Source organism: Pseudoalteromonas sp. TP27 (assembly GCF_056470645.1).
In genome coordinates this window covers 115,343-230,685 of the sequence record NZ_JARDAK010000004.1, presented here as the reverse complement: position 1 = coordinate 230,685, position 115,343 = coordinate 115,343, and the positions used below count along the sequence as shown (strand labels likewise).

At 38.5% G+C, this 115,343-nt stretch carries 104 protein-coding genes, 2 pseudogenes and 1 riboswitch (2 of these 107 running past the window's edge); of the genes and pseudogenes, 41 read left to right on the top strand and 65 right to left on the bottom strand.

From position 1 onward, the window contains the following. The 6 genes from pta to PX700_RS07490 all read left to right on the top strand — a co-directional run. A protein-coding gene (gene pta, locus PX700_RS07515; RefSeq protein ID WP_479520384.1) for a phosphate acetyltransferase crosses the window boundary here: on the top strand, nucleotides 1-261 show its final stretch. The gene continues 1,899 nt to the left of window position 1, outside the view; 261 of the gene's 2,160 nt are visible here — the last part of the coding sequence; the start codon falls outside the window, past its left edge; its stop codon occupies nucleotides 259-261. A gap of 227 nt (nucleotides 262-488) precedes the next feature. After that, nucleotides 489-875 (top strand): ACT domain-containing protein, encoded by a 387-nt coding sequence (locus tag PX700_RS07510; RefSeq protein WP_415635914.1) that lies wholly within the window; start codon nucleotides 489-491, stop codon nucleotides 873-875. Between the two features lie 3 nt (nucleotides 876-878). Beyond that, entirely contained in the window at nucleotides 879-1,376 is a 498-nt protein-coding gene (locus PX700_RS07505; protein ID WP_166421400.1) for a PTS glucose transporter subunit IIA, read from the top strand. Between the two features lie 4 nt (nucleotides 1,377-1,380). Next, a complete protein-coding gene (locus PX700_RS07500) occupies nucleotides 1,381-1,725 on the top strand; it encodes an ArsC family reductase (protein WP_479520383.1) in 345 nt (114 codons plus the stop codon). Continuing rightward, nucleotides 1,725-2,855, top strand: a complete 1,131-nt coding sequence (gene dapE, locus PX700_RS07495) for a succinyl-diaminopimelate desuccinylase (protein ID WP_479520382.1) — start codon at nucleotides 1,725-1,727, stop codon at nucleotides 2,853-2,855. The genes PX700_RS07500 and dapE overlap by 1 nt, the downstream gene beginning before the upstream one ends. Then, on the top strand, nucleotides 2,855-3,541 hold the full coding sequence (locus PX700_RS07490) for a M15 family metallopeptidase (RefSeq protein WP_479520381.1): 687 nt from the start codon (nucleotides 2,855-2,857) through the stop codon (nucleotides 3,539-3,541). Before dapE ends, PX700_RS07490 begins: the two co-directional genes overlap by 1 nt. A 19-nt stretch (nucleotides 3,542-3,560) precedes the next feature. Here the strand turns inward: PX700_RS07490 and PX700_RS07485 are convergent, their stop codons facing one another. From PX700_RS07485 to bufA2, 4 genes are all read right to left on the bottom strand, one after another. Further along, nucleotides 3,561-4,430 (bottom strand): DMT family transporter, encoded by an 870-nt coding sequence (locus PX700_RS07485; RefSeq protein WP_479520380.1) that lies wholly within the window; start codon nucleotides 4,428-4,430, stop codon nucleotides 3,561-3,563. A 41-nt stretch (nucleotides 4,431-4,471) separates the two neighbouring features. Further along, complete coding sequence (locus PX700_RS07480; RefSeq protein WP_479520379.1) at nucleotides 4,472-5,245, bottom strand: HvfC/BufC family peptide modification chaperone; 774 nt, start codon at nucleotides 5,243-5,245, stop codon at nucleotides 4,472-4,474. Continuing rightward, on the bottom strand, nucleotides 5,242-6,072 hold the full coding sequence (gene bufB, locus PX700_RS07475; protein WP_479520378.1) for an MNIO family bufferin maturase: 831 nt from the start codon (nucleotides 6,070-6,072) through the stop codon (nucleotides 5,242-5,244). Before bufB ends, PX700_RS07480 begins: the two co-directional genes overlap by 4 nt. 70 nt (nucleotides 6,073-6,142) lie before the next feature. Beyond that, nucleotides 6,143-6,601, bottom strand: a complete 459-nt coding sequence (bufA2, locus tag PX700_RS07470) for a BufA2 family periplasmic bufferin-type metallophore (RefSeq protein ID WP_415635907.1) — start codon at nucleotides 6,599-6,601, stop codon at nucleotides 6,143-6,145. Nucleotides 6,602-6,826: 225 nt separating this feature from the next. Here bufA2 and PX700_RS07465 point away from each other — a divergent pair, with 225 nt between their 5' ends. From PX700_RS07465 to PX700_RS07450, 4 genes are all read left to right on the top strand, one after another. After that, nucleotides 6,827-8,191 (top strand): COG3014 family protein, encoded by a 1,365-nt coding sequence (locus PX700_RS07465; RefSeq protein WP_479520377.1) that lies wholly within the window; start codon nucleotides 6,827-6,829, stop codon nucleotides 8,189-8,191. Between the two features lie 273 nt (nucleotides 8,192-8,464). Then, complete coding sequence (locus PX700_RS07460) at nucleotides 8,465-8,890, top strand: YcfL family putative periplasmic lipoprotein (protein WP_479520376.1); 426 nt, start codon at nucleotides 8,465-8,467, stop codon at nucleotides 8,888-8,890. Nucleotides 8,891-8,901: 11 nt separating this feature from the next. After that, the gene (gene lpoB, locus PX700_RS07455) at nucleotides 8,902-9,522 is read left to right on the top strand and encodes a penicillin-binding protein activator LpoB (RefSeq protein ID WP_479520375.1); all 621 of its coding nucleotides are present in this window, start codon (nucleotides 8,902-8,904) and stop codon (nucleotides 9,520-9,522) included. An 87-nt stretch (nucleotides 9,523-9,609) separates the two neighbouring features. Continuing rightward, nucleotides 9,610-10,077, top strand: coding sequence for an outer membrane lipoprotein (locus tag PX700_RS07450; protein WP_008134100.1), 468 nt, complete (start codon nucleotides 9,610-9,612; stop codon nucleotides 10,075-10,077). 74 nt (nucleotides 10,078-10,151) lie between these two features. Here the strand turns inward: PX700_RS07450 and PX700_RS07445 are convergent, their stop codons facing one another. Beyond that, nucleotides 10,152-11,369 (bottom strand): pyridoxal phosphate-dependent aminotransferase, encoded by a 1,218-nt coding sequence (locus PX700_RS07445; protein ID WP_415635904.1) that lies wholly within the window; start codon nucleotides 11,367-11,369, stop codon nucleotides 10,152-10,154. A 105-nt stretch (nucleotides 11,370-11,474) separates the two neighbouring features. After that, entirely contained in the window at nucleotides 11,475-11,819 is a 345-nt protein-coding gene (locus PX700_RS07440; RefSeq protein WP_002959674.1) for an Hpt domain-containing protein, read from the bottom strand. A gap of 138 nt (nucleotides 11,820-11,957) precedes the next feature. Between PX700_RS07440 and PX700_RS07435 the strand changes: the two genes are divergently transcribed. The 3 genes from PX700_RS07435 to PX700_RS07425 all read left to right on the top strand — a co-directional run bounded on the left by PX700_RS07435 (nucleotide 11,958) and on the right by PX700_RS07425 (nucleotide 14,979). Then, nucleotides 11,958-12,554, top strand: a complete 597-nt coding sequence (locus tag PX700_RS07435) for a tRNA-uridine aminocarboxypropyltransferase (RefSeq protein WP_479520374.1) — start codon at nucleotides 11,958-11,960, stop codon at nucleotides 12,552-12,554. A 20-nt stretch (nucleotides 12,555-12,574) separates the two neighbouring features. Further along, nucleotides 12,575-13,357 carry a CLCA_X family protein gene (locus tag PX700_RS07430; RefSeq protein WP_479520373.1) on the top strand — a complete coding sequence of 261 codons (783 nt, stop codon included), beginning with the start codon at nucleotides 12,575-12,577 and terminating at the stop codon, nucleotides 13,355-13,357. A 542-nt stretch (nucleotides 13,358-13,899) separates the two neighbouring features. Continuing rightward, nucleotides 13,900-14,979 (top strand): flavin monoamine oxidase family protein, encoded by a 1,080-nt coding sequence (locus PX700_RS07425; protein ID WP_479520372.1) that lies wholly within the window; start codon nucleotides 13,900-13,902, stop codon nucleotides 14,977-14,979. A gap of 69 nt (nucleotides 14,980-15,048) precedes the next feature. On the opposite strand, the gene PX700_RS07420 is transcribed toward PX700_RS07425, so the two are convergent. After that, nucleotides 15,049-16,086, bottom strand: coding sequence for an AI-2E family transporter (locus PX700_RS07420; protein WP_479520371.1), 1,038 nt, complete (start codon nucleotides 16,084-16,086; stop codon nucleotides 15,049-15,051). 170 nt (nucleotides 16,087-16,256) lie between these two features. Between PX700_RS07420 and PX700_RS07415 the strand changes: the two genes are divergently transcribed. Next, nucleotides 16,257-17,147: a TIGR01777 family oxidoreductase gene (locus PX700_RS07415; RefSeq protein WP_479520370.1), complete on the top strand. Its 891-nt coding sequence runs from the start codon at nucleotides 16,257-16,259 to the stop codon at nucleotides 17,145-17,147. 355 nt (nucleotides 17,148-17,502) lie between these two features. Then, complete coding sequence (locus PX700_RS07410; protein WP_479520369.1) at nucleotides 17,503-18,456, top strand: GGDEF domain-containing protein; 954 nt, start codon at nucleotides 17,503-17,505, stop codon at nucleotides 18,454-18,456. 182 nt (nucleotides 18,457-18,638) lie between these two features. Here the strand turns inward: PX700_RS07410 and PX700_RS07405 are convergent. Together PX700_RS07405 and PX700_RS07400 are read right to left on the bottom strand one after the other, a co-directional pair. Next, nucleotides 18,639-21,190: pseudogene (locus PX700_RS07405) on the bottom strand (glycoside hydrolase family 3 protein). After that, entirely contained in the window at nucleotides 21,190-22,464 is a 1,275-nt protein-coding gene (locus PX700_RS07400; protein ID WP_479520368.1) for a sugar MFS transporter, read from the bottom strand. The pseudogene PX700_RS07405 and the gene PX700_RS07400 overlap by 1 nt, the downstream one beginning before the upstream one ends. A 258-nt stretch (nucleotides 22,465-22,722) precedes the next feature. Between PX700_RS07400 and PX700_RS07395 the strand changes: the two genes are divergently transcribed. The 3 genes from PX700_RS07395 to PX700_RS07385 are packed head-to-tail and all read left to right on the top strand — an operon-like array spanning nucleotide 22,723 to nucleotide 26,461. Further along, complete coding sequence (locus tag PX700_RS07395) at nucleotides 22,723-24,051, top strand: GH1 family beta-glucosidase (RefSeq protein WP_479520367.1); 1,329 nt, start codon at nucleotides 22,723-22,725, stop codon at nucleotides 24,049-24,051. Between the two features lie 59 nt (nucleotides 24,052-24,110). Then, the gene (locus PX700_RS07390; RefSeq protein WP_479520366.1) at nucleotides 24,111-25,433 is read left to right on the top strand and encodes a glycoside-pentoside-hexuronide (GPH):cation symporter; all 1,323 of its coding nucleotides are present in this window, start codon (nucleotides 24,111-24,113) and stop codon (nucleotides 25,431-25,433) included. Nucleotides 25,434-25,456: 23 nt separating this feature from the next. Continuing rightward, the gene (locus PX700_RS07385) at nucleotides 25,457-26,461 is read left to right on the top strand and encodes a LacI family DNA-binding transcriptional regulator (RefSeq protein ID WP_479520365.1); all 1,005 of its coding nucleotides are present in this window, start codon (nucleotides 25,457-25,459) and stop codon (nucleotides 26,459-26,461) included. Between the two features lie 239 nt (nucleotides 26,462-26,700). Here the strand turns inward: PX700_RS07385 and PX700_RS07380 are convergent, their stop codons facing one another. Together PX700_RS07380 and PX700_RS07375 are read right to left on the bottom strand one after the other, a co-directional pair. Continuing rightward, on the bottom strand, nucleotides 26,701-27,369 hold the full coding sequence (locus PX700_RS07380; RefSeq protein ID WP_415635892.1) for a DUF2987 domain-containing protein: 669 nt from the start codon (nucleotides 27,367-27,369) through the stop codon (nucleotides 26,701-26,703). Then, nucleotides 27,362-28,168 carry a glucosaminidase domain-containing protein gene (locus PX700_RS07375; RefSeq protein WP_479520364.1) on the bottom strand — a complete coding sequence of 269 codons (807 nt, stop codon included), beginning with the start codon at nucleotides 28,166-28,168 and terminating at the stop codon, nucleotides 27,362-27,364. Before PX700_RS07375 ends, PX700_RS07380 begins: the two co-directional genes overlap by 8 nt. Before the next feature lie 248 nt (nucleotides 28,169-28,416). Between PX700_RS07375 and PX700_RS07370 the strand changes: the two genes are divergently transcribed. After that, nucleotides 28,417-29,709 carry an anti-phage deoxyguanosine triphosphatase gene (locus PX700_RS07370; RefSeq protein ID WP_479520363.1) on the top strand — a complete coding sequence of 431 codons (1,293 nt, stop codon included), beginning with the start codon at nucleotides 28,417-28,419 and terminating at the stop codon, nucleotides 29,707-29,709. A 301-nt stretch (nucleotides 29,710-30,010) separates the two neighbouring features. On the opposite strand, the gene PX700_RS07365 is transcribed toward PX700_RS07370, so the two are convergent. Further along, a complete protein-coding gene (locus PX700_RS07365) occupies nucleotides 30,011-32,167 on the bottom strand; it encodes a prolyl oligopeptidase family serine peptidase (RefSeq protein ID WP_479520362.1) in 2,157 nt (718 codons plus the stop codon). A gap of 164 nt (nucleotides 32,168-32,331) precedes the next feature. On the opposite strand from PX700_RS07365, the gene PX700_RS07360 reads away from it, so the two are divergent. Continuing rightward, a complete protein-coding gene (locus PX700_RS07360; RefSeq protein WP_479520361.1) occupies nucleotides 32,332-32,646 on the top strand; it encodes an Mpo1-like protein in 315 nt (104 codons plus the stop codon). Nucleotides 32,647-33,152: 506 nt separating this feature from the next. Next, on the top strand, nucleotides 33,153-35,720 hold the full coding sequence (locus tag PX700_RS07355; RefSeq protein ID WP_479520360.1) for a TonB-dependent receptor plug domain-containing protein: 2,568 nt from the start codon (nucleotides 33,153-33,155) through the stop codon (nucleotides 35,718-35,720). Nucleotides 35,721-35,799: 79 nt separating this feature from the next. Here PX700_RS07355 and PX700_RS07350 read toward each other — a convergent pair whose 3' ends face one another. The 3 genes from PX700_RS07350 to PX700_RS07340 all read right to left on the bottom strand — a co-directional run bounded on the left by PX700_RS07350 (nucleotide 35,800) and on the right by PX700_RS07340 (nucleotide 39,085). Next, nucleotides 35,800-36,858 carry a branched-chain amino acid aminotransferase gene (locus tag PX700_RS07350; protein ID WP_479520359.1) on the bottom strand — a complete coding sequence of 353 codons (1,059 nt, stop codon included), beginning with the start codon at nucleotides 36,856-36,858 and terminating at the stop codon, nucleotides 35,800-35,802. A 134-nt stretch (nucleotides 36,859-36,992) separates the two neighbouring features. Then, the gene (locus PX700_RS07345) at nucleotides 36,993-38,045 is read right to left on the bottom strand and encodes a fatty acid desaturase family protein (RefSeq protein WP_479520358.1); all 1,053 of its coding nucleotides are present in this window, start codon (nucleotides 38,043-38,045) and stop codon (nucleotides 36,993-36,995) included. Then, the gene (locus tag PX700_RS07340) at nucleotides 38,042-39,085 is read right to left on the bottom strand and encodes a flavin reductase family protein (protein ID WP_479520413.1); all 1,044 of its coding nucleotides are present in this window, start codon (nucleotides 39,083-39,085) and stop codon (nucleotides 38,042-38,044) included. The genes PX700_RS07345 and PX700_RS07340 overlap by 4 nt, the downstream gene beginning before the upstream one ends. 275 nt (nucleotides 39,086-39,360) lie before the next feature. On the opposite strand from PX700_RS07340, the gene PX700_RS07335 reads away from it, so the two are divergent. The 4 genes and pseudogenes from PX700_RS07335 to PX700_RS07320 form a co-directional block, all read left to right on the top strand. After that, entirely contained in the window at nucleotides 39,361-40,536 is a 1,176-nt protein-coding gene (locus PX700_RS07335) for a PQQ-dependent sugar dehydrogenase (protein WP_479520357.1), read from the top strand. Nucleotides 40,537-40,688: 152 nt separating this feature from the next. Further along, a complete protein-coding gene (locus PX700_RS07330; protein WP_479520356.1) occupies nucleotides 40,689-40,871 on the top strand; it encodes a DUF6435 family protein in 183 nt (60 codons plus the stop codon). 578 nt (nucleotides 40,872-41,449) lie between these two features. Next, on the top strand, nucleotides 41,450-43,216 hold the full coding sequence (locus PX700_RS07325; RefSeq protein WP_479520355.1) for a hypothetical protein: 1,767 nt from the start codon (nucleotides 41,450-41,452) through the stop codon (nucleotides 43,214-43,216). A gap of 151 nt (nucleotides 43,217-43,367) precedes the next feature. Then, nucleotides 43,368-43,634 (top strand): annotated as a pseudogene (locus tag PX700_RS07320) (hypothetical protein); the annotation flags it as partial. A gap of 197 nt (nucleotides 43,635-43,831) precedes the next feature. Here the strand turns inward: PX700_RS07320 and PX700_RS07315 are convergent. Together PX700_RS07315 and PX700_RS07310 are read right to left on the bottom strand one after the other, a co-directional pair. Continuing rightward, nucleotides 43,832-44,092, bottom strand: a complete 261-nt coding sequence (locus PX700_RS07315) for a Txe/YoeB family addiction module toxin (protein ID WP_479520354.1) — start codon at nucleotides 44,090-44,092, stop codon at nucleotides 43,832-43,834. Then, nucleotides 44,089-44,361 (bottom strand): type II toxin-antitoxin system prevent-host-death family antitoxin, encoded by a 273-nt coding sequence (locus PX700_RS07310; protein WP_479520353.1) that lies wholly within the window; start codon nucleotides 44,359-44,361, stop codon nucleotides 44,089-44,091. The genes PX700_RS07315 and PX700_RS07310 overlap by 4 nt, the downstream gene beginning before the upstream one ends. A gap of 377 nt (nucleotides 44,362-44,738) precedes the next feature. Between PX700_RS07310 and PX700_RS07305 the strand changes: the two genes are divergently transcribed. Together PX700_RS07305 and PX700_RS07300 are read left to right on the top strand one after the other, a co-directional pair. Beyond that, entirely contained in the window at nucleotides 44,739-44,999 is a 261-nt protein-coding gene (locus tag PX700_RS07305; protein ID WP_479520352.1) for a hypothetical protein, read from the top strand. A gap of 374 nt (nucleotides 45,000-45,373) precedes the next feature. Further along, nucleotides 45,374-45,691: an antibiotic biosynthesis monooxygenase family protein gene (locus PX700_RS07300; protein ID WP_479520351.1), complete on the top strand. Its 318-nt coding sequence runs from the start codon at nucleotides 45,374-45,376 to the stop codon at nucleotides 45,689-45,691. Between the two features lie 34 nt (nucleotides 45,692-45,725). On the opposite strand, the gene PX700_RS07295 is transcribed toward PX700_RS07300, so the two are convergent. The 8 genes from PX700_RS07295 to PX700_RS07260 form a co-directional block, all read right to left on the bottom strand. Next, nucleotides 45,726-46,181, bottom strand: coding sequence for a GNAT family N-acetyltransferase (locus tag PX700_RS07295; RefSeq protein WP_479520350.1), 456 nt, complete (start codon nucleotides 46,179-46,181; stop codon nucleotides 45,726-45,728). A 51-nt stretch (nucleotides 46,182-46,232) separates the two neighbouring features. Then, nucleotides 46,233-46,826, bottom strand: a complete 594-nt coding sequence (locus tag PX700_RS07290; RefSeq protein WP_479520349.1) for a DUF2238 domain-containing protein — start codon at nucleotides 46,824-46,826, stop codon at nucleotides 46,233-46,235. Nucleotides 46,827-46,887: 61 nt separating this feature from the next. Continuing rightward, on the bottom strand, nucleotides 46,888-47,679 hold the full coding sequence (locus PX700_RS07285) for an SDR family oxidoreductase (protein WP_479520348.1): 792 nt from the start codon (nucleotides 47,677-47,679) through the stop codon (nucleotides 46,888-46,890). 60 nt (nucleotides 47,680-47,739) lie between these two features. Next, nucleotides 47,740-48,243, bottom strand: coding sequence for an Mpo1 family 2-hydroxy fatty acid dioxygenase (locus PX700_RS07280; RefSeq protein ID WP_479520347.1), 504 nt, complete (start codon nucleotides 48,241-48,243; stop codon nucleotides 47,740-47,742). Between the two features lie 84 nt (nucleotides 48,244-48,327). Further along, nucleotides 48,328-48,735: a hypothetical protein gene (locus PX700_RS07275; protein WP_479520346.1), complete on the bottom strand. Its 408-nt coding sequence runs from the start codon at nucleotides 48,733-48,735 to the stop codon at nucleotides 48,328-48,330. Between the two features lie 78 nt (nucleotides 48,736-48,813). Then, complete coding sequence (locus PX700_RS07270) at nucleotides 48,814-49,488, bottom strand: Crp/Fnr family transcriptional regulator (protein ID WP_479520345.1); 675 nt, start codon at nucleotides 49,486-49,488, stop codon at nucleotides 48,814-48,816. Nucleotides 49,489-49,491: 3 nt separating this feature from the next. Continuing rightward, the gene (locus PX700_RS07265; protein WP_479520344.1) at nucleotides 49,492-50,163 is read right to left on the bottom strand and encodes a hypothetical protein; all 672 of its coding nucleotides are present in this window, start codon (nucleotides 50,161-50,163) and stop codon (nucleotides 49,492-49,494) included. A 299-nt stretch (nucleotides 50,164-50,462) separates the two neighbouring features. Then, the gene (locus PX700_RS07260) at nucleotides 50,463-51,407 is read right to left on the bottom strand and encodes a LysR family transcriptional regulator (RefSeq protein WP_479520343.1); all 945 of its coding nucleotides are present in this window, start codon (nucleotides 51,405-51,407) and stop codon (nucleotides 50,463-50,465) included. Between the two features lie 126 nt (nucleotides 51,408-51,533). On the opposite strand from PX700_RS07260, the gene PX700_RS07255 reads away from it, so the two are divergent. Continuing rightward, a complete protein-coding gene (locus PX700_RS07255; protein ID WP_479520342.1) occupies nucleotides 51,534-52,481 on the top strand; it encodes a sodium-dependent bicarbonate transport family permease in 948 nt (315 codons plus the stop codon). A 562-nt stretch (nucleotides 52,482-53,043) separates the two neighbouring features. Further along, nucleotides 53,044-54,213, top strand: coding sequence for an MFS transporter (locus PX700_RS07250; protein WP_479520341.1), 1,170 nt, complete (start codon nucleotides 53,044-53,046; stop codon nucleotides 54,211-54,213). Here PX700_RS07250 and PX700_RS07245 read toward each other — a convergent pair. The 8 genes from PX700_RS07245 to PX700_RS07210 all read right to left on the bottom strand — a co-directional run bounded on the left by PX700_RS07245 (nucleotide 54,210) and on the right by PX700_RS07210 (nucleotide 61,965). Next, the gene (locus PX700_RS07245) at nucleotides 54,210-54,725 is read right to left on the bottom strand and encodes a M23 family metallopeptidase (RefSeq protein WP_479520340.1); all 516 of its coding nucleotides are present in this window, start codon (nucleotides 54,723-54,725) and stop codon (nucleotides 54,210-54,212) included. The genes PX700_RS07250 and PX700_RS07245 overlap by 4 nt on opposite strands. A 100-nt stretch (nucleotides 54,726-54,825) precedes the next feature. Continuing rightward, on the bottom strand, nucleotides 54,826-55,095 hold the full coding sequence (locus tag PX700_RS07240) for a YrhK family protein (RefSeq protein WP_197240108.1): 270 nt from the start codon (nucleotides 55,093-55,095) through the stop codon (nucleotides 54,826-54,828). 152 nt (nucleotides 55,096-55,247) lie between these two features. Beyond that, entirely contained in the window at nucleotides 55,248-56,588 is a 1,341-nt protein-coding gene (locus PX700_RS07235; protein ID WP_479520339.1) for an SPFH domain-containing protein, read from the bottom strand. Beyond that, a complete protein-coding gene (locus PX700_RS07230) occupies nucleotides 56,581-56,919 on the bottom strand; it encodes a methanolan biosynthesis protein EpsI (RefSeq protein ID WP_479520338.1) in 339 nt (112 codons plus the stop codon). The genes PX700_RS07235 and PX700_RS07230 overlap by 8 nt, the downstream gene beginning before the upstream one ends. 425 nt (nucleotides 56,920-57,344) lie before the next feature. Further along, on the bottom strand, nucleotides 57,345-57,755 hold the full coding sequence (locus PX700_RS07225; RefSeq protein WP_479520337.1) for a hypothetical protein: 411 nt from the start codon (nucleotides 57,753-57,755) through the stop codon (nucleotides 57,345-57,347). Between the two features lie 473 nt (nucleotides 57,756-58,228). Beyond that, complete coding sequence (locus PX700_RS07220) at nucleotides 58,229-59,488, bottom strand: cation:proton antiporter (RefSeq protein WP_479520336.1); 1,260 nt, start codon at nucleotides 59,486-59,488, stop codon at nucleotides 58,229-58,231. 293 nt (nucleotides 59,489-59,781) lie between these two features. Continuing rightward, complete coding sequence (locus PX700_RS07215) at nucleotides 59,782-60,198, bottom strand: hypothetical protein (RefSeq protein ID WP_479520335.1); 417 nt, start codon at nucleotides 60,196-60,198, stop codon at nucleotides 59,782-59,784. Nucleotides 60,199-61,119: 921 nt separating this feature from the next. Beyond that, the gene (locus PX700_RS07210; RefSeq protein WP_479520334.1) at nucleotides 61,120-61,965 is read right to left on the bottom strand and encodes a hypothetical protein; all 846 of its coding nucleotides are present in this window, start codon (nucleotides 61,963-61,965) and stop codon (nucleotides 61,120-61,122) included. Nucleotides 61,966-62,294: 329 nt separating this feature from the next. On the opposite strand from PX700_RS07210, the gene sbcB reads away from it, so the two are divergent. Further along, entirely contained in the window at nucleotides 62,295-63,740 is a 1,446-nt protein-coding gene (sbcB, locus tag PX700_RS07205; protein WP_479520333.1) for an exodeoxyribonuclease I, read from the top strand. A 209-nt stretch (nucleotides 63,741-63,949) separates the two neighbouring features. Here the strand turns inward: sbcB and PX700_RS07200 are convergent, their stop codons facing one another. Next, complete coding sequence (locus PX700_RS07200; RefSeq protein WP_479520332.1) at nucleotides 63,950-64,831, bottom strand: NAD(P)-dependent oxidoreductase; 882 nt, start codon at nucleotides 64,829-64,831, stop codon at nucleotides 63,950-63,952. Nucleotides 64,832-64,953: 122 nt separating this feature from the next. On the opposite strand from PX700_RS07200, the gene PX700_RS07195 reads away from it, so the two are divergent. Continuing rightward, nucleotides 64,954-65,526, top strand: a complete 573-nt coding sequence (locus tag PX700_RS07195) for a glutathione peroxidase (RefSeq protein WP_479520331.1) — start codon at nucleotides 64,954-64,956, stop codon at nucleotides 65,524-65,526. Between the two features lie 104 nt (nucleotides 65,527-65,630). Then, nucleotides 65,631-66,611 (top strand): 2-hydroxyacid dehydrogenase, encoded by a 981-nt coding sequence (locus PX700_RS07190; RefSeq protein WP_479520330.1) that lies wholly within the window; start codon nucleotides 65,631-65,633, stop codon nucleotides 66,609-66,611. Nucleotides 66,612-66,706: 95 nt separating this feature from the next. Here the strand turns inward: PX700_RS07190 and PX700_RS07185 are convergent, their stop codons facing one another. Continuing rightward, nucleotides 66,707-68,029: a sodium-dependent transporter gene (locus tag PX700_RS07185; protein WP_272450421.1), complete on the bottom strand. Its 1,323-nt coding sequence runs from the start codon at nucleotides 68,027-68,029 to the stop codon at nucleotides 66,707-66,709. Between the two features lie 141 nt (nucleotides 68,030-68,170). Between PX700_RS07185 and PX700_RS07180 the strand changes: the two genes are divergently transcribed. Next, entirely contained in the window at nucleotides 68,171-68,929 is a 759-nt protein-coding gene (locus PX700_RS07180) for a 4'-phosphopantetheinyl transferase family protein (RefSeq protein WP_479520329.1), read from the top strand. Nucleotides 68,930-69,017: 88 nt separating this feature from the next. On the opposite strand, the gene lysC is transcribed toward PX700_RS07180, so the two are convergent. Together lysC and nhaD are read right to left on the bottom strand one after the other, a co-directional pair. After that, complete coding sequence (lysC, locus tag PX700_RS07175) at nucleotides 69,018-70,421, bottom strand: lysine-sensitive aspartokinase 3 (RefSeq protein ID WP_479520328.1); 1,404 nt, start codon at nucleotides 70,419-70,421, stop codon at nucleotides 69,018-69,020. Between the two features lie 75 nt (nucleotides 70,422-70,496). After that, nucleotides 70,497-70,669: riboswitch (Lysine riboswitch) on the bottom strand. A gap of 101 nt (nucleotides 70,670-70,770) precedes the next feature. After that, entirely contained in the window at nucleotides 70,771-72,018 is a 1,248-nt protein-coding gene (gene nhaD, locus PX700_RS07170) for a sodium:proton antiporter NhaD (protein ID WP_121955343.1), read from the bottom strand. A gap of 222 nt (nucleotides 72,019-72,240) precedes the next feature. Here nhaD and PX700_RS07165 point away from each other — a divergent pair, with 222 nt between their 5' ends. The 4 genes from PX700_RS07165 (at nucleotide 72,241) to PX700_RS07150 (ending at nucleotide 77,483) form a co-directional block, all read left to right on the top strand. Continuing rightward, nucleotides 72,241-73,512 carry a hypothetical protein gene (locus PX700_RS07165; RefSeq protein ID WP_479520327.1) on the top strand — a complete coding sequence of 424 codons (1,272 nt, stop codon included), beginning with the start codon at nucleotides 72,241-72,243 and terminating at the stop codon, nucleotides 73,510-73,512. A 3-nt stretch (nucleotides 73,513-73,515) separates the two neighbouring features. Continuing rightward, the gene (locus PX700_RS07160; protein ID WP_415635825.1) at nucleotides 73,516-74,064 is read left to right on the top strand and encodes a condensin complex protein MksE; all 549 of its coding nucleotides are present in this window, start codon (nucleotides 73,516-73,518) and stop codon (nucleotides 74,062-74,064) included. Then, nucleotides 74,061-76,835: an AAA family ATPase gene (locus tag PX700_RS07155; protein ID WP_479520326.1), complete on the top strand. Its 2,775-nt coding sequence runs from the start codon at nucleotides 74,061-74,063 to the stop codon at nucleotides 76,833-76,835. The genes PX700_RS07160 and PX700_RS07155 overlap by 4 nt, the downstream gene beginning before the upstream one ends. A 96-nt stretch (nucleotides 76,836-76,931) precedes the next feature. Next, on the top strand, nucleotides 76,932-77,483 hold the full coding sequence (locus PX700_RS07150) for a DUF4136 domain-containing protein (RefSeq protein WP_415635823.1): 552 nt from the start codon (nucleotides 76,932-76,934) through the stop codon (nucleotides 77,481-77,483). 879 nt (nucleotides 77,484-78,362) lie between these two features. Here the strand turns inward: PX700_RS07150 and PX700_RS07145 are convergent. Further along, the gene (locus tag PX700_RS07145; protein WP_077538106.1) at nucleotides 78,363-78,632 is read right to left on the bottom strand and encodes an HU family DNA-binding protein; all 270 of its coding nucleotides are present in this window, start codon (nucleotides 78,630-78,632) and stop codon (nucleotides 78,363-78,365) included. A 191-nt stretch (nucleotides 78,633-78,823) separates the two neighbouring features. Between PX700_RS07145 and PX700_RS07140 the strand changes: the two genes are divergently transcribed. Together PX700_RS07140 and PX700_RS07135 are read left to right on the top strand one after the other, a co-directional pair. Further along, complete coding sequence (locus PX700_RS07140) at nucleotides 78,824-79,399, top strand: inner membrane-spanning protein YciB (RefSeq protein ID WP_415635822.1); 576 nt, start codon at nucleotides 78,824-78,826, stop codon at nucleotides 79,397-79,399. A gap of 65 nt (nucleotides 79,400-79,464) precedes the next feature. Further along, nucleotides 79,465-80,106: a CPBP family intramembrane glutamic endopeptidase gene (locus PX700_RS07135; protein WP_479520325.1), complete on the top strand. Its 642-nt coding sequence runs from the start codon at nucleotides 79,465-79,467 to the stop codon at nucleotides 80,104-80,106. A gap of 109 nt (nucleotides 80,107-80,215) precedes the next feature. On the opposite strand, the gene prpF is transcribed toward PX700_RS07135, so the two are convergent. The 5 genes from prpF to PX700_RS07110 all read right to left on the bottom strand — a co-directional run bounded on the left by prpF (nucleotide 80,216) and on the right by PX700_RS07110 (nucleotide 87,150). After that, nucleotides 80,216-81,382 carry a 2-methylaconitate cis-trans isomerase PrpF gene (prpF, locus tag PX700_RS07130; protein ID WP_479520324.1) on the bottom strand — a complete coding sequence of 389 codons (1,167 nt, stop codon included), beginning with the start codon at nucleotides 81,380-81,382 and terminating at the stop codon, nucleotides 80,216-80,218. Between the two features lie 11 nt (nucleotides 81,383-81,393). Then, complete coding sequence (acnD, locus tag PX700_RS07125) at nucleotides 81,394-84,003, bottom strand: Fe/S-dependent 2-methylisocitrate dehydratase AcnD (RefSeq protein ID WP_479520323.1); 2,610 nt, start codon at nucleotides 84,001-84,003, stop codon at nucleotides 81,394-81,396. Nucleotides 84,004-84,161: 158 nt separating this feature from the next. Beyond that, on the bottom strand, nucleotides 84,162-85,289 hold the full coding sequence (gene prpC, locus PX700_RS07120) for a bifunctional 2-methylcitrate synthase/citrate synthase (RefSeq protein ID WP_415635818.1): 1,128 nt from the start codon (nucleotides 85,287-85,289) through the stop codon (nucleotides 84,162-84,164). Between the two features lie 35 nt (nucleotides 85,290-85,324). Continuing rightward, complete coding sequence (gene prpB, locus PX700_RS07115) at nucleotides 85,325-86,203, bottom strand: methylisocitrate lyase (RefSeq protein WP_166421428.1); 879 nt, start codon at nucleotides 86,201-86,203, stop codon at nucleotides 85,325-85,327. A 260-nt stretch (nucleotides 86,204-86,463) separates the two neighbouring features. Then, nucleotides 86,464-87,150, bottom strand: a complete 687-nt coding sequence (locus tag PX700_RS07110) for a GntR family transcriptional regulator (protein ID WP_479520322.1) — start codon at nucleotides 87,148-87,150, stop codon at nucleotides 86,464-86,466. Between the two features lie 265 nt (nucleotides 87,151-87,415). On the opposite strand from PX700_RS07110, the gene rsmF reads away from it, so the two are divergent. Continuing rightward, nucleotides 87,416-88,867, top strand: coding sequence for a 16S rRNA (cytosine(1407)-C(5))-methyltransferase RsmF (rsmF, locus tag PX700_RS07105; protein ID WP_479520321.1), 1,452 nt, complete (start codon nucleotides 87,416-87,418; stop codon nucleotides 88,865-88,867). A 359-nt stretch (nucleotides 88,868-89,226) separates the two neighbouring features. Here the strand turns inward: rsmF and PX700_RS07100 are convergent, their stop codons facing one another. From PX700_RS07100 to galU, 22 genes are all read right to left on the bottom strand, one after another. Then, nucleotides 89,227-89,958 (bottom strand): VpsP family polysaccharide biosynthesis protein, encoded by a 732-nt coding sequence (locus tag PX700_RS07100; protein ID WP_415635815.1) that lies wholly within the window; start codon nucleotides 89,956-89,958, stop codon nucleotides 89,227-89,229. Beyond that, nucleotides 89,951-90,679 (bottom strand): tyrosine-protein phosphatase, encoded by a 729-nt coding sequence (locus tag PX700_RS07095; RefSeq protein ID WP_479520320.1) that lies wholly within the window; start codon nucleotides 90,677-90,679, stop codon nucleotides 89,951-89,953. The genes PX700_RS07100 and PX700_RS07095 overlap by 8 nt, the downstream gene beginning before the upstream one ends. 3 nt (nucleotides 90,680-90,682) lie before the next feature. Then, nucleotides 90,683-92,896, bottom strand: a complete 2,214-nt coding sequence (locus PX700_RS07090) for a GumC family protein (RefSeq protein WP_415635813.1) — start codon at nucleotides 92,894-92,896, stop codon at nucleotides 90,683-90,685. A 23-nt stretch (nucleotides 92,897-92,919) separates the two neighbouring features. After that, on the bottom strand, nucleotides 92,920-93,441 hold the full coding sequence (locus PX700_RS07085; protein ID WP_415635812.1) for a polysaccharide biosynthesis/export family protein: 522 nt from the start codon (nucleotides 93,439-93,441) through the stop codon (nucleotides 92,920-92,922). Next, nucleotides 93,438-94,652, bottom strand: coding sequence for an outer membrane beta-barrel protein (locus tag PX700_RS07080; RefSeq protein ID WP_479520319.1), 1,215 nt, complete (start codon nucleotides 94,650-94,652; stop codon nucleotides 93,438-93,440). The genes PX700_RS07085 and PX700_RS07080 overlap by 4 nt, the downstream gene beginning before the upstream one ends. Next, entirely contained in the window at nucleotides 94,636-96,039 is a 1,404-nt protein-coding gene (locus PX700_RS07075) for an undecaprenyl-phosphate glucose phosphotransferase (RefSeq protein ID WP_479520318.1), read from the bottom strand. Before PX700_RS07075 ends, PX700_RS07080 begins: the two co-directional genes overlap by 17 nt. Nucleotides 96,040-96,229: 190 nt before the next feature. Then, complete coding sequence (locus PX700_RS07070) at nucleotides 96,230-96,628, bottom strand: 3-phosphoshikimate 1-carboxyvinyltransferase (RefSeq protein WP_479520317.1); 399 nt, start codon at nucleotides 96,626-96,628, stop codon at nucleotides 96,230-96,232. Between the two features lie 110 nt (nucleotides 96,629-96,738). Beyond that, on the bottom strand, nucleotides 96,739-98,952 hold the full coding sequence (locus tag PX700_RS07065) for a choice-of-anchor A family protein (protein ID WP_479520316.1): 2,214 nt from the start codon (nucleotides 98,950-98,952) through the stop codon (nucleotides 96,739-96,741). 940 nt (nucleotides 98,953-99,892) lie between these two features. Further along, nucleotides 99,893-100,309: an acyltransferase family protein gene (locus PX700_RS07060; RefSeq protein ID WP_479520315.1), complete on the bottom strand. Its 417-nt coding sequence runs from the start codon at nucleotides 100,307-100,309 to the stop codon at nucleotides 99,893-99,895. A 93-nt stretch (nucleotides 100,310-100,402) separates the two neighbouring features. After that, on the bottom strand, nucleotides 100,403-101,539 hold the full coding sequence (locus tag PX700_RS07055; RefSeq protein WP_479520314.1) for a sugar-transfer associated ATP-grasp domain-containing protein: 1,137 nt from the start codon (nucleotides 101,537-101,539) through the stop codon (nucleotides 100,403-100,405). Nucleotide 101,540: 1 nt separating this feature from the next. Then, nucleotides 101,541-102,278 (bottom strand): WecB/TagA/CpsF family glycosyltransferase, encoded by a 738-nt coding sequence (locus tag PX700_RS07050; RefSeq protein ID WP_479520313.1) that lies wholly within the window; start codon nucleotides 102,276-102,278, stop codon nucleotides 101,541-101,543. A gap of 14 nt (nucleotides 102,279-102,292) precedes the next feature. Beyond that, complete coding sequence (locus PX700_RS07045; RefSeq protein WP_479520312.1) at nucleotides 102,293-103,489, bottom strand: glycoside hydrolase family protein; 1,197 nt, start codon at nucleotides 103,487-103,489, stop codon at nucleotides 102,293-102,295. After that, on the bottom strand, nucleotides 103,486-104,538 hold the full coding sequence (locus tag PX700_RS07040; RefSeq protein WP_479520311.1) for a glycosyltransferase family 4 protein: 1,053 nt from the start codon (nucleotides 104,536-104,538) through the stop codon (nucleotides 103,486-103,488). The genes PX700_RS07045 and PX700_RS07040 overlap by 4 nt, the downstream gene beginning before the upstream one ends. 10 nt (nucleotides 104,539-104,548) lie before the next feature. Beyond that, nucleotides 104,549-105,661: a sugar-transfer associated ATP-grasp domain-containing protein gene (locus PX700_RS07035; protein ID WP_479520310.1), complete on the bottom strand. Its 1,113-nt coding sequence runs from the start codon at nucleotides 105,659-105,661 to the stop codon at nucleotides 104,549-104,551. A gap of 10 nt (nucleotides 105,662-105,671) precedes the next feature. Next, entirely contained in the window at nucleotides 105,672-107,003 is a 1,332-nt protein-coding gene (locus PX700_RS07030) for a phenylacetate--CoA ligase family protein (protein WP_479520309.1), read from the bottom strand. Then, entirely contained in the window at nucleotides 107,003-107,434 is a 432-nt protein-coding gene (locus PX700_RS07025; RefSeq protein WP_479520308.1) for a serine O-acetyltransferase, read from the bottom strand. Before PX700_RS07025 ends, PX700_RS07030 begins: the two co-directional genes overlap by 1 nt. Further along, nucleotides 107,431-108,636, bottom strand: a complete 1,206-nt coding sequence (locus PX700_RS07020; RefSeq protein WP_479520307.1) for a VpsF family polysaccharide biosynthesis protein — start codon at nucleotides 108,634-108,636, stop codon at nucleotides 107,431-107,433. Before PX700_RS07020 ends, PX700_RS07025 begins: the two co-directional genes overlap by 4 nt. Beyond that, on the bottom strand, nucleotides 108,633-110,045 hold the full coding sequence (locus tag PX700_RS07015) for a lipopolysaccharide biosynthesis protein (protein WP_479520306.1): 1,413 nt from the start codon (nucleotides 110,043-110,045) through the stop codon (nucleotides 108,633-108,635). The genes PX700_RS07020 and PX700_RS07015 overlap by 4 nt, the downstream gene beginning before the upstream one ends. Beyond that, nucleotides 110,038-111,192, bottom strand: coding sequence for a VpsD family glycosyltransferase (locus PX700_RS07010; RefSeq protein WP_479520305.1), 1,155 nt, complete (start codon nucleotides 111,190-111,192; stop codon nucleotides 110,038-110,040). The genes PX700_RS07015 and PX700_RS07010 overlap by 8 nt, the downstream gene beginning before the upstream one ends. A 52-nt stretch (nucleotides 111,193-111,244) precedes the next feature. Further along, entirely contained in the window at nucleotides 111,245-112,495 is a 1,251-nt protein-coding gene (gene wecC, locus PX700_RS07005) for a UDP-N-acetyl-D-mannosamine dehydrogenase (RefSeq protein WP_064662867.1), read from the bottom strand. A 33-nt stretch (nucleotides 112,496-112,528) separates the two neighbouring features. Continuing rightward, nucleotides 112,529-113,662 carry a non-hydrolyzing UDP-N-acetylglucosamine 2-epimerase gene (gene wecB / locus PX700_RS07000; protein ID WP_138606955.1) on the bottom strand — a complete coding sequence of 378 codons (1,134 nt, stop codon included), beginning with the start codon at nucleotides 113,660-113,662 and terminating at the stop codon, nucleotides 112,529-112,531. 39 nt (nucleotides 113,663-113,701) lie between these two features. Continuing rightward, nucleotides 113,702-114,598: a UTP--glucose-1-phosphate uridylyltransferase GalU gene (galU, locus tag PX700_RS06995; protein WP_054200717.1), complete on the bottom strand. Its 897-nt coding sequence runs from the start codon at nucleotides 114,596-114,598 to the stop codon at nucleotides 113,702-113,704. A 258-nt stretch (nucleotides 114,599-114,856) separates the two neighbouring features. Between galU and PX700_RS06990 the strand changes: the two genes are divergently transcribed. After that, nucleotides 114,857-115,343, top strand: the 5' portion of a protein-coding gene (locus PX700_RS06990) for a transglutaminase-like cysteine peptidase (RefSeq protein ID WP_479520304.1). The gene runs 209 nt beyond the window's last position; the window shows 487 of its 696 coding nt (coding positions 1-487); the start codon lies at nucleotides 114,857-114,859; its stop codon lies beyond the right edge, outside the window.

Here is a 115,343-nt window from a genome sequence, read left to right as displayed (position 1 = left end):
AATGTAGCACTTAAAAAAGCACCTAATAGCCCTGTTGCTGGTAAAGCCACTGTATTTATATTTCCTGATTTAAATACGGGTAATACCACATATAAAGCAGTACAACGCAGTGCCGACTTAATAAGTATTGGCCCTATGCTTCAAGGTATGCGCAAACCCGTAAACGACTTGAGCCGTGGTGCATTGGTGGATGATATTGTGTATACAATCGCCTTAACTGCCATTCAGGCAGCCCAAACAGAAGCTCAAATAGCACATTAAACGCAACGTGTGCTTTTTATAGCCTAGCTATTATTTATTTAATAATTAAATAGTTAGGCTATTTATACCCTGCAACCCCCATACTTATCCACAGAAATTGTGGGTAAGTTTTTAATCTCCATTAAAATCGATTTACTACCTCTTATTTTAGTCGCTGTTACACCTTTAATTTAAAGCCAATAATCTATACTATAAAGCTATTAATAATGCTGTATCGCAGGCGTTTAATGTCAAAACAAACATTACTATTACACAGCACAGTTTTATCTATTCACAGTTTAGATGTAGACGCCGATATACCTGTGGCACTCCTAAAGCTTCCTTTATTTTTTATATCTAAAAACCTAGATGAACTATCTATTGTTTGCCCTAGTAGCTTTGAAATAGAGCGTTTAGATACCGAATCTGATTGGCAAGAGCTTGAAGTAGTAAGCCCACTTGGCTTTTCGTTAACGGGAATAATGGCCAATTTATCGGGGGTATTAGCGCGTGCTAAAATTTCTATTTTTTCAATCTCAACCTACGATACCGATTATATTTTAGTAAAAAAACAAACGGCGTCACAAGCGCTTACTGCATTAAAAAAAGAGGGTTACAACGTGGTGGCCGAATAGCTTATGAAAGCACAAACAATAGAGTATTTAGCACTCAATAAAACACCTCGTAATGCCATTCTTATTACAAGCCCATTTACAGGTAAAGTAATGTCGTTGAAAGAACACCCCGAACCTATTTTTAGATTTGGTATTCTTGGACCAGGTATTACGGTGACGCTCAGTAGTCACAAAATTTTAGCGCCCTTTGACGGTACATTATTACAAGTAAAAAACGCAGGTGCTGAGTTTATTTTACAAGCTAAGAATGGCTTAAAAGTCTTAATAAACTTAACAATTCCTGATTCGCAATCAATTACGCACACACACATAGCACAATTAAACGGCAGTGAAATAAGTAAGGGTCAGCGCCTTGCTTATTTTGATTTACGCGAATTAGATACACCTATGCTAGCAAGTTTAATTTTACTTAATGGCCATAATCTTGGCACATTTCATTACTCACATTCGCATGTAAACGCGGGTGTAGACACCCTATTAACTATTATTAAGAAGAACTAAATTTATGATCACTCTATACGGTATTAGCAATTGCGATACGATAAAAAAAGCAAAGAAATACTTAGCCGACAACAATATCGAATTCACGTTTCATGATTACCGCAAAGATGGCGTAAACGAGCAAATGGTGAGTGATTTTGCAAATAAGCTCGATTGGGAGCAACTCGTTAATAAACGTGGCACAACTTATCGCGCACTAACTGACGAACAAAAACAGGATTTGACTAAAGAAAGTGCTATCCCATTGTTAGTTGAGCAACCTGCTATGATCAAACGCCCAGTACTTGTAAGTAATGGCAGTTATCATTTAGGTTTTAAAGCAGCGCAATATGACGAGATTTTTAAATAATGACTAATGATGTAATTAAACTCGCCCAAGCGCTAATCCAACGTGAATCGGTAACGCCCGAAGATGCTGGCTGCCAACAAATGATGAACGATCGCCTTGCTGCGGTTGGCTTTAATATAGAGTCGTTATTTTTTACCGACACGCTCAATACATGGGCTCGAAAAGGCACACAATCACCACATTTTTGTTTTGCAGGTCACACCGATGTTGTACCTACAGGTCCTGAAAAAAATTGGCAACATCCACCGTTTTCAGGATTAATAAAAGATGGCCTATTGCATGGGCGTGGCGCTGCCGACATGAAAGGCTCATTAGCTGCAATGCTTGTAGCAACCGAGCGCTTTGTTACTAAAAATCCTGATCATAAAGGCTCTATTTCTTTTTTAATCACCTCTGACGAAGAAGGCCCGTTTATAAACGGGACGACCCGCGTAATAGATACATTAGAAGCACGCGGTGAAAAAATTGATATGTGCCTTGTAGGCGAGCCCTCATCACGCGATGTACTCGGTGATGTGGTTAAAAATGGTCGCAGAGGTTCACTTACCGCTTTTTTAACCGTTAAAGGTATACAAGGTCATGTGGCCTACCCGCATTTAGCACAAAACCCAATTCACTTAGCGACGCCAGCACTTACTGAGCTTAGCCAAACGGTATGGGATAACGGCAACGAATACTTCCCCGCCACCAGCTTTCAAATTTCGAATATTAATGGTGGTACGGGTGCGGGTAATGTTATTCCGGGTGAGCTTGAAGTACAGTTTAACTTTAGATTTAGCACGCAAGTAACGCATGAGCAATTACAACAGCGTGTGAATGACATTCTACAAAAACATGACTTAAATTATGAATTGAGCTGGATAGTAAATGGCTTGCCTTTTATTACCGAGCACGGCCCGCTTGTTGATGCCACAGTTAAAGCGATTAAATCAGTAACCGGTTTAACCACGAATCTAGAAACTACGGGTGGTACATCAGATGGTCGCTTTATTGCACAAACAGGCGCTAAAGTAATTGAACTAGGTCCACGTAACGCCACTATCCATAAAGTTGATGAATGCGTAAGCACTGATGATTTAATCGCCCTTACCGACATTTACGAGCAAATATTAGAGCAACTTTTAACATAATGGATGTCACTCAACCCACATCAATAATGTGTATTACTGGCCAAAGTGATACACATTTAACTGATATACAAAATCATCGCTTGCACAGCGCTATTATCAGCGACTTTTTAGCGCTGCAAAGTGCAGCTCAAAAAGCGGGATTTGAGCTTACTATTGCCTCAAGTTTTCGCGACTTTAATCGTCAATCAATTATTTGGAATAATAAGTTTTTAGGTATTCGACCTGTTTATAATAAACAGCAAAAGGTTGTAGATTTAACTAAATTAAATGATATAGATAAATGCATAGCAATAATGCTCTACTCTGCATTACCTGGGGCAAGCAGGCATCATTTAGGGACCGATTTAGATGTGTTTGATAAAGCAGCAGTGAGTGATGATTATAAGCTGCAGCTAACGCCTGATGAATATCAGCAAGGTGGTCCGTTTACGCCTTTAAGTAATTGGCTTGATACTCACCTAGCTAAATTTGGTTTTTATCGTCCTTACCAACATGATTTAGGTGGTGTCGCACCCGAGCTTTGGCATATAAGCCATATTAAGCAATCACAATTATTAGTGAATACGCTTAGCGAGCAAGTACTTTTTGAATGCATAAAAAACAGTGAACTACAGGGTAAGCAGGCAATACTTGATAACTTACCCGCTATTTATACACGCTTTGTAACGAACGTTAGTCCGCCATAAAGAACTTGTTTAAGTGGTATCACACCTTCTTTTTATTTAAGATAAATACCAGCACCGCGCCTAGTATTAACGAGCTTGCTATTACAAACTCCATTGTTACCTGCTCTGATAAAAACAAGACCCCAGCAATGGCTGCTAGTACAGGTACACAAAGCTGCACAACAGCAGCTTGGGTACTTTTAAGCAGTGGCATAGCCACATACCAAACACTGTAACCAATTCCAGACGCTATCGCACCCGAGGCACATGCAAGTAACACCCCTTCAATACTCATATTTTTTAAATAACTCATACCTACAAGTAATAAAACAGGAATAGCCACTAAACTTCTTATAAAGTTAAACTCAGTAGTACGCAGTGGTGATACACACACTTTACCTCGAATACTATAAATACCCCATGCCACACCGCTGAGTGCCATAAGCGATGCACCTAATAAAGAAGGCACCGCAGCAGAAGGCAGCATTAAATATACAAATCCACCTAATGCCACTATAAACGCGCACCATTGAAGTACACTTAATTGTTCTTTTTTATAGATACCCCAACCAATCATAGTGAGTTGCACAGCGGAGAATAAAATAAGTGCGCCAGTGCCTGTATCTAGCTCTACATAGGCAATCGAAAAACAAAGCGCATAAACTAAAAGGCTAATACTGCTTCGCCAGCTTCCTTTATCACTTAAAATAGCGGGATTAAATGTGCCTTTGCGTTTTAAATTATGCGTATAAATAGCCATTATAATGCCTAAACATGCGGCACCACTAAGTAAACGGATTACAGTAAAGTTCCAAGCATCTATATAGCCCTCGGCTAAGGCCATTCTGCAAAAAAGAGAATTTGCGGCAAACGCAATTAAAGCAATTAATGTGTATATGGTGGCTTTCAAAAAAATTCCTTCGCAACGAAAAATAACTATATTGTTTTAACTCACTCGCTAATTAACCAACCACGTTCAAGCCATTGATTAATTTTAGTAATTAAAAACCCAGCGATTTGCTCACCCGGGAGTTCATTTAAACAGGATTGACATAACTGTGCAAAGGGTGTGTTTTGTTTTAATAAACTCAGTAAGCGGTATTCTTGTGCATCAACGCTTAAATATTGTGTACGCCTTTGAGCATCACGTGCTACAACCCAAAAGCGAGGTTCTGAGCCTCTTGGCTCTGGCGGTGTTTGCTTTTGTTTTATTGCCTGCCAACTTTCAACCGCCAACGTATTAAACACAACTAACTGTACACTTGGATGTAATTTTAATAGTAAAGTTGGCCATTGCTGAGGTTCAATACTTTCAAGCTCTGATACATTAAGTAATGTTTTATCGCTTGAATCAAAAGTACTTAGTAATAGTCGTTCAAATTTGGCTATATCTGCAAGTATGGGGTAATCACTAAAAGGAGTATTAGCGGCTAAATAATCTGGTAGTTTCTCTGCAAAAATTCGTAGTGACGTATGAGTTGAAGGATATAAAGCTAAATAACCATCAACCATCATCTCAAATAAATCATCACCTAAGTAAATACCCAACTGTTCGTGATCTTGCTCAATCACGGCTCTTAAGCGAATTTTATAAGCGCTTTGATAAATAGAGAGTCGCTGTTGTGTATTTAACTGCCCTTGCTGCGCAATTTGCTCGCTAATATCCGAACTTTCACCTTGCAGTAAATTCATAAACTGTTGTTGCAGCTTTGCTAAATCACTCATGATCTTATATCCCAAAACGGTTTCACTAGCGCTTTGGCATGCTCAAGCTCAGTAATTAAATCATCAAGGGAGCCAATATTATCATCGCGTTCAATCATGGTACTTACCGGATTTAATGTTTTTGCATACTGAGTATATAAGTCCCATACCGCATCGGGAACATCTTCATCGTGAGTATCTATAATATGCGTACCAAAGTCTTGATGTCCTGCTAAGTGAATTTGCGCAATAGCAGTACTCGGAATAGCCGATAAATAATCCATTGCATTAAAGTCGTGATTTCGTGCACTTACATAAACATTATTTACATCCATTAAAAACTTACAGCCTGTTTGCTTATGTAGTTGCGCTAAGAATTCCCACTCACTCATTTGTGAATCGTTATAGGTTAAATAGCTCGATACATTTTCAAAAATCATTTCACGCCCTAGGTAGTCCTGAACTTGAGAAATCTTATTTGATAAATGATTAAGCGCCTCTGAGGTGTAAGGCATGGGTAGTAAATCGTGGCTATTAATACCGCCCACTTGGGTAAAACATAAATGATCAGACACCCACTGCGGCTCAACCCTCGCAATTGTGTTTTTTAACTGATTTAAGTAGTCCTTATTAATAGGGTCAATACTACCAATCGACATTGATACCCCATGCATAACAATCGGATAATCTGCTCTTATTTTATTTAAATAATGCCAAGGTTTTCCACCGGCTACAAAATAGTTTTCTGAGATAATTTCAAACCAATCTACAGCTGGTTTCTCTGCAATAATTTGCTCAAAATGCGGGGCTCTTAGTCCTAAACCAAAACCTAAAAAACGATTTGTCATAAACTTCCTTAATAAGCCTGAATAATAAACACATCGTTCAGGCTTATTGTATGCGTTCGATAAATTGGTATTAACTACCTACAGAACCACCAATATCACCACATGCTTTTGCAGGCATTGATACAAAACCGGTGCCTTTACATGATGCATGTCCAGCACAAGCATTATTAGCAGTCTTACAATCGTTATGACCGCCACACATATTTACATCGTTACAATGTACTAAATCTGCTTTAGCTACACTGCCAACCCATTTATCTTTCACTTTACCGCCAACGTCAGCACACGCTTTTGCAGGCATAGCTACAAAACCAGTCCCTTTACATGACGCTTGACCAGCACATGCATTCTCAGCTGTTTTACAATCGTTATGGCCACCACATACATTCGCATCATAACAATGAACTAAATCAGTTGTTGCGCCATTATTAGCAACTGCACTTGATGTTACCGTTTCTGCCTCTGTTGCATTACAACCAACTAAACCTGCTACCATTACAGCCATTGCTGCACCTGTAAATTTTTTCATTTTTTAATTCCTCTGAGTGATATAACTCTTAGCAAGACCGCTAAAGCGAAAAGACCATTTCAGTGTAGTCGATAATAAACCAAAGAAATTCACACTTTGTTCACTAATGTCATTTTATATTTCTTTATTAGCAGGCAGTTAAACTCTACGATTTTTTACAATATTTCACACATTTAGCTAAAAATAGTATGTTAATGTATGCAGGTAAATTAAGAGGAGTGCTCAGTGCGCCTAAGTATAATTTTAAGCTTTTGTTGGATTTTAAGTGGGTGTAGCACAATGGGCTTTAATGACCTATTTAATGACTATGCCACGCAAATGACACCAATAAGAAATGCGATCGAGAAAAACAATATCGAAGAAGCGCAATCCCTTATTGCCGATAATAGCACCCTGCACAGCAGCTACTTACTCAACCAACTTGAGCAAGCTCGCTTAAACGACTTAGCCAATACGCCACAAGAGGCACAAAGTAAATTTGAGAACGTGTATACGCAAATGCAAAAAAAACGTGAAGCCGCCAAAATACAAGTAAGTGCGGGGCTTGAGCAAAGCAATGCGTTATTTACTAACGACTCAGCCATAACTTATGTGCCACCGGCTTACGAAATGAGTATGCTTCATAGTTATAAAGCACTTAACTACGTGTATAAAAATGATGTAGAAGGCGCTTTGGTCGAAATTCGCCGCGCTAATAAAGTACAAGTTGATGCACTAAGCGAAAATAAAACAGATGGCGACTCAACAGTTAAGGAAGCGCAGCAGCACTACCCTAGCATGGGCAATGTGACCAGAGACGTGAAAAATGGCTTTCAAAATGCCTACACATTTTATTTATCTGCTTTACTTTACCAAAGTGCTAAACAGTATGACGATGCTTATATTGATTATAAAAAAGCACTGGCTATACAACCTAACAATATTTATTTACAGCAGGACGTAATGCGCCTTGCTAAAAAACAAGGGTTTGACCAAGACCTAAGCGAATTTAAAAAACGTTTTAGTGATGCACCCACTATTTCTGCAACACAAGGCGAAGTAATTGTTTTATTTGAACAAGGCTTAGTACCAAAACAAGATGAATTTAAACTGCGCTTACCAATTTATTCATCACGCGGCGATGCACGCTTTTACAGCCTTGCAATGCCAGTATATAAAGATAATGCCTATGTGCGCCGCCTTAATAATATAAACATAGATGCACAAAGCTTAGAGCTGAGCCCATTAGTACACATTGAAGCACTTGCAGCAAAAACATTAGAAGATCAAATACCTGCAAAAGTAGCTCGCCAAGTACTTAGATTAGTAGCTAAAGAGAAAGTGCGTGCAGAACTTGCTCGCAGTGCCGGTGATGTAGGTAACATACTTGCTAACATTTATAATTTGGCGTCTGAGCAGGCTGATACACGTAGCTGGCTTACACTTCCAAATCAAATAAGTGTTGCAAGGCAAAGCCTAAATACAGGTGAGCATTCTCTGCATATAGGCACACAAGCACCTATAAATTTTACCGTTAGTAAGCAAGGGTTAACGTTAATTTACTTAACCTCCGTTAATAACTACTTTAATTATCACGTAGTTCAACTATAGGGCCTATTGACCTTTCGAGGTTGAATTTACAGCAGTATGTTTGGTTTTTAGGCAAGGCAGAGCCTATGGTGTGTGGTTGTTCCCCATAGATAGGTGATAACGCAGCATAAATGCCAAACATGCGCTGCCCTTTGGGTTCGCCCTAGGGGCGATTGACTCTTTGTTGCTCGGTTTTTACTTAGTCCACTAGGTTACAAACCTCGCGCCTCGATTAAATCGCCCCTAGATAAAATAAATTTTAATCCACAAAGGTCAATAGGCCCAGGAGCCATCATGAAATACATAGCGCCATTATTAGCAGTCTTAATGCTCAGTGCATGTTCCAGCAAATCGGTTACATCGGGTATTTCTGTTGAACAAAATAAAAATCAGTTTAATGAGCAATTACGTGTAGATAACCCAGAGCTCGGTAAAAAGCTGGCCATTACTGATGTTAAAACACGTCAAACTAACCAGTTAACCGACGTAGTAGTGACACTTTCGAGCCAGTATAAAAAATCACAGTATTTACAGTATCAATTTAATTGGTTTGATAAAGACGGCTTTGTGATTAAAGGCAACCACTCGCCTTGGCAAGCTCTTACTTTATTTGGTTTTGCGAAAACACAACTACCTGGCTTAGCACCAAGCTCTGATGCGGTTACCTTTTCTTTAGCAGTAAGAGAAGTGTCTACCGAATCACAAGAATTTAAAGATTAAAGGAAACAATTATGATCATCAGTAAAAAACTTAAAACAGCATCAACTTACGCTTTAGTTGGCTTAAGCGCTTTAGTACTCAGCGGCTGTGCTAATAAAGCCGTAGTAAGTTATGGCGATGCACAAGCAGTAGAAACAACAGATATTAACTTTGGTTCTACCGACTTACAAAAAGTAGCGAGCCAAATGACCGACTCATTACTAAGCTCACCTGTGGTTGGCACAATGACCGCTAATAAACGCCCTGTAGTATTTGTTGAGCGTATTAAAAACAAAACCAGCGAGCACATTGATACAGAATCAATCACCGATTCAATCTCAACACAAATGCTGCGCAGCGGTAAATTTCGCTTTGTAGATATGACCCGTGTTGAATCTGTTCGTGAGCAATTAACATTTCAAAACGAAGATGCCCTTGTTAACCCTGCAACAGCCGTTGCATTTGGTAAACAAATTGGCGCGCAATATATGTTATACGGAAACCTATCAAGCATTGTTAAATCTAATGCTGATAAATCAGACGTATACTATAAATTTACAATGCGTCTAATGGATATGGAAAGCGGCCTAATTGAATGGGCAGACGAAACTGAAATTCGTAAAACGAAAGAAAAATCAACCTTTGGCTGGTAGCTAATACTAATCTGCTTATATATGGGGTCTATTTAACGAATTAAATTGATCAAAGATTTATGCAGGTTGGTATAAAAGGAGTAAGTTATGAAAGCAATTACTGTAATAATGTGCGCTTTACTTACAATTAGTGCACCTACGTTTGCTAAATACGAGCGCAATAAAGCAGTGCCTGTGCAGCAAGTTTTATTTGGTGACGTAAAATCGGTACGCAATATTACCGAGCAAGAAATCATTCAAGACAAAAATAACGGCTGGAAAACCTTTGGCGGTGCATTACTCGGTGGCGTAGTAGGCAACCAGTTTGGTGGTGGTAGCGGCCGTACTGTAGCAACCATATTAGGTTCGGTAATTGGCGGCAGTGTTGCACATAATAGGCAGCAGCAAAGTCATTATCAGCAAAATCATTTTGTAGAACTATTAATACAAGTTGAAAATGGCGACCAGTTTATGGTTGTTCAAGATCAGGACCAATCAATGCGTTTTAGCAAAGGCGATAACGTAAGGTTAGTGTACTTGAACGACAATACAGTGCGTGTAGATAAAGCGTACTAGCCAATATATCTAGTATATTCATGACTAAAGTAAAAACGAGCCAAATTTGGCTCGTTTTTTATGCATTTAAGTAATTATACTTGTCGGTAATCTTTAAAAAAGCGTTTCATTTTTAACATCGCATCGGATAAATCATCTTTGCTTGGTAAAAATACTAATCTAAAGTGATCCGGCTCGGGCCAGTTAAACGCCCTGCCATGTACTAGTAATATTTTTTCGGCTTTGAGTAAATCGTACATCATCTTTTCATCATCTTTAACGTTAAAAAGTGCTGTATCTACTTTGGCAAACGCATAGAGCGCGCCTTTAGGTTTTTTACAACTAATGCCTTCAATAGCATTTAACCCACGCCATGCAATATCACGCTGCTCATATAAGCGCCCACCGGGGTCTATTAAACTATCAATTGATTGCACACCGCCCAACGCTTGTTGAATCGCATATTGTGCAGGTACATTTGCGCACAAACGCATAGATGACAATATCTCCAAGCCTTTTCGTAAATCATCCATTACAGAGGTACGACCGCTTAGTACCATCCACCCCATTCTTAGCCCTGCTGCACGGTAAGTTTTTGCTAAACCATTAAAAGTAATGATTGGTACATCGTCACAAAGTGAGCCGATTGAAGTATGCGTTATACCGTCGTATAAAATCTTTTCGTAAATTTCATCGCTTAATAGCAACAACTTATGCTCACGCGCTATATCAATTAATTGCATTAGCAAATCGTCGCTATAAACCGCACCGGTAGGATTATTTGGATTAATTAATACCAGCGCTTTAGTTTTAGACGTAATTTTACTTTTTATATCTGCAATATCAGGAAACCAATCTTGTTCTTCATCACATAAATAATGTACAGGATTACCACCCGAGAGCGTCACTGATGCAGTCCAAAGTGGATAATCTGGAGCAGGAATAAGCACTTCGTCGCCATTATTTAATAGCGCTTGGGTGATCATTTGAATAAGTTCGCTGACGCCATTACCAATATAAATGTTATCTACATTTAAATTATGTAATCCACGTTGTTGGTAATGCTGATAAATAGCCACGCGGGCTGAATAGAGGCCTTTAGAGTCACAGTAACCTTGGGCTGAATATAAATTGCGGATAATATCGCGGTGCATGTCCTCTGGCATATCAAAACCAAAGGCGGCCGGATTACCTATATTCAATTTTAATACTTTTTGACCTTCGTCTTCCATTTTTTTAGCTTGTGCTAAAACCGGCCCACGAATGTCATAACATACACCTTCTAATTTGTGACTCTTTTTAATATCAGACATTTTTACCTCGACTAGTGAGTCTTTAGACTAACCTAGTAAAGGCACAAAATGCCAGTGTATTTAAGCGCTTAATACTGAAATAAATTCACGTTTCAGTTTCAATAATTAACGAGATGCTAACCATTCATTTAGCTTAGCTTGAGAGCCTGTTACTTGAGCCATTAAACTATTAGATGCGTCGATGGCTTCAGCTAAGTTATCTAGGTTTAAATTTTGTTCAATAACGCGAGACACTTCAGCAAGGCTTGAAGCCCCAAACTGCGCCGCGTTAGATTTTAAGCTGTGAGAGTGACGAATAGCCGCTTCTTTGTCTTTACCAATGGTCGCTAAAACTTCTGAGCCTAATCGTTCAAACTCTGAGCAGCAAAAGTCAAGTGTATCAGCAAACTGCTCACCCAATAACGATTCCATACTCTCTAATGCTGATGTATCTATATTTATTTCTGTCATATTTTTAAGCCCTTGAAACAATCCATGTAAATTACAGTTTAATAGTACTACTTTATATTGATGCGTAAAAAAAACCAACCTAATTACCTTATAAATGTATAATTGTGAGGATCATACTGGCAACAAAAAGTTTATTAAATGGCACGCACACTTTGTAATCATTGTAACTTTGCACTAAACACCTGTATTTGCAGCGCAATTACAAACATAAACAACAACGTTACGGTTATTATTCTACAGCACCCAAGCGAAGAAAAAATAGCAAAAAATACCGCTAAGCTACTTAATTTATGCCTAACTGATTGCCAAATAATCAAAGGTGAAAATAATGATGACTTTTCTATTCTTAAAACACTACCAGTGAGCTCTACTGTTTTACTCTACCCTAACGAAAATGCTATAAATTTAGACGACAACGCTGAGCAAGCAAGTATAAATAACATTACCCACTTAATAGTGGTTGATGGTACATGGAAAAAAGCTTATAAAATTTTACAGCTCACTCCATTACTAAATCAGTTCAAAACTGTCAGCTTTAAACAATTGCCTAAAAACCGTTATGCTATTCGCAAAGCTCCCCGTGCCGATAGTCTTTCAACACTTGAAGCCGTAGCGCATAGTTTACTGCTTATAGAGCAGCTAGACCCAGCTCCACTTTATAATGTGCTTGATGAATTAATACAAAAACAAACCCAACACATGCCCAAGCACGTAAAAGCACGTTACTTAGATTAAATACGGTGCCATAAACTTAAATGCGTAGTTACCCAAACAGACTAAAACGTGGCTTTACTCGCCAAGGCCCCGACTATCGCTTTGACGACCAAGTCGATTTTAGCGATATAAGAGACACCTTTGGTTTTAGATCAATGGTCGTTGGTAAATGGGTAACCAAAGAAGAGCGCTATATTAGCGCTAATTTAATTTACGATGCACTGGCAGACCTTGCGCAAATACTGCATTTACCGCCTAAAGCGATTGGCCTGCGCGGCAAGCTTAATTTTGCATTTGGTCATGGCGGACAAAAAGGTGTGCAAGCACATTATAATGCGGCTTCTCAAACGCTTGCTCTTGCAAAAAATGCCGGCGGTGGCGCACTTGCTCATGAATGGTTTCACGCGTTTGATCATCACATAAGTGAGCATTTATTTGCAGCTAAACCCCGATTTGGTTTCGCCTCAAAATTATGGCTTTCAAACACGCCTAATTTATCGCACCCACTTAATAATGCTCTAAACAGTTTTTATAAACATGTATTTTTAGATGAAGATGGTGTTGGTGCTAATAGCTTTGTACAAACCTGTATAGAGCACGATAAAGCTCACAATATGAATTATATGAGTATGCCAGAGGAGTTAGCAGCACGCTGTTTTGAAGCCTGTATCGAACGGCATTCAAGTATAAAAAATAGCTTTTTGGTAAGCGGCTTAAAAAGTAGTAATTTAATATACCCAAATAGTGAGCATATTAATAAAGCAAATGAAGCGCTTAACCACTATTTTGAACTACTGGGTTATGCGCTTCATAAAATGGGTTAAATCGATTTTTAAAGTGATATTTAGTTAACACACTCCCCGTTAAAATAACTTTTACACTAAAGCCTGCAAGCCTTTACTGGTTAAAATTCGCTCCACCTAGGGCTGCTTGATTACGGCGCCATATCTGTACAAATAAAGAACAACCGAGCTAAGCTTCCGTGTATTACGCACAGCCTCTACATACAGCGGTGTTGGCAGTAACCACACAATATAAGCTCTGCCTGACCTACGCTCACGAATTTGGTCTCGAAAGATACACATGCCTTGGCAAACTAAGTTAATTACATTGCTCTACTCGCACCCTGCGCCCACTTGACAAAATATTCATATCAAAACAAACTATCTACCACTAGAACCCTAAGTAGCTAATATCTATTTGCTTAATTAAATGATTAATTTTGAATTAAGAAGACAGTGTCGGTAACAAGACAAATATTTCATTATTCAATTGTTCTATATCAGAATATTTAACGCAGTTAGCGTTTGGTTTAACGATGCAAATTGATTAAGTATTATCGCAAACCGGTATAATAGGTAATAAAATGACTAAACCAGTAATAATTATAGGTGGCGGGCTTGCTGGCTTATACAGTGCATATAAGTTGCAACTACTTAATATTCCTTATTTATTACTAGAAGCTAAATCGCAATTAGGCGGCAGAATTTTAGCCGCACCGTCACAAATAAATAGCGATGTTAGTTTTGATTTAGGCCCAACGTGGATTTTCCCCCACCAACCAAAAATTCAAGCTTTAGTAAAAACACTCAACTTAAGTGTGTTTGAGCAATACTCCAAAGGCGATGTGTTATATCAAGCGCCTAATTCCAAGCAGCCTCAACAAATTGCAGGTGCTGGAGATATGCAACTATTTAGACTCAAACACGGCATGAATACCTTAATAACTGCCTTGCATGAGCAACTTAATCCCGATTCAATATTGTTAGATCACAACGTCACTGAGCTTAAAAAAAGCGGTGATAGCTGGCAAATTACGGTTAATCACTTGAGTAATATAAAGCACTTTACTACTAAAAAACTAATTTCAGCAATTCCTGCTCGTATGGTTACAGCACACTTAACACCTGAACTATGGGCTACTCCAACGCTCATAAACCGCCTTAGTAGTGTACCTACATGGATGGCAGGACAAGCCAAATTTATAGCTACTTTTGAACATGCATTTTGGCGTGATAAAAACTTATCTGGGCAATGCTTTAGTCGCGTAGGCCCTATGGTCGAAGTTCACGATGCCAGTGCTGAAGATGGCAGTTACGCCGCATTATTTGGCTTTATAGGTGTGCCCTACTTATCACGAAGCCAAGTAACTAAAGAGCAATTAATTCAAGCATGTGCAAAGCAGCTTAGCTACTTTTATGGTAAGGATGCTGAAAAGGCAACGGGGTACTTTATTAAAGACTGGGCAGAGGATAAGTTTGTAGCTAATAGAGACGATCAAACTCAGCCTTCGCAGCATCTTGAATTTGATTTTTCTGGCTTGGATGAACAGCTTAGTAACTTGAATATTCATTTTGTAGCGAGTGAGTTCGCAAAACAAGAAGCAGGATATTTAGAAGGCGCAATAAACGCGGTGGATGACGCTATTAATTCATTTGTTAACTAATAGCCCTGTATTTACTGATAAGTTAATCATCAAGGGCTTTAATTTTACAGCCCTTGATGGTTATAAATGTTAGTTATTTTTAGCAACGTCTTCGCCACTGCCCAGTAAAGTGGCAACCCACTTACCTTCGGCACTGGCTTCTAAGCCTATTTTTACAATCATAGTTAATGGCACAGATAAAAGCATACCCACAGTACCTAATAACCAGCCCCAAAATATTAATGATAAAAATACCACTAATGTTGAAAGGCCCAGCCCTTTGCCCAAAAACTTAGGCTCCACAATATTACCCATTACCGTATTTATTGTTAAATAACCTGCCGCAACAAGCCCTGCAATGAGTGGACCTTGGGTAACAAGCGCAAGTAATACAGCTGGTACAGCCGCAATGATTGACCCTATATTAGGAATGTAATTGAACATAAACGCCAATACCCCCCACAGCACAAAGTAGTCAACGTCTAAAATCCATAAGTAAAATGCAGCAATAATACCCGTACCTAAACTTACTAGTGTTTTAATTGCCAGATATGAATTGATAGACTCTAAAAAGCGGTCAATTTGCTTCATTTTGCTATCAGGGTCCTCAAGTGCCATGTGTATTTTTTTGCTCAGCATTGGCCCTTCAAAAAGCATAAAAACAACGGTTAAAATAATTAAAAACATGTTTGCCATTACGCCACCTAAACCGGTGAGCATATTAGTGGCTACATCAACCATTTTTCCGGGGTCGAACATATTGATTAACTGATCTTTATTTATCAGTATGTTGTATTGTGATGCTAAATCTACCAGCCATGCAAATTTTTCTTTCAGCTGTGCTTTATACTCAGGAAGCTGCTGCGAAAAATCATTTATAGATTGCCCTACAAGCCCACCAAGGCTTACGCCTAAGCCAACTATAATAAGCACCACCAACATAACCGCAATGCCTTTAGGAATCCGGTAGCTCGCAAAAAACTTGATAAGCGGGTTACAAATAATCGCAATAAACGCCGCTAAAATAAACGGAATAATAATGACACTTGCCGCTTTTATCCCCGCGAGTACGACCACTAAGGAAGCAAAAACTATTAAGCTTTTATTTACTCCAGTTAAACTTGCCAATTTATTAATCCTTTTATTAACTATATCGCTTTAGTGTAAGGCAAAAGGTAATTAAATGAAATAATTACGAAGTGATCATAAAAGCCTATCTCACGTATAAATTTGCAAAGCTGTTTGCTAGCGAGTATGTTTTTTAATCACTTGCTACTATTTTATTGTAAGGATTAATAATGCATATATTTGTTACTGGCGCGACGGGATTAATTGGTAAGCACTTGTGTCCTTTTTTACTTCATCACAACAGCGTTACTGTGCTTAGCCGTAATCCGAGTAAAGCAAACGTATTATTTGGTCATAAAGTTAAAGCCGTAAGCGATATTACTGAGGTAGATTTTAATACCGTTGATATTGTTATTAACCTTGCTGGCGAGCCTATTGTAAATAAGCGTTGGAGCGACAAACAAAAGCAAATAATACGCGACAGCCGTATTGGTGTTACACAGCAAATTAGTGAAGCTATTAAAGCTTGTAGCACTCTCCCACATACTTATATATCTGGAAGTGCCGTTGGCTTTTATGGTCGACAGAATAGTAACCCTATTGATGAAACTTTTGAAAACCCACACGACGAATTTAGCCACCAGCTTTGTAAAGACTGGGAAAGCGCAGCCTTACTCGCACAATCAGAACAAACTAGAGTGTGCCTTTTGCGCACCGGTATTGTGTTAGCTAAAAAAGGGGGGGCATTAAGTAAAATGCTACCTGCTTTTAAATTGTGTTTAGGCGGCCCAATTGGTAACGGGGAGCAAGGTATGTCGTGGATACACATCGACGACATGATTCAGCTAATACTCTTTATTATTAAGCACCCTGAAATATCTGGTCCTGTTAACGCAACTGCGCCAAATCCTGTGAGCAATGCTCAATTTAGTAAAAGCTTAGGCGAGGCGTTATCACGACCTGCATTTATACCTATGCCAACCGTAGTACTTAAACTATTAATGGGTGAAATGTCAGACTTACTAACAACGGGGCAATTTGTAATCCCTAATAAAGCACAGTCTCATAATTATAGTTTTCACCACCCCGATATTAAATCAGCTTTAGAGAGTTTGGTTTAGCGGGCGTTAATAATTCTTGAGGTAAAATATATAAAATTGAAAAAGCAATGCTTTTAACTGAATTGACCTTTTCTTATTAATACATAATAATTACAACAGTTAGTTAAATATATATTTCATCATTTTAAAATAAAGAGAATAAATCATGTTTCATTTGCCTACTGTGATCTTCTTCTCTTTTATCCTTAACTTATTCATAAGCTTATTTTTTCTCTCAATTTATAAATATAAAAAACAAACATCTTTTTTATTATTCGGTTTAGCCTGCGCCACATTTGCATTAGCCGAAATACTGGCATGTTTGCGCTTTTACATAGATCTTCCTTTAATAACCCACTATTTAGCTAGTGTTTCAATGATAACTAGCCCACTTTTAATTATTATTGGACTATATAAGTACAAAAACGTACAAAATATCAGCTTAATGCCTCTTTACTGCATATTTGGTTTTTCTAGCTTATTGTTATTGGCAATTTATCCTTTCGGTGCAGCAAAAATGCTAACGAGTTTAGTAATTGCCGGATTATTTATTTACACAGCGTATTTAATCAAAAGCATGAGTTTTGTTGCTAAAGCCCAAAAAAAGGCGTTAATTACCTGCTTTTTAGTGCACAGTGGAGTTATGTTTTTAAATGCTATATTTCTATCAATACCGGTACTTAGTTCGAGTATTCAAGATGTAGCAACCCCTTTGCAAATTGTGCTTATTAGTCATTTACTATTAGCCACACTGAGTGCTCTTATACTGCCATTTTTGTTATTTTCCAATAGTGAATACACGCTATCGAACCTTGCCAATACCGACTCTCTTACACAGTTATTTAATCGCAGAGGTTTCTTTAATAACGCCAAAGCAGTCCTTAAACAACCTAATAACAATAATATAAATGTATCTATAATTATTCTAGATATCGACTTTTTTAAGCATGTAAACGATAAGTACGGCCACGACACGGGCGATCAAGCAATTAAATGGATTGCGCAGCACATAAAAGAGCAATTTATTGATGAAGGTATTTGCGCCAGAATAGGCGGTGAAGAATTTGCAATATTACTACCAGACTATTCCCTACGAGCAGCTAAAGAATATGCAGAGCACTTACGTGAAAATATTTCTAAGCATCCGTTTTATTATCAAAACGCGCATATAAAACTATCTGTGAGCGCGGGAGTGAGTCACTCTGTAAATGGCAAAATGAGTGTAAAAGACTTACTATCGCTGGCTGATAAACGCCTTTATCTTGCTAAAGAAACCGGCAGAGATAAAGTAGTTAGCTTTGACGAAAAAAACCTCTTAATGCAGTACTAATTATTTTACAAGCTATTATAAAAACCCCTACAAAAACGTGATAACTCCTTGTATTTATAGATATTTACTCCTACAAGCTATATCAATTAGATCAAGTATTTATGCAGGTTAGTATTAATCCTCTACATAAAAAAAGCCCTTCATTCGAAGGGCTTTGGTAAACACACAATAGAGTTAATAAACTACTTACAAGAGAGTGTAGCCTCATCTGCTGTATTTGGCACAAACTGAATATTAGCCACAGAAATTGATGCTTTACCATTGCTGCGTAAGCTAAATGGGCTTGTTAGGTTTGCAAAATTAACACCCTTATCAGCAAAACACCCTAAATCGATTGATACTGACTGCCATTTATTCTCAATAGTTTTGTCTACCACTGTAGCTAAATCAATACTTGCACCACACTCACCAGAACAAGTCATAGCAAGTGCTACCTTGCTAGTTAGTGCTTCGTTTAATTTAATATCAAAGCTAATTACACTATCGGCTTCAACGTAAGCAATAGTATCTTCGGCGAAGCTTGTGACTATTTCAGCACTGGCTTTTTGTGCACCACTAAAGTTAAATTGACGAGCGTCTTCTTGTACTGTTTTGTCCTCAGTTCGGTATTTAATTGCACCAAATTCATGAGTACTACTCGATACATCTAAAAGCTCATTACCCGACTTTAGTAATAAACGCCATGGCGCCACAGGAGCACCAACAAGTATGTCCATAGTCGTAAGCGCTGAGTTATCAAGTTTTGAATCTTCATCAAGGTCGTCAGCTAAACGTTTTTATCGCCGTACGTTAAACCAAAGCCATAAGGAAGTAATGGGTCGTAATTTTCATCGCCTTTATTAACCGCAGTTTGTACCGCTGATTTAGGCCAAGAAAACGATAATTTACCTTTAAAGTTATTTTGAATGGTTCCGTCTGCCGCTTTTAATAAAACATCAGCAATACCTGCGCCTTCAGTACCTGGCAACCATGCAGCTACAAACGCGTCAGATGCGTTAAGTTCGCTGTTAACCCACATAGGTCGACCTGATATAAACACTGATACAACAGGAATACCTTGCTCTTTTAACGAGCTTAAAAGTGCTAATGACTTTTTATTGCCGCGTTCAAACTCAAGGTTATCTCTATCACCGTGCCCTTCTGCATAGGGTTCTTCTCCAAATACAACAATGGCAACATCAGGACGTTGCTCAAACGTGCCATCAGCGCTTAAAGTAACACTTCCTCCTGCAGTAGAGATTTGCTCTTCAAGCCCTTTATATATCGAAGTAGCACCAGGGAAGTCAGCATTTTTGTTATTAGTCCCCTGCCACGTAATACTCCAACCACCCGACTGCTTGCCAATATTATCAGCTCCATCACCTGCAACAAGCACACGTTGATTAGCTGCGATAGGCAATAGGTTGTTTTTATTTTTAAGCAATACAAGTGATTCACGCACAGCTTGGCGCGCAACTTCGCGGTGTTCTTGCGCCCCAATCAGCTCTGTTTTACCTGAATAAAGACGCTCAGCAGGGCTTGGTTTATCAAATAAACCAGCGCGCAGTTTTACACGTAGTATTCTGCTCACTGCATCGTCAATACGCGACATACTAATTTCGCCCGACTTAACTTGCGCAATTGTATTGTTATATAGAGGTTTCCAGGCACCTGTTGGCACCATAAAAATATCAAGACCTGCATTAACAGCTTGTGCACAACTTTCGTTAGTACAGCCTTCAATTTGGCCATGACCATTCCAGTCACCAACAACAAATCCATCAAAACCCATACGTGTTTTTAATACGTCAGTAAGTAAGTATTTATTTCCATGATTTTTAACACCATTCCAACTATTAAACGATGCCATAACCGATTGGCTACCTGCTGATAAACCACCTACATAACCTTGTGCATGAATATCAAATAGCGATTGTTCACTGTCTATGTTGTTACCCTGATCGTCACCGTCAACCGTTCCGCCATCGCCAATAAAATGCTTAACAGTACTAATTACACGCTTATCACTTAAAAAGTCGCCATCGGCTTTACCTTGCAAGCCATTTACTATAGCTGCTGAGTAATCGTGTACAATCTTTGGATCCTCTGAATAACCTTCATACGTTCTGCCCCAGCGATCGTCGCGCACTACCGCAACTGTAGGTGCAAATACCCAATCAATACCCGTAGCCATTACTTCTACTGCAGTTATAGATGCTATTTTCTCGATTAAATCAGGGTTATTAGCCGCACCTAAACCAATGTTATGCGGAAACAACGTCGCACCAATTACGTTATTATGGCCATGTACGGCATCGGTGCCCCACATAGTTGGAATTTTACTGCCATCAACTGAATCATCGACAGAAGCTTGATAAAAGCTCTCAGCTAAGGCTACCCAGTCCATTGGTGTTGCGTGTTTGTCGCCATTAGGGAATGCTCCACCGCCATTAAGATATGAACCAAAGCCATATTTACGCATGTCTTCAGCGGTAATATCACGAATTTCTGGCTGAATCATTTGAGCAACCTTTTGCTCAAGTGTCATGGCTTTTAAATAGTTAACTATTTTAGCTTCAATATCGGCATCTTTTTTAACAGCAATATTAAGCTTTGGCCAAATTTGCGCTGTTTTAGATAACGTTTCATTACTTTCAACCGATGTCACAGCGTCGTTTGAACAAGCCGATAAACTACCTACTGATGCAATTAATGTTGCTAAGGCTATTTTATTAAGTGTAAAAGGGGTTTTCATTATAAAGCCTCCTGTGCTTGAACTGGTTTGCTACCGCTTAAACCATAAAACACGATAAATATGTAACATAAAATAGGTAAAACATACGAAAGTTGAACACCCACACTATCAGCAAGTGCACCTTGTAAAAGTGGCACTATTGCACCACCTACAATCGCCAAACACAAAATACCAGAGCCTTGAGCGGTATGCTTGCCAAGTCCATTTAGCGCTAAACTAAAAATAGTGGGGAACATAATAGAATTGAATAAACCAACCAATAGTATTGACCACATTGCTAATTGACCCGACGTGCTCATAGCAATAACGACTAAGATAATAGCCATGGTTGCGTTAAAGCCAAGTACTTTACCAGCGGGTAATTTTTGCATTACAGCAGCACCAATAAAACGCCCAACCATAGCACCACCAAAATAATAAGTGATGTAATGAGCTGCAACATGCTCTTTTAGTCCTGCAATATGTTCTTGCGCTAAAAAACTTACTAAAAAGCTACCAATTGCCACTTCTGCGCCAACATACATAAATATACCCACAGCACCTAATGTTAGGTGACGGTATTGCCATGCACTGCCCTCAATAGTGTCTGAGTTTTTAGCTGCTTCTTTTTGCTCGCTCATAATGTCTGGAAGCTTAAGCCATGCAAAAATACCTGCTAATACAATTAACATTGCAGCAAGCAGTAAATAAGGGAGTTGAACTGATTCGGCATTTTGCGCCGGTGTTAAAAAGGCATCAGACGCTGAGTCCAGAATTAACAGAGCACCAAAAGACGGAGCAACCGTAGTACCTAGCGCATTAAAAGCTTGAGTAAGCGTTAAACGAGACGACGCAGTTTTTGCAGAACCCAATAAACTAACGTAAGGGTTAGCCGAAACTTGAAGTATAGTGATACCGCTTGCTAGCACAAAAAGTGCAAACAAAAACACAGGGTAATTATGCATTGCCGCTGCGGGGTAAAATAATACACACCCTACTGCCGCAATTAAAAGCCCAACCACGATTCCTTTTTTATAACCAAGCTTTTTAACAATGTATCCACTAGGCAGTGACATTAAAAAGTAAGCACCAAAAAAGCAAAACTGCACAAGCATTGCTTGTACATACGTTAAATCGAAAACCGCTTTTAAATGCGGAATCAAAATATCATTTAAGCAGGTAATAAAACCCCACATAAAAAATAGTGAAGTTAAAGATGTAAGTGCAAAACCATAGTTTTTATCTTGGTGGTTTTGCGACTGTGTGTGTGATGTCAGTGGTGCTGAACTAGCCATGTGCTCTCCGCAATTTATTATTATAAATTGATCTTCAGTAAGTAATTAATACAACCCCCGCTAAGGCGCAGTATTTAAGAGTTGACCTGAAGATTAATTAACATTAACCTTAAAATGTAAGCGCTTTCACGGCTAATTAAATACGAACATGTTACATATTTCAACAACTTTTATTTTTAATAATGTTTTGTACCCGCTGAAAGACAGTAAAAATAAGCGCTAAGCGTGCAATTAAGTTCTCAAAAAGGTTTGTAACCAATGACAAAAATATCATTACCATTTAATTCACCTCTAGTAACAAAAGACTTTGTTTATGGTGTAGCTACAGCATCATTTCAGATAGAGGGCGGTTATGAGCATCGCTTACCGTGTATTTGGGATACCTTTTGTAATACTCCAGGTAAAATTGCTGACAATTCAAATGGTCATGTTGCCTGCGATCATTACAACAATTGGCAGCAAGACATAGATTTAATAGAGTCTCTTGGTGTAGATGCTTACAGGCTTTCAATTTCGTGGCCTCGCGTGATGACTCAAGACGGAAAGTTAAATCCTGTAGGCGTTAAATTTTATACCAACATACTGGATGAGCTAAAACGAAAAAATATAAAAGCCTTTGTTACGCTTTATCATTGGGATTTACCTCAACACCTTGAAGATAACGGCGGCTGGCTTAACAGACAAACAGCTTATGCATTTGAGCAATATGTTGAGCTAATTACAAATGCATTTGGAAATCGAGTGTATTCGTACGCTACATTGAACGAACCGTTTTGCAGCGCATTTTTGGGTTACGAAATCGGTATACATGCCCCAGGCTTAGTCGGCAAGCAGTACGGTAAAAAAGCTGCACATCATTTATTACTCGCTCATGGCCTGGCTATGAATGTTCTAAATAAAACATCGCCTGATACTCAAAATGGCATTGTGCTTAACTTTACCCCGGCCTACCCGCTTACAAATTCCCAAGAAGATATTGATTGTGCCAAATACGCTGATGACTATTTAAATCAGTGGTACATGAAACCAATAATGGATGGTAAATATCCCGATATAATTAACCAATTACCAAGCGATCATTTACCTGACATACACCCAGGTGATATGGAATTAATTTCGCAACCAATCGATTACCTAGGCATAAACTTTTATACACGCCAAGTTTATAAAGCGCACCCAACAGATATTTATGAGCCTATAGCACCAGCAGGTCCATTAACAGATATGGGATGGGAGATTTACCCGCAATCGTTTACCGACTTGCTCGTATCGCTTAATAAAACATACACACTACCGCCAATATATATAACCGAAAATGGCGCAGCCATGCCCGATACATATAATAATGGCGAAGTTAACGACTTAGATCGTTTAAGTTATTATAATACCCACTTAAACGCGGTTCATGATGCAGTTGAACAAGGCGTTATTATTCATGGTTACTTTGCTTGGAGCTTAATGGATAACTTTGAATGGGCAGAAGGCTACTTAAAACGTTTTGGTATTGTGTATGTTGACTATAAAACGCAGCAACGCACTATTAAAAATAGTGGCTTAGCTTATAAAGAACTCATCTCTAAAAGATAAGTCTAAAAAATAAGAGCATACCCACAACTAAAAACAAGTATAAAGCGGGATAAACAATCATGGTCAGTGTAAAAGAAAAAATAGCGTATGGCTTAGGCGACACCGCTAGTAATATTATTTTTCAAACAGTTATGATGTTTTTAATGCTGTACTACACAGACGTAGTGGGTTTATCGCCTGCTGTTGTAGGTACTATGTTTTTAGCAGTGCGTGTTTTTGATGCCGTAACCGACCCATTAATGGGTAACCTTGCTGATAAAACACATACGCGCTGGGGGCACTTTCGCCCCTATTTACTGTGGCTTGCCCTTCCCTTTGCCATTATTAGTATTTTAGCGTTCACTACGCCCGATTTAGAGGGCACCGATAAAATAATTTATGCTTTTACTACTTACACACTGCTTATGGTGGCTTACACCGCTATCAATATTCCTTATTGTGCACTGGGTGGTGTACTTACAAGCGACGTAAAAGAGCGCGTGACCATTCAGTCTTACCGGTTTGTATTTGGTATGTTGGGCGGTGTTATTGTAGCGGGTTGTACTATGCCTATGGTTGAGTATTTTGGCCAAGGCGATGCAGCCAAAGGCTATCAATACACAATGACCGCAATGAGTATTTTAGGCCTTGTACTGTTTTTACTTTGTTTTTTAGGCACAAAAGAGCGTATACAACAGCCTAAGGAGCAAAATATTCCTTTTGCCCAAAGTGTTAAAGCATTAATTAAAAACGATCAATGGCGAACACTTTGCTTAGCTGCATTCTTTTTACTTACCGGGCAAGTATTAAGACTTACGCTTGCTGTTTACTACGTAAAGTACTATTTAGGTCGAGACGATTTAATCACCCTCTTTATGACCCTAGGCGTTGCAGCCAGCATGCTGGGTTGTGCTTTAGCTCAGCCTCTTGCTAAGCGTTTTTGTAAAATAAAAGCCTATATAAGCTTACAAGTTATTGCCGCCGCTATTTGTGGTTTTAGTTACTTTATTAGTAAAGACTCTTTAATACTGGCATTTGCAGCCTTTATTTTATGGAAGTTCTTTTTAGATATGGCAACGCCTTTATTATGGGCAAAAATGGCCGACACCATAGATTACGGGCATGAAAAAACAGGTGTACGCATTACCGGTTTGGTTTATTCAGGTGTCATATTTTTTATTAAAATGGGCGTAGCAGTAGGCGGCGCAATTGCAGGTTGGTTGTTATCTTTTTACAGTTATCAGGCCGATGTAGTACAAACTCTTGATACTCAACACGGTATTTTACTTTCATTTACTGTGTTACCTGCTTTTGGATCTTTATTTGTTGCCTACATAATGAAAAAATATACACTGACTAATCAGGTTGTTGAAAATATTCAATCTAAACTAACAACTAGTTAAGGATAAGCGAGTGAACAAATAACATGGCAACAATTTATCAAGTCTCAGAGCTTGCGGGCGTATCGTTAGCCACCGTTTCTCGCGTGATGAACAAAAATACCCGTGTAAGCGATAAAACCAAACAAAAAGTGCTTGATGCCATGGAGCAGCTTGGCTACAAGCCTAACTCAATAGCGCAATCTTTAGCCTCTAACTGTACTAACAGTGTCGGTATTTTAGTATCTGAGTTACATGGTCCTTTCTTTGCCCAAATGATGGCAGGTATTGAGTCAGAACTGCGTGCAGCAGGTAAACACGTTATTATTACCACCGGCCACAGTGAAGAAGACAAAGAACAAGAAGGCATTGAATTTTTAATTAGCAGACGCTGCGATGCTATTATTTTGCATGTAGAAGCCGTTTCAGACGACTACCTAATAAAACTAAGTAAAGGCTCTACGCCCGTTTATTTAATGAGCCGTTACGTAGAACAATTAAAAGATAACTGTATCAGTCTAGATAATCAATTAGGCGGCTACCTAGCTACTAAATCGATATTAAATCAAGGCCATACACAAATAGCGTACATTGCAGGCCCGCAGTTTAAAGCCGATGCATTTAACCGCTTAGAAGGTCACAAACAAGCGCTTACAGAGGCTGGTGTTAAATTTGATCCTACGCTTTTTTATATTGGCGACTTTAACGAAACCGGCGGTAGTAAAGGCTTAAAACATTTTATTGATGAAAAGCTCAGCTTTACCGCACTGGTATGCGCCAATGACGAAATGGCCTCCGGTGCCATGAAGTATGCACGAGAGCACGGTTATAACTTACCAATTGATTTATCGATTGTTGGATTTGATAACGTTATTTTTGCAAACTACCTATACCCTACACTCACGACCATAGATAATCCGGTCGGGAAAATGGGCGAAATGGCTGCTAAATTAGTACTTAAAGACGTATATCAAAATAAAAGCCTCGTTATAAATCGGTTTTTTGAACCCACTTTAATGCAGCGCGATTCATCAGCACCGCTTATTAAATAAAAACAAGTACTGAACCTGGTACAAAAAAAGCGGCTACATGCCGCTTTTTATATGTAAGCTACTTAGCTAAACGCTGATTATACCAATCTGCTTATATATGGGGTCTATTTAACGTTAAGAAAATTACGCTAGAACTAGGCAAAAGTTTTTGTATCTAGTTGTTCTAAATAAAAAATTTTTAACGACGTTATAGTGCAATTTAATTCGTTAAATTGATCAAAGATTTATGCAGGTTGGTATTACTTAACAATCCAAGGCGTTACTTTAATAACGTGAGATATATCGCCAAGCACTGCGCTATCGTCTTCCCAGCTATCTTCAACTGCAAAATAACATACTGACTTTTCACACGTTATGCTTTTATCATCAAATTGCATTGGGCTTTTAAATGTAACTGCTACGCCCTTTTGCTCTGGTAATAAAAACCACATTAACTTGCTTACAAAAAAGCCAGACAAATCAGTTAACAACTCATCAAGTTCTTCGTTAATGGTATATAACGACTGCTTTGAAAATGCTAAACCTTCAAGTTCGTTTGCTTCTATTTGTAACTTTAATTGGCAATCGTGTACAGGGTTTTGCGGCTCTACTACAATGACCGCTTTATCGGTATCAAGCTGCTTATCGAACGGCAATAGTAATTGTGCTTTATCGGTAAAGTTAAGTGGATACTCGTTTCTTTCGGTTAAAATAGTACCGCTTTTAATCGCACACGTTTCATTTGTACCAATATCACTAATGTAAAAGTTAACGCGGGCATATTGAAAATCGCCTTTATTAACCACTTTTAAGCGATCGTAAAAGCCGTCATACGACATTACAAACTCTCTCGCATTTACATTAAATGCAGTTATGCTCAGTAGCAGTAACGACACTGCGTTAGTACAATTTAAAATCCGTTTATTCATCAAAGTAGGCTCTATTTTGGTTAATCATAGTGTTTAGCTCTTCTATATACGCTTCACCGCGCTCAGAGTAAGACATTAAACCTTGTGTAAGTTCAGTCGCTAAAATTGGTTTTTGCTCAAGACGTAAGTTTTCACGTATTGCGCGCAAATCTTTATAAGCCGGGTGCGTATTTATATTTTTAAAGTAAGAATTTATAGCTGCTCTTACCGATTTAAACGCAGCAACTTCGTGTACAGCCCCGGTATTACGGCGTTTTGGCACCATGCCACAACCTTTTGTGTAACACCACTGTCCAAAAAAGTTAAGGCCAATACGTGCAAACCGCGATGTACCCCACGCAGATTCATTTGCAGCTTGCATAAGCGCTAATTCTTTAGGAATTATATCAACACGGCGCAGTGCTTGTGTAAGTATTAGGGTATTAATTGTGGTTGGTAAGCCGTATGACTTTAATATTACTGCAATATCTTTACTTTGCTTTTTTTCTAAAGACAAATCGTTTTGTAGCATCATGCGTGCTATTTCGAGCTTAGCGCGCTGCTGTAATATTTTTTTATTTTCGGCTTCAACGTGCGGACGAATAAAACTAAAAAATGCATGTTTTTTTTCTTTTACATCACTAAATTCTGAAAACTTTGGCAGTTTTACATTATGTAATGGTTTTTCTTTTTTCTTCACTTTTGTTAGTTGCTCTGACGCTTGCTCATCCTGATCAACGTCGTCACTTTGCATAAACGGATACGCAAGCGCCCATACGAAAAACACGGTTAGTAAAAGTTTAAAAATCGTTTTTAACATGTATTCTCTCTTTGAAACAACAACTATGCATGGTTTATACACAAGCATACGAAGGCGCATTATACCTAAGCCACTTTATAAACGCGAATAACTGGGGTTTGATGACCTTTTACGGTTGAATTTTCAGCAGTGTATTTGAATTTTAGATAAAACAGAGCCTATGTAGTGCATTTGTTCATTCGCAATTTATAAGTCCATGGGTATACTGAGCAAAGTTTAATAATATTAACTATGTGTGAGTAAGCAGTATGGATAAACAATGGCAAAGCCGAATAATAGAGCAATATAAACATCGTCCTAACGATAACCGCTCACCGTGGCAGGTAGATCGTTCGCGTATTATTCATGCCGCAGCGTTTAGGCGTTTGCAAGCTAAGACCCAAATTATGGGCATTGGTTTAAACGACTTTTACCGCACTCGCCTTACACATTCTCTAGAAGTATCGCAAATTGGTACCGGTATATTGCGCCATTTAAAAGCGCAACATAGCGACTTTACACATTTTCCATCAACGGGACTGCTTGAAACACTCTGTTTAGCGCACGATATTGGCCATCCGCCTTTTGGTCATGGTGGTGAAATAGCGCTAAATTACATGATGCGCGATCATGGTGGTTTTGAAGGTAACGCACAAACACTGCGCATAGTTGCAAAACTAGAGCCATACAGTAATGGCCACGGAATGAACCTTACTCGCCGTACTTTACTAGGCTTTATAAAATACCCTGCGTTTATTAACACGCTTTGGCATACCATTCCCGATGCAACAACAGGCCGTGCATTTATTAAAGCTGATGATTGGCGCCCAGCTAAAGGCTTATACAACGACGATGCAGCCATATTCAATTGGATAGTAGAACCACTAAGTCAAAACGATAAAGCGCTGCTTGGCAACCACGCAGCAATTGATAAATACCGTGCTAAAACAACCTATAAGTCACTCGACAGCGCCATTATGGAACATGCCGACGATATAGCATACGCGGTACACGACTTAGAAGATGCCATTGCAACCCACGTACTCACATTAGACGATTGGCAAACTCATGCTCTGCCTCATTTAAAAGCACTTAACTTTGACTGGTTAAACACCATGCTTGAATCGCTCACTCAGCGTTTGTTTTCAAAAAATGACTTTGAGCGAAAAGATGCCATAGGTGAGCTGGTTAATACCTTTATTATTCATATACATTTGGATATTCAAAATGATGCCTTTGAATGCCCTATTTTAAAGTACACCGCTAAATTAGATGCCCAATACGACAGTGTATTGCAAATACTTAAGCATTTTGTGTTTCAACGTTTAATACGTGACCCCGAAATGCAGCAAATAGAGTTTAAAGGCCAAAATTTACTAATAGAGTTATTTACAGCATTTGCGAGCGATCCGCTGCGTTTATTGCCCGAAACCACACAAGCACAATACATCGAAGCGCAAAAGCAAAACCAAGGGATGCGTATTATTTGTGACTATTTGAGCGGCATGACCGACGAATACGCCTATAAAACGTATCAACGATTGTTTTCACCTATGCAATAATACCAACCTGCATAAATCTTTGATCAATTTAACGAATTAAATTTCACTATAACGTCGTTAAAAATTTTTTATTTACGACTGCATGGATGCAGGAGGTAGAGCAATGCAGGGAGCAATTGCCGAGAACAACTAGATACAAAAATTTTTGCCTAGTTCTAGCGTAATTTTCTTAACGTTAAATAGACCCCATATATAAGCAGATTGGTATAACTAACTAGCAAACATTAAAAAGGCCGAGTAAATTAAATTTACTCGGCCTTTTTGCTCAGCTATTAAAGTTAGCTATTTTGTTAAAGCGCTTTTATAAAGACTCTACGCCCATGTTGTATAGCGTAAAACCAAATATATCAGCGTACTGCTCAATTGTTTTACTTGTTGGAGTACCCGCGCCATGCCCCGCATTAGTTTCTATGCGAATAAGCGTTGGATTATTACCCGTTTGCTTTGCTTGAAGCTCAGCTGCAAACTTAAACGAATGCGAAGGGACAACACGGTCATCATGATCGCCGGTTGTAATCATAGTCGCTGGATATTCAACACCTGCTTTTACATTATGAAGTGGTGAGTAACCTTTGATGTATTCAAACATTTCTTTACTTTGCTCACTGGTGCCGTAGTCGTATGCCCAGCCAGCGCCCGCAGTAAATGTATGGTAGCGCAACATATCAAGTACACCTACAGCAGGTAGAGCAACTTGAAATAAGTCAGGACGCTGCGTCATTACGGCGCCAACCAATAAGCCACCATTAGAGCCACCGCGAAGTGCTAAGCGTTTTTTAGAGGTGTACTTTTTATCTTTTAAGTACTCAGCCGCCGCAATAAAGTCGTCAAACACATTTTGCTTTTGCAATTTAGTGCCGGCATTGTGCCAGTCTTTACCGTATTCACCGCCACCGCGAATATTAGCAACGGCGTACACACCACCTTGCTCAAGCCATACTGCATTAACGGGGCTAAAGCTTGGCGTTAAACTAATATTAAAACCACCGTAACCGTATAAAATAGTAGGGTTTGAACCATCAAGCTTAATGCCTGTTTTATAGGTAATTACCATCGGTATTTTAGTGCCGTCTTTTGATGTGTAAAACACCTGCTCAGACGTGTAATCATCGCTATTAAAATCAATAGCCGACTTACGATAAACACCCGATTCACCCGTAGTTACATCAAACGTATAAGTAGTACCTGGTGTTTTGTAGTTAGTGAACGAATAATAAAGCGTTGTTTGATCTTTTTTACCACCAAAACCACGTGCAGTACCCACGCCTGGCAATGTAATTTCGCGAATTAGCTCGCCTTTTTTGTTGTACTGTTTTACCTGCGAAATCGCGTCAACCATGTAGTTGGCAAAAAAGGTATCGCCGCCTTTTGTAAGATTTAGTACGTTTTTGGTTTCGGGAATTAAATCTTCCCAATTTTCAGGGCTTGGGTTACTTGCATCAACCGTTACGACTTTTTTATTTGGCGCATTAAGGTTAGTAACTAAAAACAGCTTGCTGCCTTCGTTATCAATCACTGTTGTATCTGAATCGGTATTTCCAACAACCGTTACAAATTCACTGTTTTGCTTTGTTAAGTCTTTTATAAACAGCTTATTGCCTGAGGTAGATGTACTTGCCGAAATAAGTAAGTAATGGCCATCATGTGTTACATCAGCGCCAACATAGCGATGTTTTTGCGCATCAGTTTCACCAAATACAACACTATCAGCAGATTGAGCAGTACCTAGCTTATGGTAATACGCTTTATGCTGATCTGTTTTAGCCGAAAGCTCACTGCCTTTAGGTTTGTCGTAACTTGAATAATAAAAACCTTCGTTGCCTAGCCACTCTATGCCGCTAAATTTAACGTCAACAAGCGCTTCTTCAACAGGTTCTTTAGTGTGTGCATCAATCACTATAATTTTACGCCAGTCGCTACCACCTTCAGATATTTGATACGCGAGCAATGAGCCATCTTTTGAAAACGATAAGCCCGACATAGACGTCGTGCCATCGTCACTAAATTTGTTTGGATCTAAAAATACTTCAACGTCGCCGCCATCTTTACTGCGGTACAAAACATATTGATTTTGCAGGCCATCGTTTTTATAAAAATAGGTATAATCGCCTTCAGTAAAAGGAGCGCCTATCTTTTCGTAATTCATTAATTTTTCAAGGCGCTGTTTTAACTTATCGCGATAAGGTATTTGTTCTAAATAAGAAAACGTTAAATTGTTTTGCGTTTTAACCCAATCGGCAGTTTCGCTACTCATATCATCTTCAAGCCAACGATATGGGTCGCTAACGGCCTCTTCAAAATAGGTGTCTACGACATCGCCTTTTTTTGTTTCTGGGTATATAACTGCGTTAACTTGCTTCATAGGTGCTTTTACTTCTTCTTGAGTTACCGTATTAGTTGGCTCTGAACAGCCGCTAAGCGCTACAATTACAGCACACGCTAGAGTATGTTTAAACATCCTGAGTTCCATTCTTATTTATTAATAGTGCGCCTAAGTTATTAACTTTTAGCCCTTTTGTCTATTTAGATGCGTTAAGCACCATTTATCGCTGTAAACAAATGTAAACTTACGCTTTAATAGCACAGCCCTCATTAAAATAAAAAACAATAAAAGAGCACACAATGCAAAATACAAACCCCACATTTAAAAGCTTTAAAGCCTTCTACCCGTATTATTTAAAAGAGCATCGCAACGTGATTTGCCGCCGCTTACATTTTATAGGAAGTACACTTGTTCTTGCTGTAATCGCAATAGCATTAATAAAACAACAATACAGTCTATTGTGGCTATTACCTGTTATTGGATATGGGTTTGCGTGGGTCGGGCATTTCTTTTTTGAAAAAAACCGCCCAGCTACTTTTAAACACCCTTTTTACAGTTTGTGGGGAGATTGGGTAATGTTTAAAGATATGCTTGTTGGAAAAATTAAATTTTAATTCTCTTTTTAACACTATTTTTTATACCAATTACTTATAAAAACAAAATTGCTTCATGTTTTAAAGTATAGGTTCTAATAAACAGGACATAAAATATAAAACGCCCATCAAATGTTAATTTAATTAACATTTAATGGGTGGCTCTATCTTTTTCTTTTTTAGTAATACTTGTAACTTAATACCCACCTAGTCACAGCCCAATAGAAACGCCTTCATACTCGTAATTAGTTAAAACCATCAATCTCATCTTACCAGTTAATTAAACGTTAAATTTAACTTTTAAATATAATTCATTACCCATCAATTACTTAGCAATCACCTTCGCTATATAACCAAAACAATGATCATTATAAAAAACAACCAAATGTAATTATAAAAACCCTTAAATTAATTGAATGTTATTCAATTGACTGGCTTTGTTAATTAAGTATATGTTCAAGGTAACAAAAAGGTTTGAGCTTTTTGTATAAAACTAAAATAATTCAATGGGTATGGGGAAATACAGCATGAATAGAAAACCGTTATTTAAATTACAGCAATCGGTGCCACAAATATTACTCGCTATGAGCGCATCAGCTGCACTACTTGGTTCGCTCTCAGTAAATGCTGCAGAGCAAGACACCAAAGCAGAAGAAAACATCGAACAAATAAGCGTAATTGGCTCTCGCCGATTAGGCCGTACAGTAGAAGATAGCGCAGTACCAATCGATATAATTAGCGCCGACGCACTTAAAAGCTCAGGTTTTACTGAAACGAATGCCCTGCTTAGCAATTTATTACCAAGCTTTAACTTCCCGCAAGCATCCCTTACCGACGGTAGCGACCATGTACGCCCCGCTCAACTTCGTGGTTTAGCACCCGATCACACCTTGGTACTTGTTAATGGTAAGCGTCGCCACAGCAATGCATTAATTAACTTAAATGGCTCAACGGGTCGTGGTTCATCATCAGTTGATTTGAATGCAATTCCTGCAAATGCTATCGACCGCATTGAAGTATTACGTGATGGTGCAGCAGCCCAATATGGCTCTGACGCTATAGCTGGTGTTATTAATATTGTACTTAAAAGTGCAAGTAGCGGTGGCTCAGTTGCGGCTATTTATGGTGCTAACGTAACTGAAATGGATGGTGTACCACAGCTAAAATCAGTATCTGAAGGCAGTGATGGTAATTTAGCCTTTACCGAAGGAGGCGATCGTTCATTAACCGACGGTCAAACTTTAACGCTACAAGGTAATATGGGTTTTGAACTCGGCGATAATGGCTTTTTAAACATTTCGACCGAATACCGCGACCGCAACTCTACAAACCGTTCAGACTACGACCAACGCGAAAACTACGCTCGATTAGAGGATGGCTCACTCGACCCTCGTGAACTCACAGTAAACCGTTACAATCATAACTTTGGTAATGGTGATGTAGAAGATTTCTCTGTTTTTTATAACTCAGCTCTACAACTCACTACCGATGCTGAACTCTATTCATTTGGTTCTTATTCTAAACGTGAAGGTGAAGGCGGCGGCTTTTATCGTCGTGCAAGCGACAGCCGAAACATAGAAGAAGTTTATCCTGATGGCTTTTTACCTGTTATCACATCAGATATAGATGACTTTTCACTGGCACTTGGCGCTAAAGGTTTTGTAAGTGAATGGAATTACGATGTATCGGCCGTATATGGTCAAGATGCATTTGAATTTGGTGTTATAAATAGCTTAAATACATCATACGGCCCGACTAGCCAAACAAGCTTTGATGCCGGAACACTTACCTACGATCAGCTTACTTTAAACGTAGATTTTAATCGCGAAGTAGACGTCAGCTTTTTAGAAAGCTCGGTAAGTGTCGCTGTAGGTGCTGAGTATCGCCGCGAAGGATACCAAATAGATGCAGGCGAAGAAGCTTCATACGCACAAGGCACATTTGGCCCTGGTGGCGTGGTTACTGGTGAGGATGGCCCATTTGGCGCTGCCGGCGCACAAGTATTTCCAGGCTTTACCCCAGAATCTGAGGGCGACAACAGCCGCCACAATGTTAGCTTTTACATAGATTTAGAAACTTACCTCACAGATGATTGGAACATAGCTGTTGCAGCGCGTTACGAGGATTACTCTGATTTTGGCGATACGCTCAATGGTAAAATTGCAACGCGATATTCGCTCACTGAAGATTTAGCCATTCGTGCATCGGCATCGACAGGTTTTAGAGCACCTTCTTTACAGCAGCAATACTTTACCTCAGTGGCCACTGTATTTGTTGATGGCGAACCAACCGAAACAGGTACGTTTGCACCAGGCAGTGATGTAGCAAAAGCACTGGGCTCACCGGGTCTTGATGCAGAGGAAGCAACAAACTACGGCGTTGGTTTTACATGGTCTACCGACTTTAATTTCAGCTTATCGGTTGATTACTACCAAATATTAATTGATGACCGCATTGTGCTATCAAACAACTTATCGGGCGCTGCAATTGCCGATTTACTTCAAGGCACTGGCGCTAACCAAGGTCGTTTCTTCTTAAACGCAATTGACAGTAAAACACGTGGTGTAGATGTGGTTGCCTCTTATAACGTAGCAACCGACGGTTACGGCGATTTAGCCTTTAACCTAGGTTATAACTACGGCAAAAATGAAGTAACCAATATCATCGACCCACCAGCAGAGCTACAAGGTGCAGGATTCGATCAAGACAACTTGTTTTCAGGCACTGAGCTGCGTCGCTTTGAAGTAAGTACACCGCGTAATAAATACAATTTAAGCGCCACATGGACTAACGACGACATACGTACAACGCTTAGAACTACGCGTTACGGCGAAACTCAAGATCCATCATCAACCGCAGAGCTTAATGAAGTACTAAAACCAAAATGGATAACCGACCTAGACGTCGCCTACTCGCTTACCGAAAACGTATCGCTGAGCGTAGGTGCAAATAACATTTTTGATGTTTACCCAGATGCAACCCGTGAAAATGTTGACGATTTAACAACGTTCTCACGTTTATTTGCTTATTCTAGCTTCTCACCATATGGATTTAACGGACGCTACGTGTACGGCAAAATAGAAATGACATTTTAAGCACCAAACATGGCACAAAGCATTAAAAATACAAAAGCCACCTAATCGGTGGCTTTTTAATGCGAGCTGGTAAAATCAATTAGATTTTAGTTAACCAGCCGTGCTTGTCTTCACTTTTACCCCATTGAATATCGTTCAATGCTTGGCGAAGGCGCGCAGTCGTTGGGCCTGGCTCACCAGTACCTACTTTATATTCTTTATCGTTATGAATAAACGTACCCACAGCAGTCAGTACAGCTGCAGTGCCAGAAAGCGCCGCTTCAGTACCTGGTTTAGCAGCACGCTCTAGTAGCTCGGTCACTGTAAAGTTACGCTCGCTTACCGTCATACCTAAATCTTTTGCAATGGTTAAAATACTGTTGCGTGTAACACCGTGTAAAAAGGTGCTATCGAGTGCTTTAGTAATAATCTCGTTGCCATCAATAAGTATAAAGTTAGCAGCACCGGTTTCTTGTACGTCGCCACCTGGACAAAATAAAATTTGATCAGCTTGATACTTAGTACGCGCAGCACTAATCGGTGCTAGAGCACTGGCGTAGTTACCACCACTTTTTACCATTCCCATGTGCGGAGCGCAGCGCATGCCATCTTCTTCAAGCAGTACACGCAGTGCAGTTGCACCACCGGCAAAGTAATCACCTACTGGCGATAGTAACGTGTATAAAAGCGAGCTCATTGATGGCGCTGCCGCTTTACCAATTGCAGCCTCAGTACCAATATGCGTTGGGCGAATATACATAGAACCCGGCGGTAATGGCGTTTCATCTGCGTATTCACGCATAATATCGATAATCATCGTTTTTAGCATATCGCTGTCAAAACTCGGTAAGCTTAATAGCGCTGAGCTTTGTTGCATGCGTGCAATGTTTGCATCCATTCTAAAAAGATAAACAGAACCATCTTCATGGCGAAAGGCTTTTAAGCCTTCAAAACATGTACTTGAATAATGAAGAACGTGCGCACCAGCATGAAGTTCAAGTTTATCGGAAGGGACAATTGAGCTTTCGCTCCATTTATTATCAGAAAAACGAGCTTGAATCATCTCCGGCATAAACACGGTACCAAATGCGGCCATTTTAATCTCTCTTGTGTGGTCTATTTTCCTCCATTGTATGACAATAACCCGCCATTTAACCATAGCTAAAGTAAGGCTTTTTTAATTAACTATGAGAATTTTTTGCAAGTGCTGTTTACTAATCAACCGCATTGGGTGCTATAAACAAAAAAATCGACCTATGCTGTTATATAGATCGATTTTTTAAAACAAATAATTTATTTAAACGAATATTTAATAATACGTTTTAATACCGACGTATACTGTCTAAAAAAGCCACCTGTATGATAATCAATACCGTGTTTTTTCAAAACAGCTTGTACTTGAGGCGCTACTTCTTGATAGCGCGAAGACGGCATATCAGGAAATAAGTGATGCTCTATTTGGCAGCTCAAATGCCCTGTTAAAACATGAAACCAATGCGGCCCTTTAATATTAGACGAGCCCAGTACTTGGCGATAATACCACTGCCCTTGGGTTTCGTTTACGCAGTCTTCTTGTTTAAATGTTTGCGTTTCTTCAGTAAAGTGACCACAAAATATTATGGTCGATGTCCATAAATTACGGATTAAATTTGCAACCAAGTTACCCGCCAATACCCATAAAAATAAAGGCCCTGCAAGTAACGGAAATATCACATAATCTTTAATTAACTGGCGAGCGCCTTTACTAAAAAAACGTTGTTTTAAAGTAGCGTGAGATACAAGCCCTTCACGGTTTTCTTTCTTTTTACCAATAAAAACACGTTCTGCAGCTAACTCGTGATACGACACGCCCCACTGAAATAACACACTTAAATTAATATACGTAAAAAACTGCCATACATTTTTAAAGCGCCATTTAAAATCATCGCTTAAACGCAACAAGCCATAACCAAAGTCTCTGTCTTTACCAATAATATTAGTATATGTATGGTGCTCAAAGTTATGAACGCGGTGCCAACTTTGCCCGTCGCACGCAATGTCCCACTCATAGTGTTGTGAGTTAAGTTGCTTGTCGTTCATCCAATCGTATTGACCATGCATTACATTGTGGCCAATTTCCATATTGTCTAAAATTTTAGCAAGCGCTAATAACAACACGCCTGCAACCCATACTAATGGTTGAATAAAACCAAGCATTAGCAAAATTCGCCCACTCCATTCACACACTCGCTGTTTGCGCACAACAGAGCGGATATAGTCAGCATCTTGTTGACCTACTTTGCCAAGGGTGTCCATTTTAATGGCATCTAACTCGTTTGCGAGCATGTCATAGTTAATGTTTTTCATAATTGTAACTCCAAATCACTAACAGGTTGGCTTACGCAAAGTTGTATTAACTGCTCGCCGTTGTCGCTCAATTCACCTGTTTTTAAATTACGTACCACGCCTGACTTTTTAATACATTGGCATTGATGGCAAATACCAATGCCGCAACCGCGTTTAACGGGTAGCTTTTTTTCTTCAAACTGAGTCAGTAAAACATCGTTGCCCGATACAACATGAGCTCTGGCGTTAATTTTTACATTAAATTGGCTATCATCACTCAAGCTAGGTAGTGCTAAACCAAAGGCTTCTTGGTAGTAATTTAGCTTATGCGATTTAGCAAAATCGCTCACCGTTTGCATAAATGCAGCAGGGCCGCAGCAGTAAATGTCTGGGTTTTCCCACGGCTTAATATTGCTGGTTATATCGCTTGCTTGCTCGCGCGTTAATAATAAAAACGAAAAATGCTCAAATTGCGCCGCAAACTCACTCAGTTCATCAACACATTGATGCTCAGTGGCTTTTGCGTAATACACCAACGACACTTTTTGCGTAGTTTGGCTTAAGTAATCATCAAGCATAGCCAGCATAGGTGTTATACCCGACCCACCGGCAACAAAAGTAGCTGGTGTATGTGTGTTTTTAAATACAAAATCGCCGTTTGCCGCAGAAATATTGCACCACAAACCCGCTTTTAATGCGCTGCTGAGTAAGCCTGTAAAGCGCCCTTGCGCATTTGTTTTGATTAGTAAGCGCACCAAACCTGTATTTTTAAATTGCTGAGCGCTTGAAGCCACGGTAAAAACGCGTGTTAATAATCGCCCATTAATTTCAACCGTTAAACTTATATGCTGCCCTGACGTATGTGCCTGCCAATATTTACTTGGCTTAAGTTGCACACTTAAAAAGCCGCCATCAAGCACCGTCGTATTAACTACTTGCGCTCTAAACTGCCCTGCACGCCATGCAGGTTTAAACACCTGCATTATTGGCTCTATGTAGCCTGCAAAACTTTGATGGTGTAAAAACCATTTTGAAAATTGGTTTAATACTTTAATTATCATCACTATTAATCTCTTGGATCGTAAAATACTTAACGTTTGAACTTACAGGTGTACGCTCAAACTTCAGCGCACAAGTGTACGCTCAAATTTTAAGTTTTCAACCCTAATAGAGTAATTATTCAATTTTTTATTAGCGCTAATTGCTAAAACAATTTTCTGTTAAAAGGCCATCGTATAAAAATATAAGTGTGTGTTTTTCATTCAACTCAACGCTTAACAAATTTATTTATGCCATGTTAAGGTTATGTAAGATTGGATTAATTTTGGAAGCCATAATGATAAATTTAATGTCACATAACACACTCCCTAAACTAATAAGTGCAGGCTTAGCCGTTGCTATATTTGCTATTAACGCCCCCGCGCATGCAAAAAGCGATTACGTAAAAAACTATAAACAGCTCGATACTTTACCGCTTAACGTTAACGCAGTAACAGCGGCAGAAGGTGTGGTTATACCTTGGGCTATTGAGCCTTTAGCTAATGGTGACTTGCTAATATCTGAGCGCAGTGGAACGTTATTTTTATTACCTAAAAATACAACTACGTTAACTAAGGTTTCAGGGCTGCCCAACATTGACGCTAATGGCCAAGGTGGATTGCTTGATTTATCACTACACACCGATAGTAAGCAAAACCAATGGCTGTACTTTAGTTACTCAAGTAGTGAAGGCAAAGGAAGCGGAAGTAACACCGCCTTAATGCGCGCCAAGCTAAGTAGCGATCATACGCAGTTGTCTGATCAGCAATTGCTATACAAAGGCGAGCATAATAGTACCAAGGGCCAACACTACGGCAGCCGTATTGTGTTTGATGATGAAGGTTATGTTTATTTTTCAATTGGCGATCGCGGCTCGCGCGACATAAACCCGCAAGACGTCACGCGGGACGGCGGTAAAATTTATCGCTTACACGAAAATGGTAATATCCCAAGCGACAATCCGTTTGTTAAACAAAAAGATGCAAAACATGCGGTATGGTCTTATGGGCATCGTAATCCACAAGGTATGCGGTTTGATAATCAAAATAATATTTTATGGTCTCACGAACACGGACCACGCGGCGGCGATGAACTTAACATTATAAAAAAAGGCGCTAACTACGGATGGCCTTTAGTAAGTTATGGCGTTAATTACAGCGGCACCAAGTTTACAGACCTTAAAGAAAAAGACGGCATGCAATCGCCCGTATTACATTGGACCCCTTCAATTGCTCCTTCCGATATGTTGTATGTAACGAGTGACAAATACCCAAAGCTTAAAGGTAAGCTATTATTAGCATCAATGAAATTTGCATTTATTAGCGCACTGGAACTCTCAAAGGACAAAGTTGTTAAGCAATATAAAATACTCGACGGAATAGGCAGAGTACGCAGCCTAGCCCAAGGCAGTGATGGTTTTATTTATTTAGGTATTGATGGCCAAGGTATTAAACGCCTAGAGCCAGAAACGTAAGCACTAGAACTAGCACACAGTACGTTAATAATTACACCGTGTTTACTTTGCGCTTTTAAAGCGCAAAGTAAACATTTTCACCAAACAAGAACTATTAAGCCCATTAATGCGTACACTAAATACATATAATTTAATAAATTAAGAGAATACTAATGTTTTCATTTTTAAAGCCTGACCCAATAAAAAAACTGCGTAAAGAATACGACGTAAAACTAGAGCAAGGCATGCAGGCACAGCGTAAAGGCGATATTAAAAGTTACGCCATGTTAAGCGCAGAAGCCGAAAAAATCTGGAATGAAATAGAAACTCTAGAGGCTAAAAAAGCAAGTGAATAAATCGTAGATTCGTATTGCACCTACTTATTCAGGTTTAGTATTTATTGATTTCCCCCACCGCAAAGAATTAGGATAGAACCCATTCTAATTCTTACTGAGAAAACCAATAAAAACAGTGTAAAGCGTAATTTATTATAAATGATGAATTACGCAAAATACTCAGTATAAATTAAACACGACTCGACTTTCAAACCGAAAACGCATAGGTTGCTGGCGTACGGGTTAAGCCTAAATATTTCAAACACCGTAATTAGACTGTCACCCGTTTTTATAAATTAAAAATATAATTACTTTACCTTTATTAATACTAATAATAAATCAGTGGTTAATAACTACCCTACATACAAACAGTAATTGTTGTTTTGTCCAATATTACTGATCTCCACCATTTTGGTGTATTCCTACACTAATAAAAACAGGCTCTATGTTAACTATTTGTTTACACGGAAGTCATCTCGTGGCTAAAATAGGTGCAATGTAATATATAGACATTTGTCGGTTTATAAAACACAAATGTCGTATACAAAGTTGTTAGGGCTATTTTTTGAGTTTAGTCGTTCATAAAAGGATTTTGTAAAATGATTAATGATTTAAGTTTAAGTAAGAATGTACAGTTTTATGAGCTCAATAAAGCACTTACCGTAAAGTCTATTGAAGATACATTCAGAGAAATCTCTAAAGAACGTGTAGGAAACTACCTTAAAAATAGTTATCTCGTAAGAGAAAAATATACAACAGCCGCTGGTAACAAAGTTATCTACTCCATTGTTTCATATAAAATTGAAGCTGAACCTTCATTTTTATCTGGTACTACGGTTAAAGAACAAAAGTATGCTTATCTATTATTAATTGAATGTAGTGATGCCTTAGCTATATTGAAGAAGTATGTCGATTCACCAGAAAAACATTTTTCTTCTTTTATAGATGAGTATGATTATGAAAAGTTTTGTCATTTTCATGGTAATAAAAATCCTGAATATGAGAGAGTTACCATGAAGAATATGAGTATTTCTAATGCTGTAATAAGATCTCGCTCATTAGAAGCAAAAAGCTTAAATGGAATCCTTTCATCTAATTCATCTAGCCGATCAATCCCAAGCAATTTTAGAATGAAAGTCGGTGAAGACTCATACACTTTAACACCTAGTACTTCTAGAGTTAGTCATAGGGATAAAAAGTCATCATTTGATGGCTTAATTGATTGGGTTATTGAAATTAAAAATGAAATTAAAATAACCAACAATGAAAGTGAGTTTCTTCGTAATTTTGCATCTCCGATCTGTTTGAAGGACATTATAGACTTAGGCCATAAAGTCGTGGCTATTCTCATCGATTTGAGTGAGGTTGAAACTAAATTTTCTAATGGTAGCGCTGTTTTAAGCAAGGCTGATGGTAGCCAATTAAATCAGAGGGAAATTAATAAACTTTTTAATCGACTTAAGTCACCTATTTTAATTGATGGCAACTTATTGAAAGTTAAATGGGTTACTTTAGCGGGAAAAGTTTCATACTCCAAAAACTTAATTACAATCAGAAATTCGAATCTTGACGATATTTTTGTAACTGAAAATGGCTCCGAAACCTACACTATCGGTAGCTATATAAATAAGGAAAAGCCGTTTTCTGCAGTTTTCGACTCTCCGAATTACTCATATTATTCAAAATCATGTTTTGAAGATAAGCGTTTAGTAGATAACATCCAGTCGATACTTAACGTCTTTGATGATAGTTATAACTTTAGCTCAATTGGCAGTGAGAAAGAGAAACCGCATAAACCTCACTTCACTAGATTCCCTATCACTTCTTTATTTCGAAAAGTTGAAGATCAATTTAGTGTAAATGACAATATTGTTATTTGTGATGATATGAATGATGAATGGGCTGATCATATTGTTATAGATAGTGCTGCTCCATCTATTTCGTTTATTCACTCTAAATTTGTAAAAAAAGATACTTATGGAGCTAGTGCATTCCATGATGTTGTTGCACAAGCATTAAAGAATATTGGGCGAACTCAAGCAGAAAAGCAGTTATTTAAAATAAAATACGATAATGAATGGCATAAAAATTATGAAAACACGAATATAAGCAGGGTCATTGGTGCTAATAATTGGCAAGAAATAGAAGTAGCACTTGATGCTGTTAATCAAAACCCAAACGCTATAAAAAGAATAGTATTAGCGACTCCTTTTCTTAGTAAAAAAAAGTTAGCTGTAGAGTTAAATAAGTTATCTTTAGGTCAAAAATGTAAACCACACTATGTGCAGTTAATCTGGTTAATAAATACTTTTATTAGTTCCTGTAAAGATTTTGGAGTTCAAGCTCATATATTGTGTAAACCATAACCCTAACAACATGCCCTTAGATGGACGACTAGTAAAATTTAGCTATTAATTGCAAATTTTAAAAGGGGGAAATTAGGATGACACTCATCCTAATTATTACGAATAAAGCCAACAAAAACAGCATGAAGAATGCATTGTTATAAATAATTAATCACACAAAAAGCTGTACTATGTTGATAAGATGAAAGTAAAAATAGACAGCCCAATCGGACGACGATAGCTGTTTATTAAAGAATGGCAAACGACTCGGCTGTATGAACCGGCTTTCCTTTAAATAAAAAGCGGTATATTACGGTGAATAAAGGGATGAATAAATTGACCTTACGAGGTCAAATGAAAGTGAATGCCTTACTTCACGCTGCGGCAACTGTATTGCCTTGTTCATAATATAGAAAAACTGCAAAACACGATGCATTAAGAAGGGGAAGCCCTCTTACTCTAAATAAAAGCCACTAAAGCACCCGTAACCCTGTCTAAAACGCCAATTTAAACAACACCAAACCAGCTTTTTATATTCTATGAAAAATACAGTAATCGATTGAACCAAAATAGGAACTCAGCTATGGTTTGTTTATCAATAAAAACAAATAAAAAACGAGTTAATCTACAGGCTCGTTATGTGCCGTAATGGTATCGGAGTTGCGCAATTAGAATAGCGTCTCCTTGATGTTTATAAACGATTCTATGTTCATCGTTTATTCGTCGAGACCAATAATCAGATAAACCATGCTTTAAAGGCTCTGGCTTACCGATACCTTCTTGAGGAGTTCTTTGAATATCTTTAATAAGTAAATTTATACGCTTAAGTATTTTTTTATCGGTAGTTTGCCAATAAAGATATTGCTCCCAAGCTTTTGTAGAGAATGTTAACTTCATTCAATAAGATCTCTTTCAGTTCCATTACCTGCTTCAAGTTCGGCAATGGAATCTAAAAGGTTTCTCGCATTTGCAGGAGATCTGAGTAAATATGTAGTTTCTTGCATTGCGTTATAATCTTCTAATGACATCATAACAACAGGATCTTCACTTTTACGGGTAATAATAATTGGTGCGTGATCATTACAGACATGCGCCATTGTATTTGCTAAATTTGCTCTAGCGGCTGTATAACTAATTGCATCCATGGGTAACTCCAAAGTGTTCATGTACATTAATCCGTACATTGTAGCGTATCGGCACATAACAAGCCATTCAAAAGGACAAAAAACAGCTTGCTGTCCTTCGTTCCTCACATATTATAGTGACACCCATCCTAAATTTTGTTGTTCATAATATAGAAAAGCTGAAAAACACGATGCACTAAGAAGAGAAAGCCCTTTTAACTTAAAATAAAGCCGCTCAAACAGTCGTAATCCCTTCCAAAACACCAATTTAAACAACACCAAACACTTCTTTATATGCTATGAAAAACACAGTAATCGATTGAACCAAAATAGGAACTCAGCTATGGTTTGTTTATCAATAAAAACAAATAAAAAACGAGTTAATCTACAGGCTCGTTATGTATTTAAAGGAGTTTGGTATGAAGTTACAAAAAGGCCATTTTATAGATTTACCTGCAGATTTTACAGTTGATGTTCGCGGTAGAGAAGGTAAGTTTAATATGGATCCTAGCGGATTATATCTTACCTATGATTATTCAACGGTTTGGATTAATTATGCAGGTGAACAAGCAGGAGATTCATATGCAACAATGGAAATCCCATCTGATCCTAAATTTTTACGTAAATTATCAAGAGAGATCAACAAGTTTGCTAAGCGTATAGAAGAAGAGCGTTCATAAATACATAACAATACGCCCTGAGGTGGACAGCAAGCGTTAAAGCTCACTTTCCACCGCAAATTTTAAGAAGAATTATAATGACACAAGAAAATTATAATGACACCCATCCTAAATTTTGTTGTTCATAATATAGAAAAGCTGCAAAACACGATGCATTGATGAGGCAAAGCCCTTTTAACCTCAATAAAGCCACTCAAACACGCGAAAGAACGTCCAAAATGCCAATTGAAACAACACCAAACCAGCTTTTATATTCTATGAAAAACACAGTAATCAATTGAACCAAAATAGGAACTCAGCTATGGTTTGTTTATCAATAAAAACAAATAAAAAACGAGTTAATCTACAGGCTCGTTATATACCTAGGAGCATCAATGTCAGTTATAGCTAATACACCTAAACCTCCATATTTTGCTGTTATTTTCACTTCCACACGAACAGAAGGTGATAATGGTTACGGTGAAATGGCAAATAGGATGGTTGAGCTTGCAGAACAACAATCCGGATTTTTGGGTATAGAATCAGCAAGAGAAAATGTCGGTATAACTGTTTCTTATTGGGCAGATTTAGATTCAATTAAAAATTGGAAAGCTAACTCTGAACACTTAGAAGCTCAAAAAACTGGCCGTAAGTCTTGGTATGATTCATTTAAGGTTCGTATATCCAAAGTTGAACGTGACTACGGTATATAACAAGTCACTGCAAAGGACTATGCTCTTCTCCCGTTTAATAGACCTCACTATTACTATCACCATACACATTCTCAGGATTTATTTGCATTAGAATTGCTGGATTGTCTATTGGCTTAAATCCGTATTGCGCATACAGACCATGCGCATCAGAAGTGGCTAATAAAAATCGCCTGAGCCCTTGTAGCTCAGGGTGTTCAACTATCGTTTTTATGAGCAACTTACTCAGCCCATTTCCTTGCGAGTGCGGGGTAATAAATACATCGGCTAAATAGGCAAACGTTGCTTTATCGGTCACTACTCGAGCAAAGCCAACTTGCTCGTTATGAGCGCTGTAAACACCAAAGCACATTGAGTTATCAATTGCTGATTGCATCACGCCTTTAGGAATGCCTTTGGCCCAATAGCTATTAGCAATAAAGTTATAAATAACGTTAAAGTTAAGTTTGCTTTTGTCTGTGCTTATTGAGTAGTTACTAATGTTTACGGTCATAAGTTAGTAGTCTTTTTTATCAATGTTTTTATAAGCGTTTATATAGTTTTTCTATAAATAATCTTTAACGTTTTTTAGCTGTTTGTCGTGTACTTTTGAAAGCATTAACAATGAGCAAATAGCCCCAAATAACGCCAGTCCCATATCTGATTGGGTATCCCACACGTAACCTTGCGTGCCTAAAAATGCTTCTGCGTTTTCGCCGCTTAATACTGCAACCCACCATTCTATTAATTCGTAAAACGCGCTAAATGCTAAACATACCGAAATAACAAAGGTGATTAACCAGCCTCTACCATTTACTACTTTTTTGCGCAGTAAAATTTCGCGTGCTAGCAGCGCAGGTACAAAACCTTGAAAAAAGTGCCCTACTTTGTCGTAATTATTACGCTCGCTACCAAATAGGTTATCAAACAAAGGGACTTCGGCGTAGGTGTAATGCCCGCCAATCATCAGTACAATACAATGCGCTAAAATAAAGGTGTATAAAATAGAGGTAAGTTTAAAGTGGCTATATGTGCTTGCTAGCAGCACTAAACCAATAATTGCGGGAATAACTTCAAGCAGCCATGTAAATTGATCTTTTGGGTTAATACCAGACCAAATTAATACAATAAAAAATAGGCTCAGCCATAAATATTTCATTTAGAATCCTTTTCTAAATTGATCAAATTTACGGCATTTTACGCCTTTGAAATAAACGATGCTACCTATAGTTTGTTTTTGCGCTTAGCCTATTAAACAAAGTTGGAAAAAAGCGCTTAATTGTAGGCGCCCAACCACTTAAACCTTTGCCAATAATCACTTCGTCTTTTTTATTACTAATAGCACGAATCATTTTTGAAGCAGCTACGCTTACATCCATGCCATTTTCTATCGACGCTTCTGGTTTATTTTGCGCTATGCCTTGCTCGTTTAGTGAGTTATGCGCAATGGCTGTTTTAATAGAGCCTGGGCAAATTGTTAAACAATGAATATTATGTTGTGCTACCTCTGCACGTAGGCAATCCATAAAGCCAACAACCGCATATTTAGAACCCGAATAACCTGTTCTAAATTTTGAACCTACTTTACCCGCCACACTACTAATAGACACAATTGAGCCACTGCGCCTTGCCACCATAGTAGGTAATACCGCTTTAGTCAGTGCAATTAAGCCAAAGTAATTAACCTCCATTAATTGGCGATACACGTTAAAGTCGTTTTCTAAAAATAAGCTGCGCTGCGATACACCGCCGTTATTAATTAAAATATCAATTGCAGGAAGCTCGCTCAGTTTTGCAGTTATTGTGCTCAGTACCTGCTCTGGCTGGGCTAAATCAAGCGGCACAACTAAGTGCCCTTCACCTTTAAGCGTTGCTTTTAAATCGTTTAGTTTATCTACATTGCGCGCCGATAAAATAACGCGCGCTCCAAGTTCTGCAAATTGTATAGCAAGCTCTTTACCAATACCTGACGATGCGCCGGTGATCCACACGGTTTTATTATTATATTGCATGCGTTATCTGCCCTTTTATTGTTATTTATTAGGTTTTATAAAGGTACTTAGTAAAGTATTTTACGCTTTTGTAGGACCAGCTATTGCGTTTACTTCATCTTCTAATGTTTTGTAAAAGCCCATTAAAAATAGTAGTTCAACAGTTACGTACAAAGGGCCAATAATTAAACCAATTAGGTCATCTACAAACGCCGGTTTTTTACCTTCGTAATAGTGCCCGATAAACTGCAGTACCCAGCCAAATACAAACACACCTACGCCAATACTCAACCAAGGCCAAAAAGCCATTGCTGCAATGGGCTGAGCAGCAACAAGGAGTAAAGTAAATATTACGGCCATAATAAAGCCAAGCGAAAAGCTCAACATAAAATAATAAACCACAGAGGCAAGTACAAACAGCTGTGCACCATCAATTACTAAACTACCTAGTGGAATTTGAATACGCGCAAGTAAACACAGTGCTGCAAATACAATTAGCGGAATACCAAAAAAGTGCGTTAGTACGTTGCGTTTAGAACGATGATATAAACCATATTTACCAAGTTGCTGTTGAAGTGTTTTCATTGTTTTGCCTTTATTTTTATATATAAAGCTTACTTTAGCAAAAGTAAGTACAGCAACAATGTCAGGTATCCGACACTTTGTAAATTAAACAAATGCAGAAATTATTTTACCCGGCTCATGCTCACCTAGCATATCCGTTCGCTCGCGCCCTTTTTGATATTCTTGCTCAAGCATTTCTTGAAGTTCCTCTATTTTATCAGCAATTGCGCTAGGGTCTGCGCCATCAATTTGCTGTTCTTTAATGAGCTCTTCTATTGCTGCTTTTAACTCATCTATTTTGTTTTTATTTACACCTAAGCGCTGATAAACCAACGCTTCTTGAGCACTTTCTAAAAAGGTTTGATCTTTAGGAGCTGAGCTTATGCCTTTAACATCATTAGTTTTTTCGTTAGGGAGGGGATTAGTTGCCGCAACGTCGCTTGAACTTGCCGCTTTATTTACTGTTGGAGAGTTATAGTTACTGTATTGATTTTTAAAGGTTATTGTTGTCATTAGCTCAAGTCTATTAGTGCCTTAGGTGTTATGTAGCAATTTTGGTTCCAACTAATTCGCTTTAATTTAAGTGTTTGTTTAAGCTTTTTCAGCGCGTGCCTGTAACTTTTGTTTATCTAAAACAGTAATGCGTTGATACCCCAAACTAATAGCTTGTAAGCTAACAAGTTGTTGCAGTATTTGATTAATAGTTTGACGCGTTAGGTAGGTCATATCAGCAAGTTGCTGCTGAGATAAAACAAGTGGTGTTAAGTGCTCTGTATGCTCACTAAGCATTAAAAGCCGGTTACATACTTTTTGCTCAGCGCTTAGTAATGCGTGATCTTCCATTGAGGTAAACATAAGGCGTAACTTTTGTGCCAGCAATAAACCAAACTCTTGCCAATATTGTGGCTGTTCATTTAAAAGCTGCTCAAGCGCGCGTTGGGGCACGTAAAAAAGCACAACATCAGTTTGTGCATATACGTCGTGAGTACGCAGGCCACCATCAAACAAGGTAACTTCGCCAAACCACAGTGATGAATCAATAAAGCTCAATACGGCTTCTTTTCCTTCGCTACTTACGCCACTAATACGCACTACTCCGTTAAGCACGGCATAAATTCCATCGTGCTTATCCCCTCGCAAAAATAACGATTGCTGAGCTTTAAGCGAGAGCGTTTTACCCTGCGTTAATAAAAAACTTTTTAAATAAGCGCTACGATTTTTAAACCAGTGCCCTTGCTCTATAACGTTTTGCTGCTGTGGAGTCATTATTTACTGCATTTGCTTGTTAAATGGCTGCCTTTCGCTCACCAATTTTTTAGGGAAGTTTAAATCGGTTGCTATAACAAAATCATTATAAGGATCATTACCCGAAAACAACTCAGAAATTAATGTATCGTTTTTATAAACATTAACGGTTACACCACTACCCATACCGCCTGAGTTAATAATGTAGTAATGATATTCGCCATTACTAAAAAATAAAATACTCTCGCCAATACGCCCTACTTGCCTGTAGTAACTGCCAAATGGTGCATCTGGAGTGGCTTCTTTTTCAAGCCCTATGTCATTAACTCTACCAAATCGATAACTAAGTGATGAGTCATCTTTTGCAACACAAATAGAAAGCACTTTATCGGTAGGCTCTAACTTGTAGGCTGTATTTTCATCTGGGTTACGCACAACTTTATGCATTTTTGCGTTAATGTAGGCTGCTTCACTACTTTTACAATGTGTTGCTAGCATACCGACCACTAAAGCGGGTTCGTTTGTTTGAGCTACTGGAGGCGTGTTTACTTTGTTATTAGAGGGTAAGTTACTTGCATTATTATTTAGCTGAGAGCTTGCTTGTATTGCCATACTTTGGTCGTCACAACCAAACAGTGCAAACAAGAAGAAAGAATAAAAGCTCGCTAAAAATTTAATGCGCATAATAAAATCCATCTATGAGAGAGCCTTTAAAATAGCGATAAAACTAGCGACTCGCAACACTCTTATGCGTAATACTTTATAAGTTTATTTTTAAACCATCTTATGCAAAAACTACGTTACTTTTTAGTGATTTAATTAACGATTTTTTAAACGGTTGCTGATTTTTTAATGACCGATTCATAAAATGAGATAGAACCGCCGTTTTAGGTGCAGCCTCAATTAATACCTATAAAAAGTGTGTCTTCAGTTGAGCTTTATGAGCTGAGTGTAATAAGTAATTTAAGTTTTTTCTTAGTTGAGTGATCAACAGCCTACTTAAGATTTAAGTTATGTAACTCATTACGCACCCACTGCGTATCTAAGTATTGCTCTACGTGCTGCTGCGCAAACTTTAAAAAGTTACGTGCAGCATGCGATATGTGCCTGTCGGTTCGTATCACAAAGTACCAGTGGCTCGCTAAATTTGTATCGGTTACGTTTAAAATTTTAAAGCTTGTATCGTCTTTTGCTAGTACATGGCGTGATAAAACCGCGATCCCCATCCCCGATGCAACCGCGACGCGTATTGCTTCATTACTCGCCATTTGCACGCTATCGCTCAGCACTAAGCCTCGGCTTTGTAATTCGCTTTCAAATAACATACGCGTTGCTGAACCATTTTCTCGTAGTAAAAAGCGATACTGCATTAAATCAGTTAATTTAACGGCTTTTACGTGAGCTAAAGGGTGATTTAGCGGCACTATAAACTCCAGTGGATTATGCAAAAAGCGCGCAGCTTGTGCATGTTCAAGCGACGGCGGGTGGCTAAATACATAAATGTCGTCTTCTCCTCGCTCAAACCTATCAAGCACCTCTGCCCTGTTACCTATTTCAAGCGGGAGTTCAACATGGGGATGTAAATTACTATATGGGCCAAGCAGTTTTGGTAAAATATATTGAGCGGTATTAACCATGGCAATTTTACAACGGCCGCGTGCTCCGCCATTAAGCTCGGTTAAAAAATCTTGGTAGTCTTCAAAGTGTCCAAATACCTGTTGGCATGTTTTAAATAGCTCAAGCCCTGCATCGGTCACGTGTAACTTTTGCTGTTGTATAAGAAGTAGTGGCTCGCCTACAGCTTCTTGCAATCGCTTTATTTGTAGCGATACCGTTGGCTGCGTTAGATATAAGCGTCTTGCAGTTTCGCTTATTGAGCCCGTTTTGACTACGCTCATAAATACTTCAAGCAACCTAAACGAAATATGTCGTAAATCCATACCTACCTCTTAACAAACAACCCATAGATAAATGCCTATATGTAACTCGTATTTATTTTATTATTTACTATACAAAGTTTTATCTACAATAGCGCCACTTAATTTACCACTTAGTAAGGAAAGTCTGTGCCAGATATTGTTGTTATGTTTTTTATTTTAGGATTAGTGGCGGGTGTTTTACGCTCGGACTTGGCCATTCCAAAAGCCACCTACGACACATTAAGCTTATTGCTTATGTTAACCATCGGCTTAAAAGGCGGTATGGTGCTACACGGTAATTTAAGCTGGCAACTACTGCCAGAGATGGGTTCGGTAATGCTACTTGGCGCACTTATACCAGTTATGCTTTACCCTATTTTAAAATACATGATTAAACTCTCTGTTGCTAATAGCGCCAGTATTGCCGCACATTACGGCTCAGTGAGTGCTGGTACATTTGCTGTAGCGCTTGCCTATGCCGAGTCAGCTAAGTTGGTAGTAGGCGCAGAAGTAACCTTGTATTTAGTGATGCTAGAGCTTCCTGCAATCATTGTTGATTTATTGCTTTACCGAAAGTTCGATAAAGAAAACAACCAAAACAGTGAGCTGTCGTTAAAGTCGCTTTGGCACGAAACACTCACCAACAAAAGTGTAATTTTACTCGTTGGCGGCGTGGTTATCGGTATGATGTACGGCACCGTGCAAGGTAGCCAAGTAACCAGCCTTTTAACCAGTAGCTTTAAAGTTGTGCTGGCATTATTTTTACTAGAAATGGGTTTGGTAGCCGCGCAAACTCTTCGCCCTATCCCCTGGAAGCATTGGAAGCTCGCGGTCTTTGCTATTGTCACTCCGCTATTTTTAGGCACGATTGGCACAGCAGTAGGCACACTTTTAAATTTAGAATTAGGCTCGATTGTTATATTGGGAAGTTTAGTAGCCAGCGCCTCTTACATAGCTGCACCTGCAGCAATAAAAGCGGCAATTCCTAAAGCCGATATTGGTCTTGCTATGCTGAGCTCACTCGGTGTAACTTTCCCATTTAATGTGATTGTTGGTATTGGTTTATACCACCAGCTTGCGGTGGCAATGCAATAAACAAATTACGACTAAGTTTATTGCCTTAAAAATCTGTTAAGCCCTATTTTACATAGGGTTTAACTAGGGCGTGTTGACCTTTCGTGATTAATTTTGCAGCAGGCTGTTTGGTATTTAAGCAAGGCAGAGCCTATGTAGTGTGGTTGTTCCCCATAAATAGGCGATAACGCAGCATAAATGCCAAACATGCGCTGCCCCTTGGGTTCTTTCTAGGGACGATTAACTCTTTCTTGCTCGGTTTTTACTTAGCCCGCTAGGTTACAAACCTCGCGCCGCGATTTAATCGCCCCTAGATTGAACAAATTTCAATCCACAAAGAGCAACACGCCCAAATAAATGCTCACAAATATAAAACAATATCTACATAAAAACACTACAACAATAAGCATAATAGATCCGATAATTTACCAAAACGATCGTTTTAAAGTTTATTTATGTTGTCTAATAAAAATCACTTTACTTATCTTTAATTTGGCTCTAAATTCGCGCAAATTTTATTATTAAAGTAACCTCTCAAACTTTAAAACAGTGGTTATTTACCCTCAAGAGTCGATAAACATACATGGCCGAACTAGCCGCCACAAGCACCCCAAACAACCCTTTAGCGCCTGTTATTGGGCTGTCATTTTTTGCTATCGCATCCGGCTTTTTAATGAGCCTTATTCCGCTGTCGTTACCCGCATTTAAACTCGATGAAAACCTAGCACCATGGCTTGCGAGCATTTTTTACTTTGGCTTACTTGTTGGCGCTACAACCATTGAACGCGTGGTGGTAAAAATAGGTCATCGATTCGCTTTTATATTATTTTTAAGCTTATTAATTGTAAGCGTACTGGCACAACTTGCTATTCCAAATATGGGTAACTGGTTAGCGGCTCGTTTTATTGCAGGTATTGCTGTTGCTGGTGTGTTTGTCGTTGTTGAGTCATGGTTATTAATGACCAACACAGCAAAGTCGCGTGCGAAACGCTTGGGCTTATACATGACCTCACTTTATGGCGGCAGCGCGGTTGGTCAACTTGCTATAGGGCCGCTTGGCACCGAAGGTTCAACGCCTTATTTATTTGTAGCATCGTTATTATTTTTAGCTATTTTAGCGCCTTTATTAATAACCAAAGGTCAGCCCGAAAAACAGCACCTTGAAAAACTACCACTAAAAGAAATAAAAACACTAAGCCACCCAGCTATGCTCGGATGCTTAGCTTCAGGCTTATTACTGGGCCCTATTTACGGCTTAATGCCGGTTTATATTTCAGCGCAGACTGATCAAGCTCAGTACACAGGGACACTTATGGCGGTTATTATTTTAGGCGGCATGGTCGTGCAGCCACTTGTGAGTTACTTATCTACTCGGCTTGAAAAAAGCTTATTGATGGGTATGTTTTGCTTAGTAGGCGCAGCCGGTGCTGTGGGTATATTACAAGCAAACACTTTAACAGGATTAATAGTGAGCTACTTAATACTAGGCGCGTGCAGCTTTGCACTTTACCCGATTGCTATAACACTTGCGTGCGACTCACTGCCAATGGCTAAAATAGTCTCAGCAACTGAGGTTATGCTACTGAGTTACAGTATTGGTTCGGTATTTGGCCCTATGCTTGCTGCAAATTTATCTGATGCACCAAACGGTATTGTGTTTTATTTAGCAGGCTGTTTAATAACTACCTGTATTTATATGTTTATTAAAAGCATTAAAAATATTCGCGCAGGTAAAACGCCTGTTGCAGGCTAGTTAGTTTTTAATTTATCGTGTGGACTTAAAAAAAACATCTTTTTCCAGCCTTGGCTTTGCGTTGTATAAAGCCACGGCATGGGCACTAACGATAAAATAGAATAATGCACATGAGGCTGTTTCCCTGCTGCATTTCCGGTGTCACCCAGCAAGCCAATTTGACTGTTTATGCTTACTACATCACCTGTACTTACCGAGTAGTCATTTAAATGTGCAAAATAATGTATACGCCATTTAGGCCCAAGCACTGCAACCACCTTACCGCCTCGGGTTAGCTCACCTGAAAATATAACAACACCGTTTGTTGAGGCGACTACGGGAGTGTTCTTTATGCCAAAAATATCAATTCCTTTGTGCACACCCGACCTACCCCAAGGATCGTACCAAAACGTATTGTGGTTCCAATCTTTACTTGTGGCACCTTTTACCGGGATCCTTATTTTTTCGGGGATTAGTAAGCCTATAATTAATAAAGTAGCTATTACAATTGCAATCCACTTAAGTACTTCCACTTTTCTATCCTTGATATTTACATAACCAGTGATTTACCTATAAAGGTAAATTATTAGCCATAATAACTGAACTCATCATGAGTCGTATTTATGGTTTTATTTATGAAGTTTTATTTGAATGAAATACCCGACTAACATGTACTAAGCTGATCAACTTCAAAACAGGTTTTATAAGCAATTGAGCACTGCCCGCTATAAACAACCATGTGCCACTTTCTATTAGTGAGTCATTTAAAAAGAAAAAACTACCAATTAAAAACCACACAGCAATCAAAAAATCGTTAAACGCTCCCAGCGCTTCATATCGTCGCTGAATGGTAATATGCTCTTGCCCTAAATCTAAAATAAACTGCTTACTGTTAGAGTCCATAAATACTGCTCACTCTTTTATTTCATAATTTAAAAAGCCTGTTTTTACAAGCTAAGCCGCGCCATACAATAGCAAAATTTACGCAATAAAAAACGCTGGCCGATGTAAGTCAGCCAACGTTTTTATTATTTGTACAATACTTAACTAATCGTTTATTTTTTCTCTTTTTCTAAACGTTTTTTAAGGCTTAATGCAGCATCAGCGGCTAATAAACGCATAAATTCAGAGCCATTGCTTTGCTCGCCTTGGCTCCCGCCTATTACAATTTCAGGTACTAAACGGCTATTACCTAAGCTCGTAAATAAAGCAGTTTGAATTTTAACTTCTGCTTTTAGCGTTTCATCAAATACATACTTAGGATCAAGTGCAGCAGACTTAGCTCTTAAACGAGCTTCAGCTAAAACATCCATACCTAATGCTTCTAAACGTTGTTGCTTTAAAATCTCTTCTTGCTCTTTTGCAAGCTCCGCTTTTACAGCCACTCGTTGCTGCGCAGAAATAATGGCATTTGCCTTAATTCGTTCAGCATCAATTTGCTCTTTTATTTTTAGCTTTTCAGATTCAGCACGTTGCTTAGCAATTGCTTGTTCACCTAAAGCCACTTCGGTACGTGCTTGTTGCTCTGCTTTTTTAAGGTTTTGACGCGCTAGTGCTTCATCAGCAGCTGCTTGCTTTTGGGCTTCAAGGCGAGCGTTTACTTTGCTCTCATAATCAATATCAATAATACTGGCATCAACTACTGTAATACCGTAAGCGCCTAAAATAGGTGCATTACGTAGTGTATTACCTTCGTCGTCCATTTTAATATTAATCGTTACACGCTGCTGTTTACTTAAATTACCCAAGTCGTCAGATTTATCGCGCTCACCGGTACTAATAATCTGTTCAGTAACAAAAATACCGTTTGTTAATTGATCAGCAAAATCTTGGCTTAATTGACCATTACCACCAGAGTAATGTTGCTCTACCGACATCATACGCGCCGACGCTTTTACATTTTCAGTGGTCGCACGCATTAATAAATTAGATATTAGCGTTTCTTGTGAACCAAACTCTTCGTGTATTTTAAGTAAACCACGTAAAGCACCCGATTCAGCTGCAGGTACATTGCCCGGTAATCTAAAACGAGAAACACCTCTTGCGCCACCCGTTGTAGTGTCTAAAAATCGAATTGGTATTAGCGGTACAATTGCGCTTGCTGTTGCACCAGCATCGCCCGTAAAGTTAATCGAAATTACTTTTTTATAAGCCGATGTAGTACCAAACGCTTTTAAATAAGGGCCGGCTTGATTTATTACGGTTAAGTTACCTGTAAAAGCTGATTGATGTACTAAACGCTCATCTGCTTCATTCCACGAAACAACTTGCGATGTAAGCGTTGCAATTACGGCTAATACAACAACAATTGATGACACAACAATTACATTACGACGACCAAATCGACTCATAAATGAGTCACTTTTCACTGCTGGGACTGCTTTTTCGCTATCCATTTTTATTACTCTCCATGTTTAATTTCTTTTTAACAAAGTAAATAATTTCCTGTTCACTCAAATGTGCACAAAAGCTACCAGAGCGATGTAACTCAACAAATGTTGCAAGGATTTCTTCTTTACCTTTAGCTGTTTTATCTTGGTTTTCTTGTGTTTGATTTTTTTCTGTTAGTTGAGTGATTAGTTCATCCACTATCGTGTCTTTATCAAACAGTACATTGTATTCTTTGGATTTTCTTACCCGACTTTTATGCACATTGCTGTAAATTACGTAAAGCGATATGCATAAAATAATAACCAGTAAACTTAACCCACTAATATAAAAAATCATAAGCTCTACTTAAATTGGTTTGAATATTTAACGAGCAATAACAATTGTAAGTATCAATTAACAAGTGTTAACCCGGTAATTTTACAGTAAAACCGAGTAAAATACAGATTAAAAATAGTGTTTATCAGGTACATATCAACCTGCATAAATTTAAACAATAGAAATTATTGAATATTTATAGGGGATGGCAACAAGTTAACATGCCCTGTATCTATATCCCTGCACGGAATGTTAAATTAAGCCATCATTAACTTTTTTCACCAATAAAAGCTATATATACCAAGTGTAAAGAAGCCTAGTGGTAGAGGTTTTTTTGTAAACAAATGTGTTTTAATACAAATACAAAAACCCCACGTTAAGCTTTACCTAACGTGGGGTTTTGATACTCGCGAATTTTACAGCTAGTTCAAGCTATAAATTTAATATTAAAGAGATAACTCTTTTTTAGCGCGAGTTAAGTTATGCGTTACAAGTGAGTTTTTAGAAATTTGAACCGCTTCATATAAATCAGAAATACCAGCAGTGTCTTTTTGTGATTTTATACGAGCCACACCACGGTTACTTAATGCAAACGATGTAAGTTCACGTACTTTTAAACGAGGACCATGGCTTTGCTTAAGTAAAGCAATTGCTTGAGTACAAATAGCTTCTGCTTCTTCGTAGTTTCTTGCTTCAACATTTAAAGCACAGCTATTAAATGATTTTTCAAATGCGGGTGCTGCTGTTACTGAGTCTTCAATAACCATTAATTTATAGTCACCTTGTTTAGCCATTGCAGCAGCTGAGCAAGTTAATAATGAGCCAAGAGCGATGGTTTTTAAAAGTGTAAATTTCATGATTATATTCCTGTTATGGCAATTGTTTAAACTAGTGATCTTTTTTAGCGTCAAGTAAATAGCTTAATAACAAGGCAAAAATTATGAAATATAGTCGTTCTATATAAGTAACTTTTTAACGCCGTTAGTGAGTTATTTAATTCGCTAAAATAATCATGTTTTAATAAAATTGGTATTTGTTAGTCGTACTTGTTGCCGACAACTGAACTTTAGAGTGTTAGCTCAATTACCACAAACGATAAAAACAAACCTAATAAGTGAATAAATCTAACCTATAGACTTTAGTCTAACACCTTATTTTAAATTCATTAAACTACATACAGTTACAAACAATCTCACACTTTAAAATGCAATATAATAAAATAGTTGATGGCTATTTTATTATATTGCTAAAACCATTCCAGATAATTTACTTGCAGGTAGCAAGGTGCTGTTTACTCCCTCATCACCACCTTGTGTTTAAACAGCGCCGCTTAAATAGGCTTACGAATGCTTTTAGCAACCTTACCAATACTTAAACCTTGAACCAAAATAGAAAACACCACCACAGCATAAGTCAGTGCTAATAAAATATCGCGCTCGTTCCCATCGGGTAATTGCAGTACCAGCGCTACCGAAATACCACCTCGCAAGCCACCCCAGGTTAATACTTTCCACGCGCCCGAAGGTAGCTCAAGCTGTTTACCAAAAGTAGTGGTGGTTATACCAACAACCATAAGACGTGCTAACAACGCAATAATAATAGTTAAACCGGCTGCTATAAATAAGTTACCTGAGTAGGCAATCATCACAACTTCAAGCCCTATTAAAACAAACAAAATAGCATTTAAAATTTCGTCAATCAGTTCCCAAAACAAATCAACATATTGACGCGTTTTATCGCTCATAGCCATACTACGGCCATGATTACCCACCATTAAGCCCATCATTACCATTGCAAGCGGGCCCGACAAATGCCAATGGCTTGCAAGTGCATAACCACCAATAACACCGGCTAGTGTAAGTAGTACTTCTTCTTGGTAACTATCAATACTTTTAAGTAAGTAATATAAAATACCACCTAATACCAAACCAAAAACAATACCGCCACCGGCTTCAACCGCCAGCGTGTGTGCTACATAATACGTTGTAGGAATATCACCACTTGATAAAACACCCAATAAAAGTACAAAAATAACCACGCCAATACCATCGTTAAATAACGACTCTCCTGCTATAACAGTTTCAATACTTTTGGGCGCACCCGCTAATTGTAAAATACCCATAACCGCAATCGGATCAGTTGGCGAAATTAATGCGCCAAACAGTAAACACCAAATAAACGACAAGTTAAACCCAAGTAAAGGCATTACAAAATAAAGCGCGGCAGCAATAATAACGGTCGATAACAGCGTACCCACACAGGCCAAAATACCTATTGGCAATTTATAGCGCCTTAAATCGCTAATATTTACATGCAGCGCCCCAGCAAAAAGCAGCATAGAGAGCATGCCATCGAGCAGTACTTCGGTAAAATCTAACTGATCGAGTAAACTTACTTCGTAATCTATTACTTCATCAAATCCTAAAAAGCCTAAAAATATAGCGCCGATAGACAAAAGCATCGAGATAACCATCACGCCAATGGTGGTTGGTAAACCTATAAAACGATGATTCACATAACTTAGTAACGCAGTAATCGATAAAAATATAGCGCTTATTTCAAGCACCGTTAGGCTGGTTGCAGATACCATGGTTTAGTCTCAGTAAATATGTAGTTGCACCTCGCTCAAGCAAGGCAGAAGAATGTTTTTGTATTTAGTATTATATTAAGTTTTGTACTAAATTTTTTATTAGTGCTTTTTATAGGGCTAATTTTTTGTATAAATAGCGACAACAAGTGTACCTAAAATACTGATGTACCGCATTATTATTTCTTAAATTCAGTTTATATCAAAACAAAACACACAAAAAAGCCCATGCCAGGAATTAACCTAACATGGGCTTTTTTACTCTCGCTATTTTATATCATACTTTTGTAAGCATTTTATAAAGCGCTTATTAAAGATAGGTCTTCTTTAGCGCGAGTTAAGTTGTGCGATACCATTGTACTTGTAGACATTTGGTTTGCTTCGTATAAATCAGCTAGGCCAGCCGTGTCGTTATTCGCTTTTAAACGTGCAACACCACGGTTGCTTAATGCGAATGACGTAAGTTGGCGTACTTTAAATTTAGGGCCATCTGCGTCTTTTAAAAGTGCGATTGCTTTAGTACAAATTTCTTCCGCTTGTGCATAATTTTTTGACTTAACATTCAGTGCGCAGCTATTAAATGATTGCTCAAGTGGCTGTGGCGCTGTTGCAGTTTCAATAACCATTAATTTGTAATCACTTTGCTCAGCCATTGCAGCAGCTGAACATGTAAGTAGTGAGCTAAGAGCGATAGTTTTGATAAAAGTTTTCATGATTATATTCCTGTTATGCCAATTGTTTAAACTAGTGAGCTTTTTTAGCGTCAGGTAAATAGGTAAATAACAAGGCAAAAATTATGAAATATAGTCGTTCTATATAAGTAATTTTTAACGCCGTTAGTGAGTTATTTAATTCGCTAAAATGATCATGTTTTAATAAAATTGGTATTAGTTAAGCCGTGTTTGTCGCCGACAACTAAACTTTAGAGAATTAACACAAAACCGACAAACGATTAAAACAAACCTAACAAGTGAACAAATCTAATCTATAGACTTTAGTCTAATGCAGCTAAATTTTTGATAGCACCGAACCACTTACTAGGTGCATATTTTATATCGTCATTTCATTTTATGTAGCAGGCTTTGTTCTGACTTACTGCCTTTATCTCAGATTAGCCACCATCAAATACATTCAATAATATGTGGTACCAAATAATTGAGCGGCTAACACCTTTTAAATACGCAATAATACTTTTTTACTAGATGTCCTTTTAATAATAAGTCAAGATTCTAGCGCCTCAAAACTATTTGCTAAAACATGCAGGACCATGTCCTCTTGTTAAGTTAGGATTCAATTCTATGAGATGTATGATTATTGGATTTGGCCGAGCAGTCCAAGCAACAAGCAATCACTGGTAAGTAAAAAATCTACAGCGGCATTTGCCCACATCTTTGTTTAACTTAGTTGAGCTAAATTATTTAAAATATAGTATTTATTGAAACAAACCGTGTCCATAGAGAGGTATGAAATATGTTGAATCTCAATTTTTTGATAGAAATTAAGCTTAAATATTTCAGCCAAATTACTGGCTGAACTTATAGTATATATTAGTAAAACCAGCATGTACTTTGAAAATGTACATGCTATATAATTATGTTTTAGTACCAATATAGTGATTAGTATTTAAAAACCAGTTAATGAGTATACCAACACTCCGTTCCAAGGAACTCATTTTGTTGCCCTGTAAGCGGATTGTTAACTCTCACTATAGTATTTATACAACGTTTGGTTCTTCTTAGGCCTCTTTCCCACATGAATTCCCACAATGCATTTGATGCATTTAAGTCATAATCTCTGTTACCTATCCAACTAACATCCTCTCCTTCCTGCTTCCGATATAAATACTCAGTAAATTTAAAATCTAAACTCACAGCATCATAAGATAACCTGATATATGCCTGGACATTACCATGAGGGCTCACAAATTTTATGTATAGTGTTTTATCAAGGTGATTACCAATCGTATCAAAAAGCTTCAGTACGTCTACTAGCTTAGCTTTTGTATCAAACTCTAATATTGTTATGAGTATATTTTGACTAACCCGCTCTTTCGTGGCTTCTGACCATATACCTCTAAGAAATAATTCCGCGTTACCATACCTATTATTTATTAAAAACTCATAGTCGGATAGATCACACTTTCTTATGTCACAATAGTCGTTCTTAACTTCAACATCTATTTTATTTATCTTTAGCTTCTTTTTTTCCTGAACAATAAAGGCACCTTTTTTCTGGACCTCTGTATACGATTCGAATGTGTAATCTACTTTAAAACTCTCGCCGAAAGATTCATGAACCTCAGTTTGCTCAATTATAACACTATCCCTTACTTGTTTAGTCGTAGGACAAAAATCATAATAATATTCAGGTTGATTAGGTCTGTCGCATTCATTTACTGGTGCTCCAATTGCAATGCAAGGAAACAGAAATAAAAAAAATAACACTAGCTTAAAGTTGCTAAAAACTTTTAATTCAAACATAAGTATAACTCCATTAAAAAATATCCTACAAAAAATTTCATATCAACCATTTTTAAATGGCCCACCATTAAATATTAACCACTTTAAAAAAAAATCAAATTTTAAATATGTGTAAATTAAAATTACAACCTTAACACTTCATTATATTATATAAATATTTGCCTAATTACCTTTAGCTAAAACTATCTAACTGAATTTTAATTTAAACACTCAATTTCCGCCAAACCTATAAACTCCCTCGCCCATATGCCATAATCTAAATAATTCATTATTTTAGTAACTTGGCACGTATTTAGGTGTTTTTAAGTTAACTACTCAGGGTTTTCAGCATGGCATATCAAGAGCAAAATCAAGCAACAATCTATTGGCACGACTACGAAACGTGGGGAGCGAGCCCTCAGAAGGATAAGCCGAGCCAATTTGCGGGTATTCGTACCGATCTTGATTTAAATATTATTGGCGAGCCGCTTATTGAATATTGTAAGCCGCAAGCGGATTACTTGCCTCACCCTGAGGCGTGTTTAATTACGGGTATTACGCCACAAGTGGCGATGAAAAAAGGTTTGGTGGAAGCCGAGTTTATAGCAAAAATTCATGCCGAATTTAGTGTGCCAAACACCTGTGTTGCTGGTTATAACAGTATTCGGTTTGATGACGAAGTAAGCCGTTACAGCTTTTACCGTAATTTTTACGACCCCTACGAGCGTGAATACAAAAATAATAATAGCCGCTGGGATATTATTGATTTGGTACGCGCTTGTTACGCGCTGCGCCCTGAAGGCATTGAATGGCCATTAAAAGAAGACGGTAGTCCAAGCTTTAAGCTAGAGCATTTAACGGTAGCTAATGGTATTGAACACGCTGCTGCGCACGATGCGCTAAGCGATGTAACCGCCACTATTGCACTGGCTAAATTAATAAAAGAAAAACAGCCAAAGCTGTATAATTTCTTTTTTGGTTTGCGTGGTAAAAAAGCGCTCGCTGAGTTGGTTGATGTATTTAACATGACGCCGCTGGTGCATACCACGTCGCGTATACCTGCAACGCAAGGCTGTACAAGCTGGGTTGCGCCAATGAGCTTTCATCCGGTAAATAAAAACGCGGTTATTTGTTTTGATTTAACCCAAAGCCCGCAAGTACTTATTGATTTAAATGTTGAAGAGTTACGCAAACGTTTATACACCAAACGCTTAGATTTGGCCGAGGGCGATTTACCCGTTGGCTTAAAACTGGTGCATTTAAACAAGTGCCCTATTTTAGCGCCTGCTAAAACGTTATTGCCTGAAAACGCCGCTCGTTTGGGGATTGACCGCGAACAGTGCTTAGCTAACTTAGCTATTTTAAAAGCCAATACCGACCTTCGCGATAAAGTAACGGAAGTGTTTAACGAGCAAGGCGATTACAGCGCAACTACTAACGTTGACTACTTACTTTACGATGGGTTTACAAGCCATGCCGACAAGGCTAAATTTGCGATTATTCGTGATGCAAAACCAGATGATTTGGCTGGATTAAATTTAGATTTTGAAGATAAAAAGTTTAATACGTTATTGTTTAGATATCGCGCTCGTAACTGGCCTGAAACGCTAAACCAACAAGAGCTTGACCAATGGCGCCAGTATTGCCAAAACAAGTTAATGCACGGTGAAGATCAACCGTCGATTAATGCGCAAGATTTTATGATCACCCTTGAAAACCTAGCGCATGAACATGACGACAGCGAAAAAAACCTGACAATTTTAAAGGCGCTGTATAATTACGCTCAAAGCATGTAATTTGATGTAGACGTACTTATACACGCATACAAAAACGCGACGCTATAGTGATTTAAGCGTCGCGTTTTTTTGTTTGAATTTTTACGGGCTTTGCCCGTCACGCAAGCAAGCTTGGCGTCTACAAAATCTCCATAAATCTATACTTTGGCGGTAGACGTTGAGCTTGCTCACGTGAAAAGCGCAGCTTTTAATTTTTAAAACGTACAACGTTACTTTTTATGCAGCGCTTCAATGCGTGCTAGTAAGCTTGAGGTGTCGTATCTGCCGCCGCCAAGTGCTTGTACGTCGGCGTAGTATTGATCGACCGTTGCGGTCATTGGTAGTGTTGCACCATTGTTTTTAGCTTCATCGAGTGCAATGCCTAAATCTTTACGCATCCAATCTACGGCAAAACCAAACTCATATTCACCCGCCCACATTGTTTTGTAGCGATTTTCCATTTGCCACGAACCGGCTGCACCTTTAGAAATGGTTTCTATAACTTTTTCGCCATCAAGCCCTGCTTGCTTGGCAAAATGTAAGCCTTCAGCTAAACCTTGCACTACACCAGCAATACAAATTTGATTAACCATTTTACAAAGTTGTCCCGAGCCAACGCCGCCTAATAGTTGGCTAAAACGACTAAACGCCGCCATAACTGGCTGCACTTTAGCAAATACGGCTTCACTACCTCCTGCCATAACCGTTAGTACGCCGTTTTCGGCGCCTGCCTGTCCGCCCGATACTGGCGCATCTATAAAGTCGATATTTTGCAGAGCCGCTTTTGCAGCCACTTCGCGTGCTACTTCAGCTGAGGTTGTGGTGTGATCAACCAAAACAGTGTGCGGCAACATGCCTGCTAACACGCCATCGTCGCCATACACTACTGAGCGTAAATCGTCATCGTTACCAACACACATAAATACGATGTCGGCATTGCTGGCAGCTTCGCACGGGGTTGGTGCAAAGCTTCCTGAATGTTCTGCAGTCCACGCTTGTGCTTTAGCTTGTGTGCGGTTATAAACGCATACGCTGTGCCCTGCTTTTGCTAAATGCCCCGCCATTGGGTAACCCATTACGCCTAAACCTATAAATGCGACTTTCATTGACATAAAAATGACCTATTAAACTGATAACTTAGAAACTAGACCTCGATTATGTCAACCGGTCGATAAAAAAGCGAATGAAAGTCTTTATAAAATTTCCTTAAGCGGGAAAGGTAAGTAGGTAACCTATGGACAGTATTTATCAATTTAATGCACCACTTTTTAACAGCGAACATTTTTCTCTTAGCCAGTTACAGGGCAAAACCGTACTTATTGTTAATACAGCGAGTAAGTGTAATTTTTCGGTGCAATTAAACGCACTCGAAAAGCTCTACCAGCAATACAAAGGCCATGGTTTTACTGTACTTGCGTTTCCGTGCAACCAGTTTGGCCAAAATGAGCCGCTTGATAATTTAGCCATTAAAGACTTTTACCAAGAGCAATTTAATACCTCGTTTGAGGTGTTTGGTAAGGTAATGGTAAACGGGCCAGAAACGCACCCGTTGTTTAATTACTTAAAATCGCATACGCGGGGTATTTCGCAAAACCGTGCTATTAAGTGGAATTTCACTAAGTTTTTAATTAACTCACAAGGGCAACTTGTTGCACGTTATGCACCGCGCACTAAACCCGAAACACTTATACAAGTGATAGAAAGCAACTTACTGCAAGCCGCAAAGTTAAGCGCAACTAAAGATGGTAAAAAGGTATCTTCAAAAATACCTTTGTTTACCTCAAGTAAGGCTCCGCTTAAGGCTTAATTTAAATCAATAAAATGCGTACTACTAAAGCACAGGTTTATAAAGTAGTTTAATGTATTAAAGGTTAACTACCCTACAAATACTTAAGCGTCGAGGCTATTACCATGAACATTGCTTTTTTTAGTACTCAAAAGTACGAACTGCCTTTTTTTGAACAAAGTACACGCGATCAGCGCGATATAAAAATAACGTATTTTGAGCAAGCCCTGAGCGAACAAACCGCTATTTTAGCAAACGGGTTTGATGCCATATGCGTATTTGTCAACGACACCGTAAACGCCGCTGTTATTGAGCAACTAGCAAGCCAAGGCATAAATACTATTTTGCTGCGTTGTGCAGGGTTTAATAACGTTGATTTACCTGTAGCAAAAGCACATAACTTAAAGGTATTACGCGTCCCAGCTTACAGCCCTGAAGCCGTAGCCGAGCATTGTATTGCACTTATGCTAACGCTTAGCCGTAAAACTCATAAAGCGTATAACCGCGTACGCGAAGACAACTTTGATTTAAACGGATTACTCGGTTTTAACTTGCACAATAAAACCGTGGGTATTGTGGGCTGCGGTAAAATTGGCCTTGCGCTGTGCAATATTTTAAACGGTTTTGGCGCTAATGTATTAGTGTGCGACCCCTACGCACAACCTGGCAATTATACAATTACCCATATAGACACCTTACTTAGCCAAAGCGATGTGATTTCTTTGCATTGTCCACTTACCGAGCAAACTCATCATTTAATAAATGATGAGGCATTTAGTAAAATGAAAACCGGCGTTATGCTTATTAACACTTCTCGTGGCGCACTGCTTAACAGCAAAGCGTGTATTAATGCGCTTAAAACTAAAAAGCTAGGTTACCTGGGGCTTGACGTTTACGAGCAAGAGTCGGAGCTATTTTTTAAAAACCACAGCGACGAAATAAATCAAGACGATATATTCTCGCGCTTAGTGAGCTTTAAAAATGTTTTAGTAACGGGGCATCAGGGATTTTTTACCCAAGAAGCACTTACCGAAATAGCAAACACAACCCTACTTAACGCGCTGGAAGTAAATGAAGGTAAATCTTTAACTAATGAGGTTTTATAAAGACCTAGGCTTTACCTAAATTTTAGGCACAAAAAAAGCGAAGTACGTTTTAAACTCACTTCGCTTTATTAATCTATTTTAGGGCTTAGATAAAATTAACCAAATGCGACGTTTGCAAATACTAAGGTCATTAATATTGGGCAAACAAAACGAATATACTGAGCAAACCAGTAATGTACGCCGGTTGTTGCTTGGTGTAATTTATTACCACGCTGCCACATCCAACCTACCGTAATAAAGTAAAATAAACCCATAAGCGGTAGTTGGTATTGGGTGAATAGCATAATTACTAAGCCAAATAACCAATCAAAATTTAATATAATTGCGCTTGCACATACAAGTACAACGGCGCTCACTGCCCATGTTGCTTTGGTGCGGCTAACGTTGTGGTTTTCGACTAAAAACGCTACCGGAATTTCAGTGGTCGATATAGTTGACGTAACCGATGCGATAGACATTAATACAAAAAACAATAAACCAACTAATAAGCCAATTTCGCCCATGGTGCTAAATAGCTCAGGTAAAATAGCAAAAATTAGCTGCCCTTCGCCAATCAGTTTACCACCACTAAATACTTCAACACCGTTGTGCTGCGCCACATAAATAGCAGGAATAATAAGTAATCCCGCTAAAAAAGCAACGCCAGTATCAAGTAGTGCAACACCTGCTGTGAGCTTTGGTAAATTAGCATCTGGTTGTAAATACGAGCCGTAAATCATCATACAACCCACACCTAGTGAGAGCGAAAAGAACGCTTGCCCCATTGCCGCAATAATTAAGTTAGGGTCGAGTATTTGGCTAAAATCAGGAATTAAATACGCGGCAAAACCTTCGCTTGCGCCATCAAGTGTTGCAATGTAGGCAATTAAACCAACAAGCAGCACAAGTAGCAGTGGCATTAAACGGCGCGACCAGGTTTCGATTCCCGATTTAACCCCTTTTAAAATAATACTGGCTGTTAAAATAAGCATAAGCGGCGTAAATACAAAATTACGCAGCACTGAGTCGCTATGTAAAAATTCGCTTGCGCCTGAAAACCCAAAAAAGGTTGTTATGGGTTCAATAGCGTACGAAAGCATCCACCCTGCCACTATTGAATAAAAACTTAGCATAACAACTGCGCCCGCAAGGCCTATGTAACCGGCTGCTGCACCTACTTTACGGCTAGTGTTTTGCCATGCATCGCCCAATGCTTTTACAGGATTAGCTTGTGCTTTGTGGCCTAAATAAAGTTCGGTATACAGTGCAGGAAGCGCAAGTAAAAATATAACAATAAAATAAACCAGTAAAAAAGCACCGCCGCCATGGTTGGCCGCTTGCGTAGGAAAACCCCAAATATTACCTAAACCCACTGCTGCGCCAGCAGCGGCTAAAACAAAACCAAGTCGGCTTTGAAACCCATCACGCACTTGTGCCATACATCTACAAATCTGTTATTATTTTGATTATTGTGAATTAAACCATATTTCATGCCAGCTGAGTAATAAAATTGTACCCAGCCTTTATTAGTGGCGTTAACCGCTCACAATATCAGCGACTTTTTTTGCTTTAGGGCTTTTATGACTGAACACTATTTTAAAAACGCCTTGAGTATTACTTCAACTCAATTGGCAAACTTGTCTCTAACGAGTAACAGTATTTTATTATTTAATGCTAAAACACTTGAGCTTAGTGACTTTAATTTGCCTGATTGCTTAAGCCCATTTGAGTTAACCATTATAAAACGCCGTAAAAGCCCTCAAGCTAAGCAAGAGTATTTAGCGACGCGGTTATTGTTAAAACACCTTATTAAAATAATGCAGCCGCAATATGCACGCGTAGCACTTAATAAAATAAGTACAGAATTTGACGAAGCAAGCTCAAAGCTGCAAGTAAATGTAAGTGGTGATGTTATTAATACCTGTATTTCGCACTCGCATGGTTTAGTTGGGGTCGCGCTAAATTTTGATAAAAGTGAGTTTGGTTTTGATATTGAAAAAGTAAGCCTAAAGCGCCCGTTTGAAAAGCTCGCTAAGCATTTTTATCATCAAGATGAAATTTCACTTATTACCGCGCCCACTAATACCCAAGCTCAAGCAGATATGTTTTTTAGAATTTGGACATTAAAAGAGTCACTTGCTAAAGCCACCAGCCGCCCTATTGCAAAACTGCTTAGCCCTAATGTGTTTGACGAATTACATAGTGCAAAGCTAAGTGCTTGCAGTAACCGCGTTACTGTAGCTGAGAGCAGTGACAGCAATGTTTGTTTTGATGTAAGTGTGGTGCATAAAAAAAGCATCGACTGGCGATGCTTTTTATTAACCGACTTTGTTAATTAATTTTGTTAAGTGACTTTATTAAGTAATTTTACTAGTTAACTTTAATAAATCGCTTTCCTGAATAGCCGCTTCTTAATAGTAAAGTTATTTACGCAGCAAAATCGTTTTCTAATAAACGGCTATGAATAGATTGCACTACGTTATCTGACTCAGTTTGCTCTACTAAAAAGCACAGGTTGTGCTTACTTGCACCGTGACAAATTAGTCGAATGTTAAAGTCTTTTAGTACACTCATTAAGTTCATTTCGTGTTGGCGTAATTGAATTTCAGAGCCAATAAGTGCCACCAATGTTAGGTTGTTTTCTACCGATACATGGCAAAATTCTGCAAGCTTATCTAGGCATTCTTGATCAAGCTCTGGACGCGAAGCGTTTTGCGCGTTATCAAGGGTTATAGCTACGCTGATTTCAGATGTGGTTACCAAATCTACCGATATATTGTATTCACTTAATAGTGTAAATACGCGTGCTAAAAAGCCGCTTGCTAGTAGCATTTCTGGGCTTTTAAGCGTAAGCAATATTTGGTTTTTACGTTGCGTTACTGCGCGTATACCTGGTTGCTGCGATTTTTCGCGCTCAATCCATGTACCGCCACGCTCAGGCTCGCGACTAGAACCCACAAATACGTTAATGTGACTACGGCTTGCTGGTAAAATAGTTGCTGGGTGTAATACTTTTGCGCCAAAGGTCGCCATTTCAGCGGCTTCGTCAAAACTTAAGCGTGCAATAGGCGTCGCTTTTGCGCACAAACGCGGGTCGGTGCTAAAAATACCCACTACGTCGGTCCAAATATGCACGCTTTTAGCGTTAATTGCTTCAGCTAATAATGCAGCGCTATAGTCAGAACCACCACGTCCAAGCGTTGTTGTTTGACCGTATTCGTCGCTGCCAACAAAGCCCTGAGTCACAATTACCTGCTCATCTAATAACGGGATTAAATGTTCTTTAGCGGCTTGCGCTGTAGCTGCAACATTGGGCGTTGCTTTGCCAAATTGGCTGTCGGTTTTAAGCACCTTGCGTACATCAAAGCGATCGGCGTTTAAGCCGTTTAAACGAAGTACCTGAGCAAACAAATACGACGATAAACGCTCACCAAAGCTAAGTAGCTCGTCGTGTTGCTGATCGGTTGTTAGTGACTCTTGAGCCAATGTTTGAAATGCTTTTAGGGTTTCGTTAAAGCCAACTGCTAAATCGGCATCTAGCGATAACTCATCTAAAATAGTGTGTTGAATAGCAAGCACACCGTTTATGTGTTCTTGGCGCTCAGCTGAGGTAATACTTGATTTACACAGTGCAACTAAGTGGTTAGTTACGCCGGCGCTAGCGCTCACGGCAACAATACGTACGCTTTTATCTGCAACAATAATTTCGCTACAGCGACTCATCGCTTCAAAATTGGCAACACTGGTTCCGCCAAATTTGGCAACGATGTAATCTGATTTTGCGCTTAACTCTGTTTGAGGCACTGTTTGTGGCGCTGATTGGGTAGTCATTTAGTCTCCTTTCGCGATATCCAAATCGCAATAAAACAAGAAGAACTTGGCAAAGGAATGCTTGAAGATAAGTCCACTGCCAGAAGCTCTCCACCTATATTGGTGACAGTTTTGAGGATTCAGCCCCATAAACCGAAAAACAATGACGACGTACCATTGTTTTCCTCGGCGAGTACTTCCCTCCTTAATGATCATCGGCTTTCGTCGCCTAACATCAAGTACCTAAGTATCGCACCTCTTCTGAATGCTTTATTAACCAATGGCTAATAAAACAAAACCCCACTAAGTAGCGGGGCTTTGAAAGTTATCGTTTAGACGTCTAGCTGTCAAGCATTTAATAATTTATGAGTTAAATAAAACTGCCCATGTAATAAGAGCCCGCATATCCTACGGTGTAACAAATTAATAAATGCAGCGATAAACGCAAGTAGCTCATAAAGGTAAGCGCTTTAACTTTACTCATGGCAATAATGCCCGCAGCCGACCCAATGATCAGCATTGAACCGCCCACGCCCGTTGCATACGTAAACGACAACCAATGTTGTTGGCTCATTACTATATCGGCTTTTAATAATGCAGCAGTAAGCGGTACGTTATCGACCCCTGCTGATAATATGCCCATTAAGTAGTTTGCGTATTCAGGTGCCATTACCGTGTATAGGTCGGTAAATTTACTTAGCATACCAATTTCTTTAAGTGCGCCTACAAGCAAAAGTACGCCTACAAAAAACAATAATGTGTCGTATTCTATATCGCGAACAAAATCGATTATGTCTTTGTTAATGTCTTTTTTGCGCATTAAAAATTGCGCTACTAAAAACATCACTGATAAGCCAAACAAGAAGGTGAGTAAAGGCGGTACGCTGTAAATTACGCTAAGCGTAAGTGTGCTAATTACGGTAGATAAAAATATAACTGCAATGGTAATGTCTGTTTTTTCAATACGGGTTTTACCCGCACCAGCAAACTCAACACGCCCTTTCATACCGATAGACAGTAACGCGGCTAGCAGCATAACGCTTGCCAGTGCTGGCGCTATAAGTAGTAATAAATGAGCTATGGTTACTTTACCATCTAAAAATATCATTAGTGTGGTTACGTCACCGGTTATTAACGATACCCCGCCTGAGTTAACACCAAATACAATAAGCGTGGCGTATTTAATGAGCTTTTTAGGTTCGAGTTTTAACGACATAACAACCGCAAGCGATATAAGCGTGGCTGTTACATTGTCTGAAATCGACGAAAACAAAAATGCAAAACCACCCACCAAAAACATCAGCTTTTTTTCGCTAATACTTTTTGGCATAACACGATGCACAATATTTTCGATAAACCCCTTTGAATTTAAATACGCGACAAAGGTCATTGCAGCCATTAAAAATAGCCATAGCGAGGCAATTTCTAAAATATTTTCATTTAAAAGATGTTGAATCGTATCGGGGCTTTGCCCGTGAAGAGGGTATATAAAAAGAAGAATCCAGCAAAGCGTACCAAAAAACAGCGTGGTTTTAGCTTTATTTACATGGATTATATCTTCTATAACGATCAGTAAAAATGCAATCGCTATCAGGGTTAGAATAATCGAGGAAACCATGGTAGTTAAACAACCTTTGATATAGTTTTAAAAAACACACAAATAACGTTCCATTTCATGTGCCTATTTTCGGCGCGAATTTTAGCACTGCCTCTATGCAAAAACTATTATTAAATGGTCTTAAAAACGAATACTATATACAGACAAGGTTAATTAAAAATACGTAATAATGAGTATGAACACCATACTCAATAATAAAATACTAGGATGTTGTAACCTCTTATGATCCCAGCTAAAAAGCTACTAAACACCTTAACCGAGCATTGGGGTGTGTTAGAGCTATTATTTAAACGTTTTAAAATGGCTGACTTTAGCCTAAAAGACGTACAAAACGCCATTAAACAAAAACAGCCTACTTGGTCAAACGAGCGTATTTATAAAGAAACAAATCGCTTGTTAAACCAAGATATTTTAATTCCACTGGCTAAATCCTCTCAGCTTGAAATAAATCGTGCCATTGCCGACTTTGCTACGTTTTTACTGCAAGAAGAGCATTTAGGTTTAGCGCAAGAAATTAGCGTATTAGTCGACGACCTAGCTCGTTTAGGTAACCGCCTAGATAACGCTGGCGAAATAGAAGACTTTGACGATTTACGCCGCTACAGCCGTATTATGGATGATCGGGTGCGTAAAATAATGAAGCTCTATACGCACAACGAAAACGCCATTTTAAATATTGTTGAGCAAGCTAAATCAAATAATGCGGTGCAATCGCTGCAAAAGCGTTATAAAGCGGTAATAGAAGCGTTTGACGAATACATAGAGCCCATGCTTGAAATGGTTGATATTCGTGGTGAATTTCATGCGTGTTTTATCCTCATTGAAGAGCAAATAAGTAAGCAAATACTGCACATTGAGCGCTCAGGTAAAGCCTACAACGATAAACGCATGTTGGAGCAATTACGTACTCGTATACTCGAAATGCATTTAGTGGGCAGAGAAAGCTTACGTAAAAGTGCCGATATGCTTATGCCCCTGCGCGAGGAGCTACGCCGTAATAACTTAATTACTCGCCAAGCAGCCAAAGTACTTGGGCTTGTTCGTAAAAATGGCGTAGACAATATGCTAAGTGCGGTACAACCAAACTTTGTAAGCGACGCACAGCGATATTCGCTTGGTCAGCAGCGCCATATTGTGGCTTACATGGCAAGCTTGGTTGAATTTGAACACGAAGAATACCAACTGCCAGATCAGCAAGACGTGCCTGCTTTTGTAACGCCTAATATTCCTGACTACAACGATGTTAAAACCAGCTTTGCTAAGCGCTTTAATAAAAAACGCAAAAAGCCACAGCCCTTGCTGCAATTTTTAGACGAAAGCTACCCAGATCTCGATGCCGACGAAATGCTATTTTTGTATCAAAAATTAGTTAGCGACAGCGATATTAAAATAATTCAAAGCGATGAAAAAGCCCGCGTAAAAATTGCCGGTCAGCACTTTTCTTTATATCCATTTAATTCAGAGCCTCAGCCAGATCCAAAGGCAGGTAAATAAACTATGACACACATAAACTTAGACGAGCTAACCCATCTACAAACCATTAATAAAAAATTAGTAGCGGGTTATCACATTTGCGAACAAGACAACGTAATGTGGCAAGAGCTTGACCAACACATAGAAAGCTACAGCGCCTTATTTACAGCCCTAGGCAACGATTTAAAACGTGACAGCCGTGGCTTTTATTATTTTGGTAGCGACGAAAGCACGCCAAATATGGGCAAGATATCTCGCGCTATCGCGCTCACTATTTACATTTTAATTGAACACTACGCCAATACGGGTAAAGACCCAATGCGCGCATTGTTTGACGACGTAAACGATTTAGAGCTTATGCAAACGCTGGTGCAAATTAACAAACACTTGTTTGATCAGCTTGAGATATTTTCGGGATCTGATTTACGCAAAGACGTATACCTGCGCATGGTGCGCTTAGGTTTAGCCCGCGAAGTAGAAGGCGGCTTTATGCTACAAGCGCCAATTCACCGCTATATAGATGCATTAATGGAAGTAAACGAAGAAACCTACATTACAGAGGACGAGGAATGAAAAATCTATACGGACTAAGTAAACTCGCCCTACTTAACACCGCAGGCTATGCAAAATGTGTGATTCCGCTTGATAAAAGCAGCTCTATTTGCGCTCCAAATAACACAGGTAAAAGCTCGGTTATTAACGCTCTGCAGTTTCCGCTTATTAACGATTTACGCTTAACCGAATGGGATGGACACGATTTAGATGAAACCCGTAAGTTTTATTTTTCATCGGATCAGTCGTACATTTTACTAGAAGCTAACTTGCCTCATGGCTCAGTAGTGATTGGCGTTGCCGGGCTTGGTAAAATTGCCGGTTACGCGCATCAGTACTTTTGTTATCAAGGAAAGCTTGATTTAGAGCAGTACACGCAAGGTAAAACCATTATTAAATTTACCAAGCTGTTCAACCATTTAAAAGAGCTTAACTACAATCCTATTGAGCTTAAAGCCCAAGAGCTAAACGCGCTATTGACTGGTGGCGCAACGCCTTTTGACGGCGACATTAACTTAAAAATGATTCCGCTTAATAATGTGCAAGACTCCTCTATTTATAAAGAAATATTCCGCCGTATTCTTAACTTACATAAATTAGGCGCAAGCGACGTAAAACGCTTTATGCTACGTGTATTTGAACGCCATATGTCGAACTCTAAGGTCGACTTTTATGAAGTATGGCGTCGCTCGTTTGATAAAGTAAATCGCTCAAAACGCGAACTAAAAGCCCTTGAATCTATGCAAGAGCCAATAGCCGCGCTTGAATCAATGCTTGAAAACCAAACGGTACTAAAAGGTAAATTAGCCGCATACGCGCCTAAAATTGACCAAGCACTGATTGATTTTGATACCTATCAAGAGTCGCAACTAAACGAGCTGGGCATAGCGCTTGAAGATATAGAGCACGAAAAACACGAGTTTGAGCAAAAGCAAAGCTTATACGTACAGCAGTCGCGCGATATAGAGCGCAGACAAACTCAAATTGAGCAGTGGTTTTTAGATTACGATGCGCTTAAAAGCGAATTTGAGCTGGTAAATAAAGCCACGCTTAAAACCAACCTGACTCAGTTAAAGCAAGATTACGAGTCGCTTTCGCACTCTATAACCAGCGCACAAGGGCAAAGCCTTCACACGCTTGACTATCGCATTAGCGAAACCCAAAAACAAATTAAAAGCCTAAAACTGCAACTTAAAAACCTTGAGTTTAATTTGTTTACTCGTATGCGCGAAGACCTCTCGTTAAAAGAAGTAGAAGAAATATCGCGCATTTTAAACCCAGATATTCTCTCATTTGCGACCACCACTAATGGCGATATAACCATTGATGACGAAGATGCATTTGGGGAATTTTTATCGCTATTGAGTGAAAACGTTAAAGGCGGCGTATTAACGCTACCAGGTGCGAGCATTAAGCTTAAAAAGCTATCCCCAGTGCAAATGCAAAGCGGCGAAAACAAAGAGCAATTAACCGCTCAGCTAAGTGCACTTGAGCATTCACTCAAAGAGTTTAAGCAACAACGCGATGTTGCAGCAAATGTTGCCGACAAGCAAAAAGAAAAAGACGAATTATACGATGAGCTAATGAGCGCAGAGAGCGCGCTAAAACGCTTAGAGCAGTTTGATATAATGCAGCAGTCGGTTGAAGCGCAAGCCATGCTAAAAGAGCAATTATTAGCTGAGCGTGAGCAAGTTGACGACTACCTGCAAGATATTCAAAAAAATAGTGGCTCAATTGCTGACAGACGCTCGTTAATTAAATCTAAACAAGACCAAATCAATCGCCAAACTGAGCGCTTGCGCCAAGTTAAAAGTGAGCGAATTGACCATACCCTTGATTTATACAGCGGTAAAGTAACCCCGTACATGATTGATATTACAGTCGACTTTGATAACTTAAGCGACCTTGTTCATCACTTTAATAAAGACTGCCAAGAGCTGCGTAATTTTGACATAAACGTGCTAAACACCTATTTGCATGTGTACAACGCGGGTATTACTAAATTTGATAACGAAAACGACGAGTTTACTAAATACCAAAAGCTAATAAGCGCGTTTCATAATATTGATAACGAACGCGATGCTGTTGAGCGCCAAGCACGCGTTGCGCTAACCGAAGTGGCTGCAACCATTAAAGGCTTGCGAGAAGATTTAGACCGCCTTCGCCGCGAAATGAACAGCTTTAATAAAGGCATAAGCCAGCACCGTATTTCAAATCTGCAAGCGTTTAAAATTAACGTCATACCGCGCAAAATGCTGGTTGATAGTATAGATACCATTATCAGCACGTCGCATCAGTTTGAGCAAGGCGACACGCTTGATTTACTGAGCCAAGAACCGTACAGCGAAAGCGCAGTAAACGAAGCGAAAGATCACTTAATTAAACTCGCCTCAGATAAAGCGGGTTTAACACTTACTGATTTATTTGATATTCGATTTGAAGTGGTTAACCGTGCAGGTGAAACAGAACACTTTGAAAAAATAGATTCGGCAGGCTCAAACGGCACACGTATTACTATTAAGTTATTATGTGGCATGTTGTTTATTCGTTACTTATTAAGTGACCAAGAACAAAACCTTTACCGTATACCTATATACATAGATGAAGCGGCCGACATTGACCCACAAAATCAAAAAGCAATTATAGAAACCGCCCTAAGTTTTGGGTTTGTGCCTATATTTGCCTCAGTTAAGCCGCAAATAAGTTGTGACTATATTGTGCCAATTCGTTCAGTGAAAGATGGTGCACAAAACTGGGTAGACGAAAAAGATTGGATTGAAGTTGAACATTAGCCCAAGTAATTAGACTAAAATATAGGACGTTAAAATAATACACATTTAAATGATGTGTGTTATTTTAAATTAACGCATTTTATTGGAGCAAACGTAATGAAAAATATACTTATTGTTGCAGCGCTAGCACTTCTTACAGCCTGTACACAAACCCCAGATTGGGATTACGATAAATCAGCTAACTTTAGTAATTTTAAAACATTTGCTTGGGTAGAAAACGCGAGCTTAACTAAAGACACAAATAACTATCAAATTAATGGCCTAATGGAAAAACGTGTTCGTACTGCCGTTAATGCAGAATTGAGCCAAACATTAGGTATGAGTTTAGTTGATGCAGCAAATGCTGATGTACTTGTTAACTATCATGCATCGGTTGATAAAGAACTTGAAATAGACACATTTAGCACAAGTTACCGCCATAATTGGGGTTATTGGGGAAATGGCTTTCAAAAAGATACCACCGCACGTGAATACGAAGTTGGTACACTGATTATTGATATTGTAGACCGTGAATCTAACCAGCTAGTATGGCGCGGCGCAAAAGAAGGTCGATTAAAGAAAAATCAATCGCCAGAACAACGTGAAGCTTCAATTAATAAAACAGTGAGCGAAATTTTAAGTAACTTCCCGCCGCAAAAGCAGCAGTAAGTTTTAGCTCGTTTTTAAAAAGCTCACGTTATGTGGGCTTTTTTGTGGGTGCTTGTTTTTGGGACTTACAGACTTAAGTAATTACGAGCTACGCTCGTCACGTCAGCAAGCTGCACGTCTACAAAAACACCGTGTTAAACTTTACCGGTAGGCGCTAAGCTTGCTTGCGCGAGAAGCGCAGCTTCTAATTACTCACTTTTATAACGCTATATTCAACCTTAAATTACGAGCTTCGCTCGTCACGTCAGCAAGCTGCACGTCTACAAAAAACATCGATTAACCTTTACCTGTAAACGCTAAGCTTTATTTTATCTGTAGGCGCTAAGCTTGCTTGCGCGAGAAGCGGTAGCTTCTAATTACTTTTCTTTATGCGCTTATTTCACTCGAAATTTCGAGCTTCGCTCGTCACGTCAGCAAGCTGCACGTCTACAAAAAACATCGATTAATCTTTACCTGTAAACGCTAAGTTTTATTTGTTCTGTAGGCGCTAAGCTTGCTTGCGCGAGAAGCGATAGCTTCTAATTACTCACTCTTATAACGCTATATTCAACCTTAAATTACGAGCTTCGCTCGTCACGTCAGCAAGCTGCACGTCTACAAAAAACACCGATTAATCTTTACCTGTAAACGCTGAGCTTTATTTTATCGGTAGGCGCTAAGCTTGCTTGCGCGAGAAGCGCAGCTTCTAATTACTCACTCTTATAACGCTATATTCAATCTTAAATTTCGAGCTTCGCTCGTCACGTCAGCAAGCTGCACGTCTACAAAACAAACACTACGCTTGCTTGGGTAATGAGCAAAATCCATAAATTTTATGTTTAATAGTATGTTTAATAACTTCAATCAAGCCCAGCAAACGAGCAAACTAAGTAATACCATTTAAAGAAGATCTTTTAACGCTTTAGCCGGTTTAAAAACAGCTTTGTTTGCGCCTTCTATTTCAATTGCTGCGCCTGTTTGTGGATTACGACCGGTGCGTGCTGGGTAGTAACTAAGTGCAAACGTACCAAAACCATTAATTTGAACCTGATCGCCCTCAGAAAGCGATTTAGTAATGACTTTTTGCAAGCTTGAAAGTGCCGCTTGAGCATCTTTTTTTGTTAATTCACTTTTGTGTGCAATGGCAGCAACGAGTTCTGCTTTATTCATTTTAGGCTCCTAAATACACGCTAAATCAGTGTTGGTTAAGCGTGGGAATATGATGATATAAAAAATACCAAACCAAATTGGTAATAAAGCCACGCAGGCTAAGGGTTACAGGGCAACAAGTCAACCTTGTAGTTGCTAAGCTTTATGTGGTAAAAAGCCTTTGATTCTTTTTTGTATAATTTAGGTAGACTATGCACGCTTTAATTGAATACATTCCGCTCATACTGTTTTTTGCCGTTTTTAAACTTGTCGATATTTACTGGGCTACCGGTTTATTAATGGCCACTACGCTCATTCAAGTTGCTTATAGCTACTTTAAGCATGGCTCTGTGCCTACTCGTCAGTGGATATTTTTTGGCATTGCTGCCGTTTTTGGTACGTTAACGCTGGTACTACATGATGAGCAATACATTAAATGGAAAGCAACGCTGATATACGCAGGTTTAAGTTTAACGTTACTTGTTAGCCGTTATGCACTTAAAAAAAATCTCGTTAAAAAAGCGCTTAGCTCAATACTCGAAAATGCTAATGATACAAAACAAGCCATTGTTGTACCTGAGCCTTTATGGAATAAGCTCAACCTAATGTGGGTTGTAATTACAGCGGGTATTGCAGCACTAAATATATACATTGCGTATAATTTTTCGCTCGACTTTTGGGTCAACTTTAAAGTATTTGGTTTAATGGGTATTACCTTTGTGAGTATTTTTGCCACTATTATTGCCTTGTACAAATACCTCCCTAGTGAAGAAGAGCCAGCAAAGTAAGCCCCTCGTCATAAAAATGTCGTCTTAGCTTGATAGCTTATTAAAAAAAGCAAGTTGAGACGACCTTGAACGCCAATCAATATCGCTGGTTTGAATTTACCCTCATTTTTGTACTGCTGCCCTTACTGGGTTTTGGATTACGCGAGCATTTAGCTAACTGGCTTATTCCTGCGCTTATTATATTGATGAGTGTGTGTTGTATGTTGCTACTGGGCGATCCTCATTTTAAGCGTTTTAGACTCACAAGCCTTGGGCAATTTTCTGCGGTTAAAAAACGTTTGTTTAGTTTCTTTTTTTTAGGTGCGCTGTTTTCGGGGATGTTTTACGGGATTATTCATCAAGGTAACTGGTTTACCCTTCCCCGCAATTCATTTAATGATTGGCTTTTACTGTTGTTGCTCTACCCAATACTGTCGGTTATTCCTCAGGAGTTAATATTCAGAACCTACTTTTTTCATCGTTATAAACGAATTATGCCAAAAAAAACCGTGCGTATAATAATTAGTGCAACTGTATTTGCGCTGGCGCATATTGTGTATGCAAATTGGATTGCAGTAGGTTTAGCATTTTTAGGTGGCTTACTGTTTGCTTATACCTACGCACAAAGCCGCTCAACCTTTGTGTGCGTTATTGAGCATAGTTTATGGGGGATATGGATGTTTACACTCGGGATCGGCAGCTACCTCGATTCAGGCGCTATGAATTAGTGCTGTTTTATTATTAGTTTTAACAATAAAGAAAGCGCATAAGCATTTTGATACTGCAAATTAATCATAATACTTATGCGATGGCTGTAAGATAGTTATTAATTGAGAACTACTGAGGAACTCTTACAACCCCTTCCATTAGTACCCGTGCACTTCGGCTCATACTTGCTTTGGTAACTAGCCAGTTACCTGCATTATTTTTAGCCTCAGCACCTACTTTTAGCGTGCCCGACGGATGACCAAAGTTAACTTCACTTAATGCACCGCCACCTGCGGCTATATTTACGAGTGTGCCTTCGATTGCTGCGGCCGTGCCAATAGCAACAGCGGCTGTGCCCATCATTGCATGATGCAGCTTACCCATCGACATAGCGCGCACGAGTAAGTTAATGTTTGCAGCCTCAATAAGCTTACCGCTAGATGCTGTGTAGTCTAAAGGCGCTGCAACAAACGCAACCTTTGGCGTATGTTGGCGAGCTTGCGCTTCATTAATGTTAGTGATTAAGCCCATTTTAACAGCGCCATAAGCGCGAATAGTTTCGAGCATTTCAAGTGCAGCAACATCATTATTTATATCGTCTTGCAGCTCTGTGCCTGTATAGCCAATATCAGCGGCGTTAATAAATACCGTAGGAATACCTGCATTTATCATTGTTGCTTTTAACGTACCCACACCCGGCACCTCTAAGTCATCAACTACGTTACCGGTTGGAAATAACGCGCCATCGCCATCAGCGGGATCTATAAACTCAAGTTTTACTTCGGCTGCTGCAAAGGTAACGCCATCGAGCTCAAAGTCACCGGTTTCTTGCACTACGCCATTTGTCATAGGGACATGCACTAATATGCTTTTTTTAATATTAGCCTGCCACACACGCACGATAGCAACACCGTTATTAGGTACTCTGCTTTTATCGACCAAACCATTACTAATGGCAAAGGCACCTACTGCTGACGTTAAGTTGCCGCAATTACCGCTCCAATCCACAAAAGGTTTATCTATTGCCACTTGACCAAATAAGTAATCAACATCGTGATCGGCTTGCTCACTTTTACTTAAAATAACTGTTTTACTGGTACTTGATGTAGCGCCGCCCATGCCATCCGTTTGCTTAGCATACGGATCGGGGCTGCCAATAACACGCAGTAATAAATTATCCCGCGCCTCGCCTGCTACTTGGGCAGGCTTTGGTAAATCAGTTAAATTAAAAAACACACCTTTACTGGTGCCGCCACGCATATAGGTTGCAGGCACTTTAATTTGCGGTTTAAACATAATGTTTGCCCTTATGCAGATTGCGTTGCTTCTAAAAAGTCTTGTGCAAAACGCTGTAACACACCACCAGCCGCGTAAATAGAAAGCTCTTCTTGGGTATCAATACGGCACTTCATAGGCACAGTAAGTACTTCACCGTTTTTACGGGTAATACTTAAATTAACTGATGCACCTGGTTTTAAATCGCCCGCTACATCGTACGTTTCGCTGCCATCAAGCTTTAGCGTTTTACGGGTTGTGCCTGCTTTAAATTCAAGTGGTAAAACACCCATACCAATTAAGTTAGTACGGTGAATACGCTCAAAGCCCTCAGCTGCTATTACTTCAACGCCTGCAAGCCTTACGCCTTTTGCAGCCCAATCGCGCGACGAACCTTGACCGTAATCTGCACCCGCTACAATAATAAGTGGTTGTTTACGCTCCATGTAGGCTTCGATTGCTTCCCACATACGAGTGTTAGTACCTTGTGGCTCTAGGCGTGCGTAAGAGCCTTGCTTAACCTCGCCGTTTTCATCAAGCACCATTTCGTTTAGCAGCTTTGGATTAGCAAAGGTTGCGCGCTGCGCTGTTAAATGATCGCCTCGGTGAGTGGCATACGAGTTGTAATCTTCCTCTGGTACGTTCATTTTAGTTAGGTATTCGCCAGCGGCACTGCTTGCCATAATCGCGTTTGATGGCGATAGGTGATCGGTTGTAATGTTGTCGCCAAGAACTGCAAGCGCACGCATACCGGTCATTATGCGCTCACCCGCAAGTCCACCTTCCCAATAAGGAGGGCGACGAATATACGTACTTTCTGGGCGCCAGTCGTAAAGTGGGTCGTTATCTTCACCGTAATCTACGGTTAAATTAAACATCGGCTCGTATACTTTTCTAAATTGCTCTGGCTTAACGCTTTGCTTAATTACTGCATCAATCTCTTCATCTGATGGCCATAAATCTTTAAGCGTAATATCGTTGCCTTGTTGATCTTGCCCTAGTATCCCTTTTTCAATATCAAAGCGAATAGTACCTGCAATGGCGTAAGCAACAACTAAAGGAGGTGACGCTAAAAATGCTTGTTTAGCATAAGGATGAATTCGCCCGTCAAAGTTACGATTGCCCGAAAGCACGGCTGTAGTGTATAAATCGCGATCGATGACTTCTTTTTGAATAACAGGGTCAAGCGCACCGCTCATGCCATTACAAGTTGTACACGCAAAGCCAACAATACCAAAGCCAAGTTGCTCAAGCTCTGTTAGCAGGTTTGCATCTTCAAGGTATGATTGCACCGCTTTTGAGCCCGGTGCTAATGAGGTTTTAACCCAAGGTTTGCGCATTAATCCCTTAGCATTTGCGTTACGCGCAAGTAGTGCAGCGGCAATTACGTTGCGTGGGTTACTGGTATTAGTACAACTAGTAATAGCGGCAATAATACACGCGCCGTCTGGCATTAAGCCTTCTTCATTTTCAACAACGCCCGAAATACCTTCTTTAGCTAAATCGCTGGTTGATACACGGCGGTGCGGATTAGATGGACCCGCAATATTGCGCCCCACACTTGATAAATCAAACTTAAGCACGCGCTCATATTTTGCGGTTTTTAAGCTATCGCTCCAAAGGCCTGCTGTTTTAGCGTAGTTTTCTACAAGGGCTATTTGTTCTTCTTCGCGGCCAGTTAAACGCAGGTAATCTATTGTTTTATCATCGATATAAAACATGGCTGCAGTTGCGCCAAATTCTGGCGTCATGTTCGAAATAGTTGCTCTGTCACCAAGTGTAAGCGCGTCAGCACCTTCACCATAAAATTCTAAATAAGTAGATACAACACGTTGCTCGCGTAAAAATTCAGTAATAGCCAGCACAATATCGGTTGCGGTAATACCTGGTTGGCGTTTGCCTGTAAGCTCAACACCTACAATATCGGGTAAGCGAATATAAGAAGCACGGCCCAGCATTACGCTTTCAGCTTCAAGCCCACCTACGCCCACGGCAATAACGCCCAGTGCATCAACATGTGGTGTGTGACTGTCGGTACCTACTAGTGTATCTGGAAATGCAATGCCATCTCGGTTTTGAATAACCGGCGACATTTTTTCAAGATTAATTTGATGCATAATGCCGTTACCCGGTGGGATCACGTCGATATTTTTAAAGGCAGTTTTAGTCCAATTTATAAAGTGAAAGCGGTCGTCATTGCGTCTGTCCTCAATGGCGCGGTTTTTTTCAAATGCGTCAGGATCAAAACCGGCATGCTCTACCGCTAGTGAATGATCAACTATTAACTGAGTGGGTACCACTGGGTTCACTTTTGCCGGATCGCCGCCTTTAGCTGCAATTGCATCACGAAGCCCTGCTAAATCAACAAGCGCCGTTTGGCCTAAAATATCGTGGCATACTACACGCGCCGGATACCACGGAAAATCTAAATCTTGCTTGCGTTCAATTAGCTGATTAAGTGCATCTGTTAACATGGCAGGATCGCATCGGCGTACTAGGTTTTCGGCAAATACACGCGATGTATAAGGTAGCATGGCGTATGCACCTGGCTTAATTGCATCAACGGCTTCTTGTGTATCGTAGTAGTCGACACTTGAGCCCGGTAGAGGTTTACGGTATTGGGTATTATTAATTATGGTCATAATAAGGGTTCGCTAATTTGGTGACGGATGTAGTACCAATTTTATGGAGAATGCAATTGGTATTTTTCAAGAAAGGCTTTAGGTTTGCAGTTGTTTTTATTATATAAAGCATTAAAGCCGTAAAAGGTGAGCCATTGGCTCACCTTAGTTAAAAATAATTAACGTCTTGATTCGATTGGTGTGTAACTACGTGCATCAGGCCCTGTGTAATCGGCACTTGGGCGAATAATACGGTTGTTAGCACGTTGCTCTTTTACATGCGCAGTCCAACCCGTAACACGGCTCATTACAAATATTGGCGTAAATAACTTAGTCGGAATATCCATAAAGTGATAAGCCGATGCATGGAAAAAATCGGCATTACAAAACAGCTTTTTCTCGCGCCACATAATCTCTTCACAACGAACAGACACAGGGTAAAGCACGGTATCGCCTACCTCTGCAGCTAGTTTTTCAGACCATTTTTTAATAATTACATTGCGTGGGTCCGATTCGCGATAAATAGCATGACCAAAGCCCATAATTTTATCTTTACGTTCAAGCATGCCCATTACTTCTTGCTCAGCATGCTCAGCACTTGTAAAACCTTGAATCATATCCATAGCTGCTTCGTTAGCGCCGCCATGAAGTGGACCACGCAACGTACCAATCGCGCCAGTTACACAAGAATGAATATCAGAAAGCGTTGATGCACACACACGCCCCGTAAAAGTAGAAGCATTAAACTCGTGCTCTGCGTATAAAATTAGTGATACGTTCATCACTTGTGCAAATAACTCGCTAGGTGCTTTATCGTGTAATAGCGTTAAAAAGTGTGCACCTACAGAATCGTCATCTGTTTGCGTTTCAATGCGTACACCATCGTGTGTAAAGCGGTACCAGTAACAAATAATACTTGGGAACACAGCAACCATACGGTCGATTGCATCATTGGCTTGGCTAAAATCAAGCTCTGTTTCAAGGTTACCCAACATTGAGCAGCCCGTGCGCATTACATCCATTGGATGCGCGTCTTTAGGAATATTTTCAAGCACGGTTTTAAGTGCATCGGGTAAGCCGCGTAAGCTTTTTAGCTTTGCTTTATACTCAGCCAGTTCGCTAGTTGTAGGTAACTCACCGCGTGAAAGTAAAAATGAGACTTCTTCAAACTGCGCTTTTTCGGCCAGTTCACTAATATCGTAACCACAATACGTTAAACCAGAACCACTTTGTCCAACAGTACACAATGCTGTTTGACCAGCCACTTGTCCGCGTAAACCCGCGCCGCCTAATGCTTTATCTACCATGATCTTCTCCTATCTTAAATTTGTGTGTGATTTTATTATTTGTCAGATTTTGATGAAAAAAGTGTATCGAGTGTGTTCTCGTACGTGTGGTAATCTAAAAAGTCGTAAAGCTCAGAACGCGTTTGCATATTTTCTATTTGGCTTTGTTGCGAGCCTTCATTTAAAATTGCTGAATACACGTTTAATGCTGCTTTGTTCATGGCTCTAAATGCACTTAGTGGGTAAAGCACCATTTCAACGCCTACATCGCTTAACTGCTCTTTAGTGTAAATAGGTGTTTGGCCAAACTCAGTAATGTTTGCCAAAATTGGAACGTTAATCGCTTTTGCAAATGCTTGGTAATCAGCAAGGTCGTGTACGGCTTCTGCAAAAATAGCGTCAGCACCGGCTTCAACACAGGCAGCTGCACGGTCTATCGCGGCATTTAAACCTTCTTTTTGAAATGCATCGGTACGCGCCATAATATAAAAATCGCTATCGGTTTTTGCATCAACCGCTGCTTTAATGCGGTCAACCATTTCACCTTGGCTTACAATTTCTTTATTAGGACGATGGCCACAGCGCTTTTGCGCTACTTGGTCTTCTATATGAAAGCCCGCTGCACCGGCTTTAGTCATTTCTTTTACTGTGCGTGCAATGTTAAACGCCCCACCCCAACCGGTATCGGCATCAACTAACAGCGGTAAATCGCTCGCGCCTGTAATACGGCGAATATCTTCAAGCACGTTATCAAGGCTTGTCATACCTAAATCAGGCATACCAAAAGAGGCGTTTGCAACACCGGCACCTGAGAGGTAAATAGCTTGATGGCCCATCTTTTCTGCCATCATCGCTGTATATGCGTTAATAGTGCCTACAACTTGTAACGGGCGGTTATTGGCAATAGCCTGTTTAAATTTTAATCCTGCTGACATTACTTTCTCCTCACTTTGAACGGTTGCTACGTGGAGTAACTTATAGTTTTAATCTGTAATCATGACTTTTTAACTATTCTGCTTAGCTTTTAGCAGCTTATGCTTTTTGCGAATAATATCAATCTGTATGCGTATGAGGTCTATTTAACGATAAGAAAATCGTTCTGTAACTAGGCAATAATTTTTATGTTTAGTGGTTCTAAATAAAAAATTTTTAACGACGTTACGGAGCGATTTAATCCGTTAAATTGTTCGAATACTCATATTGATTGGTATACGTCGAATTTGGTTTGAATATTTGCTTGCGATGCGCTTATGTGGCGCTTCATTAACATTTCGGCCAGTTCACCGTCGTGGTTTTCAATGGCGTTAATAATGGCTAAATGCTCATCAAACGCTTTTGATACACGCGGCCCCACCATGCCCATTTGCACACGATACATACGTATTAGTTGATAAAGCTCATTACACAGTAAATGAATTAAATGCGCGTTTTTACTGCCTTTAATAATACGGTAATGAAAATCTAAATCGCCGGCTTCTTGATAATAAGACTCGCCCTCTTTAACACGTTGTGTTTGTAGGTGCTGATTAAGTAATTGCTTCAAGCCTTTTACTTCTTCAGGTTCCATATTGTCGGCAGCAAGCCTACATGCTAAGCCCTCAAGAGAGCTACGAACCTGGTAAACTTCAATCAAGCGCTCAGCGGTAAGGGCTACCACTCGGCAACCTACGTTAGCTTTACGCTCAACAAGGTAACAACTTTCTAAGCGATTTAACGCCTCTCTAAGCGTTGCACGGCTTACACCATAACGCTTGGCAAGCTCAGGCTCTGATATTTTACTACCTTGAACTATAGTACCTTCAACAATCTCACGGCGCATATCTACAAATACTTGATCTGATGCGGTAGTTATAGGCGCTTCGTTTAAAAATGTGTGTGTCATAATTTATTTTTTAGATTGTCGACAATTAATGTCGTTACTATGTGCTTATTAAAAAAATATGTCAACCCTAAAACCCAATAAAAAGACTAAAAAACACCCAGATTGTCGACACTATTAATCTAAAGTCGTATATAACTGGTTTTAAAATAAGCTGTCGCAGTAAAGTGTCGACATAAATTCAAAGTAATTAATATGCTTTTTAGCACTGAAAACACCTTATATAAATGTTATTATCGCGCTTTATTTTTATAGTATGAGCTAATGCGTGAACGCCAACACTTTTATTCCTGAGCACTTTATTGACGACGTAAAAACCTATTTACCAGCGCATCTAAACTTAGATGACTTTTTAAATGCGTGTCGCAGGCCCCTCAGAAAATCTATCCGCGTTAATACATTAAAAATTAGCATTGAAGAATTTGTAAAACGTGCAACTGAAAAAAATTGGCTGCTAACCCCAATCCCATGGTGCAGTGAAGGTTTTTGGCTAGAGCGCCCAAGCGATGAAGAGCAAAACCTAGCCCTTGGTAATACCGACTTACACCTAAGCGGTGCTATGTATGTACAAGAAGCAAGTTCGATGCTGCCGCCTATCGCATTAAAGCAAAGTATTGAACTAGCAGACCCTCAAAATAACACCGTGCTTGATATGGCATCTGCGCCGGGTTCTAAAACATCGCAACTTGCAGCACTTATGAATAACCAAGGCGTACTCGTTGCTAACGAGCTTTCGTCTTCACGTTTAAAAGTACTTAGCGCCACGCTTAAACGCATGGGCGTTGGTAACTGTGCGCTCTCGCACTTTGATGGCGTTATATTTGGCAACTACATGTTTGAATGCTTTGATAGTATTTTACTAGACGCGCCCTGCTCTGGCGAAGGCACAGTACGTAAAGACGCCGACGCACTAAAAAACTGGTCAATAGAATCAAACATACAAATTGCTCAAGTACAAAAAGACTTAATTAAAAGCGCATTTTACGCATTAAAGCCAGGTGGCACGTTAGTGTATTCAACCTGCACACTTACCCCGCTCGAAAATCAGCAAGTATGCGATTATTTACTCAGTGAATTTGGTGACTACATAGCACCGCAATCCCTAAGCGACTTATTTGAAGGTGCAAGCAGTGCTACTACCGCTGAAGGTTATTTACATGTATGGCCGCAAACATTCGATAGCGAAGGCTTTTTTATTGCTAAATTTAAAAAGCACGCAAGTTGCAATAACCCAAATCAAACTGTTAAAAAAGGCGCATTCCCGTTTAACGAGTTTGATAAAAAACAAAGTGCTGCGTTTATGCAATCGCTTAAAAAGCACTTTGGGCTAACTAATCTGCCTGGCAGCTTAATGCAGCGCGACAAAGAACTGTGGTTATTTCCTGAGGGGTTTGAAGCCGTACAAAACAAGATCAAATACGCACGTTTAGGTATTCAAATTGGCATCATTCATAAAAATGGCGTGAGGTTAACCCACGAGTTTGCAACCGTATTTGGCAATGAGTGTAAAACCAATGTACTTGCTTTAAATAACGAGCAAGCTAATGATTATTTTCAAGGTAAAGATATACGCTTAAGTGAAGTAACCCAAACACTGGGTGAGGTGGTATTAACATTGTGTGGTTGCCCTATCGGGCTGGGGAAATGGCAAAAAAATAAGATTAAAAATTCATTACCACGAGATCTAGTACAAAATACACAATTAATAAGCTGGGGCTAAACTAAAGTATAGAACATGCATAATTAATCTAATCCTTTATTGCCAAATGTAACTAAGTGGCAAAATTAGTTATGCTTTATTAGGTGGTTTTACTACACTTTTAAATACTTTCTTCTTGTCCCTAAAGAACTAAGAAAGTGTTTTAGTTAACGCTAGACTCAATTTAGAGTCACTTTATAGCCCAAAGATTTTTATAAGTCTTTGGGCGTTTTTATTTATACCAATTCCATTAAGTATGTGGTCTAAATTTTACGCCGAAAAAATAGTTCAGTTCTAGGCGTAAATTGATGAAAATGATTGTTCCCTTTGCGAAATTTACAACTAAGAAATGGGTTGTTTTAGCAAGTAAAATAGGTCAGCTATTTATTAGAATTGGTATTACAATGTATTTTATACAGATGAGCTGCCCTAACGTCTTCAAACGCATTTCCAAATTGAAGTGACAAGCACAATGTAGGTAACCTATTAACTTGTTTAGCTAAATTAAACACCTCAAAAAAATGGTACCCATGTTTAACTGCCAAATTTAGTTCAGCAACATATAACGCTTTAAACTTAGGCGGTAAGTTTGGCCAATTTATTAAAGCAAGTTGAATAATCCCTAAATGAACACTTAGTTTATTTGGCCCAACGGACTTTGCTTGTTGAATATACTCATAAACGCGTTCACTGGCCCCTTCTTGATAACTCACAACTTGCGCTAATGCAATCCATGTTTCAGCCCAGCTTTGCCTGAGCTCAACTGACTTTAAAAGCGCTTGTTCAGCCTCTTTATAAATTTGCATATTATTGGCTTGCGTAGCTTCAGCTGAATCCTTAAAGGCATTAATATTTAACATATTTATATGTGCACGTAGCTGCCAGTAATGCGGATGCGAAGGTTCTAACTCTGTTGCCAAGGCAATAGCACGTTCTGCATCCGATAGCCGCGAATAGTCAGCTGGATCAGAAGCCATATGCTGCACAGTATTACGCGCACTGAAGTACCAAGAATTAGCACGCATACTCTGAACACTAAGATAAATGATGCATAAAGTGATCATAGCTAAGATAGCGGCTTGTATCGTCCGATTAAATTTAAAGTTAGTCACTAAATAAAGACTCAGTTAAATGCCAAGGATTAGTTAAAAATAACTCATTTGCTTTTTCAGCACCAACTAAGTCACTAACAATTTGCTTTGCATTACTTAATATTGGTGGCCTGCGCTTTACTGAATGTGCATCGGTTGCCACATACTTAACTAAATCAGCTTTAAGCATATCTTTGCAAATCGTCTTGGCTTTATCGCCCCAGATCCCTTCTAGACTTGATGCCGTTAATTGAAAGTCACAACCAAGTTGTCTTAAATGTTCTATATAAAATGGTTTAGCTTGAATATCACGGTTACGTTCAGGATGAGGAATGATTACTTTAATATTTTGTTTTGCTAACCATGAAATAAACTTATCGTAACCTTGAGGTACATGCGAATGGGGTAACTCTAATAATAAGTAGTTCACACCTTCAATGCGGCCAATAAAGGGAAGTTTATTGGCCATTATTAATGCCATTAGCTCTACATCTAAACGAACCTCAGCGGCGACTGCCAATTTAATCGAGATCCCCGCATTTATGGCATGATTTTTTAAATTAGCGAGATCATCATATATATGAGAACTCGCATTATTAAAGCGCCCTAGATGAATGTGCGGGGTAGCTACCATATGCGTTATACCATCGCTTTGCGCTATTTTTAATAACGCTAAAGCTTCATCTAAATCTTTAGCGCCATCATCAATTCCAGGCAAAATATGAGAGTGTATATCAATCATAAGTTAGCTATCTTTTTGTGGTTGCTCTGGTTGCTGAGAGTAGTCGTAGTAATCGTAGTAACCGTGGCTATGCTCATCTTTACTTTTGCTCATATCAACCTTGTTAAGAACAACGCCAGCAACATGGGCTTTTACTTCAAACAAACGCTCAAGCCCTGCCGTAATAGGCTTAATACGTGTTATATCTGATTTAACAACATAGACTACCGAATCAACACTTTGTGCAATAACCAAGGCGTCACTTACTGCTTGAGTAGGCGGTGTATCGATAATAATATGATCGTACTTCGCTTTTAATACCGTTAATAAATCATCAAACCGTGAGTTAGAGAGTAATTCCAACGGATTACTTGGAATTTGGCCACTTGGCATAATAGCAACACCTGACTTTTCATCCATGTGCACACACTCTGCAAACTGCTCTGTACCCATCATTAAATTACTTAAACCAGGGTGAAAAACAGGAATATCAAAACGTTTTGCTAAGCTTGGTTTACGTAAATCAGCATCAATCAATAATACTTTGCCCATCTGGGCAAGCGACATTGCTAAATTAGCAGAAGTTGTTGTTTTACCTTCCCCAGGTGACGTTGAAGTAACAGCAATTACTTTATGCGCACGGTCTAAATGAGTAAGTAACAAGCTAGTACGGAATGTGCGTACCGATTCAGCAAAGCGTCGATAGTGATCTTCTAAATACGCATGGATCGGAAAATAACTATTTTTAGGTATATCAACATGTGGGAGTAATCCCAGCATGCGTTGCGCTAACTTACTTTCAACATCACTTTTTGTTTTAATCGTATCGTTGAGTGCATCAAATATAAAGCTCATTACCACTGCAAAACCAAAACTTGCAACAAATGCTAATATAACAATTAGTTTTTTATTTGGTTTACTCGGATCCTTAGGTGCATAGGCACGGTCAGTAAAGCGGGCTGCCGCTGAACTAAAGTCACTCGTTACCTCAGTCTCTTTAGAGCGAGATAAAAAAGTATTGAAAATATTACGATTCGTTTCAACTTCACGCTTAAGCTGATTGTACTGCGTTTCTTTGCGAGTAATATCTTGATATTCGGCACGAATTTTTGCTAAATCGCGTTCAAGCGCATTTACTGTGCGGGTAGTTCTGTTGAGCTCTTTTTCAATGCCCGTAATAAGGCCTTTAATTTGCTTATTTAAATTAGCTTTAACCGTCGCAAGCTCAGCCTTTGCTGATATCATTTTAGGGTGTTTTGCACCATAAACCTCGCCAAGTTCACTTACTTTTCGCTCAACGAGTACCACTTCGCGTTTTACATCTTGTACTACGCGGTGTGATGTAATTTCAGGCATGCTACCTAAAAGTTCAATATTATCGTTACCGTATTCATTGATAACGCGATTAATACTTTCTAAGTTGTTTTTTACTGCACGAGTCTCTACCAACTGCTTAGACATTTGTTCAAGTTCTTGCGTTACCAGCCCCGCAATACCTTCAATATCAACAAGTTTTTGTTCTTCTCGATAAGCTTGTAAGCGCACTTCAGAGCTATCTAATTGAATGCGCAGCTCTGATAAACGCGTATTTAACCAGCTCGATGCCTGCTGGGTAATGCCCATTTTAGCGCGCATTTGGCTTTCAATATAAACTTCACCCACGGTATTAGCGACAAGTGCTGCAAGTTTAGGATCGCTCGACTCAAAACTAACTCTAACTAGCTGAGTTTTATTTATTGGCGACACACTAAGTCTTGACTTAAAGCTCGCCAGTAAATCAAGCATCTTTCTTTGAGCTTGTTCCTCAGGTGAAAGAAGTACTGTCTCTTTTTTATTTAAAAAAGGTAGGACACTTTTAATCGAACTTTTAAGCTCACCTAAAACAGAGGGCTTAGCAATAAAGTCTGTATGTGACTTTAAATCCAGTTTAGTTATTACTTCGCGTGCAATGCTATTTGATTTAATAACTTCAAATTGCGTTAAGTAATATTCTTTTTTTGTGGAGTCTAAGCCGTAAATTTCATCAAAGCTAACTGCTTTGGTCTGCTCTGCTTCAATTAATAATGTAGCGGTAGCCGTATACTTAGGTATTAAAGTTAAAGTAACCATAATAGTTAAAAGCGTAACAACTATCGCAAAACCTAAAATACGCCATTTAGCGCGTTTAATAACATTAAGGTATGCACCTAAATCAATAACTTCATCGTTATTGCTAGGCTTATCGGATATGTGATTCATTTTGTAATTGCCTTTAAACTGCTTTAAAACAAGCGTTGTTCTATTTTTATGGTATCGCCCGCTGCAATTTGGCTGTTTAAACTACCTTTTAGTTGCTGCTGTTTGGTTTGCTCTTTAAAAATAAATATTTTATCAACTGAGGCGCGCTCAGTTAATCCACCGGCTAATGCAATAGCTTGGTTTACTGTCATAGCGGGTTGGTATGGGTATGCGCCTGGCTCTTTAACTTCACCATGAATGTAAAACGGTCGATATTCTACTACCTGAGCATATACATTCGGGTCAACTAAAAAATCAGGCTGTAAGCCTTCACTAATTGTTTGCTCAACTTGCGCTACATTTAAACCTACTAGCTTAACTTTACCTAAAAATGGGTAGTTAATCTCACCGCTATTACCCAGAAGTGCAGTGACTTCTAAATCAGGCTGGCCAAATACTTTAATTTCTATTTTGTCACCTGCACCTAAAATGTAGTTTTGCGAATCGTTCGCAAAACTACAAAAGCTCATTAACAAAATAAAGCCAGTTAAAATTTTAACCTTCATTCATTTCCCTTTAATGCAAATGTAAAATTAAGGCCTACAATTACGCGATCAAATTCAATATTCGTTTGGGTTGAATTACGGTCAATAAAGTCAACATAACCAGTAACCATGCCAAAATTACTGGCTAAATAGTTTAACCCTAAACGAGCATTTTTAACTTTGTCGTCTCGGTCAAAATTACCTGAATACGCTTGTTCAACATAATTAGCACTTACTACAGAGCTTAAATAATCGCTCCAATCATGTTGCCACGTCGCACCATAGACACTTTCACGAATGTAATCGCCATCTAGTAACGGATCTTTAGCTGCACGGCTAGTAACTAGCTGTAACGATGAATAAGTAAGAGGTTTCCAAACGACTGCCGCCTCCCAGCTTAAACCACTAAAGTTATCGCGTAGGCTCGACTCAAAATCTTTATTTTGGTAACCCACTTTAAATGAGCCAGTAGTTACAGCTGTGGCTTCCCACTCCATACCTAATAACACTTTTACGTCATCTGAATCACGAGTAATACCGTTAGAGTCAATTACATCGTAGCGGTAGTTTTCTTGCTTTACTTCTAAAAATGCACGAGTACCTGCTTGGGTGTTGTAATAGCCGATAATACCCAGCATAGGTTTATCATAATCGCGGTACTGCGATATGGCCGTAAAGTTTTGATAATTTTTGTTATAGTAGCCCGCCATTAAAGCAAGCTGAGCTTTTGAGCTCTGTGCACCATATTCATAACGAGCTGTTAAGCTTTGTTGCTGATATTTTATTAGCTCATCTATAACGCTGCCTTGTCCTTCAGTTAAACCAGCTCCTCGTGGCTCGTATAACCAATCAGCATCGCCTGTTACATCTAAACGGTGTTGGCTAGTAAACTCTTTGTGTACACCTGCACCCACATTAACTTGGGTAAAGTTATCGGTAGTGTCTTTATTATGAAACGACGTGCTTGATGCAATATCAAATTTATAACTGTCAGGGCCGTCTTCAATAAGCGCTTCTAAACTCGGCGCTATATTCCATATTAAACGCGACTCGGTGTTTTCTGGTGTGCTAAAAAAGTTGTCGTTGCTACTTACACCCAGCTGCAGCATAGGTGTAACCTCAGCGCCATCTTTGGTCATTACACTGCCTGGCTTTAATTCTACTGCCAAAGCTGGTGCTGATAAGCCTAACGCAACGAGTAAAGTGGTAATTGTATTAGTACGCATTTTCACTTTTAAATCCCTTAAAAATTGTCATAAAAATTATTTTTACATCAAACCATAAAGACCAATGTTTAATGTAATGTAAGTCGTATTCAACTCGCTTGGCCATTTTATCAAGTGTATCGGTTTCGCCGCGCCAGCCGTTTATTTGTGCCCAACCGGTAATACCCGGTTTGGTTTTATGCCTAAACATATAAAATTCTACTTTTTTTCGATATTCCTCATTGTGGGCAACCGCATGGGGTCTTGGCCCAACAATAGACATGTCACCTTTTAAAACATTTATAAATTGCGGCAGTTCGTCTAGGCTAGTTCGGCGCAAAAAGCCACCTAAAGGAGTAATTCTGGCATCATTTTTAGTTGCCTGAGTCACCACATCGCTGTTTTCAGTCACCGTCATCGAGCGGAACTTCCACACTTTTATTTTTTGCCCATCTAAGCCATAGCGATCTTGCTTAAAAATAATAGGCCCTTTAGATGTCAGCTTTATTGCGGCAGCAATAATCAATAATAATGGGGTGATTAAGGTAACAATAATAGCCGAAACAACTATATCTTCTGTCCGCTTTATAAATTCGTGAGTACCAATACAAGGTGCTTCAAACACACTTAGTGTATCTACATCACCGACATGCTCAATGCGAGCATGTATTAAATTTGAGAGTAAAAAGTCTGGCACTATGTGCACATCTACTGTGGTATCGCCCAACTGCAATAAAATGTCGGCTATACGTTTTTGCGCTTTCATAGGCAGCGCAATATAAAGTATGTCTATTTCGCCATTGCGAGCAGCATCTACCGCACTTTGTATACCGCCCTCAACGCCCTGCTGTTCAAGTTGTTCAAACAAACGTTCAGGGCTTCTATCGTCGTAAAAACCTTTAAAGTTAAACCCAAGCTCATCGTGTTTAACTATTTCAGTATGTAAATAAGCAGCAGACTCAGTGGCGCCAATAATGGCCACATTGCGTTGCGATAGCCCTAGTTTACGGCGACTACGTTTATACCAATAAACCCCTAAGCGCCAAATGTACAAATAAGCCACACTTAGTAAAAACCAAATAACCACACCAACGCGTGAAAGCGACTCGGTAAACTTAAAAGCAAAAGACACAACTAATAAAAACGCAAAAGCAATGAGCACACTACCCCATGCACACATTACCATTGTTCTAAATTTCCCTGCACGCCAAGAGCGATAGGTAGAAAACAGCTCAGCACTGTATAAATAGCTTAGGGCAACAGTTAATGCAGAGGCAGCGTAAATAGGAGTGAGTTTAAAACTGTAGAGTAAGGCTGCGCACTGAAAAGCTAAAAATAACGCAAATATATCAAATAATCTGTAAAAATTGGCATCAGAGGAACCTGAAGGTTTAAAAGTCCTTGGAGATGTCATTTTGCTTAATTCCTTATAGCTAATTCAGTGTGAGTAGCACCTCACAAAATCCACGGGGATAATATAGTATTAGCCAATTTTGTTCAATTACTGATTCCGACAAAAGTACTAAAATTCATGTTTAAATCTTTTAGCTAACTCTTGCTTTGTTCATTAAGTATCAAAAAGAATACTCACATTTTATTTAAGTTTAATTAAATAGCCCCTTAAACCAACTCCAAACCCCAAACGAATATCCATCAAATATATCAATTCCCAATGCTGACTTAATTAAATATAAAACCAGCAAGGTAAATAAAATAGTAAACGTGACTACCAAACTTAAAATTATTGCTTGAGTAAACCTTGCTATTTTTTGCTCTTTTATGCTTAATTCGCGCCTGTTTCGCCCCGCTAAAAAAACATAGTAATAACGGTATTTAAAAAACTTAACTACGCCTCTGCAGTCAACAGCATGATTACCCCACTGCCTAGCACCTATGGCTATTTTTAAATGCGCTAATTGTTCATCAGTAAAAGTAGTTTGAATGTTTTTAGGCATTCGCTCTAGTAAACTTCTAATAGCTGGGTCTTGCTGTAAGTTCGACAAAAAAACCTCAAATGCAACATGATTATTAATTGCCAATTATTTTAAACAACTATTTAATAATAAAAAGCCAATTAAAACTTAATTGGCTTTTTATTTGCTAAAAGTACTTTTTATTTAAGCGTACTAGAGCGATAAGTATTGTTATTTAACCAACTTGGTAGTTCATAGGTTGGTACCTTACCATCTTGGCTAATGTTAGTTTGATGATATGAGTGTTGGTTCCAAATGCGGGTTGCATTTTTCCAAGGCTTGCTATTATCAGCAGCACCATACACAGTGACACCATTGTTAATACTGTAACGACTATCATAATTATTAGATACAGTAATCAGCTCAGCATTATCATCACCCTCTAGGTCAACCACAATTGGGTATTCCCAAAGCGTTCCTGATGAGTTAGCAACTGTCGATAATACTTCACCATTAACACCATTTAACACTCTTACTTTGTAGTGATCTTGTACAATTACTTCATCAATACCATCGCCATTAAAGTCGTAGGCACTCACACCTACTTTACCACTCCATTCATCATCGTTTTGCAAAGCCCAAATGAGCTGTCCACTTTCATCATACATGGTAACAGCGCTGTAGCCAGCATGTACTATACCTATATTATTAGCACCTAAGAAATTAGATATTGCTTGCGCGCCACCACCTGAGTTTGCGTCAGTATTAACTTCCCACTTAACATTACCATTCGCTTCTAAAGCTACAATACGGCTGTTTTCTGGCGTTGAAGAGCCTGAAGGTATAGATAAAACGACTTCGGGCTGACCGTCATTATCAATATCAGCTATAGATGAAAACCATGCTGCACTCTGACCAGAATATGACCAAAGCATTGCGCCATTTTGATCTAATAATTGGCCTCTAGATAAAATTTCTTGAACTCCATCGTTATTAGAATCAAAAATTGTATACGTTGGTGACCAATCTACATTAAATAGAGAACCAGTATCGTAATTATAAATAGCATCTCCAAGTGTAAACTCCAAAGAGCCATCGTTGTCAATGTCAGCAATGGCTATGTCACTTGCGGTTTTCCAACCAGAATTAACTTTAGCTATCTGTTTTTTTGTTACACCTTTATTATCAATAACAGATACAAAATCTTCAAATCTACTTGAAGCAACAATTTCAACTATACCATTACCGTCAAAGTCAGCTGCGGCAACTGAGTACGATGCGTCAGACATGATAGCACCCTGAGAGTAATCCCAAAGTTCGCTGCCATCAATACCGCTTAACGCTCTTACTACCCCATTGTTATAACTACCTCTTCTAAAGGTAACCACAACAACATCAGCAACATCATTATTATTAATAACACCATCACCATTATCATCATTTAATTGAGCAACGACAGGGGTAGACATAACTTGGTTGTACTCTGGCATAAACTCACTTGAGTTCCACTGCCATTTTTGCTGCATTGCAAATGGAGCGATAGGCTCAGCAACTGATGGTAAATCACCATTGAATTCACCACCTAGCAATGCCATAGAGCCTTTAAAACTTTGGCTAATAATTGGCATTTTAGCCGTACCGTAAGCGCCTTTAATATCAGCGTAAGGGGCAAGAATGACACCCTCCCAACGGTTACCTTTAATATTAAGGTTTTGCGTATCAGGGAAGTTAAATACGGTTTTACTTGCGTGGCGGCGTAAATGCCAAAAACCTTTTCCGCGCACATGTAAATCAGCACCACCTGTAATATTAAAAATTACAGTTGCATCACTTGGTATACCCCATACTTTAAAGGTATGAGCACGGGCAAAATCACGGCCATCAATATTAAACACTTGTCTATCAGAGCTGCCGTCACCTTGAAGGTATAAACCACCCCATTTACGGTAAACTGTACCTGTTTGGTTTAACTGGTTTAACTCGGCGCTTAAACTTTTGTAATACTCTTCTTGTTCATCAAAGTTAAATGGCATCGCCGATTCATCTTGGTTAGAAAGGATTTTAGAACCCCATTCCATACCCCAGCGTACACCCCAATGAATGTCAGTACCGCCACCGGCAATCATGCTACCTACATATTGGCGGCCGTATTTAAATTTTATGCTTGATTCACTAATTAAATAGTATTCATCGCGATTGTAAGGGCGGGTATAACCCACACTGTAGCCTTGAAGATCGATTTCGCCAGCGGCAATTGCACCATCAGCGCGGCCAAAGTGCGATTTAAAATCGTCAAAAACAAATGCTGAAAAATTATTGGCTACGCCTAAGTCTGCAGCCAGTGTTGTAGAGCTGGCTAAAGAAAGTGCGATCACTGCACTTATCTTTTTAAATTTAAGTAATGAGTTAGTCATTTTTTCCCTCGAAAATGAAAAGTGCATTATAGGCACCAAGTTTGAGTCATTTGTTTAATGAAAGTTAATTCATCAATCGCTTGGTGAACATTATATACACAAATAAAATCAAAAGGAATAAAAAACACTACGAAAGTACCAACTTTTGAACCTGAATAAGGGACTGGAAATTAAAATCAATGACTTACAAAGAATAAAATTACATAAACAAACAAGGATTAAGATTTAATAACCAGCAAATGTAAAGTAAATGTTAACGACACGGGCGGGAGTGAGGAGAATCAACTAGAAAAATGATTTTGCTATTTTATAAGTGAAGATATGGGAATAAAACAACTGTTTTCAAAATTCTCGATTGATTCAAGTTTATAAACCAATAAGTCTCGGTGTCTTAGATTTTAAGAACCTAAAAACAAAAACCAAACAACAAATAGCTATACAAGTATTTAGATAAGGAAGAAAATCAAACAAATACCAAATATTAGGAATAATCTTAACTTCGATTTTATGTAAAAACCTAAAAACAATTAAATGAAGCGGAAATATCACTATTGAAGAAATTGCCAGCCATTGGAAGATTGGTCTAGGTTTGAGTTTTTTACTAATCAAAAATAATATAAATATTCCTAAACAAGCAATTAGGGGGAACAAAAGAGGGAAAACACCAAACTTTAACTCTCTTATATCTACACGGCCATTTAATAGCGCTAAATAACAAAAAATTGGAATGGTAAATAACAAAATCAAATAAGTTTTAAACTCATTGTTAAATACTGCATAGCTTAAAAGGTTAACTCTTTTAACTAGAACACCTAATTGATAAAAAACATACCAATAACAGCAGAATCTATAGACCAAAACCACCTTTCCGAAATTAGCTCATTGCTTAATAGCATTAATACAAGCACCCCAGAAGTGATTACGAAACTATATATTGGCTTCAATGCAGAAAAAATACAATCTGAGCTAATGAAATAATGATTAAACAAGGGAAAAACCAAAGAACCCCATTAATGTGAAAACTATCAGCCTTAGATGTCACTAAACGACTTAAAGGATCAAACCATTGCATTTTACTGGCTTGGCCATCACCAAGAATGTTCAATGGTAGCCAAAATAAATAGGAAATAAGAAAAAAGAAAGTAAATGGCAATATTAAACGCTGGAATAGTTTAATCAATGATTGTTTTACTTCTCGCTTGGATGATGCTAAATAACCAGATAAAAAAAAGAACAATGGCATATGAAATGAATATATTAAAGTATATATATCTTCATTCAACCAAGCTGCATGACCAAGTACAACTAGTGTAATTCCCATTGCCTTCATGGTATCAATATAATTTATGCATTTCATTATTCAAGCTTAAAGATTAAGCGCACACGAATTAGTGAGATTAGTGTTGCGCCATTAAAAATTAAACTTCAAGATAAAAGAAGCTCGATAGATTCAGCTAGACATGCCTTTAAAGTGCTTAAAGTATTTTGTATCATTTGCATATCTAATTAACTCTTCGTAAAATTTTTTATTTTCTCCAAAGGCCTGCGTACAAGTTTGCTGCGCCAAAATATCGTAATCACCATTAACCTCCAATATTAAAGGGCCATTTTCGGTTAAAACAATATCCCAACCTAATGATCTTACATTTGGAAACTGCAAAGCTGCCTCTTTGACTATATTGATAATCTCTTCCCAGTAAGGAACTATAAGGCCAGAAAAAGACACATGGGTATCAGGGTGTTCAGTATATAAATTTTTAGAGTAGTCGATACCTTGCGAGCTTAATACACCATTTTTAATATTAACATTAATGCCTATTCCGCCTTGCTTACCAGACCAATTATCAACCTTACGGCCATTTCTTCCGACTCGCAAATAAGCTGAATTAATAATTACTTCGCCAGATTTTGCAAGCAGTGAATCTACTCTAATTGTATTTACAGCTTCAGAGTATAAACGCTGATTAAATGAATGCTGTTGTATTTTTTCTTCAATTAAATAACTGCCAGAATATTCAGAGAATAGTTTTTTAAGTAACTCTGTTGAGTTATAAGTCTTTCCTGACATTGCAAATTTTTTAATTGCATTAACATTAACATTGATAACGTTCACTCCTGCTCCTTGGCACGAGTCAATTACAGGCTTAATAACTATTGCATCGGCTGTAATAGCATCTAGTATAACTTCAGCATTAAGGCTATTGAGTCCTACATACTCATTTTTAAAAGCATTATTGGAGATAACATTGATTAGCTTTGCAGTCGGTATATCCGCATCGGCCATCAACTTATGAAATAAAAATTTATCATCTGCAAAAACCATATATCTACCATCATTCAAATGATCTTTCCTGAACCCACCAAAAAGTAAACCAGTTGAATATAGCTTAACTTCATCCAAGCTTTTATTTTGTTTATAACCATCATATTTAAAATAATTATGTGGCCAATACTTTATTGCCTTTGCCAATAAATAAAGCTCTTTAATTTGCTGCAAAAATGATTTTCTTTCTTTGTCACGCAACATCTTCACAAAAAACTCGTTATAGAGATAAATAACTCTACTTTTATTTATAACATTGAACATTTCAACTTCCTTTTTTAAATTTGTCACTTAGCAAAAGCATTAAAAATTTAGTGTTTGTTTCTAAATATCGCTTCCACATTCTGCCTGGTTCTTGAATTACCCTATAAAGCCACTCTAAACCGGCCTTTTGCATCCACTGTGGTGCACGCTTTACTTTACCTGCTACAACATCGAACGTACCGCCTACTCCCATAACAAAGTCTACACCGAGTTTGTCTTGCCATTTATTAATAAAGTTTTCTTTTTTAGGAGAGGTAATCGCAACAAATAATAACTTAGCGCCCGATTCGCGTATTTTAGTGACCACGGCTTCTTCATCATCCCAAAAGTAGCCATCGTTATAACCTGCTATGTTTAAATTTGGGTTCTGTGCTTTAACTTTACTTACTGTTTTGCTAACTACCTCATCGGTGGCACCTAGCAAAAACACAGGAAAGTCTCGCTTGGCACTCATGGCTAATAATTCATGAAATAAGTCAACTCCTGCTACACGCTCTGGCACATCGTGCCCTAAAAAACGCGCACCGAATACTACACCCATACCATCAATATTAATTACCTCACACGCTTTAACCGACTCAGCTAAAACAGGATCTTTTTGCATATTAACTATTTTGGCTACATTAACCACAACATGCTGTAAAAATTGCTTTTGCTCAATTCTGTTTTCGATAAAAGACACCGTCTCTTGCATAGTGGCAATATCCATGGGTGCTTTTAAAAATTCAATACGTTTCATTGTTGAGTCCGTTTTTAAAGTTGTTCAATAACTGCATTTTTGGTGCTATTCATTTTTTGTCGATTAAAATAAGCAAACGAATAATATACCCATGCCTGTGTCCAACGCACATAGTCAACCTTATTGGTAAAATACTTATTTTTTTGATAAATAAAACGCTGCTTTTTAGGCATATATAGGGTCTGAATAGCGCGATTTATTACTTTTTCGGCCATTATAAAGTCATCTGGCGTTTTACCTACTTTTAATAACGTAAAAACAGCCTGCGACACACTATGCATATCGAGTGGGTAACGATTGTTGTTGTAATATTTTGCGGTGCCATCTTGCTCAAACAAATGCGTTTTATAATAAGTAAGGCCTTTTGCAATTGCATCCTCAAACTCATCCGTTTGCAATTCATCGCTCAGTAAGCGCAACGCTTCTAGATTATAACCGGTATGAAAGCCATCAATAAACTGGTGATGATGGCGAGCACCATATACCCATGAACCATCGACTCCCTGTTCACTTACAGACTGCCTTGCAGCATTTAAAGCAAGCTGTTTGTAATGTTGGTTATTAGTTAGTACAGCAACCTTTGCAACCCATGCAGCGCCCCAAAGACTGGCATTATGTACAAATGCAGTTTCACCCGGTATGTAACCAAAAAACTGCCTACCATCACATTCTTTATATAATGTTTTTACAATAAAATGCGCACTATCAATTGCAGGTTCTGAGTGTTTTTTGTCTTTGGTGATTTCACTTAACGCATATAAAGCCTGTGCTACATATATAGTAGTAATTACATTTGGCTTACCTTTTGGTACAAAAAACGCACGGGCATTCCAGTCAAAGTGGTAACCCCAACAGCTATGCTGCCAAATAGATTTATCACTTTGCTGGGTCAATAACCAATCAGCCAGCTTTATCGCTTCATTTAAATAAGTTTGCTCATTGGTTGCTTTATAGTCTTCCAATAAACCTAAAATAAATAACCCAATACCCTTAGGGTTGCGCTTTTTGGGCACAGCGCATAATGGTCGCAAATTAATTGCTAAACGTTTATGAAGCTGAATCCAAGCAAGCCCTACAATGCCTTGCTTAAACCTTGGAAATAATTCAAATAACTTACTATTGAGCCCATCAAACGGATCTTGGCCTGCATAACTATTACTTTTTGCTTTGTTAAACATTTTCCTTGTTATTAGATCAAGCTGACTGCTCATTTTTCGGCCTTAGTAATTAGTTGCTGATAATAATCTGATAAGGTTTTAGCCACAACATCATCCTTAAAGCACTTTAAAAATTTAACTTTTGCAGCCTCACCTAATTGAGTTCGTTTATCTGAACTCTGGGCAAGCTCACTTAAGGCACTAGAAATTTGATCAACATTACCAGGCTTTACTAACAAACCATGTTCATTATGTGTAATGGCATCTTCTACAGCACCTACAGGAGTCGTGATAACAGGTAAACCAACAGACATAGCCTCAAGAATACTCATTGGTAATCCCTCAGCATAACTTGGCAGCACAACAACATCAGTTCGAGCCAACAAATCAAGTTTTTGTTCTTTGTTTATCCAACCTAAAAACTCTACTTTTTCAGAAATACCAAGCCCGTTACATAATGTAACTAAACTATCAACATCGCCATTTCCTGCGACAAGTAAACGTGCATTTTTGTTTTCAGACTTAGCAAAAGCATGTATTAAATCTTTAATGCCTTTACGCTCACTAAGCTCACCCATAAACGTAAAATTGCATGTATCGTAAGTTGATTTGTTTAATTGTAACTCGGGAACAGGGTTATATAATACATTCCATTTTTTATCCATGACTTCATTTAAGGTATTTTCCCAATAACTACCTAAACATAACCTCAGGTCATAAAGATTAAATACATAATCTAAATACGTTTTTTTAAAACCATCTGCATTCTTATAATACGAATCTAGATTTGCTGCATGGTTTTGATAAATTGTTGGTATTCTAAATAGCTTCAACCAAAGCGCATAATAACTTTTACGTAGTACACTTCCCCCATGAATATGGGCAACTTTATAATTATTAAAAATGAGTAAAAAAGGAAATATTACAAAAGCGCAGATTGTACTAAAAAGCTTTATAAAATTATTGCCAGGCTTATTAGTAAAAAAATAGCTAATTTTATACTTAGAATTTAAATACTCACTTTCCATGAAGGTACTAACCACACTAGCAACTCCACCAGCACCTTTGTTTGAAACACTAATTACCAGTACATTACTCTTCAATTTTAATCCCTTATATTTTAAGTGTTTTATTTTCAGAAAATTTATTTTCTAATCCCCCAAGGGCAGATTGTAAGCCGTCAATACCAAATAAGGTGTTAATCTCGATAACCAAAATACCATCATTTGTAAGAGCAATATCCCAACCAACTAGATTCATAATTATATTTTTGTTAGCAAGTTCAATAAGCTTCTTTTTATTTTCAAGCCAGTTTGGAATTTTTAACTGTTCAAATTTATAACCAGAATCAGGGTGCTCGTAAAACTTTTCTAAACCATATTCGTGAGTTGCATATTTTTTTAACGAGCAGCCGTCGACAATGTTAATACCTATCACTAACCCGCCAGCAGAAGTATTATCAATCTCACGGCCTTTTGAACCCATTCGAAGAGTCACCGCAACAATTTCAATTAAACCAGCTGTATCCCTTTTTGTTATTACTCTGAGAGTATTGACACTATGTGGATATACAGCTGTGATTTCATCATGTTGAATTATGGCCTCCTCAATCACATAATCGCCTTGAAGTTTACTAAGATAGTTATAATTAAATTCATCATCTTTAATATAAAAAATGTTACCTTGCTTTTTAGCAACTAAAATTCCATTTCCACCTCGCCCATTAGCAGGCTTAATAAATAATTTATTACAAACACTCTTTTTCAAAAGTTCTTCAAAAGTTTGAAAAGTCAAAATCTTCCCTAGTGAATTAAAAAGGTAACTAGAACTTTTTTTAACAATTACATTAGATCTAGGAAAATCCATACCTTTAAATAAAATATCCATAACTATTTTGTCTTCAACGATATTAAGCAAATTTTTCGAATCATCGTATTGTGGAAATATTATTCGGTAAAAATAATAACTCGGAATAAATTGTCTCATTTCCTCCATACTAAGTGTGCAATCTTTAGAGTAAAAGTCATGATTAAAGTATTGAAGAGGATAGCACCCCCAATAATTTTTTAACTGTTTAATCTCAGCTTTAATTAATGCTTTATTTTTCTTATTTTTTGATAATTTATACCGCTGCATATTATCTTTATATCTATAATTAAAGTTCATTAAATATAAACATCTGACTTTTTCTATGAGCTTATGCTTAAACACTGTAAAGTAACCCACTTTAATACCTTTATAGATCACAAATAGCTTGTTTCATTTTGCCATTTTTAGTTCTTATTAAATCATCAACTATTGTAATAATGACTTCCATTTTATTGCCTAACCGCTCTTTTGTATTATCTATTAGTTTAGACTTTTGTTCAGTTGTAAAGTCACTATTACAAGTAACTAACACTTCAATTTTCATATGTTCCTTTTGTATAAACTGAGTACCTAACAACCCACTTACACCTTTAGGAATATGATTTAATATATGTACTTTTTGTCCATCCTCAGCAATTAGGTAATCTCCTGTTCTACCCTCTATAGAATCAACAATTGGAAAAGCACGACCACACGGGCAGTTCGGCTCATCAGACAATACAACATGGTCGCCCGTTTTATAACGTATTAATGGATAAAGGGAATTATTAAAATTGGTACCTACAATTTCAGCACGTTGCTGGCCTGACTCAGTTTTCCCTGCAGGCAATAATTCTACATGAGCGTAGTCTGTTAATATGTGATATCGCCCATGCTCACAACTGGCAATGGCAGCTACACGCTCAAATAATCCATACCAATCAAAAACAGTGCATTTAAAACGTGTTTCAATTAGGTGCTTGTCTTCTTTTGATAAAGACTCTGATGAGGTAACAATCGACTTTAAATCTCCTGGATAATATTGATTATTCACTTCTAAGTATTTAGCTAACGTGGCTATAGAAGAGGGGTAGGCTTGAATAACTTGTACACCAAAACTAACCATTGTATCTATGTATGATTGCAAGTTAGCAGGCGCCATATGAAAGGACGAAAGCATAATCATATTTTCGAAATAGGAGTAACGCCAAAATGGCGCCTTTTTTTGTTCGAGTGGTACAATCATATCACCCCTGATCCATGCTCGCTTATCACCCTCTTTAAATCCAGCCCAAGCTAAACCTCTATTAATAAAAGCTTGCTCAGTTATGACCGATTGCATATCTTGTGGAATAACTAAAGGCGCGCCTGTTGTGCCACTTGTTGCACCTTTAATAACCGCGCCTGACTTTTTGGACGATAAAAACTTATCCTTATTTCTATTCACTTCCAACTTATCAATAAAAGGAAACGTTTTTAAATTAAGCTCATAACTTTTATAATATTCAACGGTATTTCGTGCTTGCTTAATAGTTTTATTCAGCGTTTTATCATGGTATTTACCTAAAAGCTCAGAGTCATACTCATGGGCAATTAGTGTTTGAGTATATTGTTCACATTTATTGTTTTCTCTAAGCTTTTTTCTTGCTAATGCACGCGCGCTCAATAAAATATTTTGAATTAAAGTTGGGCTTTTTTTATATACTTTACTTGTAAACATTAATAATAATCCTTTGGATTAATACCTGACTTAATTACTTTTCCTGGAATACCTGCTACTACGCTGTTATCAGGAATATCAGAAACTACAACACTATTTGCACCGATAACGCAATTATTGCCAATCTTAACGTCACCTAAAATCTTCGCACCAGTTGCAATAAAGCAATTATCTCCAATATTCGGAACATTTAATGATTTAGATTTACCGCCAATCGTAACATTTGATCCAATAATACAATTAGCACCTATCTTTGCTCTTTTATGAATAACTACACCGATACCTCCATAAGCAAAAATTGTATTTTTACCAATAGCAGTTTCAGAAAAAACAGCCGAATTATGAATCAAGCGGATTAAAAAATTTATAATTTTTGGAAGTAAAGGTACTTTGTACCTATGTAAGCAATTGCCGATATTATAAAGCTTCACCTTCTACCCCTTTTATAGCTGCTAAGGTACATTGTACTAATTAAAAAAAATAAGGCTGGAGTTTTAGTCGTTAAAGCGTTGTTAGTCAGAGATACTAAAATGAAAACAACCAAAGCGACTAGTGCTGCATTTCTGTTTTTACCCAATGCAATTTTAAGTGGTAATTTATAGCAACTTAAAAATAATAAAATTGTACATATGATACCAAAACTAATAATCCAGCCTATTATGTAATTCTCTATAACGTCTATTTGAATATAAAAAGCGATATTGTCTAATAAAGTTTGTGAGGCCCCAAAAAGCCATTCATTTGGGCTTAATTGTTCAAGAATTAAAAAAACATCAAATCGCGCTTGAGCACTGCCATCTATATGCAGCTTACTTAGTATGCGGGCACCGATGGGAGACAACACTATAACCGACACAGTAAAAATAGACGCAAAAAAAGCGAGCGCTTGTATTACCGCAAAGCGCATTTTTGAAACACGAACTCCTGCTGCTATAAATGCAGGTATCTTAGGTGCTATTAAAATAAATACACCTAGCATGAATATGCCCGTTGCAGCTCGCCCACCAAAAGCGAACAGTGCCAACGTAACTACAGTAAAGTAGATTAAATAAGGGATTCTTGTGTAGCTCATTAATATCGGTGCTAGTGCTGCCGTAATTAATGCATTATTAAGCGGATGAGTTAACAGAGCCGTTGATCTAAAGTGACTAAAACTTGAGAACTGAGCTGACATTAATGTATTACCAAGCATAAATTCTAAAATCGCAATTAAAGAGTTTATGAATAATAAGTATGCGAGTAACGTTAATAGTCTGTTTTTATGTGTAGTACTCAACTGACTCAATAAATAAATAGCCAAGAGCGGGGCTACCATAGTATCAACCAAGTAAGCCATCCCCGACGTACCAAATCTAATTAAGCCGTAAAATATAACAAGTACAATACATAAAAAACTTATTAGCCATGATGCTCTAAGCTCTTTTAGGCTGGTTAAAGGCACATTAATACCTCTTCTAAGCGTAAAAATAGCAACGGTTAGCATTAATATGTACGTTGAAATATGTATTTTAACTAACGGATTTCCGCCTTCTGATACGTATTTTATACCTAAGTTTTCTAGTAAATAGCCGCCAAAAATAAAGGCCGTCAAAAAAGTGAACACCAATACTTTATATATATTTTCACTTTTCATTTATTTATTACCCATGCTTTACATTTTTTATAATTTAGTAAGGCAAGCACACATGAGAAAATGCTCACACCAATAACGATATCAATAATAATATTGACGATGGGTATATTAATTATCACAAAGTGATGAACTCGTAATTCTGGCAGGAATATGGCCATACACACAGTTGAAAATATAATTTTATATACCTGCAACGGTACAGCGTATTTATACCCTTTTTTAATAGACAAACATAATGCAACACTAAATGAGGTAAGGCTTGTGATCAAAAAAGCACTGGCTGCACCTACTAAACCATAAAGTGGTATTAAAGTAAGTAGTAAAGAAAGGTTAACTACTAAAGAAAAAACACTGATTTTTGGCAGGTATTTAGTATTTAAAGAAAACTGTAACCCATGATCTATATAATGGGCTTTTAAATTTACAACAAACACCCCCGCACATAGAATATAAATAATAGTAGAACCTTGAGATAAATATTCCTCACTAAGTAATAAGTGCATTATCGGCTCTGCTAAAATACAAAACCCAACTAAAGCGGGCATTGAAATTAAACATAACAAAGTTAAATATTCACCATGCGCTTTGTACAAAGCGGCTTTATCGTTAATTTTTTTTGTTAATTCAGGATAACTTGGTAAGGCTACAACCATAAAAATAAGTGCACCTATTCCTAATAAAATATTTGATATAGCAGCATAAATACCTGTTTGTGCTAAATCTAATTTATCTGCAATGAAGTAGCGGTCCAATCTACTTGATATTGCTGCAACTAAGCCACTGGCCATAAGAGGTAAGCCATAAGAGAAAATAGCCTGAGCATCTGCAGTTTTAAGTTTATTAATACTGATTTTAAGCGGTTTAAAAACAACTAAACCTGCAGCTATGTAGCTCAAAGCAAGGGCTGATAACGCAGAAAGGATATTAGGAGAGTACGCTAGCAAGCTGCCTGTAATTACTATAGCCATAATAGATTGAGTAAGTACGGCAATTCTATATTGGTTTAAACGCTCCATTATACGGGCTAATTCAAGATAGAACTGATAGAGAGCTTTAGTTAAAAAAACTAAAAAGGTAGCTAAAAACGTAGATAATGTTAATAAACCTGTTAAATATAACCCCACGCTAACTAATGCTAAAGCTGGCAATGTGCAGCAAAAAATAATTGAGCTGGCAATCGCTGCAAAATTATTATGTTCGTCTGTTTTTTTACTAGGAAGTAAACGCAGCATGCTAGAGTTAATCCACTGCGCAGCTACCGCCCTTACAACTTCAACAGTTAATAGCATTAATGCCAACATTCCGTATTCTGTTGTAGTTAATAACTTGGTATGAATACTAATTAATGCAAAAACACTAATTGCAGCAAATATTTGTACTGGGGCATATTTAAGTAACGAGCTAATCATTATTTTTTTCACTACACTTTTGATATAAATCAATATATTGCGCGAAAACAGATGCAATATTAAATTTTACTTCAAGTTCACTTTTAGACTCATTAACATTATGATTAGCAATTAAATTTTTGATACGGTTAGGGGTTATCGTATCAGATAGGTATAAAACACCCATTTTATCAAAAAAAGTTTTCTCATCTTCAAGTATTCCAACCTCAGTTGTTATTAGAGGCAATCCAACTGCTAACATTTCTAGAGGTACTAAGCCGAAGGTCTCTTCACTAGAAGTAAATACACCTAAGTCAGCATTAAGATATTGTTGAACAATTTGGGTTTTATTTAACTTACCTAAAAAAGAAACATTTTTTTCTAGGCCTAAAGAAGTTATCTGTTTTTTTAACTGCTCTGTATATTCTTTATCTGCGGCAGGGCCAATTATAGTTAATGAAGAATCAAAACCACCATTTACTAACTTAGCCAGTAAAGCAATGGAGTCTTCAATTTTTTTCCTTGGTGTTAATAACGCACAAGTAACTAGTTTTATTTCTTTTCGTTGATGTTTGACGTAATTAGCTTCAAAGTATTCTTGATCTATTGGGTTATGAACTACTAAAGATTTAAACCCATCTGCAGCAATTGCACTTTGTAGCTGTTTGCCAACAACAACAACATTATCATTTCGTTTCTTTATTAACCGTGGTATTGCTTTTTCATATAAAAAGTTATTAACCAACCCCACATTACGCCGAGCTATTTTTTTATAGCTATGAACAGTAACTAATGTTTTACCTTTAAAACCACTCCCTATTAAAAAACTCCAAAGATGAGTATGCACTAAATCAGGGTTCAAAGTTTTTAATAACTTACGAACATGCCAATTTTGCCAAATAATGCCAGGGATTTTAAATTTTGATTGCTTGCTTGATGCAGGCAGCCAAATAAAATCAACATTATCCGATAAATGAATAACATTCCCTGTGAAAGGCGTTTTACTTTGTGGATCTAGCCCAATAATGGTAAACCTAAAATTAGCGTCATCATGGTTAACCATATATTCCGCAAGCATTTGGCAAACACTGTCTATTCCACCACAATTTACACTACCCCAGTCATAGGTAGAAAGGGGCATAATTAAAGCGATATGTTTTTTAGGCATTATTGATGTTCTTATTAATATACATTCAAAACTCTTTGTTAATGTAAAAACTTTAAAGAATACCGCGAGTATCAATAACAACTTTTGATGCAAACTCTGTTTTATCTGCAGCTTTAAATTGTTTATGATCAACTAATACTACAACGACATTTGCTTGCTCCAGTGCGCTTTCAAGTGATACTAAGCTAACATTTTTATCTGCAAGGTTGGCTGGTAGCTCTGAAATGTTTGGCTCTACCGCAAGTATTTCACCAATATTTTTTGCTGCTAATTCTTCAACAATATTTAATGCCGGGCTCTCACGAAGATCGTCAATATCGGCTTTAAATGAAAGGCCTAAACATGCAATTACTGGACGTTTAAATTCATCAGCGGCTTTTGCTACTTTTTCAATTACGTAAAATGGTTTTGCGTCGTTAGTTAAGCGCGCTTGTTTAATTATTTTTGCTTCGTCTGGGCAGCTTGCAACAATAAACCAAGGGTCAACCGCAATACAATGGCCACCAACACCTGGGCCTGGGTTTAAAATATTTACACGCGGATGACGGTTAGCAAGCTTAATAAGCTCCCATACATTAATTTTTAATTTGTCACAAATGACCGACAATTCATTGGCAAAGGCAATGTTTACATCGCGAAATGAGTTTTCGGTTAACTTAGCCATTTCAGCGGTACGGGCATTGGTAATAATACACTCGCCGCGCACGAAAGTTTCGTATAACTTAACCGCTTTTTCGCTACATGCTTTGCTCATACCACCTATAACGCGGTCGTTTGATACAAGCTCTTGTAATACATAACCTGGTAATACACGTTCTGGGCAATGCGCAATGTTAATGTCGGCGGCATCACCTTTATCTTGTGGAAACGTTAAGTCAGGGCGCGCTTCACTTAACCAAGCGGCTAGTTGCTCTGTTGCACCTACAGGTGAGGTGCTCTCTAAAATAACTAAGTTACCTTTTTCAAGCACTGGGGCAATCATTTTTGCAGCCGATTCAATATAGCTTAAGTCTGCACTGTGGTTACCACTTTCGCTGTGAATAAATGGTGTAGGTACAGCTACCATAAACGCGTCGGCTTTTTCTGGCGTTGTAGTCGCTCTTAAGTTACCAGTAGATACTACGCCACGAACTATTATGTCAAGATCAGGCTCTACTATGTGTATTTCACCGGCATTAATGGTATTAACTGCTTTTTCGCTTACGTCTAAACCAATTACTTTCATACCGCGCGATGCAATAACCGCCGCAGTTGGTAAACCTATGTAGCCTAAACCAACAACTGAAACTGTTTTAATTGTCATTACTAAATCCTTGAAAAAGTTTTAAACTTTATTTTAATCTTTAAAGTGTTGCTTAATTTTAGCCACAATGCGTTCACACGCTTTACCATCACCATAAGGGTTATGTGCACGGCTCATTGACTGATATTCTTGAGCGTTAGTGAGTAAGTTATTAACTTCATTCACTATGCGAGCTTTATCTGTACCTACTAGTTTAACTGTACCTGCTTCTACCGCTTCTGGGCGTTCTGTGGTGTCACGCATAACAAGTACAGGTTTACCTAGGCTTGGCGCTTCTTCTTGAACACCACCTGAGTCGGTTACGATTATGTGAGCTTGATTCATTAAGTACACAAATGGTAGGTAGTCTTGCGGCTCGATTAAATGCACATTATCAACATTTTTTAATATGCGATTTACTGGTTCGCGTACATTAGGATTTAAATGCATTGGGTATAAAATTTGTGTATCTGGGTGGGCAGTTGCAATTTCTACCAATGCCTCACAAATTCGCTCAAAACCGCCACCAAAGCTCTCACGGCGGTGCCCTGTAACTAAAATAAGCTTTTTAGTTTCATCGAGTTCTGGAAATTTAGCTTTTAGAGTTGAAATTAAAGCACTGTCGGTTTTTACTTTATCAACCACTTGTAATAATGCGTCAATAACGGTGTTACCAGTAATTACGATATCGTCAGCACTTACCGCTTCATTGAGTAAGTTTTGCTGCGATGTTTGCGTTGGTGCAAAATGCAGCTTTGTAATAGCACCAGTAAGCTTGCGGTTACCCTCTTCTGGCCATGGTGAACTTAAGTTGCCTGTGCGTAAACCTGCTTCTACGTGCCCCACTGGAATTTGCTGATAAAACGCCGCTAAACTTGCAGATAAAGTAGTGCTGGTATCGCCATGAACAAGCACTAAATCTGGTTTAAACTCTTCAAGAATAGGTTTTAGACCTAACAAAATATTTGTTGTTACATCGTATAAGCTTTGACCCGGTTTCATAATGTTCAAATCGTACTCTGGTACAATTTCAAAAAGGTCTAAAACTTGGTCAAGCATTTCACGATGCTGAGCAGTAACACATACTTTTGCATCAATACCGTCTGCTTCATTTAGCGCTTTAACTAGCGGCGCCATTTTTATTGCTTCAGGTCGCGTACCAAAAATACTTAATACTTTAATAGCCATGATTTCCCTTAATTTTTTACTAACCGATTTTGCATAACTTTATGCATTTGCCATTAATTGCTTAACGCGCTTGGTAAATTCTTCACCCATTAGGCTTGATTGCATTGCATACTCTACGTTTGCGAGCATATAGCCTAGTTTTGAGCCGCAGTCATGAGACTTACCTTTTAAATGATACGCTTCAATTGTTTCAAGATGACGTAACTGTAGTAATGCATCTGTTAATTGTATTTCGCCGCCAGCACCGGGAGGGGTATATTCGAGCAAGTCCCAAATAGCAGGCGAAACAACATAACGCCCTGTTATTGCTAAATTGCTTGGCGCTTCGTCATTATTTGGTTTTTCAACCATGTTGGTAATGGCTGCATTTTCACCAGGCTGGATTTTTTTACCTGCTAAATCAACCACACCATAGTTGTGCACTTCGTCCTGTGGGACAGGCTCAACCATAATTTGATTATGTTGAGTTCGTTCAAATTGGGCGATCATTTGCGCAAGATTATCAACCTTTAGGTTTGACTTATATTGATCGATAATTACATCGGGCAATAAAATAGCAAAAGGGTTATTGCCAATGATTGGACGAGTTTCAAGTATTGCGTGGCCTAAGCCTAACGGCGCCGATTGACGAACCGATATAATGCTTACATCTCTTGGGATTATTGAACGAACTTCTTCTAGCAAACTGCGTTTTACACGGGCCTCTAGAGTGGCTTCTAGTTCAAAGCTAGTATCAAAATGATTTTCTATCGCGTTTTTAGAGGCATGGGTAACCAATACAATTTCTTTAATACCAGCTTTTACAGCTTCGTTTACAACATATTGAATGAGAGGTTTGTCGACTAGTGGAAGCATTTCCTTTGGTGTTGCTTTGGTAGCTGGTAACATACGGGTACCCAAGCCTGCAACAGGCAAGACTGCTTTTAATACTTTCACTTCAATTCCTTTTATAGTTACTTTTGGTTATAACGTAGCTGTTTATAAATGTCGCTGCGAATAGCGAGTTTTAAGCACTACTAACCATATGGGCGGCTATTATACACAACACATATAATCGCTCAATATAAAAAGCAGCCTTTTTGATTGTTTTAGGTTAATTTTTTGTTAACTGGTTATTTTTGCCTTTTTTGTAATCTATCAATTTACTTTCAATGGGAATATAATAGTGCTGTTAACTTTTAAGGGATGGGATTTGTGCGCGTAGGAATTTGCATAATTATATTAGTGTCTTTTTTTGCTTGTGCACAAGACATGCTTTTACATTTGCGTAATAGCGATATAATTACCCGTGCCAAACAGTTTTACGGCGATGCAGGCCACCAACGAATAAAAACGTGGCTGAGTTTTATAGATGACTCTGCCGACAAAAGCGAATGGCAAAAAATTCATTTAGTTAATGATTTTTTTAATAAGCATATAAAGTACAAAACCGATGACGAACTTTGGCAAAAAAAAGATTACTGGGCCACTCCACTAGAAAGCTTAGGTGTGGGCATGGGTGACTGTGAAGATTATGTTATTGCTAAATATTTTACTTTAATCGCTTTAGGTATCCCCGAAGATAAAATACGCTTTATGTATGTACGCCAGCGTACGGTTAATCAACCTCACATGGTGCTTATATACTTTGAACAACCTAACCAAATACCGCTGGTGCTTGATAATTTTAATACAAAATTAG

What these genes read in the sequence shown, in the direction of transcription:
- PX700_RS07510 (WP_415635914.1), top strand. Translation starts at nt 489, where the DNA reads ATGTCAAAACAAACATTACTATTACACAGCACAGTTTTATCTATTCAC.
- PX700_RS07505 (WP_166421400.1), top strand. Translation starts at nt 879, where the DNA reads ATGAAAGCACAAACAATAGAGTATTTAGCACTCAATAAAACACCTCGT.
- PX700_RS07500 (WP_479520383.1), top strand. Translation starts at nt 1,381, where the DNA reads ATGATCACTCTATACGGTATTAGCAATTGCGATACGATAAAAAAAGCA.
- dapE (WP_479520382.1), top strand. Translation starts at nt 1,725, where the DNA reads ATGACTAATGATGTAATTAAACTCGCCCAAGCGCTAATCCAACGTGAA.
- PX700_RS07490 (WP_479520381.1), top strand. Translation starts at nt 2,855, where the DNA reads ATGGATGTCACTCAACCCACATCAATAATGTGTATTACTGGCCAAAGT.
- PX700_RS07480 (WP_479520379.1), bottom strand. Translation starts at nt 5,245, where the DNA reads ATGAGTGATTTAGCAAAGCTGCAACAACAGTTTATGAATTTACTGCAA.
- bufB (WP_479520378.1), bottom strand. Translation starts at nt 6,072, where the DNA reads ATGACAAATCGTTTTTTAGGTTTTGGTTTAGGACTAAGAGCCCCGCAT.
- bufA2 (WP_415635907.1), bottom strand. Translation starts at nt 6,601, where the DNA reads ATGAAAAAATTTACAGGTGCAGCAATGGCTGTAATGGTAGCAGGTTTA.
- PX700_RS07460 (WP_479520376.1), top strand. Translation starts at nt 8,465, where the DNA reads ATGAAATACATAGCGCCATTATTAGCAGTCTTAATGCTCAGTGCATGT.
- lpoB (WP_479520375.1), top strand. Translation starts at nt 8,902, where the DNA reads ATGATCATCAGTAAAAAACTTAAAACAGCATCAACTTACGCTTTAGTT.
- PX700_RS07450 (WP_008134100.1), top strand. Translation starts at nt 9,610, where the DNA reads ATGAAAGCAATTACTGTAATAATGTGCGCTTTACTTACAATTAGTGCA.
- PX700_RS07445 (WP_415635904.1), bottom strand. Translation starts at nt 11,369, where the DNA reads ATGTCTGATATTAAAAAGAGTCACAAATTAGAAGGTGTATGTTATGAC.
- PX700_RS07440 (WP_002959674.1), bottom strand. Translation starts at nt 11,819, where the DNA reads ATGACAGAAATAAATATAGATACATCAGCATTAGAGAGTATGGAATCG.
- PX700_RS07435 (WP_479520374.1), top strand. Translation starts at nt 11,958, where the DNA reads ATGGCACGCACACTTTGTAATCATTGTAACTTTGCACTAAACACCTGT.
- PX700_RS07430 (WP_479520373.1), top strand. Translation starts at nt 12,575, where the DNA reads ATGCGTAGTTACCCAAACAGACTAAAACGTGGCTTTACTCGCCAAGGC.
- PX700_RS07425 (WP_479520372.1), top strand. Translation starts at nt 13,900, where the DNA reads ATGACTAAACCAGTAATAATTATAGGTGGCGGGCTTGCTGGCTTATAC.
- PX700_RS07415 (WP_479520370.1), top strand. Translation starts at nt 16,257, where the DNA reads ATGCATATATTTGTTACTGGCGCGACGGGATTAATTGGTAAGCACTTG.
- PX700_RS07410 (WP_479520369.1), top strand. Translation starts at nt 17,503, where the DNA reads ATGATAACTAGCCCACTTTTAATTATTATTGGACTATATAAGTACAAA.
- PX700_RS07400 (WP_479520368.1), bottom strand. Translation starts at nt 22,464, where the DNA reads ATGGCTAGTTCAGCACCACTGACATCACACACACAGTCGCAAAACCAC.
- PX700_RS07395 (WP_479520367.1), top strand. Translation starts at nt 22,723, where the DNA reads ATGACAAAAATATCATTACCATTTAATTCACCTCTAGTAACAAAAGAC.
- PX700_RS07390 (WP_479520366.1), top strand. Translation starts at nt 24,111, where the DNA reads ATGGTCAGTGTAAAAGAAAAAATAGCGTATGGCTTAGGCGACACCGCT.
- PX700_RS07385 (WP_479520365.1), top strand. Translation starts at nt 25,457, where the DNA reads ATGGCAACAATTTATCAAGTCTCAGAGCTTGCGGGCGTATCGTTAGCC.
- PX700_RS07380 (WP_415635892.1), bottom strand. Translation starts at nt 27,369, where the DNA reads ATGAATAAACGGATTTTAAATTGTACTAACGCAGTGTCGTTACTGCTA.
- PX700_RS07375 (WP_479520364.1), bottom strand. Translation starts at nt 28,168, where the DNA reads ATGTTAAAAACGATTTTTAAACTTTTACTAACCGTGTTTTTCGTATGG.
- PX700_RS07370 (WP_479520363.1), top strand. Translation starts at nt 28,417, where the DNA reads ATGGATAAACAATGGCAAAGCCGAATAATAGAGCAATATAAACATCGT.
- PX700_RS07365 (WP_479520362.1), bottom strand. Translation starts at nt 32,167, where the DNA reads ATGTTTAAACATACTCTAGCGTGTGCTGTAATTGTAGCGCTTAGCGGC.
- PX700_RS07360 (WP_479520361.1), top strand. Translation starts at nt 32,332, where the DNA reads ATGCAAAATACAAACCCCACATTTAAAAGCTTTAAAGCCTTCTACCCG.
- PX700_RS07355 (WP_479520360.1), top strand. Translation starts at nt 33,153, where the DNA reads ATGAATAGAAAACCGTTATTTAAATTACAGCAATCGGTGCCACAAATA.
- PX700_RS07350 (WP_479520359.1), bottom strand. Translation starts at nt 36,858, where the DNA reads ATGGTTAAATGGCGGGTTATTGTCATACAATGGAGGAAAATAGACCAC.
- PX700_RS07345 (WP_479520358.1), bottom strand. Translation starts at nt 38,045, where the DNA reads ATGAAAAACATTAACTATGACATGCTCGCAAACGAGTTAGATGCCATT.
- PX700_RS07340 (WP_479520413.1), bottom strand. Translation starts at nt 39,085, where the DNA reads ATGATAATTAAAGTATTAAACCAATTTTCAAAATGGTTTTTACACCAT.
- PX700_RS07335 (WP_479520357.1), top strand. Translation starts at nt 39,361, where the DNA reads ATGATAAATTTAATGTCACATAACACACTCCCTAAACTAATAAGTGCA.
- PX700_RS07330 (WP_479520356.1), top strand. Translation starts at nt 40,689, where the DNA reads ATGTTTTCATTTTTAAAGCCTGACCCAATAAAAAAACTGCGTAAAGAA.
- PX700_RS07325 (WP_479520355.1), top strand. Translation starts at nt 41,450, where the DNA reads ATGATTAATGATTTAAGTTTAAGTAAGAATGTACAGTTTTATGAGCTC.
- PX700_RS07315 (WP_479520354.1), bottom strand. Translation starts at nt 44,092, where the DNA reads ATGAAGTTAACATTCTCTACAAAAGCTTGGGAGCAATATCTTTATTGG.
- PX700_RS07310 (WP_479520353.1), bottom strand. Translation starts at nt 44,361, where the DNA reads ATGAACACTTTGGAGTTACCCATGGATGCAATTAGTTATACAGCCGCT.
- PX700_RS07305 (WP_479520352.1), top strand. Translation starts at nt 44,739, where the DNA reads ATGAAGTTACAAAAAGGCCATTTTATAGATTTACCTGCAGATTTTACA.
- PX700_RS07300 (WP_479520351.1), top strand. Translation starts at nt 45,374, where the DNA reads ATGTCAGTTATAGCTAATACACCTAAACCTCCATATTTTGCTGTTATT.
- PX700_RS07295 (WP_479520350.1), bottom strand. Translation starts at nt 46,181, where the DNA reads ATGACCGTAAACATTAGTAACTACTCAATAAGCACAGACAAAAGCAAA.
- PX700_RS07290 (WP_479520349.1), bottom strand. Translation starts at nt 46,826, where the DNA reads ATGAAATATTTATGGCTGAGCCTATTTTTTATTGTATTAATTTGGTCT.
- PX700_RS07285 (WP_479520348.1), bottom strand. Translation starts at nt 47,679, where the DNA reads ATGCAATATAATAATAAAACCGTGTGGATCACCGGCGCATCGTCAGGT.
- PX700_RS07280 (WP_479520347.1), bottom strand. Translation starts at nt 48,243, where the DNA reads ATGAAAACACTTCAACAGCAACTTGGTAAATATGGTTTATATCATCGT.
- PX700_RS07275 (WP_479520346.1), bottom strand. Translation starts at nt 48,735, where the DNA reads ATGACAACAATAACCTTTAAAAATCAATACAGTAACTATAACTCTCCA.
- PX700_RS07270 (WP_479520345.1), bottom strand. Translation starts at nt 49,488, where the DNA reads ATGACTCCACAGCAGCAAAACGTTATAGAGCAAGGGCACTGGTTTAAA.
- PX700_RS07265 (WP_479520344.1), bottom strand. Translation starts at nt 50,163, where the DNA reads ATGGATTTTATTATGCGCATTAAATTTTTAGCGAGCTTTTATTCTTTC.
- PX700_RS07260 (WP_479520343.1), bottom strand. Translation starts at nt 51,407, where the DNA reads ATGGATTTACGACATATTTCGTTTAGGTTGCTTGAAGTATTTATGAGC.
- PX700_RS07250 (WP_479520341.1), top strand. Translation starts at nt 53,044, where the DNA reads ATGGCCGAACTAGCCGCCACAAGCACCCCAAACAACCCTTTAGCGCCT.
- PX700_RS07240 (WP_197240108.1), bottom strand. Translation starts at nt 55,095, where the DNA reads ATGGACTCTAACAGTAAGCAGTTTATTTTAGATTTAGGGCAAGAGCAT.
- PX700_RS07235 (WP_479520339.1), bottom strand. Translation starts at nt 56,588, where the DNA reads ATGGATAGCGAAAAAGCAGTCCCAGCAGTGAAAAGTGACTCATTTATG.
- PX700_RS07230 (WP_479520338.1), bottom strand. Translation starts at nt 56,919, where the DNA reads ATGATTTTTTATATTAGTGGGTTAAGTTTACTGGTTATTATTTTATGC.
- PX700_RS07225 (WP_479520337.1), bottom strand. Translation starts at nt 57,755, where the DNA reads ATGAAATTTACACTTTTAAAAACCATCGCTCTTGGCTCATTATTAACT.
- PX700_RS07220 (WP_479520336.1), bottom strand. Translation starts at nt 59,488, where the DNA reads ATGGTATCTGCAACCAGCCTAACGGTGCTTGAAATAAGCGCTATATTT.
- PX700_RS07215 (WP_479520335.1), bottom strand. Translation starts at nt 60,198, where the DNA reads ATGAAAACTTTTATCAAAACTATCGCTCTTAGCTCACTACTTACATGT.
- PX700_RS07210 (WP_479520334.1), bottom strand. Translation starts at nt 61,965, where the DNA reads ATGTTTGAATTAAAAGTTTTTAGCAACTTTAAGCTAGTGTTATTTTTT.
- sbcB (WP_479520333.1), top strand. Translation starts at nt 62,295, where the DNA reads ATGGCATATCAAGAGCAAAATCAAGCAACAATCTATTGGCACGACTAC.
- PX700_RS07200 (WP_479520332.1), bottom strand. Translation starts at nt 64,831, where the DNA reads ATGTCAATGAAAGTCGCATTTATAGGTTTAGGCGTAATGGGTTACCCA.
- PX700_RS07195 (WP_479520331.1), top strand. Translation starts at nt 64,954, where the DNA reads ATGGACAGTATTTATCAATTTAATGCACCACTTTTTAACAGCGAACAT.
- PX700_RS07190 (WP_479520330.1), top strand. Translation starts at nt 65,631, where the DNA reads ATGAACATTGCTTTTTTTAGTACTCAAAAGTACGAACTGCCTTTTTTT.
- PX700_RS07185 (WP_272450421.1), bottom strand. Translation starts at nt 68,029, where the DNA reads ATGGCACAAGTGCGTGATGGGTTTCAAAGCCGACTTGGTTTTGTTTTA.
- PX700_RS07180 (WP_479520329.1), top strand. Translation starts at nt 68,171, where the DNA reads ATGACTGAACACTATTTTAAAAACGCCTTGAGTATTACTTCAACTCAA.
- lysC (WP_479520328.1), bottom strand. Translation starts at nt 70,421, where the DNA reads ATGACTACCCAATCAGCGCCACAAACAGTGCCTCAAACAGAGTTAAGC.
- nhaD (WP_121955343.1), bottom strand. Translation starts at nt 72,018, where the DNA reads ATGGTTTCCTCGATTATTCTAACCCTGATAGCGATTGCATTTTTACTG.
- PX700_RS07165 (WP_479520327.1), top strand. Translation starts at nt 72,241, where the DNA reads ATGATCCCAGCTAAAAAGCTACTAAACACCTTAACCGAGCATTGGGGT.
- PX700_RS07160 (WP_415635825.1), top strand. Translation starts at nt 73,516, where the DNA reads ATGACACACATAAACTTAGACGAGCTAACCCATCTACAAACCATTAAT.
- PX700_RS07155 (WP_479520326.1), top strand. Translation starts at nt 74,061, where the DNA reads ATGAAAAATCTATACGGACTAAGTAAACTCGCCCTACTTAACACCGCA.
- PX700_RS07150 (WP_415635823.1), top strand. Translation starts at nt 76,932, where the DNA reads ATGAAAAATATACTTATTGTTGCAGCGCTAGCACTTCTTACAGCCTGT.
- PX700_RS07145 (WP_077538106.1), bottom strand. Translation starts at nt 78,632, where the DNA reads ATGAATAAAGCAGAACTCGTTGCTGCCATTGCACACAAAAGTGAATTA.
- PX700_RS07140 (WP_415635822.1), top strand. Translation starts at nt 78,824, where the DNA reads ATGCACGCTTTAATTGAATACATTCCGCTCATACTGTTTTTTGCCGTT.
- prpF (WP_479520324.1), bottom strand. Translation starts at nt 81,382, where the DNA reads ATGTTTAAACCGCAAATTAAAGTGCCTGCAACCTATATGCGTGGCGGC.
- acnD (WP_479520323.1), bottom strand. Translation starts at nt 84,003, where the DNA reads ATGACCATAATTAATAATACCCAATACCGTAAACCTCTACCGGGCTCA.
- prpC (WP_415635818.1), bottom strand. Translation starts at nt 85,289, where the DNA reads ATGGTAGATAAAGCATTAGGCGGCGCGGGTTTACGCGGACAAGTGGCT.
- prpB (WP_166421428.1), bottom strand. Translation starts at nt 86,203, where the DNA reads ATGTCAGCAGGATTAAAATTTAAACAGGCTATTGCCAATAACCGCCCG.
- PX700_RS07110 (WP_479520322.1), bottom strand. Translation starts at nt 87,150, where the DNA reads ATGACACACACATTTTTAAACGAAGCGCCTATAACTACCGCATCAGAT.
- PX700_RS07095 (WP_479520320.1), bottom strand. Translation starts at nt 90,679, where the DNA reads ATGATTGATATACACTCTCATATTTTGCCTGGAATTGATGATGGCGCT.
- PX700_RS07090 (WP_415635813.1), bottom strand. Translation starts at nt 92,896, where the DNA reads ATGAATCACATATCCGATAAGCCTAGCAATAACGATGAAGTTATTGAT.
- PX700_RS07085 (WP_415635812.1), bottom strand. Translation starts at nt 93,441, where the DNA reads ATGAAGGTTAAAATTTTAACTGGCTTTATTTTGTTAATGAGCTTTTGT.
- PX700_RS07075 (WP_479520318.1), bottom strand. Translation starts at nt 96,039, where the DNA reads ATGACATCTCCAAGGACTTTTAAACCTTCAGGTTCCTCTGATGCCAAT.
- PX700_RS07065 (WP_479520316.1), bottom strand. Translation starts at nt 98,952, where the DNA reads ATGACTAACTCATTACTTAAATTTAAAAAGATAAGTGCAGTGATCGCA.
- PX700_RS07060 (WP_479520315.1), bottom strand. Translation starts at nt 100,309, where the DNA reads ATGAAATGCATAAATTATATTGATACCATGAAGGCAATGGGAATTACA.
- PX700_RS07055 (WP_479520314.1), bottom strand. Translation starts at nt 101,539, where the DNA reads ATGTTCAATGTTATAAATAAAAGTAGAGTTATTTATCTCTATAACGAG.
- PX700_RS07050 (WP_479520313.1), bottom strand. Translation starts at nt 102,278, where the DNA reads ATGAAACGTATTGAATTTTTAAAAGCACCCATGGATATTGCCACTATG.
- PX700_RS07045 (WP_479520312.1), bottom strand. Translation starts at nt 103,489, where the DNA reads ATGAGCAGTCAGCTTGATCTAATAACAAGGAAAATGTTTAACAAAGCA.
- PX700_RS07030 (WP_479520309.1), bottom strand. Translation starts at nt 107,003, where the DNA reads ATGTTTACAAGTAAAGTATATAAAAAAAGCCCAACTTTAATTCAAAAT.
- PX700_RS07020 (WP_479520307.1), bottom strand. Translation starts at nt 108,636, where the DNA reads ATGAAAAGTGAAAATATATATAAAGTATTGGTGTTCACTTTTTTGACG.
- PX700_RS07015 (WP_479520306.1), bottom strand. Translation starts at nt 110,045, where the DNA reads ATGATTAGCTCGTTACTTAAATATGCCCCAGTACAAATATTTGCTGCA.
- PX700_RS07010 (WP_479520305.1), bottom strand. Translation starts at nt 111,192, where the DNA reads ATGCCTAAAAAACATATCGCTTTAATTATGCCCCTTTCTACCTATGAC.
- wecC (WP_064662867.1), bottom strand. Translation starts at nt 112,495, where the DNA reads ATGACAATTAAAACAGTTTCAGTTGTTGGTTTAGGCTACATAGGTTTA.
- wecB (WP_138606955.1), bottom strand. Translation starts at nt 113,662, where the DNA reads ATGGCTATTAAAGTATTAAGTATTTTTGGTACGCGACCTGAAGCAATA.